Here is a 115,343-nt window from a genome sequence, read left to right on the forward strand (position 1 = left end):
TCACCAAAGATGAGTAATCATTATAATCTCCCACACGGATGTTTATGCCTTTCTCATTTAGATCTGTCGCTTTTTCTGTATTACGCACTAGTACAGCTATCTGACTGGTTTCAATTCCTTTCTTCAACAAAAAATCAATGGTTAATTTTCCGAAATGTCCCGTTGCTCCTGTTATTAAAATCATCTTTTTGAATTTTTACTTTTAAAAAATACATTTGTTACCTAAAGGAACTATAATAGTTTCAGATGTTAACCTGTTACAAGAAGGTAACAGGCAAAATAGTGGTAACGATATGGTAACTAAAGAACGCAGTTGTAATGACTTTAATAATTGCCCAATAACGACGGCAATGGAGATAATCGGTGGAAAATGGAAACCGGTAATTTTGTATAATCTTCTTTCTGGTACGAGACGGTTTGGTGAAATCGCAATTCGTATTCCGACCATTTCAAGAAAAATACTTACTGAACAATTGAAGGAATTGGAAAGAGACGGATTGGTCATACGCAAACAGTACCAGGAAAACCCACCCCGCGTTGAGTATTCTCTTACTGATAAAAGCAAAAGTCTTATATCCGTGTTTGAGAGGATTGCTGATTGGAGCAATGAACACCTATTGACGAAGTCCCCTCCGGATAGTAAATGATAAACAACCTGAAATCTAACATCGTTTCAATGGCATACTATCTATAATATCCCCCATGCGCTCTGAGCAAACATTTTGAATAAGCAAAAAAATTACGGTTAGTGGTGAGCAGGCTTATGATTTTGAAGAAGTGGCTCAGCTCATTTCTGAGGCAAGCGGCATTAAGATCAGTTACGTTTCTCCATCGGAGGCCGAATTGAAAAAACACTAAAAGATTACGGCTTTCCTCCAACTTTAATCGAACTGAGTTCATTATCTGCTAAGGCAATAGTTGAAGGTGAACTTGATAAAACATCAGATACATTTGAACTGATCAGTGGCCGCAAGCCGATCAGTTTAGCAAACTTTCCTGGCCAACAATATGGTGATGAAAACAATTAAGTAATATTCTATAATTCAAATCAGCTGCGGGGACCCCGCCCCGTCAAACATGGGATCTTTATTTGAAGGCAAACATCCACCAAAGAAAAAAGGACAAACTATCTTTCGATAATTTGTCCTTTCTTGCGGACCGGACGGGACTCGAACCCGCGACCTCCGCCGTGACAGGGCGGCATTCTAACCAACTGAACTACCGATCCTTAATACAGACGGGCCTTTCAGCCGATCTATATCCCCCTTTGGGGAGTGCAAATGTAGCAACATTATTTTCAAACAACCAAATTTTTTTGAAGAAAATCAGAAATTTATTTCCCTGCGGGAGAAATGCAGATCGCTGTTACCCGCTACTGTAGGATATTTTGGACGTAAGCATCTAACGGGAACGGTTATATCACCGGGAAAGAACTATCACCCGGATTTTGATATATTTAAAGTATTTCACATATTGCAGAGGTGTTTGTAAACGACCCGTAAATAAAATGAGTTATACCGGTATCATCACCCTGGCAATTATTCTTACTAATGTGGTTATTTCCTGGAAAGGATTTAAAAGCCGCGCCTTTTTCAATAAGTATGAATTTGAAGTGGAGAGGATCCGGCTATACAGGGAATACCGGCGTTTAATCACCAGCGGATTCCTGCACGTCAGCTGGAAACACCTGATCTTTAACATGATCTCCCTCCTGCTTTTCAGCGGGATGCTGGAAGCGGATATGGGGCCTGCAGCTTACGTTTGTATTTACCTGGGAAGCCTTATCGGGGGGAACCTGCTTTCCCTGTATATTCATCGGCGTGAAAGCGACTATAGTGCGGTAGGCGCATCCGGGGCGATCTGTGGAATCATTTTCGCTTCCATCGTCCTGTATCCGGGTATGATGGTGAGCTTCTTCGGACTGTTTCCCGTGCCGGGATGGGGGTATGGCATTGTGTATATATTGTATTCTATTTACGGCATTAAGTCGCGCCGCGATAATATAGGCCACGACGCCCACCTGGGAGGCGCTATGGCGGGTATGCTCATCGGGCTGATGATAGAACCGGCAGTGATTATGCAGCATATCGCAGTTATTATTGCGCTTACGGTGCCCTGTGTATTCTTCATGTATGTAATTATCCACAAACCTCATATTATCCTGGTTGATAACTACTATTATAATCAACACCATGTGCTGGCGGATATCGATGATGTATATAATGTGGAAAAAGCCAACCGCCAGAAAGAACTGGATGCTATTCTCGACAAAATTCATCACAAAGGGATCAACAGCTTAACCAAAACAGAAAAGGAAAAGCTGGAACGATACTCCCGCCAGATAAGTTAATAACGGAGCAGCCGACGGCCGGTTTCCTGGATGAAACCTGATCCATCCGGACCGGCAGATAGATAGGGGGCATGTGTATCCGCCCAATTTTCATTACTTTAGTGGCGATACCACCAACCTTATCAACCATCAGCGTATTCTGCAACGATAATGCACGATAATATCTATATTGACAAATCACTGTTTCAGCGCATTTCTGAGGGCGATGAAGCGGCGTTTGGTATCCTCTTCAATACTTCCCTGACAACGCTGGAGCCATTTATCCGGAAAATGGTGAAGTCGCCCGAAAACGCCAAAGAAGTGATCCAGGCTACTTTCCTGCGGGTATGGCTTAGCCGCGACAAGCTTGCGGACATCGATCATCCGAAAGCCTGGCTTTATAAAGTAGCCGCCAACGAATGCTACACTTACCTGAAGAAAGAAGCTACTGAATACCGGTTGCGCGGAACAGTAGCGGCAACCGCCGACGAAACCGACACCGCTACCAGGCGGCTTACCTTAAAAGAATTGCATACTATTATAGAGGAAGCCGTGATGTTACTGTCGCCGCAACGGCGGCGCATTTACCAGATGAGCCGCAACCGGGGCATGAAGATCCCGGAAATAGCCACTGAGCTGGATTTGTCGCCCAGCTCCGTAAAAAATGCACTGGTATTTTCCCTGAAAGCCATAAGGGAACACCTGCGCCGCAACGGGCATGCCATCCCGCTTGTTTACCTGATCTTTATCTGTAAATAAAAAATATTTTTAAACAGATAGGTCCTTTATGTCGTCAGCCTATTCTTAATACCGGGGAGCCGTTTAAATCCCGGTTTTCTTTTTACGCATGCAGGAGCAAAGGGTTATATATTTATTGCAGCAGCGGCTTTCCGGGAACGAAACCGCCGCAGAGCAGGAAGAGTTGTACACATTGCTGGAAGATGACGGCAATATGGAAATACTCATGGCCGCGCTCACGGATCTGATGTGGCAGGCCCCTGCTGATACAGCAACGCCGGATACAGCCGCCCGCACCGCTTTACTGCAAAGTATTACCGGCGCCGATCTTACCACTCCTTTTGTGGAAACCGCACAACCCGTGAAAACGGTGTACCGCTTCTGGTGGGCTGCCGCCGTTGTGGCCGGCCTGCTGTTCGCCACCGGTTTATATTTCCTGTTCCGGCCGGTAGCATCCGTAAAAACCACTCCTGCACTCGCACAGCGTTATAAAAACGATATCGCCCCCGGCGGCAATAAAGCCATGCTTACCCTGGCAGATGGCTCCCGCATTGTGCTCGACGAAGCCAAAAATGATACACTCGGCAAACAAGGCAGCACCAGCATCATCAAACTGCAAAACGGACAGGTGCTGTACCATGCCACCGGCGCCACCGCCCCGGTTACTTACAATACATTAAGCACGCCCCGCGGCGGACAATACCAGCTTACCCTGCCGGATGGCACACGGGTATGGCTCAATGCGGCCAGCTCCCTGCATTTCCCCACTGCCTTTACAGGTAACAACAGAATGGTGGAACTCACCGGCGAAGGGTATTTTGAAGTAGCGCCACTATCCGGAAAACCTTTCCTGGTAAAGGCCAATGGCGCCGACATTACGGTGCTGGGCACTCATTTCAATATCATGGCTTACACCAATGAAAACGCCCTGGCGGTAACCCTGCTGGAAGGCGCCGTGAACGTAGGCCGTAACGGTACTATAAAGAAACTGCTGCCCGGACAACAGGCACGCATCAGCAACAATAACAACATCACGGTAACAGGCGCTGATGTGCAGGAAGCCGTAGCCTGGAAGAACGGCTTTTTTATCTTCGACCGCGCCGACATTACCACCGTGATGCGGCAGCTGGAACGCTGGTATGATATAGAAGTAGTGTATGAGGGCACGCCGCCCCAAATGCGCTTTGGCGGCGGTATGCAGCGCAGCCTCCCGCTGTCGGGTATCCTGAAAATCCTGGAAAAGAATGGAGTACTGTTTAAAATAGAAGGAAGAAAAATAACCGTATTACGATCGTAAACAAGCCATATTTTTTAACACTTAAATCTGACCAGCTATTGTATTAGAAGTAATCAGGATCAACTAAAACCAGCGCCATTAAAAAACCAGTGATGGGCAAACATCACTGGTTACAGGCAATAAATTACTCGTGTAAACTCATTTTTATCACCGAAATCAAATGTATGATTTTAACTGCTTTGTTCCAAAACAGAGAAGAGGGATCGTATTCCCTTGTCCGCAGGCCTGATCATCACCACATCAACACTTCCGGAAAGCATCACCACCAATGCAGATCTTACACACCGGTATTTGCCGGTACAATGAAAAAAAATAATCTGCCAACCAAAATTTGGAGGATCATGAGGTTATCTGCTTTATTACTAATGGCAGGCATGCTGCAGGTCAGCGCAAAAAGCACTGCACAACGCGTAACACTGTCTGTCAGAAACACACCGTTATCAACGGTCTTTAACACTATCAACCGGCAAACGGGGTACATCGTTTTTTATAACTACGATGCACTGCAAAGTTCCCGCCCCGTTACGCTGGACATGAAAAACGCTACTATCCAGGAGTTACTGCATGCCTCGCTGATGGGGCAGAACCTGGAGTATGCCATCGAAGACAAAACCATTACGGTTACCCGCATCCTGCCGCGCACACCGGAACTGCCTGCTGCTCCGGCGCAGATAGTGATCACTGGCCGCATTACCGATGAAAACGGTGTTCCGCTGCCCGGCGTTTCTGTAGTGGTGAAAGGCACAGCCAAAGGCACACAAACCAATAACAACGGAGAATATACCGTTGTGGTGAGAGATGAAAATGCCGTGCTGTCGTTCTCTTATGTTGGCTATGAAAAACAGGAACTCGTAGTGGGTAAAAGTGGTGTCATCAGCATACAGCTGAAGCCATCCAATAATAAACTCACCGGCATCGATGTGGTGAACACCGGCTACCAGACCATTTCCCGTGAAAGGGCCACTGGCTCGTTTTCCGTGATCGATCCCTATCGCCTCCGTGCTAAACTGAAGCCGGATGTAAAATCGGCCCTCGAAGGACAAGCTACCGGCGTGGTACTCACCAAAGAAGGCAACCTGGAAATCCGTGGCGTGTCTACCCTGCTGGGCACTGCTGCCAGCGCACCGCTGCTGGTAATTGATGGGTACCCTTCCAGCGCAGGACTGGAATCTCTCAATATCGATAATATAGAATCGATTACCGTGTTAAAGGATGCGGTAGCCGCTTCCATTTACGGCGCCCGTTCTTCCAACGGCGTGATCGTAATTGCTACCCGCTCCGGCAGAAAAGGCGCGTTGCAGGTGGAGTACAAAGGATCTACCGGCATCACGCTGAAACCGGATCTGTCGAACCTCAACAGGGCCTCGTCCGCCGATTACGTCGATGCGGAAATAGAACTCTATAACCAGGACCCTAACAGCTATCTTACTACCTATAATAACTATGGCAGCACTTCCCGTGTCAACTACCTGATGATCGCCAAATCACAGGGATGGATGAACGAAAAAGATGTGAACGCCGAGCTGGATGTGCTGAAGAAAAACGACGGACTGGCGCAGATGGAGAAATATTATTTCAGGAACCAGTTCACGCAGCAACACAATATTTCCTTATCCGGCGGCAGCGAAAAAAGTATGCTCAACGCCGCGGTAAGATATATATCCAATCAGAATAACACGGTCCGGAATTCAGACAACCGCCTCATCTTTGATGTGAAAAACGACTGGCAGCCGCGTAAAGGTGTGAACATCCGCCTGTTCTCCAATGTGAACTACGCCACCTCCGCTTCGCCGGTACGTGGCTGGCAGGATATGCTGGCGTTTACCAACACATCTTTGGTACAGCCGTACAACCTGCTGGTAGACCCGGCCACAGGGGAAACACTGAATGTGCCTTCTAAAAACCAGAAGAAGGAAGACCGGTATGCAGCCTTAACCGGGTTGAAACCACTGTACTACAATCCGCTGGATGACCTGGGACTGGAAACCTATAACACAAAGGCGTTACAGATCCGGTTGGGTGGCAGCGTGAATGTAAAAATCTTCGACGGGTTAAACGTAGAAGCAGGAGGTACCTGGAGCCGCGGCGATGCACAAACCCGCTCACTGTACGATAAAATGTCTTACCGGGTGCGGCTCTGGTACGATGATAATACCTCCATCTCCAATGGTTCCAAACATTATATTCCCGATGGTGCAGTGGTGAATGAAGCCCGCAACTTCAACCAGAGTTACATGTTCCGCACACAGCTGAACTTCAACCGGGTAATTGCCACCAAACACCGTGTAAGCGCTATTGCCGGTAATGAAATAAGCCGGAACACAGCGGATAACAATGCCCTGCCAACCCGCTTTGGATATAACGATCAGGCAGGTACGTTTTCTACTTTTAACTATGCCGATTATAATGCCGGTTCCTATAATGCTGATATGCTGGGCACCAGCAGACCTTCTGCCAGCATAGGCAGTTATGCTTTCCAGGATAACCGTTTTGTTTCCTGGTATGCCAACGGTTCCTATGAGTATAATAACCGCTTTATTCTCAGTGGAAGTATCCGGCTGGATCAAACCAATTTCTTTGGCACCGACCCGCGTTACCGCTACAAACCGTTGTGGTCGGCCGGCGGCACCTATAAACTGGCAGAGGAAAAATTCTTCCAGGTACCATTGATCGATCGCCTGGATCTGCGGGCATCTTATGGTATCAACGGAAATATTTCCCTGAACTCAGGGCCTTTCCTGATCATTACCCCAGGCAGTTATTCCAATTATACCGGAGATGTATCTTACAGTATCTCTTCACCACCAAATAACTCGCTCCGTTGGGAAAAAACAAAAAGCACCAACTTTGGTGTGGATATCTCCCTGCTGAACAGGCGGATCAATGTAACCGCAGATTACTACCTGCGTAACAGCAGCGACCTGCTGGCATCTGACGCCATTGATCCTACCCGTGGCTTTAGTTCCCTGGTAAAGAATATCGGGGAAGTAAGAAATACAGGCTATGAAATCTCCCTGAATGCGGATGTATTGCGTAAACGCGATTTCGTTTGGAATACCTTCCTCAATTTCAGCTACAACAAGAACACGGTAGTTACCTACAATGTTACCTACCAGTATCCTTCTACCATCACCAGCGGCGCTATCAAAAAAGCCGGCGATCCGCTGGATGCCTTGTACAGCTACAAGTATGCCGGCCTGGATAACAACGGCGTGTCGCAGTTTTACACGGCCAAGGGAGAAAAAAGCGGCGGTGGTAATGTGGCAGTAGGCGACCTGATTTACAGCGGTACCCTGCGTCCGAAATATGCGATCAGCTTAACCAACTCCTTCCGCGTACAGCGTTTCGATTTGTCTTTTATGTTTATTGCAAAACTGGGAAATGTATTAAGGAGAGATGCCTTTAGCGGATCTAATATCCTGAATAAACATGTATCGGAAAGATGGAAGCAACCGGGTGATGAAGCCAAAACCATTTATCCGAAACTCAGCAGCTGGAATATGGACATGTTCTATTTCCCTTATTCAGATATTCTGATAGAAAGCGCCAGCTACATGAAACTCCGGGATGTAACATTAACCTACGATCTGAATCCGCAGCTGCTGAAACGTATCGGCTTCACCAGTACCCGGATTTATTTCCAGACAAGGAACCTGTTCATGATCACCGCCAACAGCGATCACCGCGATCCTGAAACATCGGAACTAAACCTGTCCGGCGGCACCGGGGCATTTACGGAACAAGGATTTTCTTCCCTGTCGCTACGGCCGGAATTTTATGTAGGGTTATCATTCAGTCTTTAACAATTAATTACGGCGATCATGAAACAGCGTATACTCATACTGGTTATTATCATGGCAGGAAGTATCAGTTCCTGCACAAAATTCCTGGATGTAAAACCAAAAGGAAAACTGATCCCTTCAGAGGTGGCAGACTTTGATCACCTGCTGGATAACAGCAACATTGCACAATGGGTGTTTATTGACAATAACACTGGTTGTAACCTCGGTTACTTAACAGATAACCTGTCGCTTTCCGATGGGATTGGTAACATTAATTACAAGGCCAATAACCATCCTAACATCGACCGTTACTGGGCGTATGTTTTCAGGCAGCCTTATAAAAATCCGTCTACATCGGATTATTTCTGGGACTGGGGCACTTATCGCTCTATGGCTTATTTTAACAACGTGATTGATGGCGTACGGGCTATTCCCAATCTCAGTACAGAAAACCAGCAATATGCCAAAACGGTAGTGGCGCAGGCGTTGGTAAACAGAGCATGGTCGTACTTTATTACCACCCTGGTATACGGACCTGTATATAAGCCCGGTGCTCCCAACGATACCAAAACCATTCCTTATGTAACCAGCGCTGATATGGGCGCGCCGTTACCGGATCTGTCCACACAGGAACAAGCCTTTGCACAGGTACAGAACGATGTGCTCACCGCTTTGCCGGACATGCCGGAAGTAACCAACTGGCCTTCCCGTCCGAATAAAACGGCGGCGCATGCATTGCTGGCGTACTATCACCTGTTTACACAGAAGTACGACAGCGTGGTGTATTATGCCAATCTCGCGTGGACGGCAGCCAGCAAAGGCGGCACCGATAAACTGATCTATGATTACAACAGCTTTTCGTGGACGGACCCAACCAACCTTATCAACAGCACCATTAAAGGACCGGATAACTTCCTGAGCGCTGCCAATAGCCGCGAAAACCTGCTGTACCGCAACCTCGATGCCGGCGCCGGCAGGTCTTCTTCCAGCTATCCTTCCGATGAAGTGATTGCGTTGTATGACCAGGCCAATGACTTGCGGTTTAAATATTTCTTTTTAACAGCGCCAGGTTATAAAACTACCTACAATAATGTGGTGTATGACGATGGTAACCGTATCCAGTATTATCGCGGTTCCAAAACCAACATGACTGCCGGCTTCAGTTACCCGGAACTGCTGCTGATGCGTGCAGAAGGATATGCCCGCACCAATCAGCTGGCCGCTGCCATCGACGACCTTAATACCCTGCGCCGCTACCGCTACAAAACCGGTACGCCCACGCTTCCGGTAGGTTCCAAAGATGAAGTGATCCAGCAGGTGCTGGATGAAAGAAGAAGAGAGCTGCCCCTGGGTTCATTCAAACGTTTCCTGGACCTGAAAAGACTTTGTCTCGAAACCGGCAAGCCCTGGTGCAAGCCCAAAATACAACATAAGATAGGCACGGAAACACACGAAGGAACCGTGGATTCGAAAGATTTTATTTTAACCATCTCCAACGTGATATTGAAGTTTAACCCGCAATGGAATATACCGTTGGATGGAAGACCATTTTAAATCATAAAATTAAAAACCACATGAAACACATCTTAGTATCAATGCTGGCTTTATTCCCTGCCGCACTGCTGGCCCAGGACGGCACCTACGTGCTGAAAGGGAAAATAGGGACATTGGATGCTCCTGCTAAACTGTTTCTCACTTACCGGGCCAATGGCACTACCGTGAGGGATTCTGCCGCGTTGCAGCAGGGCGTATTTGAATTTAAAGGCAAAGTGGGCGACCCGGTGAAAGCCTCGCTGGTATTGCGCCATGGCCCGCCTACCAATATCATGTCTTATAAATCAGATCTGTTGCAGGTATATCTTGAAAAAGGCACCATTATCGTTAGCGGTAAAGATTCCGTATACAACGCCACCATCAAAGGTTCCCGTCTTAACGACGATCAGCAGCGCCTGCAGGCAAAGCTGAAAGCCACGGCTGCACAAAGGGATCAGCTTACGGAAGATTACATTGCCGCCAAGGAAGAAACCCGTAAATCGCCGGAATTCCGTAAATCTTATGATGAAAAAAGTAAGGCCATCCGCGAAGAAGAGAAGAAAATATACCAGGCGTTTATAAAAGAAAATCCTAAATCACCGGTAAGCCTGGATGCCCTGCAAAGCAGTGCCGGCAGCATTCCTGACAATCCTGCTGAACTGGAAACGGTTTTCAATACTTTATCTGCTGCTGTGAAGGAAAGTAAAAAAGGAAAAGAAGTAGCAGCGCTCATCAATGGCTGGAAACAAACTGCTGTTGGCGCTACTGCACCGGTATTTACACAAAATGATACATTGGGCAAGCCGGTAAACCTCACCGATTTCCGCGGCAAATATGTATTGGTGGATTTCTGGGCCAGCTGGTGTGGTCCCTGCCGTGCAGAAAATCCGCATGTGGTGGCAGCCTTTAATAAATATAAAGATCAGTCCTTTACCATCCTGGGCGTATCGCTGGATCAGGCCAACGGGCACGATGCCTGGCTGAAAGCCATTCACACCGATCAACTCACCTGGACGCATGTATCTGATCTGAAATACTGGGAGAATGAAGTAGCGAAATTGTACGGTGTTCGCGCGGTACCGCAAAATTTCCTGCTGGACCCCACCGGGAAAATAGTGGCTAAGAACCTGCGCGGGGAAGACCTGGATAAAAAACTGGCAGAAATACTGCCGCATTAATAACAGCCGGGTTAATCCCGGCCGTTATTGGTTAAAGGGTTACTACGATCTTTCCTTTCGTAGTACCCTTTTTCATTTCATCGAAGGCGGCGCGCATCTGGTCAAACGGGAATACTTTACCGACGTAGGATTTTATTTTTCCTGATTGCAGCAATCCGGCGATAGCATCAATGGCTTTTTCATCGGAGGTAACGCCGGTGAAGCGCACATCAAAACCCTTTGATTGATAGTATTGGGTGGTGGCTGCCGGCAGGCCATGCGGCAGGAAGAACAGGGCAGCGCCGGGAGCAAAATGTTTTTCATAGAGAGCAGCCGGGAATCTTCCGCCGATGTCCAGTACCAGGTTCAGTTGCAGGCTGCCGGCCTCTTCAAAATTGAAGTGGTTATAATCGATGATGTCGTCTGCCCCCAGCTGACGTACCCAATCGGCGTTAGCGGCGGTAGTTACCGCTATTACATGGGCGCCTGCCGCTTTGGCCATTTGCACTGCATAATGTCCAACGCCGCCTGCGGGTGCAGTGATGAGCACACGGTCGCCTTCTTTTGTCTGGTAATGTGTATGCAGGTTTTGCCATGCCGTAATAGCGGCGAGTGTTGCTGCAGCTGCTTCTGTAAAGGATATGTTGACCGGTTTTTTAGCGAGATGGATAGCCGGCGCCGCAACATAGTCCGCGAATACGCGGCCATGCCCCGGCATCTTTATCATCCCGAATACTTCATCGCCTGTATTGAATTTGGTGACAGCGCTGCCCACAGCCGTTACCACGCCGGCAATATCTGATCCCAGGATCAGCGGTGAAATACCGTCCAGTGCGGGCGCCCAGCTGGCGCGTAATCCGTCAGGAGTGGTATAATCTTCCAGTGTTTTATAATCTACCGGGTTAATGCCAATCGCTTTGGTTTCAATGAGTACTTCGTCTGCAGCAATAGCAGGTATGGTAGTGTGTGAAATGGTGAGGGGGGCGTTTTTATCCAGTCTCTCTAAAATAATTGCTTTCATGTGATCTCCATTTTTTATGAAAGCAAAGCTAGTCAGCCACCTGCCGTTATACCCGTACCGTAAAAGGAAACAGCAGTAACAGGATGGGATGCCCCTTACGCAGCGGCAGTTTATTACTTACATTTACAGTATGGAAAAGGTACACGACCCATTTAGCATCAGCGTTACCACCCTGGAGCGCTGGGAAAAACGTAACCGCAGGAACAACTTTTTTGAGCTGGTGTATATCCTCGAAGGCAGCGGGGAACAGCAGGTAGAGTATACCCGTTCCCGTTACAACAAAGGAAGTATTTTCCTGTTGCCGTCTTCCGACTGTCATACTTACCGGATAGACCAGCCCACTACTTTCCTGTTTATTCAGTTCAATGCCAGTTTTTTTTCGGGAGAACAGGACTGCGTGATAGATTTCGGGAAATGGTTCTGCCGGCTCAATTTCATTATTGGGAATTATAACCGCAAAGCAGGGGAGCTGATCAGCGGGGAGAATGATAAACAGCATCTCATCCGTTTACTGGAGTTGCTGATGTATGAGCAGCAGCGTTCCGACAATCATTCGCGGCGCATTATGCAGGGGCTGATGGTGGCGGTGCTGGAACTGATAGCCCGCAATGTGGCGATGGTATTGCCTGGAGAGCAGGGAATGGAAGGCAAACGGTTCGCGGAAGTGCTGCTGCATATCCAGTTCCATCTGCTCGACGAAGAAAAAATTACGTTGTCTTATTTATGCCAGCGTTTCAATATCTCCGCTACTTATTTCAGTGAGTATTTCAAACGGAACGCCGGTGAAACTTACCAGGAGTTTGTACTCCGTTCCAAATTAAAACTGGCCGAGGCAAAGGCATTGTACACCGACCTGTCCTTTAAGGAAATTGCGTGGGATCTTGGCTTCACCGACAGCAGTCACCTGAATAAAATGATGAAACGGTTTTACCAGAAGGGGATGAGCGATATCCGGAGGCAGGCTATGCACGGCGCCGCCTGATGGCTATTTGACCTTTTCAAAATCATAATGTCCTTTGATGTGTTTGTTGAGATAGATGCCCTTTGAGCCGGACGACTTCATAGCTAAGTATACCGCTTCGGGCACGTCTTTATAATCATATACCATTCCTGATACGAATATGATCCGGAGCGTGCGCGTGTCTGCATTATATATCATATGGGCTACCACAGATGAAGGCATACCGGGGCCGGTTCAATTATCATACCGGTGCGTTCATCAATGGATGGGTTCCCGGCGGCTCCCGGTAATTAAAATGCAAACGTTTGTCATTTTACAGCACCTGGAATTATTTTGCTTTTTTCTGATGGAAAATTAACATTAACTTAATAAGTTCTTGCATAATTTGGATAATTATATCCAACTAATTAAAATTTTCATAAAAGTTCTTGTAAAATTTAAAGAAGTTTGCCTACCTTGAATCAACATTTCGCTGATAATGTTGTTCACTTGTACCAAATTGATGTAGATTTAAAACTGTAAGCAAACAATCATCTAAATGGTGTCTGATCGCCAGGAAATATTCAAAAAAACGTTATTAAAACACCTGTACTTTAACAAGGAATTGTCCTGTGCTGATCTCACGCTGCTCACCGGCAGGAGTCTTCCGCATACCACCAAAGCCTTGAATGAACTCGTGAAAAGTGGTTTGGTGCTGGAATCAGGGTATGCCATTTCCACCGGCGGCCGGCGCCCGCAGATGTACTCTGTGAAGCCGGACTACATGTACATTTTATCGGTAGCGATGGACCAGTTTGTAACCAGTATCAGCATACTGGATATGCAGAACAGGATCGTGGGAGAAGAACTCCAGGTGTCGCTGGACTTATCAGCGCATCCGGATGCCATTGCACAACTGGGCCAGGAACTGAAAACATTTATTGATCATTCAGGAATACCTGTGGAAAAGTTTGCGGGTATTGGCATCGGAATGCCGGGTTTTGTAGATGTAACAAAGGGCATCAACTATTCTTTTTTCGACAGGCAATACGGCAGCATCAATGAATACCTCGAAGCGCTTACCGGCGTACCGGTTATCATTGACAATGACTCCAGTTTAATTGCGCTGGCAGAATGGAAGCTGGGAGCAGCCCGCAACAGGCAAAATGCACTGGTTATTAATATAGGCTGGGGTATTGGTTTGGGGATGGTGCTGAACGGTGATCTTTTCAGGGGAGAAAACGGATTTGCCGGAGAGTTCTCGCACATCCCGCTCTTCACCAACAATAAGATCTGCAGCTGTGGAAAGATGGGATGCCTGGAAACAGAAACATCACTATCAGTGATTGCGGAAAAAGCAGTGGCAGGCATCAATGAAGGAAGAACTACCGTTATGAAAGATTTGTCGATGGACAACCGCGACAACACGTTTAGAAAAATTATGGATGCAGCGTTGAAAGGAGATAACTACGCAGTGGAATTATTATCACAGGCAGGTTATCACATCGGACGCGGGATCGCTATCCTTATTCACTTGTTGAATCCGAACCTGATCATCTTAAGCGGGAGAGGAACATTGGCCGGAAAATTATGGCTGGCACCTGTACAGCATGCGTTAAATGAACATTGTATACCAAAAATTGCTGAAAATATTGAAATAATAATCTCGCCTCTGGGGTATGCGGCGGAAAGACTTGGCGCTGCAGCACTTGTTATGGAACACCTCGATAAAGGCCAACTGTAGTAAAGCAAAAACGTTCACTTGTATCAATCAAAAATGAGGCAGTAACTACCTGCAGCATGCGGGCTTCCCATGCCATCAGAGAAACTATGCCTTGATTATTCATCTTCATCTAAATTCACACTAATGAAAAGGTGGCTAGGCTTCCTGCTGCTAACATGTTTAGTGGCCACGTGCTATCAAAGCGTTTCCGCACAGGAAAAAAAATGGGTATCCGGTACCCTGAAAGACGCTTCCGGCGCTCCCGTAATCTATGCAACAGTCATTGAAAAAGGTACAACCAATGGCGCAACAACCAATGAAAAAGGAGCCTTTAAGCTCCAGGTAGGCGCTGGCGCAACGTTAGTTGTTTCCAGTGTAGGATTTACTACCAAAGAAGTGCCGGTAGGTACTTCCATTAATTTTGACCTGATTTTGGAAGAAACTTCCAAAGGGTTAAATGAAGTAGTGGTAACCGCATTAGGTATTACCCGCCAGAAAAAATCTGTGGGCTATGCCATGCAGGAAGTAAAAAGCGCTACACTGATCGATGCGCATGAACCCAATCTTACCAACGCACTTACCGGTGTGGTAGCGGGTTTACAGGTAATCCGCTCCAGCACAGGGCCCGCAGGTTCTTCCAAAATTAATCTGCGCGGAAATAACTCACTCACCGGAAGTAATCAGCCATTGATTGTAGTGGATGGTATTCCGGTAGACAACTTCGTGGGTGTAACAGATGGCAATAATGATTTCTGGAATCCATCACTGGATATGGGAAATGGCCTTGCTGATCTGAACGCGAACGACATTGCGAGTATCTCTGTTCTGAAAGGTCCTTCTGCTGCCGCCTTGTATGGTAGCCGCGCAGGTAATGGTGTTATCCTTGTTACCACCAAAACCGGGAAGAAGTCAAATGGTATGGGCATTGCCGTATCTTCCACAGTAGGTTTTGAAAGTGTATTCACAAATCCTGAAATGCAGAAAAGTTTCGGACAGGGATCAGTGAATGATTTTGATCCTATCGGAGGAAACAGCTGGGGACCAAAAATTACAGGTCAGGATGTTACTAACTGGAACGGTAAAACGGAGAAACTCCGCTACTTTAATAACATCAACAATTTCTATAAGACAGGAGTAAACCACAACGAAAACATTTCGTTCCAGCAACAACTGGATAAAACGTCGGTGTACACCTCCCTCAATTACATGAACGATAACAGTATGATTCCGGGTACAAAGCTTTCCAGGGTAAACCTCATGGCCAGAGCTACTACCAAATACGGAACATCTGAACGTTTATCTACCGACTTTAAAGTTCAATACTCTAATACCAACGCCAGGAACAGGCCCACAAGCGGTGTAAACAGCAGGAACTATTCTTCCCTGCTTTACACAATGCCTGTTACGATGGATATCACCCAGTTCAAAGATCCTTTGAACGAACTTGGTAAAATGCGCTGGTATGGTACCGGTAACCAGGTGAATCCATACTGGGTAAGCCGTTACGGTCAGAACGAAGATATCCGTAACCGCTTCATCATGAACGGAAGCATTAAGTACCAGTTCACCGACTGGTTAAATGCAGAAGTAAAAGCAGGTGCTGATATTTATACAACCAACACAGAAGCCAAAACATATTCCGGTAGCCCGCTCTCTACCAATGGTAGTTATAGCGTAGGTAAGTTTACGTTCTCTGAACTGAACTACAGTACCCTGATCACTGCAAAAAAAGACAACTTGTTTAGCCGGTTTGGCGCATCTGCAAGCGTAGGTGGTAACCTGATGCAGCAACATTCCTCCCGACTGAGCAACAATGCTGCTTCATTGCTGGTACCGGATCTGTTCAGTATTAAAAACTCACAGGGTAACCCGGGTATCACGGATGAAGTGACCGAACAACGGATAAATTCCCTGTACGGAACTGTTGGTGTAAACTGGGATGGCTACCTGTTCCTGGATGGAACAATGCGTAACGACTGGTCTTCTACACTCAGTCCTTCTAACCGCTCTTTCTTTTATCCTTCTGTGAGCTTCTCTTATGTGTTTACCGAACAGTTTAAGAGTTTGCCCAAATGGATCAGCTATGGTAAGCTCCGTGCTTCTTATGCAGAAGTTGGTAACAGCCTTTCTCCCTACCAGTTGCTGAATACTTATACCATCGACCGCGATCCAAATGGGAATCCTATTGCCTCCAGGAAAACTACCCTGTTTGATCCGAATGTTCGTAGTGAGCTGATCAAATCTTATGAGGTAGGTACTGAACTTCGCTTTGTGGATAACAGGTTTGGTGTTGACTTCAGTTATTATAAATCAAATGCCACCCGTCAGCTGATCGATCTGCCAATGGACCCTGCCAGCGGTTACGAAAAGAGAAAGATCAATGCCGGTAATATCCAGAACAGCGGATTTGAAATTATGGCAGATGCAAAGATTCTCGATAAAGGACTGATCTGGAATATCTCCGGTAACCTGTCTATGAACAGGAATAAAGTTATCGAAATATCTGATGCTGATAAAGTTAACAGATACCAGCTGGGTGGCTTCGATGATGTATCTATCGTTGCAGTTGCCGGTCAGTTGTACGGTGAAATTTACGGCAGTAAATTCCTGCGTGTAACAGACGAAAAAAGTGAACATTACGGTCAACTGCTGCTCACTGCAGAAGGCCGGCCACAACGAGGTGAACAGAATGTTCGTTTGGGTAACCAGCAATCCAAAGCATTACTTGGCATTACCAACAGTTTTGGTTACAAGAACTTCACCTTTGCTTTCCTGATTGATGCCCGTTTTGGCGGAGACATGTTCTCTGTAACCCAGGCAATGATGCAGAGGGCGGGAACAGCGGATATCACAGCCCCTGGTGGTAACAGGGATGATATGACGCTTGCTGGTGTGGTATCAAACGGCGCCGGTGGTTACACTGCCAACACCAAATCAATTACTACGCAACAATATTGGGAAGCCGTGAATACCAACGTAGGTAACCTTGGTGTTTCGGAACTGAATATCTATGACGCTTCTAATATCCGTCTCAGAAACGTTCAGCTGAGCTATAACTTCTCAAAAAAATTACTGGGCAGAACACCTATCCAGTCTGCTAAGGTGGGCGTATCCTGCAATAACGTGTGGATGATTTCCAGCCATATGCGTGGCCTGGATCCGGAATCAGTATTTGCGGTAGGTACAAATGCCACTGGCTTTGAAAACGGTGCTCCTCCAACCACCCGTACCTTCCTGGTGAACCTGAGCCTTAGTTTTTAACTTTTAATTGTAACTGAAATGAAAAAGATACTCATAAAATCAGGTTGGGCGTTGGCTGCTTTTGCGATGGTGATGTCTGCCTGTAATAAGTTTGAAGAGATCAATCAAAATCCGAAAGACGCCAGCCTTAACCAGGTACAGGTGGAATACTTTATCAATAATTCCATCATCGGCGCCCAGATGGATCCCAATATTGCAGAACGGTCTTTTGTGTTATACTGGAAAACTGCCAGCCGTCAACACCTCAGCGGTGGCCTGTCTTCCGGCGCTGTAGATGACGGATGGTCTTCTGAATATTACCGCTATAGCTCCGGCTGGTTAAACAGCATTAATACCGCTATCCAGATTGCAGATGAAAAAGCACAGGCCGGTGATACCAAACCATATACTGATAACCTGAAACAGGTGGCCCGTATCTGGCGTGCTTATTTGCTGAGCGAATTGTCTGATAACTTTGGTCCTATTCCTATCAACGCATTTCAGGGTACCAATCCTGAATTCGTAAGCGTGAAGGACGTATACTACTTTGCATTGGCTGAACTGAAGGATGCCAGCTCAAAGCTGAACACGACCATCGTTCCGTCTGATGAACTGAAGAAAACAGATCCTGCTTTCGGATATGATTTTATGAAGTGGAAACGTTATGCCAACTCCATGCGTTTACGCCTGGCTATGCGTTTGTCTGAAGTAGATCCCGGTAAGGCGAAAGCAGAATTTGAAGCAGCTGCAGCGGGCGACTTAATGACTAACATGCTCGACATTTTCCAGGTACAGGAAAAACCAGGATGGGATGCACTTACCGGTGTAATGAGCCGCGAATGGAATTCCCAGATCCTTTCTACTACCCTGGAAAACATTTATACCGGTTTGGGAGATATAAAAACTGCCGACCAGGTAGATGCTTCCCTGCAATCATATATCAGACCCGCCAACTGGGCCGGTTTGCAGTTAACAGACCATTTCTCTACCATGACGAATGATCCGTTTGCAGGTTTCTGGTTTGATGGGTTACCACAAACGGTTGACCCCCGTGCCTATAAAGCATTCATCCCGGCAGGTGATTTTACTAATCCAAACTTTAGTAAATATCCTTCTTACGATCAGGCTACATGGGAAACAACCGCCCGTAACCTGCTGGATGGCACAGGCGCTGTGGTGAAAACACTCGATGGTAAATTTGCCTGGAATGGTTCCAATGCAGGTGCATGGGGCGTAAAAGGAACCAGGAACCAGTGGAGAGCCTACCCTGGTGCGGCTCCGCGTCTTGGTCAGCAATTCAGGAACAGCTCCAACAAACGCGTTTTCTTTGCTCCGTGGGAAACACACTTCCTGCTGGCAGAAGCGGCGGTAAGAGGATGGGCTGTACCACTGGGAGGTAAAGCTGCCTACGAAAAGGGCATCGCCCAGAGTTTTGAATACTGGAAAGTGGAGGGCTTCCTGGGTACCTATCTGGCATCTACCAGCTATAACATGACAGGTACCTCTGTAAGCTGGGACCACACTGCAGAACCACCCGCTACCCATACAATGGATTTTAAAAATGGTTACACCGGTACTGCAGGTACAGTAGCAATAAAGTACCCGGTAAATAATCTGTATAAGAATGGTACTGTTAAAAACGACCTCTTAACAAAGATTATTACCCAGAAATATATAGCACAGGTTCCGTGGTTACCGCTGGAAGGATGGAATGATAAACGCAGACTTGGCCTGCCTTTCTTCGAAAATCCAAACGTGGAAGAGCCACTGGGTACCTTACCAACACTCAATGCTTCCAATTACATGACCAGCAATGTGAAGTTTTTCCCTCAGCGCCTGAAGTATCCTTCTTCCCTGAAGAATACCAATGCTGCCGGGTATAACCAGGCCATCAGCTTCCTGGGAGCAGGCGGCGATGAAGTTTTAACACCATTATGGTGGGCTATTAAGCAATAGTTTGCTGTTCACTTATATTAAAAAGAGCTGACCGGCTGTAAAACCGGTCAGCTCTTGTCTTTAAAGCAAGCGGGACCACGGCCCGGAAAAAAACTCTTTAGGTGATACGGATATATAAGTCTACCTTGTGAGCAAATACAATATAATGCAACAAGGTACAGTTAAATTTTTCAATGAATCCAAAGGATTTGGTTTCATTACCCCATCAAATGGTGGACAGGATATTTTCGTTCATATTTCCGGTACTACTGGCGAACTTCGTGAGAATGACACCGTAACGTATGAAGTTGAAAATGGTAAAAAAGGTCTGAATGCAGTTAACGTAAAAGTTATCTAAGTTTACATATCTTATTTCTGGAGGGGCTGATCAGCAGATCAGCCCTTTTTTTATGCATATAGGTCAGCCTTCGCTTTTCTTGTCACGGAAGGTTTTGGGCGTTTGCTGGGTACGTGCCTTAAACACTGTGGAAAAGTAAGCAGGGGAGGAAAAGCCGCACTCATAGGCTATTTCCGCTACCGATAGCGTTGAGTTTACCAACAGGTACCTGCCCTTTTTCACCCGCGCATCCAGGATATAGTCGTTTACATTACAGTTTAGCAATTGCTTCACTTTGCGGTACAGCTGCATCTTTGAAATAGCCAGCTGCTGGCAGATATCCTCTACTCCAAACTGGTCGTTGCCGAGGTTGGCCTCCACAATGGCGGTAAAGTCGTTCACAAATTTACGGTCTGGTTTGCTGGACTGGGTGCTGTGTACCCGTGTTTCGGGTTCCGCGATATAGTGATCTTTCAGTAAAGCCCGGTTATTGAGCATGCTGCTGATGCTTTCCGCCAGGTATTTCAGGTGGAAAGGTTTACTGATATAGGCGTCTGCATTGTGTTGCATACCTTTTATGCGTTGTTCCTCGCTGCTGTTGGCACTCAGCAGGATTACCGGGATATGGGAGGTACGGATATCCTTTTTTAGTGTTTCCAACACCTGGATCCCATCCATGCCCGGCATCATAATATCACAAAGGATGAGGTCCGGCACATGCTCAAAGGCCAGTTTCAGCCCGTCGGCGCCGTTGCCGGCATGAAACACTTCATACTGCCCGCTGAGGAAATCGGCCAGGAAATGATTCAGATCGGGGTGGTCTTCAATCAGCAGCACGGAATGCGGATGTGCCTGTACCGTCAGTGGCAATTCTTCCGCGGGCGTGTCGTTGAGGTCATCGGTATAGCTATGCAGGGAGTGATTGATCACATTCATGTGTTCATCTTCCTGCTGAATTTCTTCCGGTGCAAAGGGGACGGAGGTACCCGGCAGGGTGATACTGAAAGTGGTGCCGGCGCCTTTGCTGCTTTTTACGGTGATGCTGCCGTGGTGCAGGGAAATAATTTCACGGGTGAGCGCCAGCCCGATACCGGTGCCTTTATGCTCGTTGTTCCGGCTCTGGTAAAACAATTCAAAAGCATGGGCCAGGGTATTTTCGTCCATGCCGCTGCCGTCGTCTTCAATACGTATTACTGCTTCCTGCCCGGCTGTGGCCTGTTCCAGGTATATATGTACCTTGCCGTAGTCGCTCGTAAATTTAAAAGCGTTGGACAGCAGGTTATACAGTACCCGGTCAAACAGGTGCTGATCAAACCAGGCTTTAATGCCGGGTTGCCGGCTGATAAGCCGGAAATCGATATGTTTTTTAACCGCGATGCCTTTATATGCTTCCATAATATCCAGCATAAAGGGGGGCAGGTCATTTTCAGATACTTTCAGTTGCAGTTTGCCGCTTTCAATCCGGCGGAACTCCAGCAATTGGTTCACCAGCCGCATCAGGTGGATCACATTTCTGCGCATCAGCTCCAGCTGCTGCTTTTGCGGGGAGGAAAGCTGCCTGCTGCCCATCAGGTTTTCCAGTGGCGCCTGTATGAGGGTTAAGGGGGTACGGAATTCGTGCGACAAATTAGTGAAGAACGTAAACTTGGCCTCTGTGGCTTCCTGTGCACGGGCGGTCATTTCTACCAGCTGATCCCGTTGCTGGAGGATTTCATCCCGTTGCTGTTTCAGTTGCTGGTTGATACGGCGGTTGGTGCGCAAAATAAAGATCAGCACAATACCGAGCAGGAAGGCGATGCCCAGCGTGGTAACCACTATCCGCAGGAGGTGTTGCTGATCCTGGTACAGTGATAGCTGCTCCTGCAGCAACGATTGCTGTTTTTCTATTTCCTGGTGCTGGGCCTGGATCTTATCTATCTGTAACCGCATCAGCTTTACATTGCTGCTGTCGATCAGTACGGTTTGGAGTAATGTATTACGGGGCACCTTTTTTCCGGCGAGGATGTCTGCGGCCATACTGATGGCTTCTTTGCCGCCGCTGGGATACAGCAGCGAGGCGCTCAGTACGTGGCGAGATACCAGGTCGATGCCGGCATCGGGGTAGGGAGAGGCATCCACGCCAATAAACCGGGTATGTGTGAAGCCCTTTTCCCGGCAATAACGGTACATGCTATACGCCATTACGTCGTTCTGTGCAAAGATCACATCTGCCTGTTGCACGGCGGAGTCGTTGCGGGCGGCAGCTTCCCGAGTTTTTTCGGCCACCCAGCTGCCTTCGAGGGTGGCTATCACTTTCAGGCCGGGGTAGTGCGCAAGGGCATCCCGGAACCCCTGGTGTCTTTCCACAGTGGGAGAAGAGCCACGAAGCCCTGTCACCTCTATAATACGCCCGTGGCCATTCAGCCGGGCGGCAATATATTCCGCTGCCAGTTTGCCGATGTTGTAGTTGTCGCCCCCGATGTAAGCGGTGAACGAGTCGGTGGCAGCCTTACGGTCCAGGATGATCACCGGGATGCCTTTGCCATAGGCAGCTGCAATTACCGGCGCCAGTGGCGCTGCCTCATTGGGCGATACCACCAGGATGTCTATTTTCCCCGCCAGCAGTTCCTGGATCTGCTGTACCTGCCGTTTGCTGTCACTTTCTGCATCGCGGTACAACAGTTGCATCTCCGGATGATAGAAAAGTTCCCGCTTCATTTCTGTGAGCATGTTCCGGCGCCAGTCGTCGTTGCCGGTACACTGCGAAAACCCGATCCGGTATTTCGGTCCTGTTTCCGGCCGGCATCCTGCGGCATACATCAACAGTGGAAGAACTATTAAACAGAGATATCGTTTTAATACTGCTGGCAAGTGGGAATGTTTTTGGTTTTATTTCTAAAAACAATGATACAAAATTGAAAGACATCTCCCTGAAATATATCCATCTTAATGTATAAAATATTATTTATCAAGATATTATTCTGTTTTATACCCTTTGTTATAATTTCGAAAGAAAGCGGTGCTATACGATAACAGCAGCCTTTTTCAAAGGAGTAGGTTTGACCTATCGATCAAAACTTATTTCTACGTTATGAACAACAAGATTGTTTTCTTCTGGGCTTTTGTGGTAGCACTTGGCGGTTTTCTTTTCGGTTTTGATACCGCTGTCATCTCTGGTGCGGAGCAACATATTCAGCAATACTGGCATTTAACGGAAGTACAACATGGATTCACCGTATCCATTGCATTAATAGGAACCGTGTTTGGCGCATTGGGAGGTAGTACGCCTTCGGATAAACTGGGGCGCCGTGCTACCCTGCTGCTGGTAGCGCTGGTATACCTGGTGTCGGCAGTAGGTACGGCGATGGCAACCAACTGGTACTTTTTCCTCGTATGCCGTTTTATAGGTGGCCTCGGTGTAGGCGCTTCATCTGTAACGGCACCGGTATATATTTCAGAGGTATCACCAGCTTCCTATCGTGGCCGAATGGTCGCTTTATTCCAGTTTAACGTGGTTTTTGGCATCCTGGTGTCTTATTTATCCAACTATTTCATTGGCGGATATGGCGGTGAAAACTCCTGGCGCCTGATGCTGGGTATCCAGGCATTCCCTGCGGCCCTGTTCCTGTTGCTGCTCCGCTGGGTACCGGAAAGTCCGCGCTGGCTGTTGTTGCACGGCAAAAAAGAAGCCGCCGCCATTAAAACCCTGCAAATCATCAACCCCGCCGGTTATGCGGACGATATCGCTACCATCCGGCAGTCGAGGCACCAAAGCATTGGCGCGCCAAAGGAACGGCTGTTCTCCGGGAAGTACCGCACTCCGGTGGTGCTGGCGGTATTGTTTGCCATCTTCAACCAGGTATCCGGTATCAACGCTATCATTTATTATGCGCCGCGTATTTTTGAAATGTCCGGCTTGGGTACAGCGTCTTCTTTGCTCTCTACAGTCGGACTGGGCATCGTGAACTTCATTTTTACGTTAACGGCTATACGGTTTATCGACCGTATCGGCCGCCGGCAACTGATGCTGATAGGCACCGTTGGCCTTATCGCTACACTCGGCCTCACCGCCATTTCCTTTTATATGCATACCGGCGGTATTGCCGTGATCTCTTACCTGCTGGTATACATGGCCTTCTTTGCCTTCTCGCAGGGCGCTGTGATATGGGTATTTATCTCAGAGATATTTCCAAACGCCGTACGCGCCAAAGGTCAAACGTTGGGCAGTTTCACTCACTGGATCATGGCCGCTCTCATCGCTTTTACCTTTCCCTGGCTGGCCAGCCACATCGGCGGTGGTCACATTTTCGCCTTCTTCTGTGTGATGATGGTATTGCAACTGCTTTTTGTATGGCGCTGGATGCCGGAAACAAAAGGACAAACCCTGGAAGAAATTGAAATGACAATGGTCATGCATTAAACAAACATTTTATGACAAAGTATAACATCGCCTGCCTCGGGGAAATATTGTGGGACATCTTACCGGATCAGGAATTGCCGGGCGGCGCACCCATGAACGTAGCGTATCACTTGCAGAAACTGTCGCAGTCCGTTGCGATGGTATCGGCCACAGGTACAGATGATCATGGCACCAGGCTGCTGCAACTCATGAACAACATGCAGCTCTCTACCGCTTACGTACAAACGAATACTAACTACGCCACCGGCAAAGTAAATGCCTGGATGGACGCGCATAACGATATGCAGTATGATATCCTGTACCCCGTGGCCTGGGATCATATTGCCTGGAATGCTTCCCTGGAGGCTTTACTAACGGGAGATGACCTGCAGTATATTGTTTTTGGCAGTTTGATGGCAAGGCATGAGATCTCCCGGGATACGCTCCGTAAAGCATTGCAGTCAACCGCCATAAAAGTGCTGGACATCAACCTGCGTGCGCCCTGGTACTCCCGCGAAACACTGGAATGGCTTATGGGCAGCTGCGACCTGCTGAAGCTGAACATCGCAGAACTGGAGCTGATCAGCGCCTGGTATGGTACCTGGCCAACGCACGAAGAACAGGTACGGGCATTGTCTTCCCGTTTTAACATCCCTACTATAGTTGTCACCCTGGGCAGCAAAGGCTGCATGGGGTACATCGACGGGGCTTTTTATTACCAGGAAGGACAGTCCGTGATAGTAGCAGATACCATTGGCAGCGGCGATGCTTTCCTGGCCGGCTTCCTCGTATGCCGGCTGCAACAACGTTCCCCTGCCTGGAGCCTGGCGTATGCCAATGCACTGGGCGCACTGGTGGCATCGCGCCCCGGTGGCTGTCCGCAATATGATCCATCCGAGATATACAGCCTGATGAAAATACCACAGCACACTTAGCCAATTATTACATTTCCACACCACCATTTCACAAATTCCATTATGAAAAAGTTGTTCTACTTATTACCGATGTTGCTGTTCGGCCTCTTCGCCATTGCACAGCAACGGAACATCACCGGTACCGTTGTCAGTAAACAAAACAGAACGCCTTTGCCCGGTGTAACCGTACAGGCGGGCAACAGGAACACCATTACCAATGGCAGCGGGCAATTCACACTGCCGGCTGCCGTGGGGGAAGTGCTCAACTTCTCTTATATAGGCATGAAGCCTATGTCGTTAAAAGCTGCCGAAGGCAATATGTCCGTAGAAATGGAAGATAATGCCACCGACTTAAACCAGGTAATCGTAACCGGTTACCAGACACAGAAAAAGGCAGATCTTACCGGCGCTGTATCCGTAGTGAATGTGAGCGAAATAAAAGACATTCCGCTCGGCAACCCGGTGAAAGCCCTGCAGGGCCGCGTTCCCGGCGTATTCATTACCTCCAACGGCGATCCCAACAGCAATGCCACGGTGCGTATCCGCGGTATCGGCACCCTGGGTAACAACGATCCGCTGTATGTAATTGATGGTATCCCTACCAAAAGAGGATTGCAGGAACTGAACCAGAATGATATTGAATCCATCCAGGTATTAAAAGATGCTTCTGCTGCTACCATCTATGGTTCCCGCGCGGCAAACGGCGTAATCATTGTTACTACCAAAAGAGCGAAGAAAGGCTATAGCCGCATCACCGCAGATGTATCGGCCTCTTTGCAGGATTACAGTACCAAATTAAAAACACTGAATACGGAAGGCCGCGGCCGCGCCTACTGGCAGGCTGCCGTGAATGACCGTACTGATCCCAACAACAACCAGATTTATCAGTACGACTGGAACGGCGATTATAATAACCCGGTGCTTAACAAAATTAACCTGCCGGAATTTATTGATGCCGCCAAAACCATGAAGCCGGCCGATACCTACTGGTACGACCAGATTGCACAAACTTCCCTGCTGCAAACCTACAACGTGTCTATTGCCAACGGCAACGAAAGAGGGAACTCCTATTTTTCGGTAGGTATGTACAATAACAAAGGCATCGTAAAAGAAACACAGCAACGGAAAATAACCGCCCGCTTTAATACGGATTATTCCTTTTTCAAAGGCCGGCTGAAGATCGGTGAAAACCTTTCTGCTACCTATATCAGGGATGCGCTGGTACCTGCTACCGACATTCTTTTTGCAGCATTGGTACAACAACCGGTGGTGCCGGTACATACCGTTGATGGCGGTTGGGGCGGCCCTGCTCCCGGCATGACCGACAGGCAGAATCCCGTTCGGCTTATTGAAGATAACCGGCAGAACAAAAGTAATTTCCTGCGCTTATTCGGTAACGTATATGCCGACATAGAAATTATTCCCAACCTTCACTTCAAAAGCAGCTATGGTATAGATTACAATGGTACTTATCAGCGTACATTGCGTAAATCGTATACTTCGGGGTTCCTTTCTGATCCGTCCAACTTCTCCCAAACCTCACAGGATTATAATGGTAACTGGGTATGGCAAAACACGCTTACTTATAACGTAGCACTGCAGAAGCACCGGTTCGATTTCCTGTTGGGAGAAGAACAGATTAAATACATGGCGCAGAATTTTTACGCCAGCAGACAAGGGTACGCGTTGGAGAATATCGACTATGCCTACCTCAATGCAGGATCTTCCAATAAAGATAACGGAGGTACCGGTAGCGGCTATACGTTATTATCTTATTTTGGTAAGGCAAACTATTCTTACGATAATAAATACCTCGCTTCGGTTACCCTGCGCCGCGATGGCTCTTCCCGCTTTGGTAAAGAAAACCGTTTCGGGATGTTCCCTGCGGTATCTCTCGGATGGCGCGTGAGCGAAGAAAATTTCATCAAACAAAACCTGCCTTTCCTGTCGGACCTGAAACTCCGCTATGGCTGGGGCAGATCGGGCAACCAGGAAATTGCCAATAACGCCACCTATACTTTATACTCCGCTATTTATGGTATAGATCCTACCTGGGATTTCGACAGCGGCAGCGCGTATGATCTTGGTGGCGCAGGCTCCGGGCAGTTATCGTCCGGATATACACTGATCCAGCAGGGCAATCCTGCGCTGAAATGGGAAAGTACGATGGAATCCAATGCCGGAATAGATTTTGGTTTGTTTAATAATCACCTTAGCGGTTCCGTAGATTATTTTATTAAGAAGACATCCGACATCCTTATCAGCCCGGCTTACCTCGCAGTGATCGGTGAAGGCGGTACCAAATTCGTGAACGGCGCCTCTATGCAAAATAAGGGACTGGAAGTATTGCTGTCGTATAACGGCAACATTGCACCTGGCCTGGCGCTCACCGTTACCGGCAACGTAGCCACTTACCGCAATAAGATCACCAAACTGCCGCCGGAAGTACTTACATCCTATCCCGGCAACGGACAGGATAAAACCATCCTCGGCCACTCTATTAATTCCACCTTCGGGTACGTGGCAGATGGATTATTCCGCTCACAAAAAGAGGTAGATGACTATGCCACACAAATCGGGAAAGGCGTGGGCCGCATCCGGTATAAAGACCTGAACAGCGACGGCGTTATCGATGACAAGGACCGCGATTATATCGGTAAGGGAGATCCTGATTTTACCTACGGACTGAATGTAACACTGGAGTATAAACACTTTGATCTGACCTTCTTCCTGCAGGGAATACAAGGCATCCAGGTATATAATACCTATAAAACATACACCGACTTCTCCTCCATCTGGCCGGGAACTAACTGGGGCGCACGTACGCTGGATGCATGGACACCACAAAATCCAAACGCTTCCATTCCTGCGCTCACACTGGTAGACCGTAACAATGAAAACCGGACATCTACCTACTTCCTGGAATCAGGTTCCTATCTCAAACTCAGGAACCTGCAACTGGGATATAGTTTCCAGCACCTGTTTAGCAAGCGTTTGCAAACAGCTCGGGTATACCTGCAGGGCAGCAACCTGCTCACGTTAAAGAACAAAGGTTTTACGGCCACCGATCCGGAGAACCCCAACAACGCATATCCTATTCCGGTGATTGGCACGATCGGCTTAAACCTGTCTTTTTAAACACACAACACAGCCACCATGAAGTACACAAAATATATTCTTTTACTCAGCTGCCTGTTGCTCGGCGCTTGCAGCAAATTCCTGGATCAAACGCCACAGGGCGTTATTTCAGGCGACGACCTGAACTCGCCGGCTAATCTCGAAAAAATGGTGACCGCCGCCTATGCATCGCTGGGCAATGATCACTATACCGCTCCTTATTCCAGCATGTGGCCCTACGGAAACATCCGCAGTGGCGATGCGTATAAAGGCGGTGACGGCGCCGGTGATATCAGCGACTACCACTTTTACGAAACCTTTTCCCTGAACAGGGTGGATAACGGCTCCTCCGACCTGGTATGGTTTCGCCTGTATGTATGCATTGGCCGTGTAAACGATGCGCTGGCACGCCTGAACAAAGCCACTGAAACCCAATTTCCGGAAAAGGTAGTACGGCAGGCAGAGATGAAGTTCCTGAGAGGACACTATTATTTCCTGTTGAAAACATTATTCAAATATGTTCCTTACATCGATGAAAATGCGCCAAAGGAAACCTACGATACCATTTCCAACCGCACTTATTCCAATGTGGAACTATGGACGAAGATCGCAGATGATTTCACTTTTGCCGCTTCCCATCTTCCCGATATACAACCGCAAATAGGACGGGCCAATAAATTCGCGGCAAAAGCCTACCTGGCTAAAACCCTGTTGTATGAAGCCTATAAGCAGGATGAAAACAACCATGTAACTGGTATTGACGCCGCCCTGCTGCAACAGGTAAATACCTTGTGCGATGAAGTGATTGCCTCCGGTAAATACCAGCTGGCTATTGATTATGCAAATAACTTCCTGTCGAAAAGTGAGAATGGTCCGGAGTCCCTTTTTGCTATCCAGTATTCAAAAGATGATGGAACGCCCAAAGGCCGCCTTGACTACGGACATGCGCTGGATTACCCGATGAACCAGGAGTATGGCTGCTGCGGTTTTCATTCGCCCAGCAGTAACCTGGTGAATGCTTTTCAGACAGGCGCCAACGGGCTCCCGATGTTTGAAACATTCAATAACGTGAACATTACCACGGAAGCGGATTTTCATACCCATACCTTTGATCCGCGTTTAGACCATACCGTGGCTATTCCAGGGCATCCTTACAAATACGATCCCGCTTTTCTGTACAAGCGCGCCTGGGCCCGTGCGCCGGAAGTATATGGCAGTTACCTGAGTCTCAAAGAAGCGGTGTTACCCGGTGATGCTACCTTTCAGAAGGTGCCGCCTTTTATGTCGAGTTCCAAAAACTGGGAAATTATCCGTTATGCCGACGTACTGTTATTTAAAGCAGAAGCATTGATAGAACTGGGACGCGCTGCCGAGGCATTGCCACTCATCAACCAGGTGAGGGGAAGAGCCGCTGCCAGTACCGGTTTATTAAAACAGGCAAATGGTACCTTTACATCCAGTTATAAAATGAATACCTATCAGCCGGGTGTTAACTGCACCTGGTCCACCGACTTTGCCCGGCAGGCTTTACGCTGGGAGCGCCGGCTGGAATTTGCGATGGAGGGCTCCCGGTTCTTTGACCTGGTGCGCTGGGGTATTGCGGCAGATTATCTCAATGCTTATTTTGCCGTGGAAAAAACACGCCGGGCTCACCTGAATGATGCTTCCTTCAAAAAAGGCAGGGACGAATACCTGCCCATACCACTAAACCAGATTAACTACAGCAAAGGGTTATATAAACAAAACACCGGCTGGTAAAATTAAATATCATTGTTATGAAGAAGACGCTTTTTTCCATATTACTGGCAGGATTGTTACCCGGATGGCTACACGCCCAGGAGGCGACACCGCAATGGCGCCCCGTGTATCATTTTACGGCGCCCAAAAACTGGCTGAACGATCCCAATGGATTGATCTATATAGATGGGGTGTATCATTTATATTACCAGCATAATCCATTTGAAAACAAGTGGGGCCACATGAGCTGGGGACATGCTACCAGCAAGGACCTGATTAACTGGAAACACCTGCCCATTGCTATTCCGGAAATAGAAAAGAAAGATACCACTACCTGGATCTTCTCCGGTTCCGCAGTATTGGACGAGCATAACAGCAGTGGTTTTGGTAAGAATGGAAAGGCCCCCATCGTAGCTATTTATACCGCAGATCAGCCAAAGCAGCAAAAGGAATCACAATTTATTGCCTTTAGTAACGATGGCGGTTTAACCTACACCAACTATGGCGGCAACCCGGTAGTAGATATTCAGAAGAAGGATTTCCGCGATCCCAGCGTGATCTGGCTGGAAGACCAGCACAAATGGCTCATGACAGTAGCCGTACCTGCCGAGCATAAAGTACAGTTCTACTCATCAGAAAACCTCAAGAACTGGGAGCTGCTGAGCGAGTTCGGCAACCAGGGCGATACCCGTAAAATATGGGAGTGCCCTTCTTTAACGCCCCTGTATGTAGATGGTGATCCTGCAAAAAAGAAATGGTTGCTGATGGTATCTTCCGGCAACCAGGACGCGGCTACCGGTATGCAGTATTTTACCGGCGACTTCGACGGCAAAACATTCACCAATGATAACAAGCCGGAAAGCCAGCTGTTTGTGGATTACGGCAAAACCTTCTACGCTGCCATACCTTACAATCATCTGCCGGATAACCGGCAAATGATGACCGGCTGGCTCATGCCATTTGAAACGCCTACCTCACCGTGGCGCGGGCAGATGTCGATTCCGCGCGATCTGCAACTGAAAACTACGGCATCGGGTATACGTTTATTCCAGCAACCATCTGCAGCGATCAGCACCTATCTTCATAAATTACCTGCCGCTAAAAAACTAACGCTGAAAGCGCAAACCATTAATAGCAAATCGCTGGAGTTGAGCAGCAGTAAAGGTTTTAATACCAATACCAATTGGGTGGATGCTGAGTTTACCATTGGCACCGCCGCTGATTTTGGCTTTAAAATAGCAGAGCAGGTAGTTGTGGGGTATAATGTACAACGGAATGAACTGTACATCCGCGATGGAAAGGATGTACAACACGTAAGCATTCCGCCGGCTAACAATAAAATCAGGTTACAGGTGCTGGTGGATAAATCATCTGTAGAAATATTTGTAAACGATGGAGAGAAAGTGCTCACCACTTTAATATTCCCGGATAAAGCGGCTACGGGATTAGCAGTGTTTGCAGAGAACGGAGATGTGCAGTTGAATACATTGAAAGCGTGGGATCTGAGTAAATAAGGGGGAGTTGTTTTATAGACAGGCGCCGGCTCTTTTTTGAGTCCGGCGCTTTTTGTATTAACTTGGGGGAATAAAGTTTGTTTCATGCCCTTTGGTAAGCAAAAAAATGTGGTTAACATTGGAATAGCCCTCGTGTGGATGATAAATGGCGTATTTTGTAAGGTGCTGAACTATGTTCCACGACACCAGTTAATTGTAGCAAGAATACTTGGTGAAACCCATGCAGCTTTACTTACCCGTACCATTGGCATCCTGGAAGCCGGGATGGCGATATGGATACTTTCCAGGATAAAATCCCGCTGGTGTGCTATCGCGCAAATCCTGCTGGTAGCGGCTATGAACGTCATAGAGTTTATAGCAGCCCCCGACCTGTTGTTGTTTGGGAGAATAAATATCATCATAGCTGCCGTTTTTATATTTATTATTTACCGGAACGAATTTAAAACCCATGTTAGCCTTTCTTAAAAATCATCCCTTTGCCGTGGAAGCTTTTTTTGAAAGCTCCCTGGTGCTTACTTACGCCCTCCCAATAGCGGTTTTGGAACCGTTGATACCCCCGCAGCTGGAGTTGGATGTATTCCAGGAACAGTGGGCATTTATTGCTATTGCCATAGTGAAAACAAAGCACCTTCGCCCCAAAGGGTTTCCTGCTTTTATGGGAAGTGATTTTGTGTTAACCGGTTACCGCGTGTTTGTACGTTATACTAATAGCGAAGGAAAGCGATTGCGGGGTTTATATATTTTAAAATCAGAAACAGACAGTAAGAAGATGGAGTTTTTCGGAAATCTGTTTACCCATTATAGTTATACCACTACAGATATCAGCATTACGGAGGAAAACGATATGATGGTTGTTAAATCAATGGCGTCGGGATTGGATATCACGGTTGATACCGGCAATGAAACAGCAACGTTGCCAGCAGAATCGCCCTTTAATAACTGGAAAGAGGCGAGGCGGTTTGCGGGCCCGCTGCCTTTTACATTTACCTGTAACAGGCATTCTGATGAAGTGTTGATCATTGAAGGCGTGAGGGAAAACTGGACGCCCATACCGGTATCGGTATTACATAGCGAGGCAGGATTTTTAAACGCTCCCGCATTACAGGGCGCCCGGCTGGCGAATGCATTCATCATCCGGCAAATTCCCTATTACTGGAAAAAAGGAAAAGTGGATATATGGAGAAGATAAACAGAACGCCGTTTCAGGGCATCATAAATATTATCCGTTTCAACTGGCATTTTTATTTATTATCATTATTGGCGTTGGCAGCGGGATTGTTATTCACGCAGTACATGATGGTGCGGCTACTGCTATGGGGAGCAACTGCTGCTATCTTATTATCGCTGGTGATTTCCTGGTATATTTACGATCGTTCCAGCTTATATTCTTTACAATGGCTGGATGAAATAACACTACGGACACACCGGCGGATTGTGAATATCCATGCGGGCTTTGATGAAACCAGCCGGTTGCTGGCGCATAAATTTCCGGAAGCAGGTTTACAGGTATTTGATTTTTATAACAGGGAGATGCATACCGAGGTATCTATTGAACGTGCCCGGAAAAGATATGCGTCTTATGCTGGCACGAAAACCATCAGCACGGCAGCTGTTCCACTGGAGCCTGCATCGGTGGATGTAGTGTTTCTTTTGCTGGCAGCACATGAAATCAGAGATCCTGTGGAAAGGACCATATTTTTCAAAGAGCTGCGTCGTTGCCTGGCTGCTGATGGAAGAATTGTGGTACTGGAGCATTTACGGGATACGCCTAACTTTATAGCATATACGATTGGGTTCCTGCACTTTTTTTCGGGTGCCAACTGGAGGCGGACTTTTGAAGGCGCGCAGCTGACCCTGGAAAAAGAAAAGAAGATCACCCCTTTTTTATCGGCCTTTATATTGCAGAAAAATGGAATTGCATCTTAAAATTACCGGTTATATACTGGTGCTATTATCCCTGGCACATATTTTCTTTCCACGGTATTTTAACTGGAAGAAAGAGTTCACGGCGATTAGTCTTTTGAGCAGGCAGATCATGTATGTACACACCTTTTTTATTGCATTGATGGTTTTGCTGATGGGAATAGGGTGTATTTATGCTACCGAAGATATCCTGTATACGCGCCTGGGGCATGTGCTGTCGTTCGGATTATTTGTTTTCTGGCTATGCCGGCTGCTTTTCCAGTTCTTTGTTTACTCTCCGTTGTTATGGAAGGGCAAACGGTTTGAAACTATTATGCATGTCCTGTTCTCATTGACATGGGGATATTTCAGTATAGTGTTCCTGCTCGTATTTCGTGCGGATGCGTCATAATAAAGTATTTTGATTTAAAAAGAAGCAATTTCTGTAGCTATGCCTGTTAAGCTTTTCCCGCTGATCATACGGGGTTGTATTCCGGAATACGATACGAAGGTATGCGTTGACGAAGCAGGGGAAAAACAAATCCGCCGTTTTTGCCGTTTTTGGTCGGTTTATGCCGGAATCGGTAGGCTCGCAAAATAGTCATAGTGTATGGGGAGTGTATTGGAAGTGTATTATGAGTGTATAGTGAGAGTATGGGGAGTGTATGGGGACTGTATAGGGAGTGTATGGGGACTGTATGGGAAGTACGACGCATAGACGAGTCCTAAGTATCTGAGAAGTATCTGAGAAGTATGCGAGAAGTAATGGACTTATATATTAAAAAATATAAAGCGACGCTTGCAACCATTCGCACCGATTCCTTCAGGGTAAAGCCCATAAATTATAAGATGGATTTGAAATTAAATTTCCGTAATATTTGAAGCCAATGAAAATACTAACGTGTCTTTGTATCGGTTTTTTTGGGATCGTTAATAATGTTGATAATCCCGGTATTTATAATTTACTTCAACATTGGAATAAAATGAGTTTGTCTGTGTTGAAAGAGAATGCAGCATCAGCAATTACTGGACAAGAGAGAGAACTGTATCAGAATAGATTGGAAGCAATGCCGGAAGCATGGAAAGGAGTTGACAGTATTAATTATAAATCAATAAGATTGTTTTTCCTGGAACAAATCAGCGCTGATTTTAATTGGAAAGATAAGAAGTGGGCTGTCATTGAGGTTGTAAAAAACGGCGAAATAAAGCGATTGGTAAATTATTTAATATATTATAATGGAAGTCAGGCAAATATTATTGCATATCGCTACTATCTTGATAAGTGGATCAAAATTCATGAATGGCAGGAGCATTTAAAGATGGTTACACTCTTTAAAAAAAAGGATAAGGTCCCTATGGATAAAGGAAGTAATGCGGGCGATGTTATTGTTACGAGTTTTAAATCGGGGTTTCCTCTACAATCAGCGTATTTTGTCGAAAATACTTTGGACCAGGGAAGCATGATTAAGAGCATTATTTCACACTCATATTGACGAGCAGGTTTTGATTTTTCGGGAAGCAACGGAATAGTCTACATCTACAATAGTACCGGAGTGATTGCAACTGTTCCACAAGATAATCTTGTAACGCATAAGAAGTAATATATGAAAGTAGCCTTTTTTATAACGATCATACTAGTCTGTGTTTTAAGAGTCCATGCGCAGCAAAATAAAGACGACTATAAAACAATGGTTGATTCAGCCATCGCCATGAAGTATACACCACTTTTGGAGGCGAGTAAAAAACAGAAGCGTGAATATTATCTTGAAAACTTGTATTTGTTAAATGAGCATGATCAGCCGTTAAGTTATGTGTCATCTGATAGTAAGTTTAAATTTATTAATATTTATGATGAACGGAATAGGAAAATATTGTCAAAAGGTATTTATGCCTGGAAAGTATTTACTGCATTAAATAAAAATAAGTTCGTAGTCACTATTATCAACTTTTATATAACCTATAAAAGTCGCAATTATAGCTTTTCCAATGGAGGAGGGGCAGAAGCAGTATTTGAATATTCTTGCGATGAAAATAAATGGAAGTTAATTACTTTCGATAACCAGGGCATTTAGTCGCAACATAAAGTTGCAGGTATTGCTTGCGGCTTTATGGATCTTCATTTTAGCAAAAACGCATCCAGCGTTTTTTAAGATTAAACCAATGATAAAGAAATTAATATTTTACATAGGGTTAATGCTATTGGGGATATCATGTAAAGTCCTAACGGGCGGCCATGATAAGAGTTTAATGAGGCAGGTGTACCAAAATCAAAGGTCTTATTATGATGTAAAAATCAGTGATAAGGAAAACTATATAAGTATTATCAATTTTGGCAGGAAAGGCAGGGAAGAGCTATATAAGAAAAACGGGATACAGCTATCAGAATTACAGGATTGTATTGTATTGGAAGGATTTAATCCTGGCTGGGGAAATTATTGTGGATTACTTATAAGCAATAAGGGGAGTTATGTTTATGGAAATAAAACAACAGGGAAATGGGATATGGCGTTAATCAATATTGATAGTGATGATATTGAAAAAAAAGCCGGGATTACAAGGGATGTTATAGATAGAGTGAGATTATGGGATACTTTGTATATCAATAACCAAAGCAAGCAGTTAGGGACTTATGCGACTGATGGATTTGTTTTTATGGCAACACGGGTCCGGTATATTGATAGGCATAGTGCGAAAATCGAAACTATAGCGTTCAATGAATTTGGACATTAATTTGTAAAAGTTACAATTAAAAATTGGAGGAGCATCAGTCCCGGCAGGTGCCGATCCGTTCAGCTCCACCTGCTGGGTGGTATTAACCCGTACACAGTTGCTTATTATCTATTTATACAAAAACTAAAGAATTCCTTCCAAAAGCGTTATACCAATTGCAATTGTTCTCGAATTCGATTTCGTGCTACGGTTCCAATTCAGCACTGCATCCCGGAGTATATCTTTATCATCTCCCAGGGAATCATCTTCGGGATTTGTTACTATGCCAGAAAGCTCATCTATTAAAGGCTGTAAAAGGGCTTGAGCAATAGAGGTCCCCGCGCCGGCTGGTAGTGGCGTGGCGCTGTGTGATTCAATAGCAGCGGCCAGATGGTCAACTACCTGGTCAAAACTCTTGCCTCCAACAGCTCCATCTAATATTGATGCGCAAGCAAAATCATCTAAAAGTTCCCTGGTTTTACTGTCTGGTAAATTTGTCCCGGTTTGCTCATCCTTATTTTTAGCCTCATTTAAAAAGGATTCCACACTTTTATCAGCCAGTGACTTAATTATTGAAATTGTACTTTCTTGAAATTTATGTGTTGCCATAAAATGGTTGTTAAGAAATATGGTAAAACAAAAGCGACCAGGGAAACAAACAAAACAAAAAGTATCCGAAAAGGGTTCAAATGAAGTTGACGAAATTTTGATTCCTTTCCCCACCTGCCTCACCGCATCATTTTTTTTCTTTACTTTGTCCACAGAAGCAGCTAATCACTTTCACTTTATGTTCCACGCGAATGAAATAAAGGAATGGCAGCGTCGTATCGGCTTATACGACGACGAGGTAGCGTACAGGGAACTGTTCCTGCACTTCTATAAGCCACTGCTGAAGTTTGCCACCTCTTTTGTAAAGTCTGCCGAAACAGCCGAAGAAGTGGTGTCCGACGTGTTCATCAGCCTCTGGGAACGCCGCCAGCAGCTGGAAAACGTGAATAACCTGCAGGTATACCTGTATGTAAGCGTAAAAAATACCTCTCTGAAATACCTGCTCAAACAAAAGAAGCAGTCTGCTATTACGATTGATGAATTGTCTGTAGAGCTGGCAAGTCCGCACCAGAACCCTGAACAGATGCTGCTGACGGCAGAAATGCTCTCGCGCATTGAGGCCGCTATTGAAGGATTGCCGCCCCGTTGCAAGATCATTTTTAAGCTGATCCGTGAAGATGGCCTGAAATATAAAGAGATAGCCGAAATCCTGAATGTGTCCGTTAAAACCATTGACAACCAGCTGGCTGTTGCCCTCGCTAAAATAGCCAGGGTACTGAATGTGCAGCTGAAGAAATCCTCCCGCTGATACCCCGTCCCAAAAATATTTTTGTTTCCTTTAGTAGATATTGATTCCAAATGGTACCTATATACAGAGTAGCTATCGAAATCGTTATGAATAATAAGCGCGTATGGGAACTGATAGGCAGGAAACTGGCCGGAGAAGCATCTGCAGAAGAACTGCAGGAGCTGGAAGGTTTATTGCGTGCCCATCCTGATCTTCACTTTCCCGTGGAAGCCATTACAGATATCTGGAAAACAACGCCGGATCCGGCCGACAGGGCGGAAGGAGAGGACGCGCATATCCGTCTTATCAGCCGCATGCAGGAGAAGGGGATAGCTATTGGTTTACCAACGGAAGAACAGCAGGCCGCTATTTTCCAGCTGGAAACCCGGACAAGAAGCCCCTGGCTGCGTTACCTTGCAGCCGCTGCACTTGCCGGTATCCTCATCACAGCAGCTGCCTGGTGGTGGCGGCCCGCAGGAAAAGCCGCTCATTCACCCGCTATCAGCGAAGTAACTACCCGTAATGGTTCCCGCACTTCCATACAACTGCCCGATGGCTCCCATGTGTGGCTCAATGCCGGCAGTAAACTAACCTACAACAAAGATTTTGGCAATAACAACCGCGAGGTAAACCTCAGCGGCGAAGCCTTTTTTGATATCGCTAAAAACGCGGATTACCCCTTTATTATCCACACCACCCGCATGGATGTGAGAGTATTGGGAACCCGGTTTAACCTGAAAGCTTATCCGGGCGATAAAATGACCGAAGCCACGCTGCTGCAGGGCAGTATTGAGGCTTCTCTCGCCAGCCGCCCCGGCGAACGGATCATTCTGAAACCCACGGAAAAAATCCTGGTATCGGACGACTCTTTACATGAGGTGAAAACCAATGATCCGGTAATGGCCGTAAAACATCTTACTTACTATGCAGAACAAGAAGATGCGATTGTAGAAACTTCCTGGATGGAAAATAAACTCGTATTCCGCGATGAGTCATTCGCATCGCTGGCCGCCCGCATGGAGCGCTGGTACGGGGTAACTATTCAGTTTGCTGATAAAAAGAAAGAAGAGCTGCGGTTCACCGGTGTGTTTGCACAGGAAAACATTCAACAGGCATTGCAGGCATTACAAATGACTGCTGCATTTAATTATACCATCCACGGTACAGAAATTATTATTAACCAGTAATATTTCCGTTATGAAAAAAGGACACAGATTTAATTCGTCTTGAGCTACTGGTAACTAAAAAGGGAAATGCGCCAACATTTCCCTCCTGAAGCATAACAGGAAGCTTCGCCAATCCTTAAAAACAGCTGGCTTCCATTTTATTACCTCTAGATCTAAAAGTATGAAAAAATCGCTAACAACTGCGAAGCGACCCTCCCATGCCTTCAAAAAAGTCTTATTAATTATGAATTGGACCGCCGTACTGCTGCTGGCAGGTGTGCTCCAGGTATCTGCCAATGCGAAGGGGCAGGGAACGATAACTCTCCGGCTCAAAGAAACGGAGATTGCCAAAGTGCTCAGTAGTATTGAGAAACAAGGCGAATACCGGTTCCTGTATAACAACGCATTGAAAGACATCAGGAAGAAAGTGGATGTGGATGTAACCAACACACGTCTGGCTGACCTCATGAGCGAAATACTCAACAATACCGGCCTGAAATATAAAGTAATTGAGAATAACCTGGTGGTCATCATGGCCAACACCGGGGAATTGCAGGACATCAAAATTACCGGTAAAGTAACCAGTAAAGATGGAAATACACCGGTGCCCGGTGCTACCATCAGCATCAAGGGAACTTCCCGTGGAACCGTTACCGGGCCGGATGGCACGTATACGCTGACGGTGCCGGAAAATGCCACGCTGCTGGTATCCTTTATTGGCTTCACCAGCCAGGAAGTACCGGTTAACAGCCGCTCTGTGATCAACATCTCCCTGGTAGAATCAGTGAGTATGGTGGAACAGGTAGTGGTAGTGGGTTATGGCGTACAACGCAAGGTAGATGTTACCGGCGCTATCAGCCAGGTAAAAGGAGAAGAGATCAATAAACAGCCTATCAATAACGCGGTAAGCGCCCTCCAGGGAAAAGTGCCCGGCGTAACCATTACCAATATGGGAAAGCCCGGCGCAGCGCCCGAAATCAAGATCCGCGGTACCGGTACCATCTATGGCAGCGCCAATCCATTATATGTGGTAGATGGGGTGTGGTATGATGATATCAACTTCCTCAACCCTGCCGATATCGAAAATATGAGTATCCTGAAAGATGCTTCCAGCGAAGCTATTTATGGTATACGTGCGGCAAACGGTGTAGTGCTCATCACCACAAAAAAAGGAAAATCCGGAAAGCCGGTCGTGAATTATAACGGCTATGTAGGCTATCAGAAAGTAACCAACGAGGTGAAAATGGCCGATGCCAGTCAGTATGCCACCCTGGTTAATGAACTGCAGGAACGCAACGAGAATAAACCCCCGCTGTTCGATGATCCTTCCCAGTTTGGAAGAGGCACCGACTGGTACCATCAAACCCTCCGGAATGCACTGGTAACCAATCACCAGCTGTCTGTAAGTGGTGGATCAGAAAAATCTACCTATAATTTCTCTATAGGTTATCTGCACCAGCAAGGTTTAGTGAATACCAACGACTTTACCCGCTATACCGCCCGGTTACAAAACGATTTCCAGGTATTTGAGCCACTGAAGATTGGTTACACGGTTACTGCGTCTGCCAATAAATCAAATGACGTTCCCGACTTTATCTGGCGCCAGTTGTACAGTGCCGGCCCCGTGGTACCGGTGCATTATGCCGATGGTACGTATGGTGATCCGAACGATTATAACCTCGGTGAAGGTGCAAACTTCAACCCACAGGCAACCCTCGACTTTTTCAACCAGTTCACCAAAAAACAAACCGTTACAGGTAGTTTATACGCTGACCTGCGGTTTGCCAAACACTTTACTTTTCACACCAGCATTGGTGGTGAATACGGCGAAAACCTGATGCGCAACTATGTGCCCGTGTTTGCGGCTACCATCGCACAACGCGCTACCAACAGTAAACTCACCCGCGAAAATACCGATACCCGCAACTGGATCGTGGAAAATACACTGACCTATCAGAATAAATTCAAAGACCACGACCTGAGAGTATTGCTGGGCCAGGGTGCACAGCGTTATCAAACTTATAAGCTTACTGCTACCGCACCTAATGTGCCGAATAACAGTGAAGGAGATATGTACCTGAAACTTGGCAGCACCGCCGGCAGGGAAATAACAGATGAAGGAGATATCTACACCGTATCTTCTTATTTCGGAAGAATCAATTACTCCTTTAAAAACAGGTATCTCCTCAATGCTTCGCTGCGTGCCGATGGCGCGTCCCGGTTCTATGGCAATCAACGCTGGGGTTATTTCCCTTCTGTAGGGGTGGGCTGGATCATCAGTGAGGAAAGCTTTATGAAGCAGCAACATTTCTTCGATAACCTGAAACTGCGTGGCAGCTGGGGCCAGATAGGCAATGCCTCTGTTACTTCCAATATCTCCATATTGAGAGTAGCCCAGGATCCTTACCTCACTGCTGTCTTTGGTGGTAATGTATACACCGGCGCCAGCATCAACTCCGTAGTACCGCCTACTACCTACTGGGAAAAAGGCGTAGGTACGGATGTGGGATTGGAAGCCAGTATGCTTAATAACCGCTTGTACCTGGAAGCAGGTTTCTATAACCGGAAAACAGTGCAGGCCATTTTTGATGTAAACATTCCAGGTTCTGTAGGTACTAATTCCGGTACTATCATCGCCAACCAGGCCGATCTTCAGAACCGCGGCCTTGAATTTGCAGTAACCTGGAAAAGCCAGATAAAGAAAGACTTTACTTACTCCGTTGGAGGTAACCTCGGTTATAACGAAAACAAAGTATTAAGTGTAGTATCCGGTAAAAATCCTATCTATGGCGGCGGTGGTGGCCTTACCAGTGGAGCACTGAGTACCCGTACTATGGTCGACAGGCCCATAGGTGAGTTTATAGGCTATATGGTAGATGGAATTTTCCAGACAGATGCGGAAGCATTAAACTCCGCACAGCCCAAAGCAAGAGCAGGAGACTTTAAATACAGGGATGTAAGCGGACCAAAAGGCGTGCCTGATGGCGTTATTGATGCAAACGACCGCGTGCCATTGGGTAACCCGAACCCCCGCTTCAGCTATGGCATTAATACCTTTTTTTCGTGGAAACAATTTGATCTTACCCTCGATTTCCAGGGCGTGGCAGGTGTAGATGTATACAATGTAAACCTCGGTGCGCGTTTTGGTAATGAAAATTTCACCAAAGATTTTTACGATAAACGCTGGCATGGACAAGGTACTTCCAATACCTATCCTTCTGCTTTCATCGGCGGCCGCGATAACTACCTGCCTAACTCTTTCTTCGTGGAAAACGGCAGCTACTTCAGGATCAGGAACATCCAGCTGGGATATAACTTCCCCGCTACTATGACGGAAAGATGGGGCATGAAAAACCTGCGCGTATTTGCAAACGCCCAGAATGCTTTCAACTTCTTCCAATACCGGGGATTCACACCGGAAATTGGCGGTAAGCCCAGGGAAGCCGGTATCGATAACAACGTATACCCACTCTACGCAACCTACAATTTTGGTGTAAATGTTACTTTCTGATAATAAAGCAGACTTGTTATGAAACGAAATACTCAACTTAATATACAACGTTTAGCCGGTGGCGTTATATTGCCGGCATTATTGGTCATCGCTGGTTGCGGGAAATCATTTCTCGATGTACCCCCACAGGGACAGCAACCCAGCGAACAGTTCTGGAAAAATGAAGCAGATGCCACCAAAGCAGTAAATGCTATTTATGCTAACCTCCGCGAATGGAAACAGGTAGCATTTGCCGCCATCGCTATAGAAAGCCTGGGCTCCGATGATGCGGAAAAAGGAAGTAACGCTTCCGACGCCAGCTTCCTCAATAAGTACGACGATTTTTCGGTAACTGCTACAGAAGGACAGATCCTTGATTTCTGGAAAGGACAATACCAGGAAATTAATTTCTGTAACCAGGTACTGGATAATATTCCTGCCATCAGTATGGACGATGCACTGAAAAACCGCTACCTCGCTGAAGCAAAATTCGTACGTGCGTATGCGTATTTCCGGCTGGTACGCGCCTTCGGTGATGTGCCCCTGCGCCTGAAAATAGCAGTGGACGCCAGCGAATATAATTTACCAAGAACGCCAAAGGCAGAAGTATGGGCAGCTATTGAAAAAGACCTCACGGAAGCAGCAGCGGTATTGCCGCCGGCATATCCCGCCTCCGACGCAGGACGTGCTACCAAAGGCGCCGCACTGGCCCTGCATGCAAAGGTGGCCATGTACCTCAAAAAATGGCCGGATGTGCTCAATTATACCAACCAGGTAATGGGACTGGGATATACCCTGTATCCTAACTATGAGCAACTGTTCCGCATTGCGAATGAAAATTCCAAAGAATCCATTTTTGAAATCCAGTGCCAGCTGATCCTGAACAGTAAAGATGCCTCTAACTCCCAGTACTCGCAAATACAAGGAGTAAAAGGTGTTGTAGGCGGTGGATGGGGCTTCAACGTTCCCACACAAAGCCTCGTAAGTGAGTATGAACCCGGCGATCCGCGAAGGGATGCTACCATCATTTTCAGGGGAGAAACCACACCGGAAGGCGATCTTATACCCCCTACCGGCGATAACCCGATGTTCAACCAGAAATCGTATGTGCCTTTCCGTTTGTTCGTAACCGGCTATACAGAAGGCGCCGATCAGAATGTGCGCGTGATCCGTTATTCGGAAGTGCTGCTCATGAACGCGGAAGCTGCCAATGAACAAGGTAACACCGCCCTGGCACTCACTTCGTTGAACGCTGTAAGGGCCCGCGCACGTGGCAACAATGCCGCCATACTTCCTGATGTAACCACTACCAATAAAGAAGCATTACGCAATGCAATATGGCATGAAAGAAGAGTAGAGCTGGCCATGGAAAACGACCGCTACTTTGATGTAATCCGCCAGGGAAGAGGCGCTGCCTTATTTAGTACTAAAGGCTTCGTGGCCGGGAAAAATGAGGTATGGCCTGTTCCGCAGAATGAAATTGATATCAGCGCAGGAACACTGACACAAAATCCGGGTTACTAATCTCTAATAAAACTATTATGAACTTCAGATATCAATCATACGCACTGCTGGCAGCCATCACGCTGTTCGCGTCGTCTTGCTATAAAAAGTTTGATGCCGACAGCTATAAACCGGCATTGTCTATCGGTGGTTATACCAGCGCATCCGAAATTGCTCCGGGCAACCTGGTGGCCTACTGGGGATTCAACGATAACCTCACCGACAGCATCTCTAAAACAAACTGCGACAATAGCGGTACCTCTTTCACTACAGGTATCAAAGGCCGCGCCCTTAAAGGCGCAGATAAAGCATATGCGCTGTTCACACCAGGAACTGCTATCACGGGTCTCAAAGCATTTACTATCACGCTGTGGGTAAACAATCCGCAAAATACCAACGGTATCGTAGGACTGCTCAGTCTCAGCAATACAAAAAGCTTCTGGGGCAACATCGATATCTTTTTTGAAAATGGCAGTACCGACACAAAGGCGATACTGAAAATGCACGTAGCCAGCGCACAGGGAGAAGCATGGCTGGGTAACTATGAGTTACAGAATGTATGGGACAGGTGGACTAACCTCGCATTGTCCTACAACGGTGTGGATTCTTTTAAGGTATATGTAAATGGATTAAAGATCGCCACACACGTGATGAGCGGAGCCGGTCCGATCCAGTTCCTGAACCCGGGCAAAATGGTGTTTGGTACTTCCCAGTTCCAGACCGTTCCCAGTCTTACTTCCGAAGCTACGGCACAGGACTGGGCCAGCTACCTCACCGGTGGTCTTGATGAAGTAAGAATTTATAATAAAGCATTGGAAGAAGCAGATGTCAGCGCCCTCGTTAAACTGGAAGGGCGGGGTAAATAGTTTGATATGAAATGGATAGCTTGTTTATTATTGATAATAACAGCAGGCTGCGGTAAGAGCGGGGGCGACAATACGTCGCCTCCGCCCGTTACGCCGGCCTCCTTCAGCTTTCAGGCGCAGCGTGTGGATAGCGTGTCTGCCGGTTTTTCTTACTACGGTACCGGCACACAACCCGCTGTCAGGATTTCTTTTTCCGATGCAGTGTTGCGTAGTTCTGTTGCTGCTGCCTGTTCTTTTACCGCTAAAGGCGGTGATAACGTGCCTTATAACGTAACGTGGGAGCACGGCGACAGTACCCTTGTACTGAAACCCGTTGCGCCACTGTCTAACCTCACCGCCTATACGATTACTGCGGGCACCACTTTGCTGTCGGTGAAGAACGCCAAACTTCAAACAGCTGTTGCATTATCGCTGGTAACCGCTATAGATACCACCGATAAATTCCCGCGGATCTCTGATGATGCACTGCTCACGTTGGTGCAACAGCAAACATTCAAGTACTTCTGGGACTTTGGTCACCCGGTAAGCGGCCTCGCACGCGAAAGAAACACCAGCGGCGAAACCGTTACTTCCGGTGGCTCCGGCTTTGGCATCATGGCTATCATCACCGGGATAGAACGCCATTTTATTACCCGCAGCGAAGGACTGGCACGCATACAAAAAATAACCACTTTCCTCGGCACAAAGGCGGCGCGCTTTCACGGCGCCTTCCCGCACTGGCTCAATGGCAGCACCGGCGCAGCTATTCCTTTCAGCACAAAAGATAACGGCGCCGACCTCGTGGAAACGTCCTATCTCATCCAGGGACTTTTAACCGCACGCCAATACTTTAAAAATGCAGATATAACGGAAACGCAGCTACGAAATGATATCAACGCGATCTGTAATGCAGTGGAATGGAACTGGTTCAGGAAAGATAATGCAAACGTGCTGTACTGGCACTGGAGCAACGAGTATAAGTGGGACATGAACCTGCCGGTGAAAGGATGGAATGAATGTTTGATTACCTATATCCTCGCGGCTTCTGCACAAACGCCGGTACCCAAAGCTACTTACGACAGCGGCTGGGCAAATAACGGCGCCATACGCAACAATAATTTGTATTACGATATCAAACTGCCGCTGGGACCCGCTTTGGGCGGACCGCTGTTTTTCTCGCACTACTCTTTCCTCGGTATCAATCCCAAAGGATTAAAAGATACGTATGCAGATTATGAAGAACAAGTGGTAAATCATACACGCATCAACTACGCCTATTGCGTTGCCAACCCGGGAAAGAACTATGGCTATGGCGCCGATTGCTGGGGCCTCACCGCCAGTGATATCCCCAACGGCTATACGGCAAGCTCGCCTGTTAATGATGTAGGCGTTATTGCGCCCACTGCAGCTCTGTCGTCGTTCCCATATACCCCGCAGGAATCCATGCGGGCGCTGAAATTCTTCTATTACAAACTGGGCGATAAAATCTGGAAGGAATACGGCTTTACAGATGCCTTTTCCCTTCAGCACATCTGGTTTGCCAATTCATTCCTGGCCATCGATCAGGGGCCGGTGATAGTGATGATAGAAAACCATCGCAGCGGGTTATTGTGGAACCTGCTAATGAGCTGCCCGGAAATAAAAACCGGTATGCATAACCTGGGCTTTACCAGCCCCCATCTCTGAAAAAAAGAAAAATAATGAAGTATATCCTGTTTATCGGCTGTTTGTTTTTCCTGCTGCAGCCGGCAATGGCACAAAAGAAAGTAGCGGTGAACCGGCAAAAAATGTCGGACGAACAATTATTGGAACTGGTACAAAAACAAACCTTCCGCTACTTCTGGGATTTTGGTCACCCGGTATCCGGTATGGCGCGCGAACGCAGCAACAAAACCTTTGATTACGGCGATGAAGTAGTGACCACCGGCGGCACCGGCTTTGGCATAATGGCGATCATTGTGGCCGCAGAACGTAAATGGATCACCAGGGAAGCCGCCGCACAACGGCTCCTGAAAATTGTGGACTTCCTCCGGAAAGCAGATAGCTATCATGGGGTTTTTCCACACTGGCTGAATGGCAATACAGGTAAAACAATTCCCTTCAGCCGTAAAGATGATGGCGGCGACCTGGTGGAAACATCTTTCCTGTTTCAGGGTCTCCTTTGCGCGCGCCAGTATTTCAGCAACGACACACCAACGGAAACGGAGCTACGAAGTAAGATCAACTGGACCTGGAATGAAACAGAATGGAACTGGTACACACAGGGCGGACGCAATGTATTGTACTGGCACTGGAGCCCTAACAACGGCTGGAGTATGAACCACGAAATCAAAGGATGGAACGAATGTCTTATCACTTATGTACTGGCGGCGTCCTCTCCGCGTTACGCCATCAGCCCGGAAGTATATCACCAGGGCTGGGTAAACAATATTTATTTCAGGAACGATCGTACCTTTTATGACATCAAACTCCCGCTGGGATTTGATTACGGCGGACCGCTCTTTTTCTCACATTACTCTTTCCTCGGGTTAAATCCGCACGGATTAAAAGACCGGTACGCTGACTACTGGGAACAAAACCTGCATCATACGCTTATCAACCGTGAACACTGCGTTCGCAATCCAAAAGGATTTAAAGGATACGGCGCCAACTGCTGGGGGCTTACCGCCAGCGATACGTATGACGGCTATAATGCACATTCGCCTGAAAACGACTGGGGTACTATCACACCCACCGCAGCACTATCCGCGTTCCCCTACACGCCTGAATATTCCATGCAGGCGCTCAAACATTTTTACTACGATCTGGGCGATAAGATCTGGACGGAGTATGGCTTTACCGATGCATTCAACGAAACAAAGCAATGGTACGCATCTTCACACCTGGCTATTGATCAGGGCCCTATTGTGGTGATGATAGAAAACTACCGCACCGGCTTGTTGTGGAAGTTATTTATGAGTTGCCCGGAAATTAAAGAGGGGTTGAAGAAACTTGATTTTGAAACTACGGTAAAATAGTTATGATGAGAAGATGGATATATGCGCTGGTGATCATGTTCATATGCATGGATACCACTGCGCAAACTACCTATTGTAACCCGGTGAATATTGATTACGGCTATTGTCCTATTCCCAACTTTACTACCTGGGGGAAACACCGTGCCACCGCGGATCCGGTAATTGTAAATTATAAAGGAGACTACTACCTGTTTTCCACCAATCAATGGGGATACTGGTGGAGTCCGGACTTGCTCAACTGGCATTTTGTAGAGCGGAAATTCCTGAAGCCGTATCATCATGTATATGATGAACTATGTGCTCCCGCGGCATGGGTAATGGGCGATACCTTGTTCGTATTCGGCTCTACCTATACCAGCGATTTCCCCATCTGGATGAGCACCAATCCCAAAGGAAATGAATGGAAAGAAGCGATCGACTCCCTGCAGATAGGTGGCTGGGACCCTGCTTTCTTTGCAGATGACGATGGCCGTTTGTATATGTACAATGGCAGCAGCAACCGCTATCCGTTGTATGGCGTGGAAATGAATCGCAGTACCCTGCAACCAAAAGGCACGAGAAAGGAAATGTACCTGCTGGAGCCGGATCGCTATGGCTGGCAGCGTTTTGGGGAAAACCTGGATAATACTTTCCTGGACCCCTTCATTGAAGGCGCCTGGATGACAAAGCACCACGGAAAATATTACCTGCAATACGGCGCGCCTGGAACTGAGTTCAGTGGCTATGCCGATGGAGTAGTGGTAGGCGATCATCCGCTGGGGCCCTTTACGCCGCAATCAGACCCTGTTTCGTATAAGCCTGGGGGTTATGCCCGTGGCGCTGGTCATGGCGCTACATTCCAGGATAATAAAGGATTTTGGTGGCATGTATCTACAATGGTAATTGCTGTGAAAAACAGCTTTGAACGGCGTATCGGCTACTGGCCCGCCGGTTTTGATAAAGAAGATGTGATGTTTTGTAACACCTCTTTCGGCGACTACCCGCATTATATTTCAAGAAGCGCCGATACCACCGCTTTTGATAACGCCGGGTTTACCGGCTGGATGCTGCTGAATTATAACAAACCGGTTACCGTATCTTCCGTGCATGGCGGTTATCTCCCCAATAACGCTGTAGATGAAAGCATAAAAACATACTGGAGCGCGGCCACCGGCAACAAGGGCGAATGGATACAGACAGACCTCGGAAAAGTTAGCCGCGTAAATGCAGTGCAGGTAAATTATGCCGATCAGGATGCGCCATTTTTAGGTAAGCAAACGGATATTTATCACCAGTATATACTTTGGTTTTCGGAAGATGGAAAACATTGGAAGATGCTGGCCGATAAAAGCAAACAACGCAAAGATGTACCGCACGATTATATCGAATTAACAAAGCCGGTGCAGGCGCGTTATATCAAAATGGAAAACATCCATATGCCCGGCGGAAAATTCGCACTCAGCGGGTTAAGGGTATTTGGCAACGGCAACGGCGCTGCACCGGATACGGTGAAAGACCTGCTGGTGCTTCGCACGGAGAAGGATAAACGAAGCGCCTGGATCAAATGGTCGCCGGTAGATAATGCGTACGCATACAACATTTACACCGGTACCTCACCGGATAAATTGTACAGCTGCATCATGGTGCATAACAACAACGATTATTACTTCAAAGGCATGGACAAAGACCGCCCCTATTATTTCTGTATAGAGGCCATCAATGAAAACGGCGTATCTGCCAGAACAAAAGTGATAAAAGCAGAATAAAACAAACAGTATGAAACATACACATACCCTTTTGAAAAGCGCGCTGGTAGCGCTGGCCCTGTCGGTTGCCGGCAAGGTGCAGGCGCAAACAACAGACGCGAAAATGAATACGTTTGTGAGTGCGCTGATGGGAAAAATGACATTGGAAGAAAAGATCGGGCAGCTGAACTTACTCACGCCGGGTGGTGGTGTGCTTACCGGTTCGGTGGTAAGCAGTGATGTGGAAGCGAAGATCAGCAAAGGCAATGTAGGCGGTTTGTTTGGCGTGATCGGTGTGGAAAAGATCCGGCAGGCACAGGAACTGGCGGTTACTAAAAGCAGGCTTAAAATTCCGCTGATTTTTGGATCGGATGTGATCCACGGATACAAAACCACTTTCCCTATTCCGCTGGGATTATCCTGCAGCTGGGATTTGCCGCTGATTGAACACAGCGCCCGGCTGGCGGCTACGGAAGCCAGTGCCGATGGTCTTTGCTGGGTGTATTCCCCGATGGTGGATATCGCCCGCGATCCGCGCTGGGGCCGCGTTGCGGAAGGCTCCGGGGAAGATACTTATCTCGGTTCAAAAATAGCTGCCGCTATGGTACATGGCTACCAGGGCAACCGGCTGGGTGATAAAAACAGCGTGATGGCGTGTGTAAAACACTTTGCCCTGTATGGCGCCGCGGAAGCCGGAAGGGATTATAACACCACCGATATGAGCCGCATCAAAATGTATGAATACTACCTGCCGCCGTATAAAGCGGCCATAGATGCCGGCGCCGGTAGCGTCATGACTTCCTTCAACGAAATTGATGGCATCCCCGCTACGGCCAATAAATGGCTGCTGACAGACCTGCTCCGCAAACAATGGGGCTTTAAAGGCTTTGTGGTAACGGATTACACCGCTATCAATGAAATGATGGCGCATGGCCTCGGCAACCTGCAAACGGTATCGGCGCTGGCATTAAAAGCCGGCGTGGATATGGACATGGTAGGCGAAGGTTTTGTTACCACCTTACAACAATCCCTGAAGGAACATAAAGTAACGCTCACCGAAATCAATGATGCCTGCCGCCGGGTACTGGAAGCAAAATACAAACTCGGCCTGTTTGAAGATCCGTATCGCTACTGCAACACTGCTACCGCCACCAAAGAAGTGCTGAGCGCAGATAAAAGACAGGCGGCAAGGGAACTGGGCGCCCGTTCCTGCGTGTTACTGAAAAATGACCGGCAAACATTGCCGCTGAAAAAATCAGGCACCATCGCACTGGTAGGGCCACTGGCCAATAACAAAAGCAATATGTTGGGCACCTGGGCTGTAAGTGGCGATGCGCAGTTATCGGTACCCGTACTGGATGGCATGAAGCAGGTAGCCGGCAGCGGTGTGAATATCCTCTACGCCAAAGGCGCTAACATCAGCGATGATACCAGCTTTGCCAAAAAAGTAAATGTATTTGGCGAAAGAATAGACATCGATACCCGCACGCCGGAGCAGCTGCTCACAGAAGCACTCACCACCGCCGCTAAAGCGGATGTAGTGGTAGCTGTGGTGGGCGAAGCATCAGAAATGAGCGGAGAGGCGGCCAGCAGATCAGATATCGGTATCCCTGAAAGTCAGCGTAAACTGCTGGCAGCACTGGCCCAAACCGGCAAACCGCTGGTAGTGGTACTCATGAGCGGACGGCCGCTCACCCTCACCACCGAAAATGAACAGGCTACTTCCTTGCTGGAAGTATGGTTCCAGGGTCATGAAGCGGGCAACGCCATTGCAGATGTCCTCTTCGGAAATTACAATCCTTCCGGTAAACTCACCATGAGCTTCCCCCGGAATGTAGGACAGATTCCCATCTACTATAATTATAAAAATACGGGCCGTCCGCAGCCGGAAGGGCCTACACAGAAATTCCGTTCCAACTACCTCGATGTAGCCAACGATCCGCTGTTTCCTTTTGGGTACGGACTTAGCTACACCACCTTTAAATATGAAGGTCTTACACTGAGCGTCAATAAAATAAGCAGTGGCAAAACCATCGATGTAGCGTTTAAACTCACCAACACCGGCGCTTATGCCGGCGAGGAAATAGTACAGCTGTACCTGAGAGACCAGGCAGCATCCGTTACCAGGCCGGTGAAAGAGCTGAAAGATTTTCAGAAGATAAAGCTGCAGCCGGGAGAAAGCAAAACTGTTCACTTCACGATCGATAAGGAAAAGCTGTCGTTTTTTAACAGCCAGCTGCAATGGGTAGCCGAACCGGGTACATTCGACCTGATGATCGGCGCGTCATCGGCTGATATCAGGCTGAAAGAAACCTTTGAATTATTGTAGGGCGCATATGGTTTTTTACTGGTTAAAATAAGCAGGGTCGCCCGGAAGGGCGGCCTTTTGCTTTTGGGGTGCTGAAAGCTTATATTTGAGCACTGACCATTAGTACTTATTTTATGGAACCTATCACTGCAATACAACTAAAAAGTATTCCTGCTCTCAAAGAGGTGCCGCTGGAACAGCTGCAGTGGCTGATCTCCCAGTCGGAAGAAAAGCTGGTGCCGGAAGGCGAACTGATGTTTAAAGCCGGTGATCCGGTGATCGCCACCATCATTGTGATTTCAGGAAAGGTACGTATCTCTGCCACCATCAACGGCCATTACCGGGAAATTGTAGAGCTGAACGACGATAACATTACCGGCTGGCTGCCGTTCTCCCGTGTGAAAACTGCAATGGGAAATGGCCTGTGCCTGAAAGATACCAGGATCCTGATTTGCCCGGCGGAAAAGATCAAAGCGCATATTGAGCAGCATTACGAACTAACGGAAGCGCTGGTGCATATCATGACAAGCCGCGTGCGGGAAACCACTTCCTCACAGCAGCAGAATGAAAAAATGATGGCGCTGGGAAAATTATCCGCGGGCCTGGCCCATGAACTGAATAACCCGGTAGCCGCCATTTGCAGAAGCTCGGATAAACTCTTTGAAAATATCAGCCATATCCCCGTGATATTTAAAGAGATGGCAGCGCTGTGTTTATCACAAGAACAGGCCACCGCTATTGTTGATAACCTCCAGCAGTGGTGGAGCAACAAGCCATCAAAAGCGCCATCCGTACTGGAACTATCTGATAAAACAACTGCTATCGAAGACTGGCTGGAGAGCAAAAATATCTCCCGGATAGAAATAGCAGAAATACTGGCGGAATATGGTGTGGAAACTACCATACTGGATGATTTCAGCCGGCAGTTTGATCCGGCCCACCTGGATGTGATCTTCAGCTGGATACATGGTGCACTGGAAGCCAACAGGATGGTAGGCGACCTGCAGATCTCTTCAAAAAGAATATCCGACCTGGTAAGCGCCGTGAAAAGATATACTTACATGGACCAGGAGCCGGATAAACAATTCATCGATATCCACAGCGGTATCAGCAACACGCTTATCATGCTGGATTACCGCCTCAAAAAAGGCAATGTGGAACTGGTGGAAAATTTTGATACCTCACTGCCAAAAATAAAAGCGCTGCCCGGAGAACTGAACCAGGTATGGACCAATCTCGTGGATAATGCACTGGATGCAATGGAGCCCGCAAAAAAAGGACGGCTGGAAATAGCCACCACAAAGGACCGCCAGTGTGTGCATGTAACCATCACCGATAACGGACCAGGTATCCCGGAGGAAATACAATCGCGTATATTTGAACCTTTTTTTACCACCAAAGACCTGGGAAAAGGAACGGGGCTGGGACTGGATGTAGTATCGCAGATCGTACAGCGTCATCGCGGATCTGTGAAACAAACTTCCGTACCCGGTAAAACCATTTTTACCATTTCATTTCCCATAGAGAATAATTAATGTAGAAGATATGAGTCTGCCTATAATATTTGTTATTGATGATGATAGACAGGTGCTGAACGCCATCACGCAGGACCTGAAATCGTATTACCGGAAGTCGTACCGCATATTAAGCACGCTGTCTGCCAACGAAGCGCTGCAAAGCCTGGTGGAACTGAAAAACAGGAACGACACCGTCGCTATATTTATTTCCGATCAGCGGATGCCGGAAATGGAGGGAGTCGACTTTCTGCAGCAGGCAATGGAAATATTTCCCGCTGCCAAAAGGGTACTGCTAACCGCCTACTCCGATACCAACGCCGCCATCAAAGCCATCAATGAGCTACGGCTGGATTACTATCTTCAGAAGCCCTGGGACCCGCCGGAAGAAAAGCTGTATCCTATTATCAATGATCTGCTGGACGATTGGCAAACCGAATACCGGCCCGAATTTCAGGGGATTAAAGTAGTAGGTTATCCTTTTTCGTCAGATGCCTACCGCATTAAGGAATTTTTGGCAAGCAACCTGATTCCCTATCATTCCATTGATGCTAATGGCGACGAAGGAAAATTGCTGTTGCAGCTGAATAACCTCGATACATCTGCTTTACCCGTAGTCATACTGGAACAGGGAGAAGTAATGAAGGCGCCCGCCATCATTGATATTGCGGCGAAAATCGGATTGAATCCCACGCTTAAAAATGAGATCTACGATGTAGTGATCATCGGCGCCGGCCCGGCAGGATTAGCCGCCTCCGTATACGGCGCCTCCGAGGGATTAAAAACCCTGCTGATAGAACGCCATGCACCCGGCGGGCAGGCAGGCACCAGCTCCCGTATTGAAAATTACCTGGGCTTCCCATCGGGATTGAGCGGCGCAGAACTCACCCGCCGCGCTATTACGCAGGCCACCAGGTTTGGTACGGAATTTTTATCGCCACAGTCGGTGAAAGAAATTAAACTCAAAGCAGATTACAAAATTGTTTGCCTGGAAAACGGCACAGAAATAAATGCACGCGCCGTTGTAATCACCACCGGCGTGGATTACCGCAAGCTGGATACCGTTGGGATAGAAAAGTTCACCGGCGCAGGAATCTACTACGGCGCCGCTACCACGGAAGCGGCCTCCTGCCGCGACCGCAGCGTGTACATCCTGGGTGGTGGTAACTCCGCCGGCCAGGCGGCAGTGTACCTGTCTAAGTTCGCAAAGGAAGTATTCATCCTTATCAGGAAAGAAAACCTCAACGCTACCATGTCGTCGTACCTGATAGACCAGATCCGCGATATCCCCAATATCAGTATTCTGAACAACAGCGAAATAGTGGAGGCTTCGGGCACCGACCGGCTGGGAAAACTGAAGATAGAAAACCTGCAGACACATGAAGTAAAAGAAGTGCCTGCGGATGCGTTATATATTTTTATCGGTGCAAGACCTTATACCGATTGGCTGGGAGATCTCATCATCAAAGATGAAAAAGGCTATGTGCAAACCGGCAGGGAAATGAAATCATTTGATTATTTTGGTAAACTCTGGAAGCTCGACCGCGAACCTTATCTGCTGGAAACCAGCTGTCCCGGCATCTTTGCAGCCGGTGATGTACGGTCCGGCGCTATGAGCCGCGTGGCCTCCGCCGTAGGAGAGGGCTCCATGAGTATTAGCCTGGTGCATAAGTACCTGGCAGAAGTTTAAAATCTTTTTTATGGCTTTATGTTCACACCTTGAAGCAATTACCGAAGTAAAAGTTAGCGCCAGCCATGTTTGCGAAGAATGCGTAAAACATCATGGCAAATGGCTGCACCTGCGTACCTGTCAAACCTGCGGCGTTACGCTTTGTTGCGACGACTCACCCGCAAAGCACATGACGCAGCATTATCATCAAACGGATCATCCGGTGATATCTTCTGCGGAGCCGGGAGAACAGTGGTTGTGGTGTTATAAAGACGGGGCGTTTGCGGAGTATTAAATAAAAAAAGAGGGAGACAATCGTCTTCCTCTTACACTACCGTTACTTTTACGCCCATATCTTCCATTTTCTTCACAATATGTTCGGAGATACCGCTGTCGGTAATAACTTCATCTATTTCTTCCAGGGAGCAAATGCGCCCGAAACCACGTTTTCCGAATTTGCTGGAATCCGCGAGTACAATGGTTTTCTGCGCGGTGGCCATCATTTTCTGGTTCAGGTGCGCTTCCATAATATTGGTGGTGGTGAGTCCAAACTCCAGGTCGATACCATCTACGCCGAGGAATAATTTACTACACGAGAAATCTTCCAGAATTTTTTCTGCATAAGATCCGGTAACAGAAGTAGAGCTGTTACGGAGATGTCCGCCAAGCTGGATCACTTCAATCTCCGGCCGGCGCAACAATTCCAGCGCTACGTTCAGTGCGCCGGTTATTACGGTAAGATGCCCTTTGGGTTGGATATTTTTTGCCAGCGCCTGCACAGAAGTACCGGAGGCTATAATGATAGCATCATTGGGTACGATGAGCGCAGCGGCGGCCTGCCCTATAATTTGTTTTTCCTCCCGGCGTATATTTTCCTTTTCATTCACCGGTTTGTCCATTGTATATGGATTGTGCACCGTAGCGCCTCCGTGTGAACGGAATAACAGTGACTTGTCCTCCAGCAGCTTGAGATCTTTTCGTATAGTCACGCCCGATACATCCAGCTCCTTACATAGCTCCAGTACATTAACATATCCTTTCTCGTGCAGTTTGCCGAGAATAAACTTATGACGTTCCGCAATATTGATCATAGACATATCAGATAAAAATAACGTATTAAAGTGTGTTGACACGGGATAATCTGAAAAAAATGCGCCTTACAAATATCCGGTAATTTTGTTTCAATTAGTTAATTATGATTACATATTGGCTGGTTAATATCCTTCGTTTTTATCTCATAAAATAAGATATGAAATAAAATGAAGTTATAGAGATGTTATAATTATATGTAATAATATTGATTTATAGTAATTTATATTTTTCTTTTTGTTTCTTTTCCGCTCATCAATAACTTTTTCACCTTTTTCATTTTATTTTATACTTTGGTTTCGAATTATTTCTTTTTGTTTTTATTACTATTGTAAAGAAAACAAATGAAACTAATTAAAAGTTATAGGGAGATAAAATGAAAAGAACTGAATCAATCAGGCAATTAAAGGAAGCAGGTGAACAACCGTGGGATCTTATCATTATAGGCGGTGGAGCTACCGGTCTTGGTATCGCTATGGATGCCGCCACCAGGAATTACCGGACCCTGTTGCTGGAACAGGCCGACTTCGCCAAAGGAACTTCCAGTCGCAGTACTAAACTGGTACATGGCGGCGTAAGATACCTGGCGCAGGGCGATATCGCCCTTGTACGGGAAGCCCTGTACGAAAGAGGACTGCTGCTTAACAACGCCCCGCACCTGGCCCATAACCAGCAATTTATCATCCCGCAGTATAACTGGTGGCAAGGCCCCTTTTATACCATCGGCCTCAAAATCTATGATCTCCTGTCCGGGAAACTGAGCCTCGGACGCTCCCGGCATATCGGCAGGGCAGAAGTGATCAACAGGCTACCCACCATCCGGAAAGAAGGACTGAAAGGAGGGATCGTTTATCACGACGGACAGTTTGATGATGCCCGCCTGGCACTAGACATCGCACAAACCGCCGTTGAAAACGGCGCCGTACTGCTCAACTACTTCAAAGTAAACGGCCTCGTTAAAAACAGCGCCGGCAAAATAAGCGGTGTACGCACACAGGACCTGGAAACCAATGAAACATTTACCCTCCGGGCCAAAACAGTGATCAACGCCACCGGCGTATTTGTAGATGAAGTACTGCAACTGGATAACCCGGCAGCACCCAATATGGTGAAACCCAGTCAGGGTGTACACTTGGTGCTGGACCCTTCTTTCCTCAACAGCAAAAGCGCTATCATGATCCCGAAAACGGACGATGGCCGCGTACTGTTTGCCGTGCCCTGGAATAATAAAGTACTGCTGGGAACCACCGACACGCCGCTCGATGAACACAGTATGGAACCCATTGCACTGGAAGAAGAGATCAGCTTTATTTTAAATACCGCAGGTAAATATCTTGATCGTCCACCCGCACGTGAAGATGTACTCAGTGTATTCGCCGGGTTACGTCCGCTGGCAGCGCCACAAAAAGAAACCGGTAGCACAAAGGAAATTTCCCGCAGTCATAAAATATTGGTAGCCCCCTCCGGACTGATCACCATCACCGGCGGTAAATGGACCACCTTCCGCAGGATGGCGGAAGATACAGTGGATCAGGCCATCAAAACCGGCGGACTGGTACCGGTAGGATGCAAAACAAAATCGCTGCATATCCACGGGTATCAGCAACAACCTTCCGCGCCCGCACCGCTGGACGTATACGGCAGCGACGCCGCCAGGATACAGGCATTTATGGCACTGTACCCCGGCATGAAAGAACAGCTGCACCCACGCCTGCCCTACATCAAAGCGCAGGTGATCTGGGCAGTAAAACATGAAATGGCTCAAACCGTGGAAGATGTGCTTGCCAGGCGTTTGCGCGCACTTTTCCTGGATGCGCAGGCTGCTATAGACATGGCGCCCGCAGTAGCTGCTATCATGGCCGCAGAAATGAACAAAGACATCACCTGGCAACAAAAACAGGTGAAGGATTTTATGCAGGTGGCACAACACTACCTCCTGAAAAACGGTACTACCTATAAACAACTGAAGGTTACGGCATAGACTAAACGAAAAAGAATACATCCACGTAAACATCCACGCAGAAAAAGAAAAACATGATCAGATACATTATGGCAATGGATCAGGGCACAACCAGCTCACGGGCCATTATCTTCGACAAAGCCGGCGCAATTATTTCCACGGCGCAGAAAGAATTCACACAACTGTTCCCGCAACCCGGATGGGTGGAACACGATCCCGCTGAAATATGGAGCAGCCAGATTGGCGTAGCCACAGAAGCAATGGCGAAAGTAGGGCTGGAAGGCGGCAACATCGCTGCCATTGGCATCACCAACCAACGGGAAACCACCCTGGTATGGGACCGCGAAACCGGTAAGCCGGTGTACAATGCCATCGTGTGGCAGGACAGGCGCACCGCCGCTTTCTGCGACGATCTTAAAGCTGCAGGCAAAGAAACGCTGGTACGCGAAAAAACGGGTCTTGTTATTGACGCCTACTTCTCCGGAACAAAAATCAGGTGGATCCTGGACAATGTGCCCGGGGCACGGGAACGCGCCAACGAAGGCAAGCTGGCTTTCGGAACAGTGGATTCCTGGCTGATCTGGAACCTCACTCACGGCGCCGTGCATGCAACCGATATCACCAACGCTTCCCGCACCATGCTGTTTAATATCCACACACAGGCGTGGGACGATGAACTGCTGGCCATGCTGGATATCCCGGCGTCTATGCTGCCGGAAGTAAAACAATCCAGCGAAGTATGCGGCGAAACCGCTCCCGGCGTCTTCGCCGTACAGATCCCCATTGCAGGCGTTGCCGGTGATCAGCATGCGGCCCTCTTCGGACAAATGTGTACCGCCCCCGGCATGGTGAAAAATACCTATGGCACCGGTTGTTTTATGCTGATGAACATCGGCGACACACCCATCATCAGCAAAAATAATCTCCTCACCACGGTAGCCTGGAAAGTAAACGGACAGGTACAGTACGCACTGGAAGGCAGCATCTTTATCGCCGGCGCTATTGTGCAGTGGCTGCGCGACGGTCTTGGTATCATCCGGGCCTCTTCTGAAGTGGAAGCCCTGGCCGCCAGCGTGGAGCAAAACGACGGCGTATACCTGGTACCCGCCTTCGCAGGGCTTGGCGCCCCGCACTGGGACCAGCACGCACGCGGTACCCTCGTAGGCATGACACGCGGCACCAACGCCGCGCATATTGCACGCGCCGCACTGGAAAGTATCGCCTATCAAACCATGGAAGTGCTGAAAGCAATGGAAGCAGATGCCAACATCAGCATAAAGGAATTAAGAGTAGATGGCGGCGCTACCGGCAACAACCTGCTGATGCAGTTCCAGGCAGATATCCTGCAAACAAAAGTAGTGCGTCCGGGCATTACAGAAACAACCGCCCTGGGAGCAGCCTATCTCGCCGGACTGGCTACCGGCTACTGGCAGAACCTGGAAGAAATTGCCAGCCAGTGGAAAATGGAAAAATGCTTCTCTCCAAAATTAGAACAGGAACAACGCCAGCAATGGATCAACGGATGGAACCGCGCAGTAAATGCCGCAAAAGCATGGGCTCACCAATAAAATTATAAACTATGTATCCTTATTTAGCTGAATTCATAGGTACCGCCTTATTGCTGCTGCTGGGAAACGGCGTGGTAGCCAACGTGGTACTGCATCAAACCAAAGGCAACAGCAGCGGCTGGATCGTGATCACCACCGGTTGGGCGCTGGCCGTATTTGTTGGAGTAGTGTTTGCCGGCCCTTACAGCGGCGCGCATCTTAATCCCGCTGTTACCATCGCACTGGCCACAGCCGGCAAATTCAACTGGGCAGATGTGCCTTTGTTTATTGCCATGCAGATGCTGGGCGCCATGCTGGGCACTACGCTGGTATGGCTCAATTACAAAGATCATCTCAATAACACACCGGACAAAGGATTGCAACGCGCCGTGTTTTGCACGGAGCCGGCTATACGAAATATCTGGCGCAACTTCATCTGCGAAGCTACCGGCACCTTTGTATTGCTTTTTACCATCTTCTATTTTACCAATGCAGAAGTAGGACCGGAGAAAACGCCGATGGGCCTGGGCTCTCTCGGCGCACTGCCGGTGATGTTGCTGGTATGGTCTATCGGGTTGTCGCTCGGCGGCACTACCGGCTACGCCATCAATCCGGCCAGGGACCTGGGGCCGCGTATCATGTATGCACTACTGCCTATAAATAGAAAAGGACACAGCGACTGGAACTATTCCTGGGTACCCGTTTTCGGACCAGTGGCCGGCGCTGTACTTGCTGCTTCATTATACCTGTTACTGAAGTAAATAACGTTTACCTATATACGCAATTAATAACACGTTAGAACCACGTACAATGAAAAAAAAGATCAATATCAGCCTTATAGGCAGCGCAATGGCAGTAGCCGCGGTATGCACCTTTAACGCCTGTAAAACAACCAAAACAACTACGGCTGCAAAAAATGGATATCCTTCTTTTTATACAGTAGGACATCGCGGCACAAGGGGCCTGATGCCGGAGAACACCATTCCCGCTATGTACCGCGGCTTAACCGAAGGCGCCAATACCATTGAGTTTGATGTGCATATCACTAAAGACGGACAGGTAATGGTATACCACGATGCATCTTTTACGCCATCATATACTACTATGCCGGATGGAAAAGATATCCCCGCGGAGAAACGGACGGACTATATTTTTTACCAGATGAACTATGCTGATATCCGCCCGTTTATCATCGGTGAAAAACCATACCCGGCCTACCCGGAGCAACAACACATGCGCTCCTACGCACCACTGCTGTCTGAAATGATAGACTCCGTGGAAGCCTATACGAAAGCGCATCATATGCCGGCGCCTTATTATCTGCTGGAAATAAAATCTTCCGAAAAATCAGATGGTAAGGAACAACCCGCACCGGAAGAGTATATGGACAAACTGATGGCCGTAAAACAATTACAACCACTTGGAAAACGGTTGCTGGTGCAGTCTTTCGACATGCGCCCACTACAGGTACTGCACCGCAGGTATCCTGATATGGCACTTGGATTTCTGACAGATGATAAAAAGAACGGGTTCGATCAGCACCTGGCGCAACTGGGCTTTACGCCGTTTTTCTATAATCCAAACTATAAGCTGGTAACACCGGAGCTGGTGAGCAAATGCCACGCTAAGCATATTAAAATTGTTCCGTGGACAGTGGACGATGTTAACGAAATGAAAAAACTGAAAGCACTGGACGTTGATGGTATTATAACCGACTATCCAAACAGGTTACGCGAAGCAGGGCTCTGACCATTATTTATCTACCAGAATACTAACAAAAAAAACAAACACACTTATGAAATTCTTTTCACGATTCCGCCTGTTAAAGCCGGCGACTTTCCTGTTGCTGTGTATCGGGATCATTGGCGCCGGCAGCCTATCCCTGCATGCGCAGGATATTCCCGTTACCGGTAAGGTAACTGCCGCCAACGGCACTCCGCTGATAGGAGTGAACGTTCAGGTAGCGGGTACCAGCCGCGGCGCCGCTACCGACGTAAACGGTGCTTTTAAACTAACTGCACCTAAAGACGCTACACTGAAATTCACCTTTATAGGCTACCTGCCCCAAGAGGTGAAAGTAAAATCTGCTACTGTACTGGTAGTACTGCAGGAAGACATTCAAAAACTAAACGATGTAGTGGTAGTAGGTTATGGCACGCAGAAAAAAGCCACCCTCACCGGCGCCATTACTACGGTAAATATGGTGGACAAAGAAGGCCAGCCGCTTACCAACGTGAGTAACGCACTGCACGGCGTGCCCGGCGTATTCGCTAACCTCAGCAACAGTCAGCCGGGTGTGGATCGCAGCACCATCCGCATCAGGGGATTGAACACCTTCGGCAGCAGCGATCCCAGGGCCAACGACCCGCTGGTATTGGTAGATGGTATTGAATACTCTATGGATGAACTCAATCCAAACGATATTGAAACCGTTACTGTACTGAAAGATGCCGCTGCAGCCATTTACGGCTCCCGCGGTTCCAACGGCGTTATCCTTGTTACCACTAAAAAAGGAAGAGGTACCTCCCGCGTAAACTACAGCTACTACTACGGTCAGCAGAAAGCTACTTACCTGCCGGATGTGATCACCGATCCCATCGCGTACATGAAACTGAAAAACCAGGCGCTCATCAATGAAGGGAAAGCAATTGAATATGCAGAAGCGGATATAGACGAATACCAGAAAGGAATGGCTACAGATCCTTTCACCTATCCTGCAAACGATTGGTATAAGATTGCCCTGAAAAACGGCGTGATCCAGAAACATGACCTGAGCATTTCCGGTAGCTCCGATAAATACCAATACCGCCTGTCACTCGGCTATCTCGATAGAAACGGTATCCTCTTCGGACCAGGCAACCATGAAAAGAAATATTCCGTGGGGCTGAATGCTTCAATGGATGTAACCAAACGTTTACGCGCAGGTATCACCATGGATGGTTACTACAGAACCTACACCACACCATTTTATACGGACACCTGGAACTACCTGGCCCGTACATTGCCTATTCTCACAGATACGCTGCGGGACGGCCGCTATGGCAACTCCTGGCTGAGAACCGCAGGCCGTAATAACTGGGAAAACCCACGTATGCTGGCATACAACGGTTTACAGACCAAACAGATCCAACGCTTCCTGACTACCGTTTTTGCAGAGTATAAACTGCCTTTTGATATCAATTATAATATCAAATTTGGTGTGGATAAATATGATGGTTTGCTCAGTGGCTTTACACCACGTATGCAAACCTTTAATCCTAAATCAGGCGCGCCTATCAACTGGAACAGTCCCGCTACTGCACCACGGTCAGCTAAAACGGATTATAATGATATGAACATCCATTTCTATAACACGCTCGACTGGAAACACCAGTTTAAAGAGAAACATAACCTCTCTGCCATGCTGGGCGCCAGTTATGATAACTTCGATTCTGACTCATGGGCAGCCAGTATGTATGGTTACCTGGATGGGCGACTGGATGCTTTAAGCGTAGGCACCACCTGGAACGCTACCTCAGGAAATCTTACCCGCGATGTACTGGAATCTTATTTTGGTCGTGTTAACTACGATTACGATGGCAAATACCTGCTGGAAGCTACCTTCCGTTATGATGGTTCCAGCCGTCTTGGAAAACATAGCCGCTGGGCATTTTTCCCTTCTGTATCCGCCGGTTGGCGTATCGATAAAGAAGCCTTCTTTCATTCTGATTTCATCAATGTGTTGAAGCTGCGCGCTTCCGCCGGTAAATTGGGTAACCAGGCCATTGCACTCTACACTACAGAGCCAATGGTAAATCTTGGTGAAGACTATAGTTTCGGCGGCGTATTAAATTCCGGAGCCGCAAAAATTGCAGATGCAGATTCTACCCTCAGATGGGAAATTACCAATGCATACAATGTCGGTGTTGATGTTAACCTGTGGAATAATCGTATAGGCCTTACCGTTGATGCGTATAAGAAACGCACAAACGGTATCCTTCGTGAAGTGGGCATGCCTTCCCAGGTGGGTAACCTTGCCGGCGCCAAACAAAACGTAGGTACAGTAGATAATACAGGTTTTGAAGTAACGGCGCAATACCGCGATCATATCGGCGAAGTGGATTTGAATGTGTATGGAAGTGTGGCTTACAATAAGAATGAAGTAGTAGACCTGCATGGTGAAATTATTTATGGTACAGGTACCATCACACTGGCGGGATCTCCTATTGAATCTTTTTATATACTGCAGGCAGAAGGTATTTTCCAGAACCAGGCAGAAATAGCTGCCAGTGCAAAACAATCTGCCAATACAAAACCAGGTTACATCAAATTCAGGGATGTTAATAACGATGGTATTATTAATGGCGATGATCGTGTAATTGTGAACAGCTCTTCCTCTGTACCAAAGTATACTTATGGTTTCGGGTTTAATGTAGGCTACAAAGGGATCACGCTCAGCGCTGCATTTCAGGGTATTGGCGGTGTAAAGGTATTACCTACTGCCAACCTTGCCTATCCGTTCAACAATGGCGCCAATGCCACCTGGGAATGGACAAGGGATGCCTGGACGCCTGAAAAACCAGATGCACGTTTACCAATCGTAACCACCAGCACCGGCAGCATCGATAATTTCCAGCGCTCTACTTTCTGGTTAAGGGATAACTCATACCTGAGAATGAAAAACATCCAGTTGGGCTACGCACTGCCGCAGCTATGGTTGTCGAAAGCAAAGATCCAGAAAGTGAGTGTGTTTATCAACGCAGAAAACCTGCTGACTTTCTCCCGGTATAAAGATTTCGATCCGGAATCCATACTGGATCAAACCACGTTGTATACTTATCCAATGTTGAAAACCTTTAACGGTGGTATTAACGTTACCTTCTAAACATCCAAATCATGAATAGTATGAAAAAGATATATCTCTTACTTTCCTGCACAGGTCTACTTGCTGCAGGTTGCAACAAAAGCCTGCTGGATACTTCTCCTCACGACCGCTACCCGGAATCAACGTTCTGGCAAACACCGGAAGCGGCTAATGCCGGCCTGGTAGGCTGCTACTCCGTGTTGCGCAACCAAGGCGTCTTTGGTGGTAAAACTTCCAACAATGCCACCGCACTTTGGGAAGAAACCCTTTCTCCCAACGCTTACAACCAAACGGATGCGATGAGCTTTAACTCTATTGCCCGTGGTACACAGATGTCGAGTACCGGTGGTATCGTTACCGCCCGTTACTCTGATTGTTACAGCGGTATTGGCCGGTGCAATACCTTTTTGAAGAAAGTAGATGAAGTAACAGCCATTGATGAGGCCACACGGAGAAGAATGAAAGGAGAGGCCTATTTCCTGCGTGGACTGTACTACTTTATCCTGGAAAATTATTACGGTGCGGTGCCGTTAATCCTGGATCCGCCGGATAAAAGCACCCAGGCCAAGCTGCCGCGCACACCACGTGCAGAAGTAGTGACCAGTGTGTTGAAAGACCTGGACAGCGCCGCTGCTATATTACCGGTAAAATTCACCGGGGCAGATCTGGGTCGTGCCACCAAAGGCGCAGCTATGGCGTTGAAAGCAAGGATCCTGTTATACGAAGCCAGTCCGCTGCTGAATACTTCCAACGATCTGGCGAAATGGAAAGCAGCTGCCGATGCCGCCAAAGCGGTGATGGATCTGCCGGGTACAGGCTACGGACTCTTTGCCGATTACCGTGGATTGTTTTTACAACCCAATGAAAATAACAAGGAAGTTATTTTTGATGTACAGTATGTTTTCCCGCAGCAGGGTAGTTCATTTGACCTGATCTGTACGCAATACAATACCAACGCGCCTTTGCTGGATCTGGCCAAAACCTACTACATGAATAATGGACTGCCTGTTACTGATCCGGCTTCAGGATACAAGGCCGACAGTCCGTATCTCCGTCGTGATCCGCGTTTATACGGCACCTTCACTTACCCGACCGATATGTACCGCGGCGCTGTTATTTCTGCCACCCGTTTTGCTATTACCGGTTATGGTATGAAGAAGTATAGCCTCTATGATAGTATTGCTCCGCCAAAAGATAAGGCAGATCTGAAAGACGGTCAGTCTGATATTAACTTTATTGTACTGAGATATGCCGACATCCTGATGATGTACGCAGAAGCACAGAATGAAGTAAGCGGCCCGGATGCTACCATCTTTGCGGCACTCGACAAGATCCGCGACAGGGTGAAGATGCCGCATATTTCCAATACTTTATCCAAAGACGCGCTGCGTGCGGAAATCCGTCATGAGAGAAGGGTGGAATTTGCCGGTGAAGGATTGTATTACAACGACATCCGCCGCTGGAAAACCGCTGAAACCGTGATGAATGCGTCTATTGAGAATTACAACGGGAAGAAGATTGAAACCCGTACGTTCGATAAACTACGCGATTACTGGTGGCCGATCCCGGTAGGGGAAAAAGATCTGAACCCTAACCTGGAACAGAATCAGGGATATTAATTGTCAGGTATGTTACGCAGATATGCAGTTACACAGTAGCTGCATATCTGCATTTTTTATTAGTCATAGATGGATACGTCGTCAATGGAGAAGTCTTCCTCCAGCTGTACTTTGATCTCCGAACCCGGAAAGATTTTTTCAGAGATAAAATTAAGCATGAAACCCTCCGGAAATACTTCAATGCCTGCTAAGGTAAGGTCGTTAATGAGGGGAGTCAGCTCATCAGAAGAGGGCGGCACATCCTGTTGCTCATAGGCGCTTTCGTTGATCTCCTTTGCAACGGCGTCAACAATTTCCTGGTACTTCCCACTATCCAGATAGGCCACCAGCTTTTTTGCTTCTTCCACCAGGGGCGCAAAGTCGTCCGGTTCAGTACTCACCGTTTCCGGGTCTATCATCAGGGAAACGGGCTCCTGTATGGCGGCCAGCTTTACTTTGGCGGTAAGCATATTTTCTTCGATATGGCCATCTATAATTTCAGGGCCAAAACTATGTTTCTTTGCCATCTTGTTGAAATTGACCGAATATAACAAATCGACGGGAATATAGGGCCGGACTTTTACCGGATTTTTTCTTCAGGAGATATAAAAAGGGAATGTTATTTTTGTTGGTATAGAATAGGACAGCAGCTTTGCTTTCCTGAAAACGCAATTTAACAGTGACAATTTAATTAACCCGGTATGAACCACGTATTTGAACAGGTTTACGAGATGGAGGCGGTGAGCGGATTATCCAAACATGAACAATTGGTGAATGGTATTTTAAACGCCATACAAAATAAAGGTCTGGCACAGGGGGATATGTTGCCTTCTGTAAATGAACTGATCAACGAGTTTGGTTTCGCGCGGGAAACAATTGCAAAAGCCTATAAGGAGCTGGTAAGCAGGGGGATTGTAGAGCCCAGGAACCGGGTTGGCTTTTTCGTGGCCAATGTGAATATCAAGCAACACCTGCGCATCGCCCTCGTACTGTTTGCATTCGATGCCTTCCAGGAAATGTTCTATAAAACCTTTCGCGCCGGCTTAGGCAAGGATGTGCATATCGATATTTTCTTCCATCATAATAATATAGAGGTACTGCAAAGTATCGTGAACAGCATAAAAGGAAAGTATGGCATGTACGTGGTGGCGCCCATTCCGCACAACAAAACCGCCGGTATCCTTGGTGCATTGCCTATGGATAAGTTCCTGATGATTGATCGCTACGAACCTATTCCCGGAGAATACTCCTATGTGGCACAGGAGTTTAAGCAGTCTTCCTACAAAGCCTTTTCTGCCCTCGCAGGCGTGATCAAGCAATATAAAGGAATGGTGTACTATCACCGGCCCGTAGCCGATACCCCCATAGAGATCCTCCAGGCATTTAAAAAGTTTGTAAAAGATTTTAATATCAAAAGTGAGATAAAGCCGGAATACCTGCCTGGCACCCTCGAGAAAGGAAAGGTGTATTTCACCATCAACAACGCCGAGCTGTGGACCATGCTCAAGGATTGCAAACAAATGAAACTCAAGCCCGGTAAGGATATCGGTATCCTGTCGCACAACGATGATATCGTAAAGGAACTGATTTTTGACGGGATCACCACCTATACCACCGATTTCAAGCTCATGGCGGAAAAGGCCGCTGCTTTTGTATTAACCCGCGAAAAGATCCAGGAAATCATCCCCACTGTACTCATCAGGAGGAAGTCATTATAAACCGTTTTATGAATGTTTTTATGTGTAAGGGATACGTGTTAAACGTATCCCTTACGCTTCTTATGATATTGTTTTAGCTTAACCTGATTGCCGTTTAACCCTTCCTCCCTTTTTTTACTGCTCCGCAAAAAATAATCCCGCATTTCTTTTGGCGGTTATGAAAAAAATATATATTTGCTATAGGATAGTATAGGATAGTACAGTATAGAATCGCATTCCTATTTCACGTGATACCAGAATCAATCATTAATTACGATAGAACTATAGTTTCCAGGTTATGATGGAATGAATGAAGCAAACGTTATGAAATAAACTTTTTCTCCCTTTTACATTAATTACTGAATGCCACGTACACTTATGATGGCCGTTTATCCTGCTGGGTATCCGGAAGCGTCATGATGCTTTAATACACGTTATGGTTTTTTATTCTTCCAATAATTGCTCTTAATATGTTCAGGAAATTTACTTGCTACAAGAAGAGATTTACTGCCGCTTTGCCAACGGCATTATCCACTCCCCGCTACCTTTTGATCCTGCTGCTGTTGATGCTGGCAGGCAACGTTCATGCGCAAACACCGGCCAGGGTAACTATTACCGGATCGGTGTCCGATACCACCGGCAGATCCCTGGAAGGCGCTACCATCTCGGTAAACGGCAGAAGTTCCAGCGGAACAGCCACCGACCGGAATGGTAAATTTATCCTTGATGTACCGGTAGGCGCTACCATCCAGGTAACCTTCGTAGGCTTTATCGAACAGCGGTTTGTGGTAAACGCCACGCAAAAAGATTATCATATCCGGATGAAAAGTGTGATCGCCTCTGTAGATGAAGTAGTAGTAACAGCCTTCGGCCGAAAGCAAAGAAAAGAAGCGGTAGTTGGCTCGGTCACCAGCATTAATCCCGAGGACCTGAAAATTCCTACCAGTAACTTAACCAACGCACTGGCCGGTCAGATGGCCGGCGTAATCGCCTTCCAGCGCGGTGGTCAGCCCGGGGCAGATAACTCGCAGTTCTTTATCCGAGGGGTTACCACCCTCGGGTACAGTGCCAGTCCGCTTATCCTTGTGGACAACGTGGAACTGAGCGCCAACGATCTGGCCCGTTTACAGGTAGATGATATCGCCAGCTTTTCTATTTTGAAAGATGCGAGTGCTGCAGCCCTGTACGGCGCCAGGGGCGCCAACGGCGTGATCCTCGTTACTACAAAAGAAGGTAAACCGGGAAAAGCCAGGGTAAGCGTACGCCTGGAAGATGCCATCTCAACACCCACACAAAACCTCAAACTGGCAGACCCGATTACTTTCATGAATCAATACAATGAAGCCGTAACTACCAGGAACCCATTGGCTACACCATATTTCACGCCTAACACCATACTCGCTACCAAAGCTACCATCGATAAAGCACCGGGCAGCAATCCGTATGTATACCCGGCGGTAGACTGGATGAAGACATTGTTCAAAGATCAAACCACCACCAAGCGCGCCAACTTCAGCGTACAGGGCGGGTCAGATGTTACCAAATATTATATCGCCGGATCTTATGCCCGCGACAACGGCATCTTGCAGGTAAACCCGGTGAATAACTTTAACTCCGGGATGAAGTTTGAAAACTACCAGCTGCGTTCTAACGTGAACGTAAAAATTACCAAAACAACAGAAGCAGTGGTGCGCCTCTGGGGTAACTTTAACGACTATACGGGGCCTATTACAAGCGATGCCTCCGGCTTGGCCACCGACCTGTATTCCAGGGCATTGCATACCAGCCCGGTGGCATTTCCTGCCTATTATGAACCGGATGCGGCAAATGCCAACACCAATCATATCCTGTTTGGCAGCGCCTACGGTAACGATGGCTCCCTGTTAAATAACCCCTACGCCAACCTGATGTACGGGTATAAGAACTTTTCTGAATCCAGGATGTCGGCGCAGTTTGAGCTGAACCAGGACTTCAACTTCATCACAGAAGGACTTACCTTCAGAGGTATTTTCAGCACCAACCGCTATTCCTATTTTGACCTGAGCCGCTCCTACAAACCGTTCTACTACGGTGTGGGCAGCTATGATCCCGATGCCAATTCGTATGTACTCAACTGGCTGAACAGCTCACCCGGCCAGGCACAGGAATTCCTCGGCTATTCTGAAGGCGCCAAAAACATTTACAGCTACATCTATTTACAGGGCGCTATAGATTATAACCGCGACTTCGGGAAAAGTAACCTGAGCGGAACGCTGATAGGTACCCGTCAGCAAACATTGTACGGCAATGCCGGAAGTTTGTTAGGATCACTACCTTATCGTAACCTCGGTTTTTCCGGAAGGGCAACTTATTCATTCGATAAAAAGTATTTCGTTGAGTTCAACTTCGGTTACAACGGATCAGAAAGATTTGCACCGCAGCATCGCTGGGGCTTCTTTCCCACTATCGGCGGCGCCTGGGTGGTATCCAATGAGTCATTCTGGGAAGGCGGCATCGCAAAAGTTATTTCCCGCCTGAAGATCCGCGGCAGTTACGGATTGGTAGGGAATGATAATATCGGTAACCAACGCTTCTTCTATCTCTCCAGCGTAACCCCGGATGATGCCAATGGTCCCGGTGCTACCTTTGGTACCAACAACAGCTTCACGCTGAAAGGTACTACCATACAGGCTTATCCTAACCCGGACGTAACCTGGGAAACCTCTAAGAAAGGCAACCTGGCAGTAGAAATGACCATCGCCAACAAACTCAATGTAACAGCAGAAGTATATAACGAAAACCGCTACAACATCCTGATCAGACGCGGCTATATTCCTGTTACCGCCGGTATTGAAGGTTCTGCCTCCGATAACCTCCAGGCAAACCTCGGGAAAGTGGATTCAAAAGGCTTCGATCTTCATCTCGATTACAAACAAAATTTTTCAAAAGATATGTGGCTGACGGTGATGGCCAACCTCACAGTAACAGATAATAAAGTTCGCTACTTTGAAGAGCCGGAGTATAAATATGCTTACCGCTTCTCTACCGGCAACCCGGTTAACCAGCAATTTGGATATGTGGCCGAACGCCTTTTTGTAGATGATAAAGAAGCCGCCAACTCGCCTGTGCAAAACTTTGGCAGCGAGTTTCCTAAAGGTGGTGATATCAAGTATAGAGATATTAATGGCGATGGGGTAATTAACCAGGACGACCAGGTGCCCATCGGTTTACCTACCACACCACAGATCATTTATGGTTTCGGTTTTTCCTTCGGGTATAAGAGTTTCGATGTGAGCGCATTTTTCCAGGGACTGGCAAGAGAATCCTTCTTCATTAATCCCAAAACTACTGCGCCATTCGTAGACAACGCCCAGTTGTTACAGGCATACGCCGACAATCACTGGTCGGAAGAAAACCAGAACCTCTACGCCCTGTGGCCGCGGTTGTCTACCTCACACATTGCCAACAACGAACAAAGCAGCACCTGGTGGTTGCGTGATGGAAGTTTCATGCGGTTGAAGTCTGTTGAAATGGGTTATTCACTCCCGAAGAGATGGATCGCGCCATTACGGTTAACCAACTTCCGCGTATACTTCAGTGGTCTGAACCTGCTCACCTTCAGCAAATTCAAACTGTGGGATCCGGAGCAGGCGGGTAACGGCTTTGCCTACCCAATCCAGAAAGTATTCAACCTGGGTGTAAATCTTAATTTCTAAGTATAAAAAATATAAAACAATGAGATTTTTTAAAAGAACATTGTTGGTAGTATTGCCGGTCATCTTATCAGTATCCTGTAAAAAATACTTAGATGTAACACCGGACAATGTGGCTACGCTGAACAGCTCATTTGTGAACGCAAATGAAACGCAGGCTTACCTGTTTGGTTGTTATTCCAACATGCAGGGCCTGGCTGATGTAAGGCGTAACGCGGGTTTCACCAGCTCAGGCGAAGTGATTTTCCCGATTGACCTGCTGGATAAAAACACACTCGGCGGTGCAGGCGGCGACAACGGTTTTAACGTTATGCGCGGTTTGCAGAACAGCCCCAATCCTATATTAAACTACTGGGATGGTTATAACATGGGGTTAAACCTGTGGCAGTCTATCCGCATGTGCAACACCTTCCTCGATAACGTAGATAAGCCGCTGGATCTCCCGGAATACCAGCGCAACAGGTGGGTGGCAGAAGCGAAGTTCCTGAAAGCATACTATCACTACTGGCTCATCAGGATGTACGGCCCCATTCCTATTTCTGATGTGGCCCTGCCGGTGAATACGCCTACAGAAGAAACCAGGTTGAAACAACAATCCGTGGACTCCTGCTTTGGTTATGTAGTGAGCCTGCTGGATCAGGCTATTCCCAACCTGCCGGATGTGATCCAGAATGCCGGCGCAGAAGCGGGCCGCATTACTGCTGTAATTGCAAAAGCAGTGAAGGCGGAAGTGCTGGCTACGCAGGCAAGCCCGTTGTTTAACGGCAACCCTGATTACGCATCCATCAAAGGAAAAGAAGGACAGAGCCTTTTCCCTGTGGCATATGATGCCACAAAATGGCAACGCGCCGCCACAGCCTGCAAAGCGGCGATTGATGCCGCAGTAGCCACCGGTGCAGCGATCTACCAGTTCAGGGCCAGCGGTGGTATTGTGCATATGTCCGACAGCACCAGGCAACTGGTAACAATACAGGGCGCACTCACCGATCAGTGGAATACCGAACAGATCTGGACCCTTAATCCGCAATTCGGCTGGCAGTATATGGCTTCCCCAAGAGTAACGGCGGATGCGGCCTCCAACGGCTTTGCCGTGTACTCTAATTTCTCGGTTCCAATGGCGCAGTCGGAATTGTTCTATACACAAAACGGCGTGCCTATCAACGAAGACAGAACCTGGGATTACGCCAACCGCTATAAATTACAGGCCGGCGACGATGCACACCGCTATTATATCCGCAAAGGCTACACTACCGCCCGTGGTAACTTCTACCGCGAAGCGCGCTATTATGCCGATGTAGCCTTTGATGGCAGCACCTGGTTTGGTTCCGCCAACACCGACGATAACAACGCCAACTATGTAAACGCCGTAAATGGTTTTGCTGCGTATACCCCTACCCGTTATAACGTTACCGGCTATTGGCCAAAGAAGCTGGTGCCGTGGCAAACTGCGTTCGGACAAACATCCGTGCAAACCAATTACTCCTGGCCCTTCATGCGCTTACCCGCACTGTGGCTGCTGTACGCAGAATGCCTGAATGAAGTAAATGGTCCGGGTGCAGAAGTATACAGCTATATCGATAAGGTAAGGGAAAGAGCCGGTTTGCCGGGGGTAGTCCAGGCATGGTCCAACTTCTCCCGTAATCCTGCCAAATACGGTTCTAAAGAAGGGTTAAGAGCGATCATCCACCAGGAAAGAAGAATAGAACTGGCCTTTGAAGGACAGGCAGGATGGGACCTGAGAAGATGGAAAGAATTGCAGGCAGTACTCAACGGACCTTTCCAGGGATGGAACATAAGACAACGTACCACGCAGGGATTCTACCAGGTGACAAACGTTTATCAACCGGTATTCGGACTAAGGGATTACCTGTTTCCTATCCAGGACTACGACATGCTGACCAATCCCAACCTGGTGCAAACACCTTATTGGTGATAACAGCCAGGCCGGACAAAATCATTTCAAACCAGTTTTCAATTTTTTATATGGATGCTATATATAAAATATTCCGCGTGTTGATACCGGTAGTTACATTGCTGATGCTCCAGTTTTCCTGTAAGAAAAACGATGGATATAATGATGTAATTTCTGACGATAAAACAAAACCACAGCCGGTTTCCAATATCCAGGTGATCAATAAAAACGGCGGCGCCTATATCACGTATACATTGCCAGATTCCAAAAATGTACTCTATGTACAGGCCGAGTACATGATTAATGATACCAAAAGCAGGCAAACCAAATCGTCCTTTTATTCCGATACCATCGCAGTAGGCGGCTTTGCGAAAAGCCAGGATTATACAGTAACGCTGTACACCGTTACCCGCGCGGATGTAAAGTCCGATCCCGTAAAAGTAACCGTGCATCCCGGCACGCCCACCTATCTCCAGGCGTTGCCTACCGTGGTAATGCGTGCCGATTTTGGCGGCATCAACATCAGTGTTACCAACACCGCTAAAGATAATATCGGGGTAGTTACCATCACGGAAGATGCGACTACAAAGAAGATGGAAATCAAAAACCAGAACTATACCAACCTGGAAAATATCAACTACAGCATCAGGGGCTATGATACCATCCCCAGGAAATTCGGCATCTACCTGGCAGATGAATTCGGGAATATATCGGATACGGTGTATGCTACTATTAAGCCTATCTATGAAACGATCATGGATAAATCAAAATTCAATGTGTACAAACTCAACTCTGACGATGGCTCCAGCTTTGGATGGGAGCTGCGTTATATGTGGGACAATAATCTCGGCAGACCAGGCTATCACTCTACTTATCCTACCACCGCGCCATTGCCCAAATGGGTAACATTCGACATGGGGCAGGTAGCAAAGCTGAGCAGGTTTACCATGTGGGGCAGGGGCCTGGATGATGGCAATTATCTCTGGGGATACGGTAACCCCGATACCTGGGTAATGTGGGGCCGTGCAGATGAGCCGGTAGATGAAATATTGCCGGATACCACCAACCTCCCGGCATTAGGACAGGCAACACCCGGCGGATGGATCAATATGGGCGTTTATCATTTGCCCGCGCAACCATCCGGACTGGTATCACCGGCCTATAACAATGCTGATCTGGCTTTCTGGAATGCAGGCTTCGGATATAACTTTTCGCTGAACCTGCCTAAAGTAAGATACATGCGGTTTGAATGTGTTACTAATGCAGCGCATAGTAATGAATTCTTTCACATCATGGAACTCAGTATTTGGGGCGATAACAGGTAGCGCATTGTTTGCCTGATCTCCCTTACCGGTATTGTTTAAAGTTATTTTATTAAAAATATAAAGAGATGAGAAAGTATCATATAGCTGCAAAACTCCTCTTACCACTTTGCGGTTTATTTTTCTTCATAGCCTGTACGCGGAAGGCAACTGACTTCCGGGATTTCCTCGGCAATACAGAAGTGCAGTATCCCGGCACCGTATCGGGTATTACGCTGTTCCCCGGCAACGGCCGCCTGATGATAGGATGGAAGCCCAGCCCGGACCCCAGCATCAGCAAGTACGTATTGTTCTGGAACAACCGGCAGGACTCCATAACCATTAACGCCACCTCGCATACCCCTACCGATACCGTGCGCTGCCTGATCACCGGGTTAAACGAATACGCCTATACGTTTTTTCTGTATTCCTACGATGCGGCCGGCAACCGCTCTATTGTAACGGAAATAGATAACGCACATGTATATGGCAACATTTATAAAAGTACGCTCCACAACCGCCTGCCCGACGCTGCCACGCCTTATAAAGTACGTGACGATGGTTCTGTAACATTATTCTTTACAACGCCCGATACTATTAATATCAGCACCAGCATCCGGTATACCAACGCCGCAGGTGTGGCTGCCGTAGCAACAATTGCCGGCAACCAGGATTCTGTTAATTTACCCGGCTACAAAGCTGGCCAGGCGGTAACTTATCAGTCGTCCTATATCCCTTCAAAAGGCGCACTGGATACTTTTTATACCAACAGCTACGATACATTCCCCGATATCTACAAACTGGTGGCCTGTGATAAAAGTTTATTCCAGGAACACGACCTGCCAAATGATATGGGCATCTACCAGTCGGATACCCGCGTCAGCAAATTATGGGATGGCAGCGTAGGGCCACAGGGCTACCCTAACATCTTCCATAGTGATGATAATGGTTCCAACGATCCATTACCGCGCACCCTTACTTTCGATATGGGCAAATTATACAACCTGGGTCAGATCGAAGAAACAGGCAGGAACTGCTGTAACAATCCTTCCGAATTTGAAGTATGGGGCATTGCGGATATCACCAATGCAGCTACTTCGCTGAAAAGCACCGATCCTGGATGGGCCGCTGAAATGAGCAGCAAGGGATGGACACTGTTAACCACTGCGATCAGGGGCGACGACGGGAATGAAGCGATGAAATTTAACTTCATTCCACAGGCGCCGCCGGCACGTTATATCCGCATCAGGGTGTTGCATACGGTGAATAATTCCAATTCGATAAACATGAGCGAAGTTACCATGTACAGCAAGCAGTAAAGCAGTTGGCTGTCAGCATAAAAAAGCAGCAGGTGGAAAGTAATGTACTTTCTGCCTGCTGCTTTTTAAATGATGATAACCACATCAATTCAGAAAAATTTCTAATTTCGCTGGCGGACTAAATGTCCGAAGCCTGAGTATGCAGCATAATAAATGTCCCAATTGCGGCGCCACTGTGTTTTCGCAACCTATCACCGATGATAACCAACCGCAGGTAATTATTCACTGTGAGTATTGTGGCTCGCAGTTTAATGTACAGAACCCGTTTTACAGGCCGGAGCCGGTAGTGCATACCACTACGTTTAGCAGTTATTCCACCACCTACACTTACAGTAATACTTCTCCCCGGAAATCCGGTGGATGGAGAAATGCAAAAGACCGGGAGCATAAGGTAGCGCGCTTCCTGGGCTATGCCATTGGTGGTCTTATGGCGCCTTTTGTACTGGGGATGTGGTTTGTGTCTTTCTCTAAACCGAAGGATTTACCGGTAGAGGTAACAGCCATATTAACCGGTTTAATGTTATTCTTTTTCTTTCTTGCCCGCGCCAGTGGAAAGGAATTGAAGAGAAGGAGAATAGAAGGGGAGATAATGTAATAAAAAACTTCCTTTGTTTTTTGTAGTTTTGGAAAAAAGGATTGATGCCGGATTCCCATAACGTCAGTGCCGCCTCTTTTAAAGCAGCCCATTATCAGCTCAATAATAAGCCGGTGGATTTAACACCTGCACGAAGGGACTTTTATAAAATCTGGCTGATACAACAGGAAGGTTTTCTTACGCTTGAACGGGATACTATTCACATTCGGGAGTCCGCACTTGTTTTCCTGCATCCGCTTGCCAGGTATTCTTTTCGTCCGGTTGTAAAGAAGCGTAGCGGCTACTGGTGCATCTTTACCGGCGAATTTTTGGATGATGCTTCCAGAACCTCACTTGTCCAGGATGCCACTTTGTTTCAAACGGCCGGGCAGGTTTTTTTCCCTGATGAGCAAACACTGGGCATCGTCCGTTTTTATTTTGAACAAATTGTCCGTGAGTACGGCTCAAGCTATCCTTTTCGCTTCAGCAGCGCCAGGAACCTTGTTGAGTTGCTGATACATGAGGGCAGGAAACTGCAGCCTGTTGTTGCGCATAAACAGCAGCAGAATGCTGCCGCAAGGCTTACCACCCGTTTCTTAAACCTGCTGGAGGAGCAATACCCGATTGCCTCCCCGCAGGATTCACTGAAGTTGAAAAAGCCCGGGGATTTTGCCAATGAACTCGCCGTGCATGTTAATCATCTCAATGCAGTAGTGCAACAGGTAACGGGCAGGTCTACGCGGCAAATCATTGCCGCCCGCATGCTGAGCGAAAGCAAGGCACTGCTTTATTATTCTGATTGGTCCGTGGCCGACATTGCCTATAGTCTTGGTTTTGAATATCCCAATCACTTCACCACCTTCTTCCGGAAAAATACAGGTCATCCTCCATTGGCGCTCCGGAAATAAAATTCTTTGTTTTGCGTACTTATTCCTTTGGTCGGGGCTAGCCGGGCATATCATCCGTTACGACCTTTGTGCTGTCATAAAACGGATATTTATGGAAAAGCAAATGAAGGCATGGCGCCTGGAAAAGATGGGGGGCAAGCTCGAACTCAGGGAAATACCGGTGCCGGAGGTACGTGCGGGCAGCGTATTGATAAAGGTGGCCGTGTCGGCCCTGGTATCTTACCTGAAAAATTACACAGCGGGCAAGCTGGCAGTGTATAATCCGCCCCCGCAGGAATTTACGATGGGCAGTAACGCCATCGGTTATGTGGAAGCAGTTGGTAAAGATGTATGGCATTTGAAACCCGGCCAGCGTGTAGCGTTATCTTCTCACATCACTGCACGGGATAATGTGAAGAACCCGGTGATGATCCTGTTGGGGATCACCAAAAACGGGGATGCGGCATTGCCAGCGCAGCTCGACTGGCCCGATGGTACCCTCGCGCAGTATGTACTGGCGCCGGTAGAAAGCATTACTGCATTGGATGGTCTGGATGCCTACAGCGATGCGCAACTGTCTGCCATTACCCGTTTTGTTGTTCCTTACGGCGGACTGCTCAAAGGTCAGCTTACGGCAGGTGAAACCCTTGTTGTTAATGGCGCCACCGGATCTTTCGGCGCTTCTGCTGTTTTCCTGGGAGTAGCTATGGGCGCTTCCCGGATCATTATTACCGGCCGCAATAAAGCCGTGCTGGAAGCAGTAGCCAGGAAGGCCGGTCCGCGCGTTATTCCCGTCACGCTGCAGGGCGATGTCCAGGCAGATGCCAAAGCCATCCGCGAAGCCTGCGACGGAGGCGCGGATATCGCTTTCGATATGGTTGGCAATGCCCGGGATCCCAATTCTACATTGGCGGCCTTATTCAGTTTGGTACCCGGTGGGCGCCTGGTAATCATGGGTAGTATGGGGGTGGATCTGCCGCTTCCTTATACCCATGTGATGCTCAATAGCTGGTCTGTTATAGGCAACTTCATGTATCCGAAAGATGCCATCCGCAAAATGCTGGAACTGGTGAAAAGCGGTCAGTTACCTATCGATGTAATCGAACCAAAAGTGTTCCCGATGTCAGCACTGGATAAAGCAATGGATGCTGCCGCAGCTGCAGGCAATCTCGAAAATGTAATGATTGATTGTCAATCTTAATCTTACTAACTATGAAATCAACAGGGCAAAAAGAATTGGAACTGATCCATCTGCAATTATAAACTATTGATAAGGTCCATGAAATGCAGTTCCAGTTTGCGGTAACTGATACGCCAGCCGTTGGCGGTCCGCACCAGTTCATCGGTAAAGGCGCCGGCCACATAAAGTGATGGTGCAGATTTCCCTTCGATGGTTTTTCCTTTATGGGTTGCCCAAAGATCGGTTCTGGCAGCTGCTTTGTCGCCACTGATGGTTACTACAGGATTACCCATCAGATGCTGCCAGTTGGAGAAGCCACTCATATTGCCTGGAGTGGCGCCATTGCCACGCATAATTTCAGCCATGTTTTCATAAGAAGTGGGTTCGCTGCCTGCCGCACGGTAATCGAGTACTGCATCTGTTGTAAATACGTCTCTCCAGGTTTCCAGGATATTCCTGTCATCGCCCTGGTGCATATCCTGACCAAAAGAATACCGGGTGATAACATCCTGTATTTCGAAGCGGTCCAGTACGTACTGCACTTTTTGTTCTATGTCCATAATCGGTTTGTTTTGTTGGCAAAAAAACTCAAAAATGACATGCCTTTGGGGCGCACTTTACTTTTGTATACTAACTTCACAGTATGGGACCAATATGCCAAAAAGGATATTCAGCAGGAGACCTCCGCTTTGTACAGGACGCGCTGTACGTGCTCGGTGGCAAATGGAAACTGGAGGTTATCCGTTCCATCGCCCAGGGCAATAGCCGCTTTGGTGAGATCAGGAAAAGTCTGCCAAAAATTACCACCAGGACATTGAGTAGAGAGCTTAAAGAACTGGAGGCCAATCATATTATTGAACGAACAATCCAGGACGATTTTCCACCTGTTGTTAATTATACTTTCACCAGTTACAGCAAAGCGCTGGCGCCGGTGATCGATTACCTGATCAACTGGGCAGCCGCGCACAGGGAAGAGGTTATTCGGGCCAGTTCATTAAGCACTTCTTCGTGATCAATGCCTGGTTGTAAAACAAGAAAAACCGCGACTGGCGCAGGTTTTTCAAGTGCTGGAATATCAGCGGATCTGAGTTTGTTTTTAAAGTTGCCAGGTATAGCCGAAGGTTTCTCCTGCACATCCTGCAATTAAAATAATAGTAAACGGTGGGAGAGAACTAATCAATCATTTTTTGATCAGCCAATCTTCAACAGCCCGTGAAAAATCGGCTACATCAATCGGGTGCCTGCTGGTGATGATATTACCATCAGTAACCACGGGTTCATCGGTTACAGTTCCCCCTGCATTTTTCAGATCAACCTGGATATTCCAGTAACCGGTCAGTTTTTTCCCTTTCAGGACATCAGCCGATGCTAATACAACCGGTGCATGACAGATGGCTGCGATCAGTTTTCCTGACTTGTTGAAATCCTGGATGAATTTGATCACATCTTTATCATAGCGAAGATTATCTGGGTTCCAGGCGCCACCGGGAATAAATACCGCATCATAATCGCTTACTTTCACCTGATCAGCCGTGTGATCGAATTTGATCCATCCTACAGGTTGCAGATATTGGATAGCCATGATATGTGTTTTTGACATCTCCGGGTAGCTCAGGCCATATCTTGCCGGAGCGGGATTAAATTTAGGTGCCACAATGTCGACCTTGGCACCCAGTTGTTTGAAATACCAGACAGGACCAGTTAATTCGATCTCTTCAAAACCGTCTGCTGCTATCACTGCAATCTTCTTTCCCTGTAATGTTTTTTCCTTAACAGGTGTGAAGAAAAAAGCTTTCAACGCCTCATTGCCGGGTGCATTCAGTAGTTGAGATACAGGCATATTGACAATGGCTGCAGAAGTAGTCAATTGATTTACTACCTCCAGCTCATGCGACTTTACTTGTTCGGCTTTCATTTTTGTCTGGGCATTTAAGTTAACTAAAGAAGGTATGCTTAAGAAACCTGTCATCAGGATTTGATAAATTGATTTCATTGCTTGAATGTTTTGATTTTTGTGTAATGGAGTTTAATTATTGGCGGATAACCGGTGCAAACTCAATCAACCTGTGAAGCCCTGTTTCGAAAGGCTGTTTTTTGATGCTTGTATTCAGATAGTCGATCACGGGTTGTATCGGCGGAAAATTCAGGTGATACTGAAACGCATCTTCGTTCCTGAATTTTTCATACGTAACGAATTGGGTACTGTCTTCTTCCAGCTGCGAGAGCTGGTAACTGATAACTCCCGGTTCGCTACGGAACTGTGGCATGACAGTGCGATATACTTCTTTAAAATTATTTTCCGTTCCGGGTTTTGCATCCACAAACAACATGATGGTAAGCGGCTGGTCCTGTTTTTGGGCAACACTGCGCCATTGTTGTTTGGACAATGGTTCAAGATCTTTCACATAGATCATCTTAGCCGGTTGTTTCAGCGAACTACGTGATAAAGATTCGATGGCTTTGAATCTTGAACTTTTACTGGCTTTGTCCAATTCGTTTTTGTTGCTCCATCTTTCAATAACCCACAATACGGTGGTATCTGCCTGCTCGTGGTATGCTTCCGATAACACGTTCGTTTCTGACTTAAGTGAATGGAATACATAATCGCTTACTGCCTGGCGGAATGCGACCTGGAATTCCGGTTGTACTTCATAACGGATCAGCCGCGCCACAACGCTATTCAATCGATCCGGTTTTTCTTGTTTCCCGATTTTGAGCAGCAGATCGGAAAGTTCATGGGGGCGCGACAAAAACGGGGAATGACTGGTATTGACAGAATAGATCGTTTTGATACCTGCTCCGGCGATCATACGGTCCTGAAGTCCGGGTGAAATCACCATATCCTGGAGTGTCTTGATGTACACTTTCTCCACTGCACCGAAATTTTCCCTGGTCAGCGTAACCTTGCCGGTAAAGGGAATGGCAGGTTCAGCACGATAGTGGTTAAGTACTTGTTGCTTAGCGGCTTCGGAACCATCATTTATAAAAAGATAAGTCAGGCTGTCCCGTTTCACATCGAGTGTTAACTGATCGGCTGAAGGAATTAGCAAAGGCCCCAGTTTGGAATCAGGATCCGAATACGAAAGATCAGTGAGGGCCTGTCCGGATGACGGCAGGAAAGCTCCGATGTATACCAGCTTCCTGATCTTTGAGGGAATCTTCTCGGCTACATCCGTTATCACCATTCCACCCATGCTATGTCCAACAAGGATTACATTACCGTCTGCTTTTGAGATCGCATCGATCACCTTATCCCTGTATACATCAAGGCTAAGCTGATGTGGCGGTGTTGCGTCGGAGCCATGACCCGGAAGTTCCACTACAACTACTTTGTTGCCGCTTTTAGAAAGATCAGCCTGAACTGAATCCCAAACATAAGGAGCCTGCCATGCTCCATGTACGAGTACATATGTTTGCGGAGCAACGACCGGGTCTTTCTCATCGTTGATACTTCCGGCCGCTATTGAAAGGGCTGTTGCTGTTGAAAGCAGTGATACAATTGTTTTTTTCATTTTAATTTGTCTTAATTTTTTATGAGCCTACCCGTTATTGTCAGGTGCAGGCATATCAAACCCATTTAAGATGATGGCAATGAGGCTATAACCACCAACCAAAAAAAAGAGTTCTGCCACGCCATCCTGCCCAAGTAGATTTACTGCCTGTTTATAAGTAGAATCCGGAATAATATGACCGCTGACGAGCGCACAGGAGATGACATGGGCAATGTTTTCTGCTTCGTTTAAACCATGCGGATGACCACCGGCTGCAAGTGTTGCAATAGTAGTTGGAGAAAGGCCGAACGCTTCCGCCATGATCTCATGTGCATATAATTCGAAGCGTGCTCCTAAGGCGCTCCCTACTGTAAGTATGGCTACTTCACGAACTGTTTTTACCAGTGTAGCCTGTGTGTCGAGTGTTCGCAGGAAGCTCAGCGCGGGTATGCCAAATTGTGGATAATGAAGCATGGGCGGAAAAGGTCCCAGCAATGCTCCTGCCGGATCGAGCATGTTTACCTGGCTTTGACTCCGGCCAATGAGACCAGCAATTTCGTCATGCACGTAACGGACTTCAGGAGCAAGCGTGTCTGGCGGTAAAGGTTTGATACGCATAATTGTTGTTTCAGTGTTGAGCAATATCATCGGTAAACTGCCCGTCGATCAGGATAAAAGCCATCCGGCAAATCTTACCGGAACGGTTTGCCCAGGCATGGTTTGTTCCGCATTGAATAACTATATCGCCGGCCTGAATAGTTGCTTCAGCACGATCAAGCACCAATGTTATCTCGCCTTCCAGCACGATCCCGTAATCAACTGTTTGTGTCCGGTGCATTAAAGGATGAGGTGCGCCTTCTGCGGATGTAGAAGCTTTTTCATCGCCCATAGCTCTGAATTTAGCCGCAGCATCAGCTCCTGTTAATTTGCGTATTTCTTCACCTTCTGGTGGGAACTCAATAACACGCATCCTCGTCCCTTTTTTGGGTGGCGGTAACACCAACCCGTTTTCATCAGATTCCCTGGATTGAGGATGAATTAAAGCAGGCGTCTCCAGCGTGTGCCATATCTCAAAAAAGGTAGGGCCTCCGGGGCCGCCAACCAATTGGGTGTGAACGGGTGCTGCATCGGAAATAATGATAGCTTTCCCATCAGCATCATGACCTGTCACGACGCGTCTGAATGTTTTTTGTTGCTGATTCATGGTTATTGGTTTTAGCTATTCCCTGATTTTTTGAAAACAAATACACCGAGGTAGTGAAACAGTACGCCTATTGCCCATGCGGGAGTAGACCATAACGGCCATGGATACGTTCGATCGGTTAGATACCATACCAGCCAGATAGCCGGAGTGGCCAGCAGAAATACAATTAAGTGAATTTTGAATCCCTTTGCAGCATTGATGGGTGTAGTTGCTGCGAATTGCTTTGATTGTGACATACGAATGGTTTTGATCCGTTGTGGCCATTTGTATGCCATTCAATCGAAACAACGAAGACGGAGAGGCTAACGTTTATTAATGCTTTGGAAATCAATTCGCCTGCGTTTGCAGGCGAATGTGAAGCGAAAAAGTTGAAGTGATACATCCCCGAAAATATCGGGGGACATCTTTAGAAAACCCGAAAATTCCGGGGCATATTGTTATAAAGGCTATAGGTTTTCAGGCGAATCGATAAAATCCTGTCTTTTAATATTCAGCTTCGCCATTTTTGATTCGAGAGTGCTGGGTTTGATGTTTAATAATTCTGCTGCGCCGCCGGCTCCGCGTATACGGCCTTTGGTTTTTTTCAGAAAAGAAGTAATGTATTCTCTTTCTGTTTGCTGCTGAATATGTTTTACCTCTTCAAAGGTATTGATAGCAGGTTTTTCGGTAGATTCCGGAATTGCTGCACTAAAACTCCTCATTGATTGTAACTTAGAGTAGCCATCGTTGAGCACAACAGATTGCTCAATAATATTTTCGAGTTCGCGGATATTCCCCGGCCAGTGATAGGCATACATCTTTTCCTTCATTGAATCAGTAATGCCTTTAAATGGCTTGTTCAGTGCGTCGCAAAATTTATGTGCAAAGAATAATGCGAGGGCTTCGATATCGGTTTTTCGTTCACGAAGTGGTGGCAGCGTGAGAGGAAACACATTCAGCCGGTAATACAGGTCAAGCCGGAAATTTCGTTCCGCCACTTCCTTTTCCAGGTTTCGATTGGTGGCGGCTACTATCCGAACATTTACCTTCAGCGGTGAACTACCGCCTACGTATTCAATTTCCCGTTCCTGCAAAACACGCAATAATTTCACCTGCATGCTAAGTGGCAATTCTCCAATCTCATCTAAAAAGATAGTTCCTCCATCTGCCAGCTCAAATTTTCCTTTTCTTTTTTCAATAGCACCGGTAAAAGCACCTTTTTCATGACCAAACAATTCAGACTCTATCAATGTTGCCGGAATAGCCGCACAATTTACCTTTACGAAGGGGCCATTTTTCCGGGGAGAAAGTGAGTGGATGGCATGCGCCACCCTTTCTTTCCCGGTACCGCTTTCGCCTAATATCAGAACAGAAGTGTTATAGGGCGCAACCTGTGCTGCCAGGTCCAGGGCCGACAACAGTAAATGATGGTTGCCGATAATGCCTTTGAACGCTTTTTTGTCTGCCGCGTCATCCTGCTTCCTTTTAAAAGTAACCGGCTGACGAGCGGCTGTTATGGAAGATGTTTCAGTATATAGTGTTTTATTGGCTACCTCTTCCAGGCATATTTTCAAACGGTTTAACAGGGCAATATGATCTTTGTTGTAGATATCAGCATGCCGGCTATAAAAGAAATAATGCACAGACAATCCGTAACCGATCGCCACAGGGAATGCGAGATAGGATTTCATCCGCAAACAATCCATTAGCTTTCTTTGCAGCAGATTGCTGGTTGTATTTTTCGTTATCCCGTGGTTATAAATATTGGCATTGCTGTCGCTATCGCTGTTTTCAATGATATCGGAAAATGCGGCTTTGGTCAAACCCGAGATAGCCTCCAGTTCTTTTTCACCAATAAACTGGTATTCATCGAACCCGGTGCGCAAATATCCTGTATCAGTGAACTGTTTTGCGTCCAGTGGCCTGATCCCGCATGCAATAAAATCAAATGGTATATACGGTTGCATAACCCCTGCAATTTTCAGCAGTGATTGCCGGGCATCCAACGCTTCATCGCTTATTTCCGTTATGCTTTTCTGCAACTGTTCTTCGCGCCTCAATTTTGATTCATAGCTATGCTGATGCAGATACCAGGCAATTTCCAGCGCAACCAACAGATCCTTCTCTCTGATTGGCTTAACCAGAAATCCATAGGGTTCTGTGGTCTTTGCCTCTTCAAGTATTGCCTGGTTCGCATAGGCAGATAAGTAAATAAAAGGAATATGATCGGCTCTTAATTTCCGGGCGATATCAATACCGGATAATTTTCCCTTAAGCCTGATATCAAGCAGTACCAGGTCAGGTTTATTTTGTTGAATATACTCCTGCGCTTCCCGGGCAGAAGCAGCAATACCATTTATTGTGTAACCGGCTTCCTCCAATATCATCTGCAGATTGTTGGCTACAATAAATTCATCTTCTACGATAAGTATTTTTTTAGTCATACGACTGGTTATTTAAAGCGCTGAATCGGATCCATAAATGCAGACCTTTGTTGCTTTCAATAGCAAAAGTTCCATCCAGTTGCCTGGCAAGCCCACGCATCAAACTAAACCCCAACGAGCCCCGCTCTGATAGTTTACCATCCGGAGGCAGCCCTATGCCATTATCCGATATATTGAGCACCAAATGGTCAGCGTCACTATATTTCAAACTAATCCGTACAATACCATTCTGCTGCCCGGGGAATGCATATTTAATGGCATTTACAATGCCTTCGTTTATGATCAGGCCCAGCGGAATGGCTTTTACTACGTCCAGTTTCAATGGTTCAATATCCTGTTCAATTACTGTACGACTACCGGTATCAAAGCTGTCCTGCAGGTAGCTAACCAGTTCATCTATATAGTGAGGCATATCGATTGAGGATGTATTTTCGGATTGATACAGCTTTTGGTGGATCAGGGATATGGCCTGTACCCTTCGCTGGCTGTCATTTATGGCTGTGAGAGCTGCATCGTTGTCTATGTACCTGGATTGCGAATCGAGCAGGCTCATGATAATCTGAAGATTGTTCTTAACCCGGTGATGTATTTCTTTCAATAACCATTCTTTATCCGCTACCAGGTCCTGCAGTTGTTCATTTTTATGGGTGATTATTTTATTGCTCTTCTGTTTTAAACGGGTTTGGCGGTATAACAATCCGGCAATGATTATTGCTGCAACAATACCTGAAAAGGTTAAATTCTTTATGAGTTTTGATTGTTTTGCGTCCTGATTCAATGCAGCAATCTGGGTTTCTTTTTCCTGTGTTTCGTAAACGACCTGGAGCTCTTCTGCCTGTCTTATTCTTGTTACTCTAAAATTGGAATCAAGCAATTTTATGTATTCCTTATAGTGGGATATCACTGCTTCTTTATTACCAAGTACCGAATCAGTGGCAATCAGCAAACTGTACACTGCCAGGTCATTCATCAGGGCCCGATGGCCATAAGAAGGAACTTTGAAATGTTCTTCAAGATATTCTTTTGCTTTCTGGTATTGCCCGCGATTAAAAGAGAGCGTTGCATAATGTTCGAGAACCACTCCTCTTCTTATTGGTCCCCGGATAACTTCAGCCTCCGTTTCAAGCGAATCCATCTTTTTGATATGTATTTCGGCTGAATCTAACTTGTTCAGAGTTGTATAGCATGTGGAAAGTGCTGCATGATAGTAAAACATATCTGATATGCCCACAGGTGGGCTCACCTCTTTTGAAATATTGAATACAAGATCGAGCGCTTCTTTTGCATGGCCTTCCTCATTCATATTGTTAATTACGAGCTGCAGGATATTGTACACGGCCGGATTACGATCTATGATAAATCGCTTTATTGATTTTTGCGCCATTCCTAACGCCTCTTTCTTTCGACCCTCGGTATCATATAAAAATGCCAGCCGGCCGTATAAAAGAGCCCATCCGGTACTATCACGACAGCTTTCCGCAACTTTAATTGCCTGGCGTATATATCGTAGTGGTTCCCCGAATTTTCCCTGGTACATTGTGATGTTGGCAAGCGCCTCTGTAATGTAATGGGTATATGGATATTGAATAGATGCTGCCAGTGAAAGCGCTTTCAAAAAAAGATCATGGGCACTTTGCAGTTGTCCCGCGGCCATAAAAACATATCCCAGATCCATCAATATATTGATCTCAGATTCGATATCGCCTATGCTGTGATAGAGGTCCGCAGCCTGTTGCAGATCGGACAATTTTCTTTGAAACGTGGTTTCCCTGGGAGCCGTGTATATACCACGATAGGCAATTGCCCTGGCTTCTGTTTCTTTATCACCTGCTTTCCGGCATTGATCTATCAGTTGATTATAGATCGAATCGCCTTTATTGTCGTATACCTGCAGATATATTTTCCCCAGCAGGCAAAGCGCTATGCGCCCCCACTTTTCTTCCTTCAGGGTTTTACTTTCTGTTATCGCTTTATTAAAAAAATATTCAACACTGTCTTTATACCGGGAATAACCAGCGGGTTGAAAAGCATAGTAAGAACCAAGCAACATCAATGTTTGCAGACGTCTTTTGCCGGTTGCTTTTGAAAGAGAAAGAATGGCTGTATTTGGATCTCGCTGATCGATCCACTTTGATTGCTCACGTAATTTTTCATCACCAAATCCCTCTGACAGTATTGAAAACCGGCTCAAACCAAGATAACGGCTGGCTATTAACAAACAACTATCCTGGTCAGTTAATGCCTCTTTGGCAATATAGAGATAGGTGGAGCTAAGCGACAAATTCAGCCGTTGCCACGATTCTTTATCCTTATCCGGCGGAGAATAAAAATACGCTGAAGTCTCCGGCTGTGCCGTTGATTGGGATCGGGTGCCAACAGATATCAATAAACCGAATAGCACGCCAATTAGAACCGCCTTGGACTTGGACATAGTTTTCTTTTTGAGAGTGGTCCCGGTCAGTCGGACCATTGTATCTCCAATTTAGCAAATTCACTGATGATGTCAAAGGGTATTGGCTGGCCTTCAGCATACGTGCAAACCAGGTAATTGATAATCTTATATAAGTTGGAATGTAGAGGAGGGTAAAAAATATGAAACTACCGGGCGGTTAAATGTTGGCTGTAGACGAAAAAAGGGCAAAATGAACTATTTGTCCTTCAAATAACCCAGCTGGGTTTATAATTAAAATCTGTTCTCCGGGAAAATCCAATTAGTCTGTAAAGGATCATAGAAAAGAGGCCAGTTCAAAAAGAATTCGACCAAACACCCGACTAAAAGGTTCTGAAAAACAAAAAACCCGCGACTAGCGCGGGTTTCCTAAGCTCTTTGCGGACCGGACGGGACTCGAACCCGCGACCTCCGCCGTGACAGGGCGGCATTCTAACCAACTGAACTACCGATCCATTCCATTTTGATCCTAAGAACTTGTGTCCCAATTCGTTGTGTTGTTCCGTTTTGGGATTGCAAAGATAGCAACAAAGTTCCCAATTAAGCAAATCTTTTTTAAAAAATATTTTCAGCATTATCTTTACACCCGATCTTTAACCAATTTAATCAAATTATGCAATTCCTGGATTTCGAGAAACCTATCGCTGACTTATACGATCAGCTGGAGAAGCTGAAGGAAAATGGTGAAAAATCAGGTGTGGATGTTTCTGCTACTGTTAGCGAGTATGAGCAAAAAATTGCTGATACCCGCCAGAATATCTACGACCACCTCACCGCCTTCCAGCGCGTACAGCTGAGCCGTCATCCGGATAGGCCCTATACGCTGGCGTACATCGAAAAAATGTCCACCAATTTTACGGAACTGCATGGCGACCGGAATGTAAAAGACGATAAAGCTATGGTAGGCGGCTTTGCCGACCTGGATGGCGAAACGGTCATGTTTATTGGTCAGCAGAAAGGCGTAAACACCAAAATGCGCCAGCTCAGAAACTTTGGTATGGCTAACCCGGAAGGGTACCGCAAGGCCCTGCGCCTGATGAAACTGGCCGAAAGATTTAATAAGCCCATTGTTACCCTCATCGATACTCCCGGTGCTTATCCCGGTCTGGAAGCGGAAGAAAGGGGCCAGGCGGAAGCCATTGCCCGCAACCTTTTTGAAATGGTAAAACTCCGCGTGCCTGTAATCTGTATCGTAATCGGGGAAGGCGCTTCCGGTGGCGCATTAGGCATCGGCATCGGCGACCGCGTTTTTATGCTCGAAAACAGCTGGTACACGGTGATCTCTCCCGAAAACTGCTCCACAATTCTCTGGCGTAGCTGGAATTTCAAGGAAAAAGCCGCAGAAGAGCTGAAACTGACCTCCGATTATATGAGCCAGTTTGGCCTGGTAGACGGCATCGTGCGCGAACCACTCGGCGGCGCACACGTAAATCCTGATGAAATGGCCCACCTGCTGAAGGTCCGCATCAAGGAAACACTCGCAGAATTAAAGAAAATTGATCCGGATACGCGCATAGAACAACGGATCGATAAGTTCTCCCGCATGGGTTTCTACGAAGAGAAATAAAAAATATTTAGAGATAACAATAAAAATTTCGAATTTCGGCCTTCGAATTTCGAAATTTTTATTTTCCCGTAAACGCAATATGGAACAACTAAAAGGCACCGGGGTGGCATTGGTAACACCCTTTAAAGCAGATGAAAGCATCGATTGGAATGCTTTGGAAAAGTTGATCAACTACGTGATCGATGGCGGCGTGAACTATGTTGTGTCTTTAGGCACAACTGGCGAAACACCTACTCTTTCTGCAGATGAAAAGCTGGATTTGATAAAATTCACTTTCGAAAAGGTGTCGAAGCGGGTGCCGGTAGTGATTGGCGTTGGCGATTATAACACAAGAGATGTGGTGAAACGGCTGGAGAAATGCCCGCTCGATGAAGCGGCTGCCATCCTCAGCGTAGCGCCTTACTACAGCAAACCTACACAGGAAGGCATTTATCAGCATTATAAAACCATTGCTGCCGCCTCTCCCAAACCGGTGATCCTGTACAATGTTCCCGGCCGTACCGGCAGGAATATGACTGCAGAAACCACCCTGCGCCTGGCGCATGAGGTGGAAAACATCGTGGCCATGAAGGAAGCTTCCGGCGATATAATGCAGTGCATGCAGATTATCCGCGATAAACCAAAGGATTTCCTCGTTATCAGCGGCGACGACGCACTGGCGTTGGGACAGCTGGCCTGCGGCATGGACGGCGTTATTTCGGTGGCGGCCAACTATTTTGCGACCGATTTTTCCAGCATGGTACACGCTGCCCTGTTAAACGATTATCCCGCGGCAAGGACGCTCAATTACAAAATGCTGGAAGGATTTGAACTGATGTTCTCCGAAAACAATCCCGCCGGCATCAAGGCATTCCTGCATTATGCAGGGATTATGGAAAATACTTTCCGCCTGCCTGTAATGCCTGTTAGCGACGGACTGTATAGCAAGATAGCTGCCTATCTGAAGAACTACTAACAGTAAAATGTAAATAAAAAAGCAGCAGCGGTCCACCCGGATCGCTGCTGCTTTTATTTTATAACCCTAAATAATATACGTTACGCCCTCTTCCGCAATTTCCGTATTCCCGAAAACCGGCCTGGATTCATCCAGGAAAGGTTGTAATTCGGTGTACTTGGAAGAAAAATGACCGATCAGCAGCCGTTTTACTGCCGCTGCAGCCGCCAGGGAGGCCGCCTGTACAGAAGTGCTGTGAAACCGCTCTGCTGCCCGTTGCTGTAAGTCGTGCAGGTAAGTGGTTTCATGATACATCAGGTCCGCATCCTTCAACACCGGCAAAAGATTCACGTCGTACAGGGTGTCGGCACAGTACACATACCGTTTGCCGGGAGGCGGCGGCAAAGTTACCCAGTCGTTTTTCACCAGGGTACCGTCTTTCCGCTGATAATCGGCGCCATCCTGCAATTTGCTGAAGTAGGCAGCCGGTATTTCGTAAGCCCTGGCCTGTTCCGGGATCAGCTTACGCTTGCGTTTCTGCATCTCAAAAGAAAAACCAAAACAGGTGATCCGGTGCTGGGTGGGAAAACAGCTTACCGTCAGGTCCTTATCTTCCAGGATGATACCGCTGTATCCCGGTTGCAGGGGCACAAAGCTCAGTTCAAATTTCAGTACCGTACCCGAACAATCCAGCTGGAGCTGGATAATTTGTTCCAGCTCCGGTGGCGCATACACGCTGATAGGATCGGTACGGCCCATCAAACTGAGCGTATTCAACAGGCCAATCAGCCCGAAATAATGATCTCCGTGAAGATGGCTGATGAAAATATATCTCAGCTTACTGCGCCTGATCCGGTACTGCGCGATCTGTAATTGTGTGCCTTCTCCGCAATCTACCAGCAGGAGCTGCTCATTGCAGGTAACTACCTGGGCGGTGGGGTGCCTGTCCAGGGTGGGGATAGCAGAATTGTTACCTAATATCGTGACTGCGAACATGTAAATAGCTTTAATCGTTCAATTGCCTTTTTTTTAAATCACCCTTACGTGGGAGTAAAAAAGAGCGGCAATCCATCCTTATTCCAATCCATTCAGTAATTCTCTTTCCAGCTCTTCCATCATTACAAGGTCTATTGCCTCTGCCATCGTAGGAGCCAGATTAAGCATATCATCCCCTGCAGATTTCAACTCAGCTGTTAAAGTGTTGTTAAGGCCGGTGATCGCACAGGATAAATTATTGTCATACATACGCTGATAAACTGTTAAAATGGCTTCAACGCCCTTTGCATCAATTTTTTGTACCAATGTCATATCCAGTATGAGATTGCGTCCCTCCAGCTCCGGCAGCGCGGTTGCAGTGGCCACAAAGTCGTCTGACAAATTAGCATCCAGAACTGTTTCTTCCGGACAAAAAACGACTATTTTTTCTTTGGTATCAATTTTGAATTTCATGCGTTGGACGTTGTTTTATACTTTTAGTAAATAAATTTTGAACAGAGGGAACCCGCCTATAAAATATAACCGCAAGAGATCGAAAACAAAAACCTCTTTTTCTTCGTAGATATTTTTAAACGAACGTACCCGCATCACCGCAAAAATAATCTTATACTATTAAAGTGTAAGTTGTTTAAGTTTAAAAAGGAATAACTTCATTTCCGTACAAAGCGTGATAATCTTAAGTCAGAATTATTCGTTATTATTGTATAAGCAAGCCCCCGTAAGGGTTTTTGATAATTTAATAATCTCACAATGGACCAGAATTTTTCACCGCAAGTTAAGGAGATCATTTCGTTCAGCAGAGAGGAAGCTTTACGCCTGGGAAATGACTTCATAGGTACTGAACACCTGCTGTTAGGTATTATTCGAGAAGGCGAGGGCACGGCCGTAAAGATTCTGCAGGCTTTGAACGTAGATCTGTATGAGTTACGCAAGGAAGTAGAACTGGCTGTTAAAGATAAGACAGGAAAGAATATCGCTAACATCAATAGTCTCCCGCTTACCAGACAGGCAGAGAAAGTTATACGGGTTACCGTACTGGAAGCCAAAGCACTGAAAAGCGCTACGGTGGAAACGGAACACCTCATGCTTTCCATACTCAAGAATAAGGAAAACGTTTGTACACAAATCTTACAACAATTTGACGTGGACTACGATACTTTTAAAAACGAACTGGGCTTTGTAAAATCTGCGGACCCTAAATCTGAATTCGACGATCCGGGCGAAGAAGAGTTTGAGGACGAAAGAAAGAGTTACGCAAGCAAAGCCAAACAGACAAATACCAAATCCAAGACGCCCGTACTGGATAACTTTGGTAGAGATATTACCAAGCTGGCCGAGAGTGGCAGCTTAGACCCGATTGTTGGCCGCGAGCAGGAAATTGAAAGGGTATCCCAGATACTTTCCCGCCGTAAAAAGAACAATCCGATTCTTATTGGTGAACCCGGTGTGGGTAAAACCGCCATCGTGGAGGGTTTGGCGCTGCGTATCGTGCAGCGTAAAGTTTCCCGCGTGCTTTTCGATAAGCGCGTGGTAAGCCTCGACCTCGCCGCCCTGGTGGCCGGTACCAAATACCGTGGCCAGTTTGAAGAAAGGATGAAGGCCATCATGAATGAACTCGAGAAAAACAGGGATGTTATCCTGTTTATCGATGAAATTCATACGATCGTGGGCGCTGGTGGCGCTTCCGGTTCACTGGACGCTTCCAACATCTTTAAACCTGCACTCGCAAGGGGCGAACTCCAATGCATTGGCGCTTCTACCCTCGATGAGTACCGCATGTACATCGAAAAAGATGGCGCACTCGACCGCAGGTTCCAGAAAGTAATGGTAGAACCACCAAGTGTGGATGAAACCATCATGATCCTCAATAACATCAAGCCCCGTTATGAAGAATACCATAACGTAAGCTATACAGATGCAGCCATTGATGCCTGCGTGAAACTGAGCGACCGCTACATGACCGACCGTCTCCTGCCCGACAAGGCAATTGACGTACTCGATGAAGTAGGCGCCCGCGTTCACCTGAAAAACATCAATGTTCCTCAGAATATCCTCGACCTGGAAAAACAGATAGAAGATATCAAACAGGAAAAGAATAAAGTAGTGAAAAGCCAACGCTTCGAAGAAGCAGCTGCTTTACGCGATACTGAAAAGAAACTGGGTGAAGACCTGGAACGCGCAAAAGCAATGTGGGAAGAAGAAGTGAAGCACAAACGCTACCCGATCGATGAAGAAGCTATCGCGGAAGTGGTAAGCATGATGACCGGTATCCCCGTTAAAAGGATGGTACAGGCCGAAACTGAAAAACTCCGCCGTATGGGTGAAGACCTTAAAGGCGCCGTGGTTGGGCAGGACGAAGCCATCAGCAAAGTCACCAAAGCCATTCAGCGTAACCGCGTAGGTCTGAAAGATCCGAAAAAACCAATCGGTACCTTCATATTCCTCGGCCCTACCGGGGTAGGTAAAACAGAGTTGGCCAAATCACTGGCCCGCTATATGTTCGACTCCGACGAAGCGCTTATCCGCATCGATATGAGTGAATACATGGAGAAATTCTCTGTTAGCCGCCTCATTGGTGCCCCTCCGGGATATGTTGGATACGAAGAAGGTGGTCAGCTGACTGAAAAAGTTCGCCGCAAACCTTACTCCGTAATCCTCCTGGATGAAATTGAAAAAGCACATCCGGATATTTATAACCTCCTGTTGCAGGTACTGGATGACGGTATCCTCACCGATGGCCTCGGCCGTAAAGTGGATTTCAAAAATACCCTCATTATCATGACCTCCAACATCGGAGCCCGTCAGCTGAAAGATTTCGGCGCCGGCGTAGGTTTTACCACCAGCGCAAGAGCCGTAAATGAAGAAGAGAATACCAAATCAGTGATCGAAAAAGCACTGAAACGTACCTTCTCTCCGGAATTCCTGAACAGGATCGATGACGTGATCATCTTTAACTCCCTGGCAAAAGAGCATATCTACACCATCATTGACATTACAATGAAAAGTGTACTGAAACGCCTGAACAACCTCGGATTCAGCCTGGAACTGACAGATGAAGCCAAAGGCTTCCTGGCAGATAAGGGTTACGACCAGCAGTTCGGCGCCAGACCGCTCCACAGGGCCATCCAGAAATACCTGGAAGATCCGCTGGCAGAAGAAATCCTCAACATGAACATTCATGATGGAGATGTACTCGTAGCGGACCTGGACAAGGAAAATCAGAAGCTGATCTTCACCCTGAAAAACAACTCTTCCAAGAGTAAATCAGAGAAATCAGAAGCGTAAGTAACACGCAAAAAATATAACAGCAGCAGCCCGTCAGAAATGATGGGCTGCTTTTTTTATAACATGAACATGTTAACCTCCCCATCCCCACTAGATTATTTTAAGCAAACCCATCCTGTTACAGCATATATTTCCTTCTCAATACTTTATCTGCAATCGATCTCTCCACATTTTAATACCCATATATGGTTAGGTGGTACACCGCCAGTGAATAATTATCTGAACTAAAATGGTATGATCATGTCATTTTTTAAAAAGATTTAATATGTCACATTTGCACCATGTTGTTTATATAGCTTATGTAATGGTAATTATATCAAACTATAATAGTTTATATTTTTTATTATTATTTAGATGATATGAAAAGCATGACTAATGAATTCCCTGAGACACGATAATTGAATCTATTTATCCTATTACTATCACGCCGGCAACACCAATGCCGGAAGTGGGCTTGACATTAAATATTTATCCCTATTTCTATGAGAAAATCTTTACGCATTGTAGTACGGGTGATGCTGGTTGGCGGTGTGGGCATGATCGCCTCAAAGGCAAATGCACAGCTGAAAGTCGGTAAAAATCCCACTGCGATAGAAAAATCCGCTATCCTCGACCTGGATGCAGACAAACAAGGCTTATTACTGCCACGTTTAACCGATACAGTAGGTATCACAGGCTTAACACCTCCCGATGGGATGGTCATCTACCTGAAAAAAGCCGGTGAAGAAGGCTTCTACGTAAGAAATCACGGCTACTGGCAAAAAATGGCCAACACGGGTGATGTAGCCAACACCTGGGGCCTCAGGGGTAACCCCGGTACCGCCGGCGACTTTATCGGAACTACTACCAACGTACCGTTTTCCCTCAAGGCAAACAATGTGGAAGGTTTCGTGATCGACAACGGTTATGCGTTCCTGAAAAAACTGGACCTGGTAACCACCGGTGTGGACGTGTTACTGATAGATCCCGTTACAGGTAAAATCAACAAGCGCACCATTTCTGAAACGGCTTTTACAACCGCGATCAATAAGATTAATGGTTTAACCGCCGCCGATCAGAAACTGACCACCGCCGCGCCGGTAGCAACACCAAACGACTACGTGTTTTCTACCACCGGAACGGATACCCACGTACTCACCATTGCCACACAGAAAGGTGTAACCGGCGCCGGTGAAGTAACAGCGGGCTTACTGAGCCTCACAGATTACAAACGCTTTGATAAAGCCACACTGGCAATGATCATCGGCGCATTCGATGCCACACCGGTGAACGATGGTTTGACTATAGACAATACCAATCCGGCTGTTGCTCCGAAACTGATCCTGCATGCCGCGGATGCTACCCATCCCGGTGCTGTTTCTACCGGTGCCCAGTCATTCGACGGTTTAAAAACCTTCCTGCAATCTGTTACAGGTAATGAAGACCTGACCATCCTGAAGAAAGGTCAGTTCGGAACCGGGTTAACAGTACTGGCGAATGGCGCTACCATCACCGGTAACTCAACAATCACCGGCAACCTGACTTTACCAGGTGCTACCAGCAATCTCGCTGTAGGCGGTAACTCCGTTCTTACCGGTACCCTGAACGTAACCGGTGCCACTACACTGGCCAGCACCCTCGGTGTTACCGGCAAAGCTACCCTGGATAACGATCTCCAGGTAAAAGGAAATACACAGCTCGACAATAACGTGGTGCTCACTAACATCGCAGACGGAACTACGCAGGACATAGTATTACTCCGCGATGGTACTTCAGGCAATGTGGTGAAAAGAAAACTCTCTGCCACCGCATTTAAAGACCTGACCTTCAAATCTGATCATGCTGGTCTTGATCTGGCTGTAACACAGGCGGCAGATGAAGTAACTGTAAGCATCCCCGTAGCTTCACCCGCCACTACCGGTGGTTTGGTAAGCAACGCTGCACAGAGCTTCGCCGGCGCAAAGAAATTTGGCAACGAAGTCTCCATAAAGAAAAATGTACACATCGGCGATACCAATAACATCGGCAATTCTACCTTACAGGTAACCGGTTCCGTATCCATGTCCATCACTACCGTTACGGCCGGCGGCACCTACACCGTGGCAGCAACAGATAATACTATCCTCGTAAGCGCCAACGCTGTTTGCAGCGTGGTATTACCGGATGCTACCACTTGTACAGGACGTATCTACACGGTGAAAAAAATACCTGCTGCTTCCGCACCGGACGATACACAAATCAACAACGATGTGCAGATTACCTCCGCCGGCGGCACGCTGGAAGGTGGCGCTAAACTGACCATCTACAACGACTGGACCTTCTACACCGTTCAGTCTAACGGAACAAACTGGTACGTGATCAAGAAATAGGCTGAGAAAATAATAGGAACGGCTATGTGGAAATCATAGCCGTTCTATTCCTTTGGGTACATTCCTTAAATGTTGATGTATGAAGCTGCAAGGGCTTATAAAAGTATGCGCTGCAATGCTGTTTTGCTTAGGCACTCAGCAGTTGACGGCACAACAATTAAAGCTGGGAACTAATCCTTCTCTGATAAAACAATCTGCTTTACTTGAGCTGGAAAGCAAGAAGCAGGCACTCCTCCTTACCCGTATTGCAGATACCAACCAGATCGTCACCCCGGTGAATGGGATGATCATCTACCTGGAATCCGATAACACTTTCCGTGTCCGGGCCAATAACTACTGGACAAAACTGATAGCTGATGGCGCCGCCATCAAATCAATCAATAACGATTTTTCTCCCGCACAGGAAATTAAAGCCACGTATACGCCCGGCGGCACTTTTGGCTTTGCTACTGCCGGCGGTATTCATAACCTTACTATCCCGGATGCTTCTCTTACTGCGCCCGGATTTGTTAACTACAGCGCCCAGTCGTTTAAAGGACTAAAAAACTTTACGGAAGGACTGCAAACCTACTCGCTGCGTGTAACCAACGACGTTAGTACACCCATAAAAATATTAGGAAAGGATGCCAGTGGTGATGTGGCCTCCATGACCATTGATAATAACTTATCCATCACCAGCGGGCAACTGGCCGTGAAGAACACAATTAAACTATGGAACGCTAATAAGATAGCAGACTACGATGTATTGTTTGGTACCGCTCCCGTTAACAATGACGTACTCACTTTTAACGGTACACAATGGATTGCCAAAGCTGCGGCAGCCAGCGGCGTTACTTCGGTTGGCTTGTCGCTGCCATCTTTGTTTAATGTAACCACGCCAACGGTAACTACTTCAGGAACGTTAACGGCTACACTGAATACGCAAAATGCCAACCTCGTTTTTGCCGGCCCCGCCACAGGAGGCGCAGCTGTACCTGCTTTCAGGGCATTAACAATAGCTGATCTGCCGGCGAATGCTTTTATTCAGAACACTACTACCACACAGGCATCTTCAAATTTTGATATATCCGGAAGCGGTGTAATTGGCACAACGCTTACTGTGAAAGGGTTAACACCGGGTTCTATCCCGTATGTGGGAACCGGAGATGTAATTTCCGAGAATAACGGACAGTTATTCTGGGATGCAACCAAGTCATTGCTGGGAGTGGGCACCGGCGCGCCTGTGAATAAAGTGGAAATATCAGGCCCTCCAACTACAGCCGCTCCTTTCTCCGCGAATACTTCGGGTCTTCGTTTAACAAACCTGGCCACTGCTACTCCGGCAGCCGCTACTTCTAAAGTACTTTCCATTAACAGCACCGGGGACGTTATCTTAACAGATAACCCGGCCACCACCAACTGGCTTACGGGTGGTAACGTGGCTACGGCAACGCAGTTCCTGGGAACTACCAATGCAGTGGATATGGTAGTGAAGTACAACAATAAAGAGCTTTTCAGGGGATCAAGAGGACAAACAGCTGCGGAAACTTTAGGGGCGGATTTTTCAGCATATACTTTAACCTTATTTAACGGTGCAACGAAGTTTAATGGGCATCCGGTAATCATCCGCGCCAACGGAAATGATGTACTGGCATTTGAAGACGCCGCAGGTGTGCCCAGATGGCACTGGAATATGTTGGGTAACGGATTAAATTTTGTGGAAACCAACGTACAGGATTATCGTTTGTTTCTGCAGAATGGAGGGAATGTAGGTGTGGGAACCAATACGCCTGCTGCCTTACTGGATGTAAATGGTACTGCGAAACTTGGTGCTACCGGCACTGTTTTAAATGGTGTATACAGGGCCTCAAATATTAATTGCGCTAGCATAAATGGTTCTACCGGAACAACCAGTGTGCCCAATAGTGCCACGGCAACCGCAACGGTAACATTCAATATTGCAGGGCCTACTGTTGCATTGGGTGGAAATGTTATCATAAACCCCCGATTTGATTTTCCTTCCACTTTGCGCTTAATTTCTTCAAGAGTATCCGCTGATAACACGGTGACAGCAATTTTTGTCAATACTGCCGGTAGTGCATTCTCTTTGTCAGGAACAGGTAAACGCTTCGATATTACTGTAATCCAATAAAAAACATTGGTGAAGAAATTATTGCTGATATTATCCCTTTTATTTTTAGTGGGCTTCACCTCCGCCCAGCAGGGTGTTTACATCCCTGCCGGCGCCACCGTATGGCTCGCCGGTAATACCAACGTAGGCATCTTCGCTGATATGACGAACAACGGTATCCTCGGCTCTAATCCTAATACCACCTTTTATTTCCTCAGCAAATTATGGACTAACGGAAACGGTGCTACGCTGCCGGATGAAAGTGCAGATGGTACCTCCGGCACCGGCGGCACCTTCCTCTTTTCCGGCGCCGGTCAGCAAAGGGTTTTTGGCGCTTACAGCTTTATTGCCGGAACAGGCGCCAGCTTTCCCAACCTGCAGCTCAATAACCCCGCCGGCTTACTGCTGGAGGATTTCACCGATCTGAAGATCAGGAATAACCTTCATTTTGCCAGCGGACGTATTTATCTTAATGGCTGGAACCTTCAGGTAGGCGATAAAACACCCGGTACCATTACCGGCTACAGCGACTACCGCTATGTGGTTACCGGCAAAGGGATCGCAGGTGGATTATTGTACCGCGCCGCTATCACAAATGCAGCCGGAAAAGTAGTGTTCCCGGTAGGAACAGATGACTATAGTTATTCACCCGCCGCGGTGCTCATTACCGGCGCAAAAGACATGATAGGCGCCCGTGTATACGACAGCGTATTTACCGTGGCCGCCGGTGGCAGGGCTTACCCCGACAGCTTTGTGAACAAATCCTGGAATATCCGCCGGGCAGATAACAGCGGGGGAGAAGTAGATGTAATCCTGCAACACATGGATGTCAGCGAATTACCGGCCTATGCCACCTCGCGCGATAGCAGCTTCATTACCCGCTTCGTTGGCGGAGTATGGGACGCTGTACCCGTAATCACCACCAGGCCACTACCCGGTACATTAACCACTGTTGCCATGACTCAGCCGGCGACCATGCACCTCCGGCACTTCGACGGGCTAGGCGCCAGTGAATATTTCACAAAAACGGCTTTGATCGGTTCTGCCAAACCAGCCATGTTCCTCAGCTTTGAAGCGTATAGAATTGCCCCGCTACTGGTGCAGCTGGACTGGACCACCAGCCGTGAAATTTATAATGCCACCTTTGAAGTGGAACGCCGCTATGAAAGACAGGAAGCCTTCGTTAAAATCGGCGTACTGCCAACAAAAGCCGTCAACGGCAATAGCAGTGTACCGCTGAGCTATACCTTCCCGGATGTGAATGATTATGACGACTGGACCTATTACCGCATCAAGGCAGTAGGCCGGAACGGCAAAATTACCTATTCCGAAATACGCGCAGTACCACCGTTTGTACAGATCAAGGTATTCCCGAACCCGAATAACGGTAACTTCAAAGTCACTATTCGCGGTATCCGCGGCGATATGCTGATGCAGCTGCACGACACCTGGAGCCAGGTAATGCGCCAGTACGAGGTAAGAAGGGATGCCGAGGTGAATATCTCAGATCTGCCGTCAGGCGTCTATTTCCTCGTAATTTATCATAAAGATACCATGAAAGTGGCCTACACCTGTAAGGTGGTAGTAGCCCAATAAAAGGCTGGAATTTCCTTCAACCGGAAATTCCAGCCTTTTGTTTTGATTTCTCGGAGATTTGCCCCAATTTTGTAGAGTTCTTCCCTATAGGCGATTCATTTAAACAGATAGTTTTGAAAAAAATAATCATCACGATAGATGGCTACTCTTCATGTGGCAAAAGCACTTTGGCCAAGCAACTGGCTAAAAAGCTGAACTATACCTATATAGACAGCGGTGCTATGTATCGTGCGATTACCCTTTACTTTATTCAAAACAGGATCGACTGGATGTCGCATGAAGCAGTAACCACCGCATTGGAAGATGTACACCTGGATTTTGTTCCCAACTCCCTCACAGGGCTCAGCGAAATGTACCTCAACAATGAAAATGTGGAACACCTGATCCGCGAAATGATTGTAGCTGAAAAGGTGAGCGAAGTTGCCGCCGTAAAAGAAGTACGCGATCTGGCCGTAGCACAGCAAAAGAAGATGGGCGCCCGTAAAGGCATCGTGATGGATGGCCGTGATATCGGCACCGTGGTATTTCCCCACGCAGAACTCAAGATCTTTATGACCGCCGACATCACTATCCGCGTTGAACGCCGGTTTAAAGAACTCTATGAAAAAAATAAGAACATTACCCTCGAAGAAGTAAAACAAAATCTCGAACTGAGAGATTATATCGATGCCAACCGCGAAATAAGCCCGCTCCGCAAAGCAGAAGACGCTATCATACTGGATAACAGCCACTTGAACCTCGATGACCAGCTTCAACTGGTGATGCAATGGGTGGAAGATGCTATTATGGCGCACTCCTCATAAAATATTATTTCCTTTTATTAAAACTCTTTTATACATTTGCTATGTGACTTGTAGTCACCAACCCAATAATTTTTCCACATCCTCCCGAATTTCCAGTAGAATTTTATTTTCATGCCCGAATGATGTCAACTTTTATTGACCATTTCTGCATAGCCAACCTGATCCTCCCTGAAAAATACTGCTTAGGCATTTTTTGTATGGAAAAGTCACTGTGCCATTGATTTAGTGTAGTCGACCTGTATAAGACATTAAGAACAAGTGCGTAAGACGCGTTATCATATATCGTGCTTTCGGAAACGTCTTATCCTAGCTATATCCACAAAGGACCCTTTGCTATTAACCGATTATAATGTTGCTATAATATAAAATTTAGTCTGCGTGAGCATAACCGCTGCCAGCAGGCATTTTAAAGGTAATGTGGGATGGCGTGGTACGCCACGGCCGTTCCATGTTTTCAGTAGGTGTATTCGGTTAATAGGAAGAAGGGGCGAATTCTTTCGCCCTTTCGCTTTTTAAACTTTTTGATTGTCAGTGAAGCAGGTTTGCCCATAGCGTTATCCCGTTTAACCGGATATCTTTAAATCGCTACGCGTTATTCGTAATTCTTTTTTTAAATTGTGTAGTCACACAGACCAGCCAATGTCTATAAAAGGTGTATGTTTTTTATGCTTGCTCCTGTCAGGGGCCTGTTTTGAGGCGATAGCCCAGGACTCCCTGCGGATATACAACCTGTTCGATTCCGTTCGCCGGCTCCCTTCCGATACCGGGAAAGTGTCTTTACTGCTGAAAAAAGGCGGATTAAATAACCGTTTCTTTGAATCACATAAAATAGAAAATCCTTTCTGGCAGGAAGCACTCACCTTATCGCTTCAACTCAAATATCCAAAAGGAGTATCGCAGGCATACAATGAACTGGGAACCGCAAAAAGGAATAAGTCGCTGTACATCGTTGCGGAAGATTACCACGAAAAAGCACTCAAAGCCGCAGAAGACGCGAAAGATACTTCCCTTATCGTATTTTCCCTGAATAACGCCGGGGTGGATTGCCGGCGGCAGGATAAATTGCAAAAGGGATTTGACTACCACGTAAAAGCACTGATACTGGCGGAAAGGATCAACGATATCCGCAACGTTTGCGTGGCTACCAACAGTATCGGGAATATCCAGCTCACCACGGAAAAATATGCAGATGCCATCACCCATTTTAACCGCGCCCTCGAACTGGAAGAGAAAAGCAATAACCAGCTGGGCGTAGCCATCAATCTCGGTAACCTCGGATACGCATACCAGGGGCAAAATAAACTGGACCTGGCTATTCATTACTATAAACGCTCTCTTGCCATCAACCAGAAAATGGACCGCCCCATCGGTATGGCAATATGTTATAACGCCCTCGGCGCCGCCTATAAAGAAAAGAAAGATTATCCGGCGGCAATGGAATACCTGAAAAAAGCGCTGGAAGTAAATGATAAGGTAGATGATAAGGTGCATGTGGCAGAAAGCTACCTCAGTATCGGTAAACTGCTGGGGGCACAGGGAAAACACGACGAAGCCAGGAAATACATGATGCAATCTATCGACATCAGTACTTTCTGGGGCTTCAAAGCCATGCTGATGGATGCTTATAAAGCACTCGCAACAGACTTTAAAGAAAGCGGGGAGTTTAAAAAATCACTGGAAGCCACCGATAAATCATTGCTGTACAAAGACAGTATCCTTGACGAAAAATCAGCAATGGCGCTTGCACAGATGCAAACCATCTATGAAGTAGACCGGAAAGATAACCAGATCCGTAATCTCGAACATGATAAAATGGTGAGTACCCTGCGTACCAAACGTAATGTGGTGATCACTTTTTTCCTGGCCGCCTTCCTGTTAATGGCTATCGTGGGCGGCTTTTTCTATATCCGTCACCGTAACCTGAAGGCCAACAAACAAACCTTACAGCTGGAGCTGCGGTCGCTCCGCTCCCAGATGAATCCACACTTCATCTTTAACTCCCTCAGCTCTATCCACCGGTACATCTGGAGCAACAACCAGGAGGAAGCGTCAGACTACCTGACCAAGTTTTCCCGGCTCATGCGCCTTATCCTCGATAATACCCAGCACACTTTTGTTACATTAAATAAAGAACTGGAATCATTAAGGTTGTATCTTGACCTGGAATCATTGCGCTGTAACGGTATCTTTGAATACCGGTTTCTCATAGATGCAGATATTAACGATGATGAAGTACTGATACCCCCGATGATATTACAACCATATGTGGAAAACGCCATCTGGCACGGACTCGTGCATAAGCACCCGGATGAAAAAGGGATTCTTGATATTGAAATCTTACTAAAAAAAAGAAGCCTGGTATGTACTATTACAGATAATGGCATAGGCAGAAAAAAAGCAATGGAGATAAAGGAAAAGAAAGGCCGGCTGCATAATTCTGTAGGCATGAAAGTAACGGAAGGCAGGATAGACCTTATCCGTAAGATTAATAACAAAGAAGCAAAAGTAACGGTAACAGACCTGGAAGATGAAGCCGGAAACGCCACCGGAACAAAGGTGACTATTATTTTACCCGCAGAATTTATATTTTAGTTTACTCACTGATAAACCATAAAACAGCTGATAGCTAACAGCTAACAAAAGCTACTTGTATGAGCGAAATAAAAGCTATCATCGTTGATGATGAGCAACACTGCATTGATGCACTACAAACGATGTTACAAAAAAAATGTCCCGGTGTACAGGTGATTGGTTGGGCTAAAAGTGTGAGGGAAGCAAAGGAAATGATTGATGAACTACAGCCGGACCTGGTATTTCTGGACGTGGAAATGCCATATCAGAACGGGTTTGAGCTGTTGAAGCTATTTGAAAAGGTATACTTCGACGTTATCTTTACAACAGCCTATGAACAGTATGCTTTAAAAGCCATTAAGTTCAATGCGCTGGATTACCTGCTGAAACCCTTTAGTGTAAAGGAGTTGCAGGATGCGTTGGAAAAATGCAGGGAGAAGAAAGTGAACCGGCCAAAGGACCAGGGCATCTCTCCGATGGAAGTGTTTTTGCAGAACATGAAAACAATACAGCAAACACACAAGAAAATTGCATTACCTACTATCAACGGCCTGGTGTTTATGCCCGTGCAGAACATTGTCCGTTGCGAATCTACGGGTAACTATACCCGCATCTTTTTTACAGATAAGAAAAATCTCATGGTATCCCGCCCCCTGAAAGAGTTTGAGGAGTTACTGTCTGATGTGGATTTCTTCCGGGTACACAATTCACACCTGATAAATATGCAGCAGATGCAGTCTTATATCCAGGGAGAAGGAGGCTTTGCGCTCATGAGTGATGGCACGCAGGTGGAAGTGTCCAGAAGACGCAAAGCAGAGTTCCTGAAAAAGGCAATGCAGTTCTAAATGGTGATTTACAGCGTATTCGTAGATGAGCGTATTCCGATTTTATTCGTTTTTATGCCAGTTATGATTAATTACCTACCATATAATAAATGGCTATTGCGGGCATATTAGAGATAAGCTACTTTTGAATTACGATTTCAATATAAACGCAATATAAAGATTTTATACTCTGCATTACTAGCGTGATTAGCCCCAAAGAAAAAAGACACCACGTGGTGTCTTTTTTGTTTTTATGATTTTTTAGCCAGTTTTATACAGATAGATATTTTTAGTCAATTATAGCCATTTCATCCGCTTTGTGCTCCAGCTGGTAAAACGAAAGCAGCCGGCGTATCACGCCTTCAACGAGGGCGTCCGGACAGGAAGCGCCGCTGGTCAGCAGGATCGTCACCTTTTCCTTTTCCGGTAAAAAGCTACCGGCATTGATCTCTTCTTTATGATGAAAGTCCCAGTGATTAATAGCCCTTGAGGAGAGCATTTTTTCGGGAGATGATATAAAATAAGTAGGCAGCTTTTCTTCACACAGTTCCACGAGGTGCGAAGTATTGGAGCTGTTGTAACCGCCCACTACAATGGCCAGGTCGGCAGATTCCTGCAACATACCGGTAACGGCCGTCTGGTTATCATTGGTGGCGTAACAGAGCGTATCGCGGGTATCTGCAAACCTTTCCCCGGCGGTGGCTTCTGTGAGCTGGAAATGCGTCATCATCACCTGCCGGATGTAATCGGCAATGGCCTGTGTTTCGGTAGCCAGCATGGTGGTTTGATTCACCACGCCTACCCGCTGCAGATCTGTAACCGGGTTAAAGCCGGGTGAATATTGTCCTTTGAACAAAGCATTAAACTCATCGGGTTTGCGCTGCCCGGTGATAAACTCCGCCAGCAGCGCTGCTTCTTTTATATCCTTCACTACTATGGTCGGCGTGCCGGAAGCGCTGTGGGAAAAGGTGGCCCTGGTTTCTTCGTGTTTTGGTTTGCCGTGTACAATTACGGTATAGTTTTTCTTACCGATCTGGTCGGCCTTGTTCCATACACGTTCCACAAAGGGGCAGGTGGTGTTGTATTTCAGGGGCTCAATACCCAGTGAGGCCAGTTGTTGTTCGGTTTCCAGGGTGGTACCAAATGCAGGGATGATCACAATATCATCTGGCTGCAGGCTCTCCCAGGGAACCAGCTGATTGCCGGAGGTATCCATAATAAACTGAACGCCCCTGTCCAGCAGGTCGTTGTTTACATGTGGGTTGTGGATCATTTCACTGAGCAGGAAGATCCGTTTGTCCGGATTTTCGTCCACTGTTTTAAAGGCAATTTCAATGGCGTTTTCCACACCATAGCAGAATCCGAAGTGCCGGGCCAGTAAAATCCTGAGCGGACCAAAATCCAGCTCGGTGGGCGTGAAGTCCTTTTTCATGCGGTCCTGCTGTTTGCGCTGGTTTTTGATGGCGCTGATCAGCGGACTGCGATATATAACCGGAACGTTAAATGTTTTCATGTGTTAAATGACAGAAAATTGAAGGACAAAGTTAATCAGTTTTCTTTGCTCACTTTGTCCAGCCATGCTTTTTCTTCGGCGCTGAGGCTATTATAGCCTTTTTCATTGATTTTATCCAGCAGCTGGTCTAATCTGGAAGGGTCTCTGTCTTCAGCTTTTTTTACCACTTTCAGGGGTGATTTCTTGGGTTTGAATTTACGGGTAACAGCCTGTTGCTGGCGGCGGTTCCTGAAATCAAACAGCCATATCAGGGGCTGGCAGAGGTCAGTACCTGCCTGCAGGGTGCGTATGTACAGGAAGCCCAGCAGGGAACCGCCCATGTGGGAAATCAGTCCGCCGATGTTACCGTTGGGGATGGAAATCAATCCCAGCACCACGAGGGCCATGGCCAGCCATTTCAGTTTCACGCTGCCCAGGAACATCAGGCCAATTTCAAAGTTAGGCATCAGGGTAGCCGCTGCCACCAGGATACACATAATGGCTGCTGAAGCGCCCACCATGGTAGTGCCTACGTAGCCTGGAAAAAGACTGGCACTCAGCAGGTACAGTAAACCGCCGGCAATACCACCCAGTAAATAAAGGGGGAGTACCCGTTTATTCCCGAGAAAATCCCGGAACAGGTTACCAAACCAGTAAAGGTTGATCATATTAAAAAGGGCGTGGAATATTTCCACATGCGTAAACATGTAGGTAATCAGCCCCCAGGGCTTTAAGATAAATGCACCGAGCGGCACATTCATGGCCAGTTGTTGATATGTCCATTCAAAAGGGGTAGGCTGCTTGGTCAGGAATGCAATTAGACGCAGAATATTTAACCCCAGGAAGATGACGATATTCCAGAAAAGCAAATAATTGACCGTGTTTCCCTGCCTGAGCCAGTAGCGAATATCCGATTGAAATGAGGTCCCGTTCATATACACAAATTAAAATAAAATCCGGGATTAAATAATAGTAATTAACATTTTGAACGCAGGAAAAGTAAGCCTGTTCACTGCTAATGAATATCATCTTTCCTGTATCTGTTAACAACAATTAATCCGGATGCTGGTTCTTCCTGCGGCAAAAAAAATGCCCGTTTACGCAGTTTAATTTTTTGTCGTAGTAAAATTATTAATAATGCAATTTAAAAATATCTGAAAAGACCACCCCATACCGCAGCGGAAGGTGATTTTCTTCAATAAAAATACGCATAAACGGGTATTTTTTCGTATTTTTGCCGTCCCATAAAACAGGGTATCCGGGTATTCCGGGTAAAATTTTAATTTTTTATGAGCGAAAACAACATTTCTAACGAACAAAACGCTGAACAACAGGCTCCGCAAGCAGCTGCTGCGGTTGAAACAGCGACACCAAAGGCACCTGTAGCAAAAGTTGAAACTGCACACGACGATTTCGACTGGAGCGTTGACAAACGTAACGTTTCTTCTTACAGCAAAGAAGAAAAAGAAAAGTACGACGTGACTTACGACAGCACTTTCAAGGTGTTTGAAGAAAACAGCCTGCTGACTGGTACTGTTGTGGGTTTAACCAACACAGATGTAGTGATCAACATCGGATTCAAATCTGATGGTTTGATTTCTCTGAACGAATTCCGTGATTTACCAGGTCTGAAGATCGGTGATGAAGTGGAAGTGCTGGTAGTAGAAAAAGAAGACCGCGATGGTAACCTGCACCTGAGCCGTAAACAGGCCCGCCAGAAACGTGCATGGGAAAAAATCGTGGAAGTTTACAAAACAGGCGAAGTGGTTACTGGTACCGTTACCAGCAAAACCAAAGGCGGCCTGATCGTAGATGTATATGGTATGGAAACATTCCTGCCGGGTTCTCAGATCGATGTGAAACCAGTTACAGATTACGACCAGTTTGTAGGCAAAACTATGGAGTTCAAGGTGGTGAAAGTAAACGAAACCATCCGCAACGCCGTTGTTTCCCACAAAGCGCTCATCGAAAGCGATATCGAACAACAGAGAGTGGATATCATCAGCAAACTGGAAAAAGGCCAGGTGCTGGAAGGTACTATCAAAAATATCACCGACTTCGGTGCATTCATCGACCTGGGTGGTCTGGACGGCTTACTGTATATCACAGATATCAGCTGGGGCCGTATCTCCCATCCGAGCGAAGTACTGCAGATGGATCAGAAAATCAACGTTGTTGTGCTTGACTTCGATGACGAAAAACGTCGCATAAGCCTGGGCTACAAACAACTGACCCCGCATCCGTGGGATACTTTACCAGCTACTATCACCGAAGGTGCTAAAGTAAAAGGTAAAGTAGTGAACATCGAAGATTATGGTGCATTCCTGGAAATCATGCCAGGTGTGGAAGGTCTGGTTCACGTATCTGAAATCTCATGGGCTTCTACGCCAATCAACGCTAAAGAATTCTTCAAATTAGGAGAAGAATACGAAGCCGTTGTAGTTACCCTGAGCAAGGAAGAACGCAAAATGAGCCTGTCTATCAAGCAACTGACAGAAGATCCATGGTCTACTATCGAAACTAAATTCCCGGTTGAAAGCCGTCACAAAGGTATCGTGAAAAACATCACTCCTTATGGCGTATTCGTTGAACTGGAAACTGGTATCGGTGGCATGATCCACATCTCTGACCTGAGCTGGATCAAACGTTTCAACCACCCATCTGAATACACTAAAGTAGGTAACGAAATAGATGTAGTAATCCTGGGTATTGATAAAGACAACCGTAAACTGAGCCTCGGTCACAAACAGATCGAAGAAGATCCATGGAACACTTTTGAAACTATCTTCCCGATCAACTCCGTACACGAAGGTACCGTTGTGAAGAAAGATGATAAAGGTGCTACGGTTCAACTGCAGTACGGTCTGGAAGCTTACGCTCCTGCACGTCACCTCAGAACTGAAGATGAAAAACCAATCAACGTTGAAGACGTGAAAGAATTCATGATCATCGAATTCGATCGCAGCGAAAAACGTATCCTGGTTTCTCATACCAGAGTTTGGGAAAAAGCACAGGCTGAAGAAAAACAGGCTGTAGTGAAAGAGAAGAGAGAAGAAGCTGACAAAACCCGTAAGGCTGTGAAAAACATCCAGGGTAAAGTGGAAAAAGCTACTTTAGGTGATCTCGGTGCTTTAGCTGAACTGAGAGAAAAACTGAAACAATCTGAAGGCGGCGAAGAAAAAAGCGCGCAATAAGATCCGGTTTCATTAAATAATAAATCCCGCTTCGAGTAATATCGGAGCGGGATTTTTTTATAGGAAGATTTTATACTTTACTTTATCAGCAACGACAGCTTCGCGTCGTTAAATTCCAGCAAACTGTCCAGCTTCATATTAGCCAGTGCATACCGCGGATCATGCCGGTTATGCGCTTCTGGTACCACCACCGTGGTCATCCGCGCCGCCTTAGCCGCCGTCATACCCGTTACGGAATCCTCAAAAGCTATACAATCCAGTGGATCACTGCCCAATGCCTTGGCACAGGCCAGGTACACCGCCGGGTGCGGCTTACCATAATCCTCAAACTCAGCAGAGTACACCGCCTGAAAAACATCTTTTATCTGTAAATGTTCCAGCGCAGCATTGATCAGGCGCAGTGGGGAAGAAGAAGCCAGTCCCATTTTGAACCCTTTCTCCCGGAAATATTGAAGGATATACGGTAACCCCTCCATAGGATGGCCCTCCGCTTTGATCTTATATATCACACTATCAATAATTTCATTTACAACCTGCTCCGCACTCTTTCCTTCCCATTTATAGTAATTATGCCAGTAACTCACCACTTCCTTCGTGCGCAGGCCGGTGGTTAAATGCGTAAGTTCGGGCGAGAGGTTTACGCCCACCGTAGCAAACACTTCCCGCATGGCGATGCCCCACAAAGGTTCTGAATCTATCAACAGGCCATCCATGTCAAATATTACCGTATCTATCATATGTTTTTTCCGTTTATGCGCGGCAAAGATAAGAAGTTATAAGGGGAGATCACAGTTAGCCGGTAACTGTTTACCAGCCTGCATTTCCGCTTCAAGTCCACCTTTGCTCCGGGGATGCTTCCGGGATGCTTCGGGTTAAACCCGTATTTGTTCCTTCGGGCGTGCCCCTGGCTCTCCGGTCCCATAACAATAAGTTATACGCCATAAACTTTGGTTATCACGCCACTGCGGTAACCAGCCAGGTAATTCCCCCTGAATCCCTCCCTAATCAGCGTTTACACAGTTATGTCAACTGCAAACCTGCTGCCTCCGCCAATTTCCCCCCTTTTTGGAGCCTTATTGAATGTTGAAAAAAGTTTTGGAAAGATGCCCTGCATTTATATCTTTGTATTACTCTACTAAAATTATAGGGAATATGGGTAATGATAGAAGGAATTGTAACAGAAACAGTTGTTGTTCATCAACACCCATGAGGCGCGTGTAATATGGAAAATCAGTGATCAGCTTACTGTAAATCAACATTATACGAGGCCTCCGCAAACATTCCGGGGGCTTTTTTATATAAAAAAACGACCAACAGCCCCAAACCAGAATTAAATAATTGCTTTACCACCACCTGAAAATACTTTTTATGCAAAGCTTCAGAACAGAACTAGAAAATCCAATTGTTGAACAAGATATTATAGACCTGGAGAAGAAGATCCGCCTGTTCCGCGAAGGCGCTGTGTCAGACGAAAAGTTCCGCAGCCTCCGCCTGGCCAGAGGTATTTACGGTCAGCGTCAGCCCGGTGTGCAAATGATCCGCATCAAACTGCCATACGGTAAAATGACCCTGAAACAATGGCACCGCATTACCGAAATTTCAGATGAATATGCTACCAGTAATCTGCACCTGACCACCCGCCAGGATGTTCAGATCCACTATGTGAGCCTCGACAGAACCCCCGAACTATGGTCAAAACTGGAACAGGATGGCATCACCATCCGCGAAGCCTGCGGTAACACCGTTCGCAACGTTACCGCTTCAGACCGCGCCGGTATTGATCCGGAAGAACCATTCGACGTTACGCCGTACGCAGACGCTACCTTTCGCTACTTCCTGCGCAACCCGGTGAGCCAGGAAATGGGCCGTAAAATCAAGATCTCTTTCTCCTCTTCAGAAAAAGATACGGCCTGGTCGTTTATGCACGACTTTGGCATGATCCCCAAAGTAAAGATCATCGACGGCAAAGAAGTACGTGGCTTCAAAGTATTGGTAGGCGGTGGTTTGGGCGCACAACCCTTTCTCGCTAAAGTAGTATACGAGTTCCTCGAAACAGATCAGCTCATTCCATATATCGAAAACGTACTGCGCGTGTTCGACCGCTACGGCGAAAGAACCAGCAGGAACAAAGCCCGCATGAAATTCCTCATCCAGAAAATAGGAATGGAAGAATTTGAGCGCCTTGTTAAAGAAGAATACAAAGCCATAAAAGTAAAAAGCGTACCGGTAGATGCTGACGCATGGCAGGCCACCACACCGCCACCCGCAGCGCCAACACCGGCTTACAGCATAAAGGATCCAAAAAAATACGAAGCCTGGAAAGCTACCAACACCTTCGAGCAGAAACAGAAAGGATACTTTGCGGCTTACGTTAAAATAACGCTGGGTAACATCGGTTCAGCTATCAGCCGCAAACTCATTGAAGCGCTGCGTCCTGTAATAGCCGACGATGTACGTGTAACCGCCAACCAGGGCCTGTTACTGAAATACATCCTGCCGGCAAATCTCCCATACGTTTTCAGCGTACTGGAAGAAGCAGGCTTTGCAGAACCCGGATTCGACAGCATCGCAGACATCACCGCATGCCCCGGTACAGATACCTGCAACCTCGGCATCTCCAGCAGCACGGGCATCGCCAAAGTGCTGGAAGATGTGATCACCGATGAATTCCCGGATCTGGTTTATAATAAAGACATCAAAATAAAGATCAGCGGTTGTATGAACTCCTGCGGTCAGCACGGTATTGCCAGCATCGGTTTCCACGGCAGTTCCATGAAGAGCGCCGGTAAAGTACTGCCAGCCCTGCAGGTACTCCTTGGTGGGGGCATCGTAGGCGACGGCCTGGGCCGCGTTGCGGATAAAGTTATTAAAGTGCCAAGCCGCCGCGGTCCGGATGTATTGCGCAGCCTCCTGCACGACTATGAAATCAATGGCCAGGAAAATGAACTGTTCAACGAATACTACGACCGTAAAGGTGAAAAGTATTTCTATGAACTGCTGAAACCACTGGCGGATCTCAGCTCCCTCACTGCCGGCGACTTTGTTGACTGGGGACAGGCACAGGACTACGCTACCGCTATCGGTGTAGGCGAATGCGCCGGTGTAATCATCGACCTGGTGGCTACCCTGCTGCTGGAAGCAGAAGAAAAACTGGAACTGAGCAGCGCCGCTATTATTAAAGGCGCCTACTCAGATGGTATCTATCACGCCTACTCTTCCTTTGTACAGGGCGCAAAAGCACTGTTACTCGGCGAAGCAGTAAGCGGTAACACACAGATCGGTATCATGAACGATTTCGATAAATACTTTGTGGCTACCGGTAAATTCAGCTTTGAGCCTGATTTTAAAACAGTAGTGCTGCAGATTAACGGTAACGAGCCTACGGAAAGTTTTGCAAAAACTTATTTCCAGCAGGCGCAGTCATTCTATAATGCTGCACAGGTATACCGTCAGAAAGCCAGCGAACTGGTTCAGGCTTAATTATTTATTTATCAAAAACACAACCACTCATGCAAAAGATACAACCCAAACTCACATTGATAGGTGCAGGCCCAGGTGATCCGGAACTGATCACTGTTAAGGGGTTAAAGGCTATTCAGAATGCCAGGGTAATCCTTTATGACGCATTGTCCAGCAACGAACTGCTGGACCATGCGCCGGCTAACTGCCTCCGTCGTTTTGTGGGCAAACGTGCAGGTATGCATGTATACTCACAGGACGAAATAAACAGGATGATTGTAAAATATGCATTAACTTATGGCAGCGTTGTCCGCTTAAAAGGAGGCGACTCCTTTGTTTTCGGCCGCGGTCAGGAAGAAATTGCCTTTGCTCAGCAGTTTGGAATTACCGCAGAAGTGATTCCCGGTATTTCCAGCGCGATCTCCGTACCTGGTGTCAACAAAATTCCCGTTACCGCAAGGAATGTAAGTGAGGGGTTTTGGGTGATCACCGGTAACACACAGAACGGGAATTTATCCCGCGACCTGGATCACGCCATCAGGGCTAATACTACGGTGATAGTACTGATGGGGATGAGCAAACTGGCGGAAATTGCAGGGATCTACAGCGCAGCAGGAAAAGGGGAAACTCCCGCCGCTATTATCCAGAATGGTACCTTGCCAACACAGAAAATGGGTGTGGGCAATGTGGCCGATCTGCTGGAAATAGCCGCTACGCACGATCTGCATAATCCTGCTGTTCTGGTGATAGGCGAAGTGGTAAGCTTCCATGAAGCTTTCCAGGCCTTGAAGAACAAGGTGTCAGAGGAACTAAAAATTGCCGTATAATGGAAGAAAATCATTTATTCCCGGTGTTTTTCAAATTGCACCGTCTGCATGTACTCGTTGTGGGCGGTGGTAATATCGGACTGGAGAAAGCCAATGCCATGCTGGAAAATTGCGCAGATGCAACCATTACAGTAGTGTCATTGGATTTTTTGCCTGAACTGGAAGCGTTAACACACCAGTATCCCAATATTACCCTGATCCAGAAATCATTTTCGTGTGGCGATCTGCTGGGGAAAGACCTGGTAATAGCCGCCACCAACGACAAAGATTTTAATTATCACGTATGGGAAAAAGCGAAGGGCAGCAAAGTGCTGATCAATGTAGCCGATACCCCGGAACTCTGTGATTTTTACCTGGGTTCTATCGTGAAAAAGGGAAATCTCAAGATCGCTATTTCCACCAATGGTAAATCGCCTACCATTGCCAAACGCCTGAAACAGGTGCTGCAGGAAGCCATTCCCGATACCCTCGATGAAGTATTGAACAAATTGTCGCTGATCCGTGAAAAACTGACCGGTGACTTTGCCAGTAAAGTTAAAAAGCTCAACAGCATCACCGAAGTACTGGTGAAGCCCGAAAGCGAAGGTGTGTAATTATTTTTTCAACAACTCCAGCAGCACCTGTGCCTGGTTGTTCGTTTCGTCTTTAGCCCCGTATAATAATGTTACCCGCTGATGTTGCGCCCTCTTTTTAATACTGGCCAGCAAATCACTTTTCTCCTGTAATTCATGTTTATATTTTGTTTTGAACTCAGCAAACCGCGTGGGGTCATGGTGAAACCATTCGCGCAGTTCGTTGCTGGGAGCTATTTCCTTTGCCCATTCATCAATGTGGGCGCGCTCCTTTGAAATACCCCGTGGCCAGAGCCGGTCTACCGGGATGCGGTAGCCATCGGTTTCTGCATAATCTTCATATATACGTTTAACCTGTAATATACTTACATAACGTCTTGGGGAATCGTATTGTTTTTCATCTTCCTTCTTCACAAAAATTAATATCATTGCACCTATGATAAATCATGGTCAGATCATCACCGCAACGGTGGATTTTGTAAAAAAGGAATTAGAGGGGGCAGAAGGAGGCCACGACTGGTGGCATATTTACAGGGTATGGCAGCAGGCAAAACATATTGCCGCAACCGAACCTGCCGATCTGTTGATAGTGGAACTGGGTGCCCTGTTACACGATATTGCAGATTCAAAATTTCATAACGGTGATGAAAATATCGGCCCTGCAAAAGCAGTAGCTTTTCTGCAAACGCTGGATGTGCCGGCGGCCATCATCACACAGGTGGAG

At 47.0% G+C, this 115,343-nt stretch carries 86 protein-coding genes and 2 tRNA genes (2 of these 88 running past the window's edge); 65 read left to right on the top strand and 23 right to left on the bottom strand.

Going from position 1 to position 115,343, the window contains the following annotated elements; genetic code table 11:
• Window positions 1-184: the 5' portion of an SDR family oxidoreductase gene (locus PV783_RS08695; RefSeq protein ID WP_079469137.1), read on the bottom strand. It extends 683 nt beyond the left edge of the window; 184 of the gene's 867 nt are visible here — the first part of the coding sequence; it begins with the start codon at window positions 182-184; the stop codon falls past the left edge of the window.
• Between the two features lie 31 nt (window positions 185-215).
• On the opposite strand from PV783_RS08695, the gene PV783_RS08700 reads away from it, so the two are divergent.
• Window positions 216-647, top strand: a complete 432-nt coding sequence (locus PV783_RS08700; protein ID WP_235015890.1) for a winged helix-turn-helix transcriptional regulator — start codon at window positions 216-218, stop codon at window positions 645-647.
• Between the two features lie 507 nt (window positions 648-1,154).
• On the opposite strand, the gene PV783_RS08705 is transcribed toward PV783_RS08700, so the two are convergent.
• A tRNA-Asp gene (locus PV783_RS08705) sits at window positions 1,155-1,228 on the bottom strand.
• 279 nt (window positions 1,229-1,507) lie between these two features.
• On the opposite strand from PV783_RS08705, the gene PV783_RS08710 reads away from it, so the two are divergent.
• From PV783_RS08710 to PV783_RS08735, 6 genes are all read left to right on the top strand, one after another.
• On the top strand, window positions 1,508-2,350 hold the full coding sequence (locus tag PV783_RS08710; RefSeq protein ID WP_079469136.1) for a rhomboid family protein: 843 nt from the start codon (window positions 1,508-1,510) through the stop codon (window positions 2,348-2,350).
• Window positions 2,351-2,500: 150 nt separating this feature from the next.
• Complete coding sequence (locus PV783_RS08715) at window positions 2,501-3,088, top strand: RNA polymerase sigma factor (RefSeq protein ID WP_079469135.1); 588 nt, start codon at window positions 2,501-2,503, stop codon at window positions 3,086-3,088.
• Window positions 3,089-3,176: 88 nt separating this feature from the next.
• Window positions 3,177-4,364, top strand: coding sequence for a FecR family protein (locus PV783_RS08720; protein WP_420987742.1), 1,188 nt, complete (start codon window positions 3,177-3,179; stop codon window positions 4,362-4,364).
• A gap of 341 nt (window positions 4,365-4,705) precedes the next feature.
• On the top strand, window positions 4,706-8,167 hold the full coding sequence (locus PV783_RS08725) for a SusC/RagA family TonB-linked outer membrane protein (protein ID WP_168771225.1): 3,462 nt from the start codon (window positions 4,706-4,708) through the stop codon (window positions 8,165-8,167).
• An 18-nt stretch (window positions 8,168-8,185) separates the two neighbouring features.
• Window positions 8,186-9,700 (top strand): RagB/SusD family nutrient uptake outer membrane protein, encoded by a 1,515-nt coding sequence (locus PV783_RS08730; protein ID WP_420987743.1) that lies wholly within the window; start codon window positions 8,186-8,188, stop codon window positions 9,698-9,700.
• Between the two features lie 20 nt (window positions 9,701-9,720).
• Window positions 9,721-10,857 (top strand): TlpA disulfide reductase family protein, encoded by a 1,137-nt coding sequence (locus PV783_RS08735; protein ID WP_111577389.1) that lies wholly within the window; start codon window positions 9,721-9,723, stop codon window positions 10,855-10,857.
• Window positions 10,858-10,888: 31 nt separating this feature from the next.
• On the opposite strand, the gene PV783_RS08740 is transcribed toward PV783_RS08735, so the two are convergent.
• Complete coding sequence (locus PV783_RS08740; RefSeq protein ID WP_420987744.1) at window positions 10,889-11,857, bottom strand: NADP-dependent oxidoreductase; 969 nt, start codon at window positions 11,855-11,857, stop codon at window positions 10,889-10,891.
• Window positions 11,858-11,987: 130 nt separating this feature from the next.
• Here PV783_RS08740 and PV783_RS08745 point away from each other — a divergent pair, with 130 nt between their 5' ends.
• Entirely contained in the window at window positions 11,988-12,839 is an 852-nt protein-coding gene (locus tag PV783_RS08745; RefSeq protein ID WP_420987745.1) for an AraC family transcriptional regulator, read from the top strand.
• Window positions 12,840-12,842: 3 nt separating this feature from the next.
• Here the strand turns inward: PV783_RS08745 and PV783_RS08750 are convergent, their stop codons facing one another.
• On the bottom strand, window positions 12,843-13,040 hold the full coding sequence (locus tag PV783_RS08750; protein WP_363430536.1) for a KTSC domain-containing protein: 198 nt from the start codon (window positions 13,038-13,040) through the stop codon (window positions 12,843-12,845).
• A 316-nt stretch (window positions 13,041-13,356) separates the two neighbouring features.
• Here PV783_RS08750 and PV783_RS08755 point away from each other — a divergent pair, with 316 nt between their 5' ends.
• From PV783_RS08755 to PV783_RS08770, 4 genes are all read left to right on the top strand, one after another.
• On the top strand, window positions 13,357-14,541 hold the full coding sequence (locus PV783_RS08755; protein ID WP_079469128.1) for an ROK family protein: 1,185 nt from the start codon (window positions 13,357-13,359) through the stop codon (window positions 14,539-14,541).
• A 123-nt stretch (window positions 14,542-14,664) separates the two neighbouring features.
• Window positions 14,665-17,781 carry a SusC/RagA family TonB-linked outer membrane protein gene (locus PV783_RS08760; protein ID WP_420987746.1) on the top strand — a complete coding sequence of 1,039 codons (3,117 nt, stop codon included), beginning with the start codon at window positions 14,665-14,667 and terminating at the stop codon, window positions 17,779-17,781.
• 18 nt (window positions 17,782-17,799) lie between these two features.
• On the top strand, window positions 17,800-19,716 hold the full coding sequence (locus PV783_RS08765) for a SusD/RagB family nutrient-binding outer membrane lipoprotein (protein ID WP_420987747.1): 1,917 nt from the start codon (window positions 17,800-17,802) through the stop codon (window positions 19,714-19,716).
• A gap of 145 nt (window positions 19,717-19,861) precedes the next feature.
• Window positions 19,862-20,053, top strand: coding sequence for a cold-shock protein (locus PV783_RS08770; RefSeq protein ID WP_079469125.1), 192 nt, complete (start codon window positions 19,862-19,864; stop codon window positions 20,051-20,053).
• A 63-nt stretch (window positions 20,054-20,116) separates the two neighbouring features.
• On the opposite strand, the gene PV783_RS08775 is transcribed toward PV783_RS08770, so the two are convergent.
• Window positions 20,117-22,882 (bottom strand): substrate-binding domain-containing protein, encoded by a 2,766-nt coding sequence (locus tag PV783_RS08775; RefSeq protein WP_420987748.1) that lies wholly within the window; start codon window positions 22,880-22,882, stop codon window positions 20,117-20,119.
• A 220-nt stretch (window positions 22,883-23,102) separates the two neighbouring features.
• Between PV783_RS08775 and PV783_RS08780 the strand changes: the two genes are divergently transcribed.
• From PV783_RS08780 to PV783_RS08835, 12 genes are all read left to right on the top strand, one after another.
• Window positions 23,103-24,431, top strand: a complete 1,329-nt coding sequence (locus tag PV783_RS08780; protein WP_079469123.1) for a sugar porter family MFS transporter — start codon at window positions 23,103-23,105, stop codon at window positions 24,429-24,431.
• Between the two features lie 11 nt (window positions 24,432-24,442).
• Window positions 24,443-25,345 carry a carbohydrate kinase family protein gene (locus PV783_RS08785; RefSeq protein WP_420987749.1) on the top strand — a complete coding sequence of 301 codons (903 nt, stop codon included), beginning with the start codon at window positions 24,443-24,445 and terminating at the stop codon, window positions 25,343-25,345.
• Window positions 25,346-25,387: 42 nt separating this feature from the next.
• Window positions 25,388-28,462 (top strand): SusC/RagA family TonB-linked outer membrane protein, encoded by a 3,075-nt coding sequence (locus PV783_RS08790; protein WP_079469121.1) that lies wholly within the window; start codon window positions 25,388-25,390, stop codon window positions 28,460-28,462.
• Between the two features lie 18 nt (window positions 28,463-28,480).
• Window positions 28,481-30,199: a RagB/SusD family nutrient uptake outer membrane protein gene (locus tag PV783_RS08795; protein WP_079469120.1), complete on the top strand. Its 1,719-nt coding sequence runs from the start codon at window positions 28,481-28,483 to the stop codon at window positions 30,197-30,199.
• Between the two features lie 17 nt (window positions 30,200-30,216).
• The gene (locus tag PV783_RS08800) at window positions 30,217-31,692 is read left to right on the top strand and encodes a glycoside hydrolase family 32 protein (protein WP_420987750.1); all 1,476 of its coding nucleotides are present in this window, start codon (window positions 30,217-30,219) and stop codon (window positions 31,690-31,692) included.
• Between the two features lie 84 nt (window positions 31,693-31,776).
• On the top strand, window positions 31,777-32,157 hold the full coding sequence (locus tag PV783_RS08805; RefSeq protein WP_079469118.1) for a DoxX-like family protein: 381 nt from the start codon (window positions 31,777-31,779) through the stop codon (window positions 32,155-32,157).
• Window positions 32,141-32,881 (top strand): DUF2071 domain-containing protein, encoded by a 741-nt coding sequence (locus PV783_RS08810; RefSeq protein WP_420987751.1) that lies wholly within the window; start codon window positions 32,141-32,143, stop codon window positions 32,879-32,881. Before PV783_RS08805 ends, PV783_RS08810 begins: the two co-directional genes overlap by 17 nt.
• Window positions 32,869-33,618, top strand: a complete 750-nt coding sequence (locus PV783_RS08815; protein WP_420987752.1) for a class I SAM-dependent methyltransferase — start codon at window positions 32,869-32,871, stop codon at window positions 33,616-33,618. Before PV783_RS08810 ends, PV783_RS08815 begins: the two co-directional genes overlap by 13 nt.
• Window positions 33,602-34,006, top strand: a complete 405-nt coding sequence (locus PV783_RS08820) for a hypothetical protein (protein ID WP_079469115.1) — start codon at window positions 33,602-33,604, stop codon at window positions 34,004-34,006. The genes PV783_RS08815 and PV783_RS08820 overlap by 17 nt, the downstream gene beginning before the upstream one ends.
• Window positions 34,007-34,481: 475 nt before the next feature.
• The gene (locus PV783_RS08825) at window positions 34,482-35,087 is read left to right on the top strand and encodes a hypothetical protein (protein WP_420987753.1); all 606 of its coding nucleotides are present in this window, start codon (window positions 34,482-34,484) and stop codon (window positions 35,085-35,087) included.
• A gap of 111 nt (window positions 35,088-35,198) precedes the next feature.
• Window positions 35,199-35,666 carry a hypothetical protein gene (locus tag PV783_RS08830; protein WP_420987754.1) on the top strand — a complete coding sequence of 156 codons (468 nt, stop codon included), beginning with the start codon at window positions 35,199-35,201 and terminating at the stop codon, window positions 35,664-35,666.
• An 88-nt stretch (window positions 35,667-35,754) separates the two neighbouring features.
• Complete coding sequence (locus PV783_RS08835) at window positions 35,755-36,324, top strand: hypothetical protein (protein ID WP_420987755.1); 570 nt, start codon at window positions 35,755-35,757, stop codon at window positions 36,322-36,324.
• A 123-nt stretch (window positions 36,325-36,447) separates the two neighbouring features.
• On the opposite strand, the gene PV783_RS08840 is transcribed toward PV783_RS08835, so the two are convergent.
• Entirely contained in the window at window positions 36,448-37,065 is a 618-nt protein-coding gene (locus PV783_RS08840) for a hypothetical protein (protein ID WP_420987756.1), read from the bottom strand.
• Between the two features lie 25 nt (window positions 37,066-37,090).
• Between PV783_RS08840 and PV783_RS08845 the strand changes: the two genes are divergently transcribed.
• The 12 genes from PV783_RS08845 to PV783_RS08900 all read left to right on the top strand — a co-directional run bounded on the left by PV783_RS08845 (window position 37,091) and on the right by PV783_RS08900 (window position 55,170).
• Window positions 37,091-37,660, top strand: coding sequence for an RNA polymerase sigma-70 factor (locus PV783_RS08845; RefSeq protein ID WP_079469111.1), 570 nt, complete (start codon window positions 37,091-37,093; stop codon window positions 37,658-37,660).
• A gap of 50 nt (window positions 37,661-37,710) precedes the next feature.
• Window positions 37,711-38,826 (top strand): FecR family protein, encoded by a 1,116-nt coding sequence (locus tag PV783_RS08850; RefSeq protein ID WP_420987757.1) that lies wholly within the window; start codon window positions 37,711-37,713, stop codon window positions 38,824-38,826.
• 223 nt (window positions 38,827-39,049) lie between these two features.
• The gene (locus PV783_RS08855) at window positions 39,050-42,316 is read left to right on the top strand and encodes a TonB-dependent receptor (RefSeq protein WP_420987758.1); all 3,267 of its coding nucleotides are present in this window, start codon (window positions 39,050-39,052) and stop codon (window positions 42,314-42,316) included.
• Window positions 42,317-42,334: 18 nt separating this feature from the next.
• Window positions 42,335-43,819: a RagB/SusD family nutrient uptake outer membrane protein gene (locus tag PV783_RS08860; RefSeq protein ID WP_420987759.1), complete on the top strand. Its 1,485-nt coding sequence runs from the start codon at window positions 42,335-42,337 to the stop codon at window positions 43,817-43,819.
• A gap of 17 nt (window positions 43,820-43,836) precedes the next feature.
• Window positions 43,837-44,664 carry a LamG-like jellyroll fold domain-containing protein gene (locus PV783_RS08865; RefSeq protein WP_420987760.1) on the top strand — a complete coding sequence of 276 codons (828 nt, stop codon included), beginning with the start codon at window positions 43,837-43,839 and terminating at the stop codon, window positions 44,662-44,664.
• Window positions 44,665-44,670: 6 nt separating this feature from the next.
• Window positions 44,671-46,329 carry a glucoamylase family protein gene (locus tag PV783_RS08870; RefSeq protein ID WP_420987761.1) on the top strand — a complete coding sequence of 553 codons (1,659 nt, stop codon included), beginning with the start codon at window positions 44,671-44,673 and terminating at the stop codon, window positions 46,327-46,329.
• 14 nt (window positions 46,330-46,343) lie between these two features.
• Window positions 46,344-47,660, top strand: a complete 1,317-nt coding sequence (locus PV783_RS08875; RefSeq protein WP_420987762.1) for a glucoamylase family protein — start codon at window positions 46,344-46,346, stop codon at window positions 47,658-47,660.
• 5 nt (window positions 47,661-47,665) lie between these two features.
• On the top strand, window positions 47,666-49,405 hold the full coding sequence (locus PV783_RS08880; RefSeq protein ID WP_420987763.1) for a family 43 glycosylhydrolase: 1,740 nt from the start codon (window positions 47,666-47,668) through the stop codon (window positions 49,403-49,405).
• Window positions 49,406-49,415: 10 nt separating this feature from the next.
• Window positions 49,416-51,713, top strand: a complete 2,298-nt coding sequence (bglX, locus tag PV783_RS08885) for a beta-glucosidase BglX (protein WP_420987764.1) — start codon at window positions 49,416-49,418, stop codon at window positions 51,711-51,713.
• A 113-nt stretch (window positions 51,714-51,826) separates the two neighbouring features.
• Window positions 51,827-53,227: an ATP-binding protein gene (locus PV783_RS08890; RefSeq protein ID WP_420987765.1), complete on the top strand. Its 1,401-nt coding sequence runs from the start codon at window positions 51,827-51,829 to the stop codon at window positions 53,225-53,227.
• Window positions 53,228-53,237: 10 nt separating this feature from the next.
• Window positions 53,238-54,896 (top strand): FAD-dependent oxidoreductase, encoded by a 1,659-nt coding sequence (locus PV783_RS08895; protein WP_420987766.1) that lies wholly within the window; start codon window positions 53,238-53,240, stop codon window positions 54,894-54,896.
• A gap of 10 nt (window positions 54,897-54,906) precedes the next feature.
• The gene (locus tag PV783_RS08900) at window positions 54,907-55,170 is read left to right on the top strand and encodes a UBP-type zinc finger domain-containing protein (protein ID WP_420987767.1); all 264 of its coding nucleotides are present in this window, start codon (window positions 54,907-54,909) and stop codon (window positions 55,168-55,170) included.
• Between the two features lie 31 nt (window positions 55,171-55,201).
• Here the strand turns inward: PV783_RS08900 and PV783_RS08905 are convergent, their stop codons facing one another.
• The gene (locus PV783_RS08905; RefSeq protein WP_336387249.1) at window positions 55,202-55,972 is read right to left on the bottom strand and encodes a DeoR/GlpR family DNA-binding transcription regulator; all 771 of its coding nucleotides are present in this window, start codon (window positions 55,970-55,972) and stop codon (window positions 55,202-55,204) included.
• Window positions 55,973-56,340: 368 nt separating this feature from the next.
• Between PV783_RS08905 and PV783_RS08910 the strand changes: the two genes are divergently transcribed.
• From PV783_RS08910 to PV783_RS08935, 6 genes are read left to right on the top strand one after another with little or no spacing between them, the layout of a single operon-like run.
• A complete protein-coding gene (locus PV783_RS08910) occupies window positions 56,341-57,945 on the top strand; it encodes a glycerol-3-phosphate dehydrogenase/oxidase (RefSeq protein ID WP_420987768.1) in 1,605 nt (534 codons plus the stop codon).
• A 53-nt stretch (window positions 57,946-57,998) separates the two neighbouring features.
• Window positions 57,999-59,492, top strand: coding sequence for a glycerol kinase GlpK (gene glpK, locus PV783_RS08915; protein WP_420987769.1), 1,494 nt, complete (start codon window positions 57,999-58,001; stop codon window positions 59,490-59,492).
• An 11-nt stretch (window positions 59,493-59,503) separates the two neighbouring features.
• Window positions 59,504-60,232 carry an MIP/aquaporin family protein gene (locus PV783_RS08920; protein ID WP_420987770.1) on the top strand — a complete coding sequence of 243 codons (729 nt, stop codon included), beginning with the start codon at window positions 59,504-59,506 and terminating at the stop codon, window positions 60,230-60,232.
• A gap of 49 nt (window positions 60,233-60,281) precedes the next feature.
• Window positions 60,282-61,220 (top strand): glycerophosphodiester phosphodiesterase family protein, encoded by a 939-nt coding sequence (locus PV783_RS08925; RefSeq protein ID WP_420987771.1) that lies wholly within the window; start codon window positions 60,282-60,284, stop codon window positions 61,218-61,220.
• Between the two features lie 46 nt (window positions 61,221-61,266).
• Window positions 61,267-64,335 (top strand): SusC/RagA family TonB-linked outer membrane protein, encoded by a 3,069-nt coding sequence (locus tag PV783_RS08930; RefSeq protein ID WP_420987772.1) that lies wholly within the window; start codon window positions 61,267-61,269, stop codon window positions 64,333-64,335.
• Window positions 64,336-64,355: 20 nt separating this feature from the next.
• The gene (locus PV783_RS08935; protein ID WP_420987773.1) at window positions 64,356-65,933 is read left to right on the top strand and encodes a RagB/SusD family nutrient uptake outer membrane protein; all 1,578 of its coding nucleotides are present in this window, start codon (window positions 64,356-64,358) and stop codon (window positions 65,931-65,933) included.
• Window positions 65,934-65,992: 59 nt separating this feature from the next.
• On the opposite strand, the gene PV783_RS08940 is transcribed toward PV783_RS08935, so the two are convergent.
• The gene (locus PV783_RS08940) at window positions 65,993-66,439 is read right to left on the bottom strand and encodes a hypothetical protein (RefSeq protein WP_420987774.1); all 447 of its coding nucleotides are present in this window, start codon (window positions 66,437-66,439) and stop codon (window positions 65,993-65,995) included.
• 174 nt (window positions 66,440-66,613) lie between these two features.
• Between PV783_RS08940 and PV783_RS08945 the strand changes: the two genes are divergently transcribed.
• The 8 genes from PV783_RS08945 (at window position 66,614) to PV783_RS08980 (ending at window position 78,495) form a co-directional block, all read left to right on the top strand.
• The gene (locus PV783_RS08945) at window positions 66,614-67,630 is read left to right on the top strand and encodes a GntR family transcriptional regulator (RefSeq protein ID WP_079469092.1); all 1,017 of its coding nucleotides are present in this window, start codon (window positions 66,614-66,616) and stop codon (window positions 67,628-67,630) included.
• A 449-nt stretch (window positions 67,631-68,079) separates the two neighbouring features.
• A complete protein-coding gene (locus PV783_RS08950) occupies window positions 68,080-71,304 on the top strand; it encodes a SusC/RagA family TonB-linked outer membrane protein (RefSeq protein ID WP_420987775.1) in 3,225 nt (1,074 codons plus the stop codon).
• A 19-nt stretch (window positions 71,305-71,323) separates the two neighbouring features.
• Window positions 71,324-73,234: a RagB/SusD family nutrient uptake outer membrane protein gene (locus PV783_RS08955; RefSeq protein WP_111579412.1), complete on the top strand. Its 1,911-nt coding sequence runs from the start codon at window positions 71,324-71,326 to the stop codon at window positions 73,232-73,234.
• A gap of 50 nt (window positions 73,235-73,284) precedes the next feature.
• Window positions 73,285-74,538, top strand: a complete 1,254-nt coding sequence (locus PV783_RS08960; protein WP_420987776.1) for a DUF4959 domain-containing protein — start codon at window positions 73,285-73,287, stop codon at window positions 74,536-74,538.
• A 65-nt stretch (window positions 74,539-74,603) separates the two neighbouring features.
• Window positions 74,604-75,833 (top strand): DUF4998 domain-containing protein, encoded by a 1,230-nt coding sequence (locus PV783_RS08965; RefSeq protein WP_420987777.1) that lies wholly within the window; start codon window positions 74,604-74,606, stop codon window positions 75,831-75,833.
• A 139-nt stretch (window positions 75,834-75,972) separates the two neighbouring features.
• The gene (locus PV783_RS08970) at window positions 75,973-76,428 is read left to right on the top strand and encodes a hypothetical protein (RefSeq protein WP_420987778.1); all 456 of its coding nucleotides are present in this window, start codon (window positions 75,973-75,975) and stop codon (window positions 76,426-76,428) included.
• Between the two features lie 44 nt (window positions 76,429-76,472).
• On the top strand, window positions 76,473-77,315 hold the full coding sequence (locus PV783_RS08975; RefSeq protein WP_420987779.1) for a helix-turn-helix domain-containing protein: 843 nt from the start codon (window positions 76,473-76,475) through the stop codon (window positions 77,313-77,315).
• A gap of 91 nt (window positions 77,316-77,406) precedes the next feature.
• The gene (locus tag PV783_RS08980; protein ID WP_420987780.1) at window positions 77,407-78,495 is read left to right on the top strand and encodes a quinone oxidoreductase family protein; all 1,089 of its coding nucleotides are present in this window, start codon (window positions 77,407-77,409) and stop codon (window positions 78,493-78,495) included.
• 56 nt (window positions 78,496-78,551) lie between these two features.
• On the opposite strand, the gene PV783_RS08985 is transcribed toward PV783_RS08980, so the two are convergent.
• The gene (locus tag PV783_RS08985; RefSeq protein ID WP_420987781.1) at window positions 78,552-79,034 is read right to left on the bottom strand and encodes a nuclear transport factor 2 family protein; all 483 of its coding nucleotides are present in this window, start codon (window positions 79,032-79,034) and stop codon (window positions 78,552-78,554) included.
• Window positions 79,035-79,117: 83 nt separating this feature from the next.
• Between PV783_RS08985 and PV783_RS08990 the strand changes: the two genes are divergently transcribed.
• Window positions 79,118-79,486: a winged helix-turn-helix transcriptional regulator gene (locus tag PV783_RS08990; protein WP_420987782.1), complete on the top strand. Its 369-nt coding sequence runs from the start codon at window positions 79,118-79,120 to the stop codon at window positions 79,484-79,486.
• Between the two features lie 168 nt (window positions 79,487-79,654).
• Here PV783_RS08990 and PV783_RS08995 read toward each other — a convergent pair whose 3' ends face one another.
• The 8 genes from PV783_RS08995 to PV783_RS09030 all read right to left on the bottom strand — a co-directional run bounded on the left by PV783_RS08995 (window position 79,655) and on the right by PV783_RS09030 (window position 88,496).
• Window positions 79,655-80,389 carry a DJ-1/PfpI/YhbO family deglycase/protease gene (locus PV783_RS08995; protein ID WP_420987783.1) on the bottom strand — a complete coding sequence of 245 codons (735 nt, stop codon included), beginning with the start codon at window positions 80,387-80,389 and terminating at the stop codon, window positions 79,655-79,657.
• 115 nt (window positions 80,390-80,504) lie between these two features.
• Entirely contained in the window at window positions 80,505-81,986 is a 1,482-nt protein-coding gene (locus tag PV783_RS09000) for an alpha/beta fold hydrolase (RefSeq protein WP_420987784.1), read from the bottom strand.
• 27 nt (window positions 81,987-82,013) lie between these two features.
• A complete protein-coding gene (locus PV783_RS09005) occupies window positions 82,014-82,532 on the bottom strand; it encodes a carboxymuconolactone decarboxylase family protein (RefSeq protein ID WP_420987785.1) in 519 nt (172 codons plus the stop codon).
• Window positions 82,533-82,593: 61 nt separating this feature from the next.
• Window positions 82,594-83,169 carry a cupin domain-containing protein gene (locus PV783_RS09010; RefSeq protein ID WP_420987786.1) on the bottom strand — a complete coding sequence of 192 codons (576 nt, stop codon included), beginning with the start codon at window positions 83,167-83,169 and terminating at the stop codon, window positions 82,594-82,596.
• A gap of 11 nt (window positions 83,170-83,180) precedes the next feature.
• Window positions 83,181-83,405, bottom strand: coding sequence for a 2TM domain-containing protein (locus PV783_RS09015; protein ID WP_420987787.1), 225 nt, complete (start codon window positions 83,403-83,405; stop codon window positions 83,181-83,183).
• Between the two features lie 210 nt (window positions 83,406-83,615).
• A complete protein-coding gene (locus tag PV783_RS09020; RefSeq protein WP_420987788.1) occupies window positions 83,616-85,592 on the bottom strand; it encodes a sigma 54-interacting transcriptional regulator in 1,977 nt (658 codons plus the stop codon).
• The gene (locus PV783_RS09025; protein ID WP_420987789.1) at window positions 85,585-88,023 is read right to left on the bottom strand and encodes a tetratricopeptide repeat-containing sensor histidine kinase; all 2,439 of its coding nucleotides are present in this window, start codon (window positions 88,021-88,023) and stop codon (window positions 85,585-85,587) included. The genes PV783_RS09020 and PV783_RS09025 overlap by 8 nt, the downstream gene beginning before the upstream one ends.
• Before the next feature lie 399 nt (window positions 88,024-88,422).
• Window positions 88,423-88,496: transfer RNA gene (locus tag PV783_RS09030), tRNA-Asp, on the bottom strand.
• Between the two features lie 158 nt (window positions 88,497-88,654).
• Between PV783_RS09030 and PV783_RS09035 the strand changes: the two genes are divergently transcribed.
• Together PV783_RS09035 and dapA are read left to right on the top strand one after the other, a co-directional pair.
• Window positions 88,655-89,608: an acetyl-CoA carboxylase carboxyltransferase subunit alpha gene (locus PV783_RS09035; protein WP_079469072.1), complete on the top strand. Its 954-nt coding sequence runs from the start codon at window positions 88,655-88,657 to the stop codon at window positions 89,606-89,608.
• A 79-nt stretch (window positions 89,609-89,687) separates the two neighbouring features.
• Window positions 89,688-90,563, top strand: coding sequence for a 4-hydroxy-tetrahydrodipicolinate synthase (gene dapA, locus PV783_RS09040; RefSeq protein ID WP_111579419.1), 876 nt, complete (start codon window positions 89,688-89,690; stop codon window positions 90,561-90,563).
• Window positions 90,564-90,629: 66 nt separating this feature from the next.
• Here the strand turns inward: dapA and PV783_RS09045 are convergent, their stop codons facing one another.
• Window positions 90,630-91,538 carry a ribonuclease Z gene (locus PV783_RS09045; RefSeq protein ID WP_111579420.1) on the bottom strand — a complete coding sequence of 303 codons (909 nt, stop codon included), beginning with the start codon at window positions 91,536-91,538 and terminating at the stop codon, window positions 90,630-90,632.
• A gap of 78 nt (window positions 91,539-91,616) precedes the next feature.
• Window positions 91,617-91,991, bottom strand: a complete 375-nt coding sequence (locus PV783_RS09050) for an STAS domain-containing protein (RefSeq protein ID WP_079469070.1) — start codon at window positions 91,989-91,991, stop codon at window positions 91,617-91,619.
• Window positions 91,992-92,288: 297 nt separating this feature from the next.
• Between PV783_RS09050 and PV783_RS09055 the strand changes: the two genes are divergently transcribed.
• The 7 genes from PV783_RS09055 (at window position 92,289) to PV783_RS09085 (ending at window position 105,096) form a co-directional block, all read left to right on the top strand.
• The gene (locus PV783_RS09055; protein WP_079469069.1) at window positions 92,289-94,823 is read left to right on the top strand and encodes an ATP-dependent Clp protease ATP-binding subunit; all 2,535 of its coding nucleotides are present in this window, start codon (window positions 92,289-92,291) and stop codon (window positions 94,821-94,823) included.
• 482 nt (window positions 94,824-95,305) lie between these two features.
• A complete protein-coding gene (locus PV783_RS09060; protein ID WP_420987790.1) occupies window positions 95,306-97,171 on the top strand; it encodes a hypothetical protein in 1,866 nt (621 codons plus the stop codon).
• A gap of 79 nt (window positions 97,172-97,250) precedes the next feature.
• Complete coding sequence (locus tag PV783_RS09065) at window positions 97,251-99,302, top strand: hypothetical protein (RefSeq protein ID WP_420987791.1); 2,052 nt, start codon at window positions 97,251-97,253, stop codon at window positions 99,300-99,302.
• Between the two features lie 9 nt (window positions 99,303-99,311).
• Window positions 99,312-100,877: a T9SS type A sorting domain-containing protein gene (locus PV783_RS09070; RefSeq protein WP_420987792.1), complete on the top strand. Its 1,566-nt coding sequence runs from the start codon at window positions 99,312-99,314 to the stop codon at window positions 100,875-100,877.
• 113 nt (window positions 100,878-100,990) lie between these two features.
• Window positions 100,991-101,680, top strand: coding sequence for a (d)CMP kinase (gene cmk / locus PV783_RS09075; protein ID WP_079469065.1), 690 nt, complete (start codon window positions 100,991-100,993; stop codon window positions 101,678-101,680).
• Between the two features lie 669 nt (window positions 101,681-102,349).
• Window positions 102,350-104,272 carry a tetratricopeptide repeat-containing sensor histidine kinase gene (locus PV783_RS09080; protein WP_168771472.1) on the top strand — a complete coding sequence of 641 codons (1,923 nt, stop codon included), beginning with the start codon at window positions 102,350-102,352 and terminating at the stop codon, window positions 104,270-104,272.
• A gap of 59 nt (window positions 104,273-104,331) precedes the next feature.
• Window positions 104,332-105,096, top strand: a complete 765-nt coding sequence (locus PV783_RS09085; protein WP_079469063.1) for a LytR/AlgR family response regulator transcription factor — start codon at window positions 104,332-104,334, stop codon at window positions 105,094-105,096.
• A 268-nt stretch (window positions 105,097-105,364) separates the two neighbouring features.
• Here the strand turns inward: PV783_RS09085 and PV783_RS09090 are convergent, their stop codons facing one another.
• On the bottom strand, window positions 105,365-106,588 hold the full coding sequence (locus PV783_RS09090) for a 4-hydroxy-3-methylbut-2-enyl diphosphate reductase (RefSeq protein ID WP_420987793.1): 1,224 nt from the start codon (window positions 106,586-106,588) through the stop codon (window positions 105,365-105,367).
• Between the two features lie 35 nt (window positions 106,589-106,623).
• The gene (locus tag PV783_RS09095) at window positions 106,624-107,502 is read right to left on the bottom strand and encodes a rhomboid family intramembrane serine protease (RefSeq protein WP_420987794.1); all 879 of its coding nucleotides are present in this window, start codon (window positions 107,500-107,502) and stop codon (window positions 106,624-106,626) included.
• Between the two features lie 354 nt (window positions 107,503-107,856).
• Here PV783_RS09095 and rpsA point away from each other — a divergent pair, with 354 nt between their 5' ends.
• Window positions 107,857-109,761: a 30S ribosomal protein S1 gene (gene rpsA, locus PV783_RS09100; RefSeq protein WP_079469060.1), complete on the top strand. Its 1,905-nt coding sequence runs from the start codon at window positions 107,857-107,859 to the stop codon at window positions 109,759-109,761.
• A gap of 77 nt (window positions 109,762-109,838) precedes the next feature.
• Here rpsA and hxpB read toward each other — a convergent pair whose 3' ends face one another.
• Window positions 109,839-110,498 (bottom strand): hexitol phosphatase HxpB, encoded by a 660-nt coding sequence (hxpB, locus tag PV783_RS09105; protein ID WP_079469059.1) that lies wholly within the window; start codon window positions 110,496-110,498, stop codon window positions 109,839-109,841.
• A gap of 631 nt (window positions 110,499-111,129) precedes the next feature.
• On the opposite strand from hxpB, the gene PV783_RS09110 reads away from it, so the two are divergent.
• The 3 genes from PV783_RS09110 to PV783_RS09120 are packed head-to-tail and all read left to right on the top strand — an operon-like array spanning window position 111,130 to window position 114,640.
• Window positions 111,130-113,241: a nitrite/sulfite reductase gene (locus PV783_RS09110; RefSeq protein WP_111579426.1), complete on the top strand. Its 2,112-nt coding sequence runs from the start codon at window positions 111,130-111,132 to the stop codon at window positions 113,239-113,241.
• Between the two features lie 29 nt (window positions 113,242-113,270).
• Complete coding sequence (gene cobA / locus PV783_RS09115) at window positions 113,271-114,047, top strand: uroporphyrinogen-III C-methyltransferase (RefSeq protein ID WP_079469057.1); 777 nt, start codon at window positions 113,271-113,273, stop codon at window positions 114,045-114,047.
• A complete protein-coding gene (locus PV783_RS09120; RefSeq protein WP_420987795.1) occupies window positions 114,047-114,640 on the top strand; it encodes a precorrin-2 dehydrogenase/sirohydrochlorin ferrochelatase family protein in 594 nt (197 codons plus the stop codon). Before cobA ends, PV783_RS09120 begins: the two co-directional genes overlap by 1 nt.
• Here PV783_RS09120 and PV783_RS09125 read toward each other — a convergent pair whose 3' ends face one another.
• Entirely contained in the window at window positions 114,641-115,048 is a 408-nt protein-coding gene (locus tag PV783_RS09125) for a DUF488 domain-containing protein (RefSeq protein WP_420987796.1), read from the bottom strand. It abuts the gene before it with no gap.
• Between the two features lie 7 nt (window positions 115,049-115,055).
• On the opposite strand from PV783_RS09125, the gene PV783_RS09130 reads away from it, so the two are divergent.
• A protein-coding gene (locus PV783_RS09130) for an HD domain-containing protein (RefSeq protein WP_420987797.1) crosses the window boundary here: on the top strand, window positions 115,056-115,343 show its start. 369 nt of this gene lie beyond the right edge of the window; the window shows 288 of its 657 coding nt (coding positions 1-288); the start codon lies at window positions 115,056-115,058; its stop codon lies beyond the right edge, outside the window.

Source organism: Chitinophaga sp. CC14 (genome assembly GCF_048957795.1).
Lineage (GTDB): Bacteria > Bacteroidota > Bacteroidia > Chitinophagales > Chitinophagaceae > Chitinophaga > Chitinophaga ginsengisegetis.

Bases quoted from the DNA above. Each gene is read 5' to 3' on its own strand.
- PV783_RS09035 (WP_079469072.1), top strand. From the start codon at position 88,655: ATGCAATTCCTGGATTTCGAGAAACCTATCGCTGACTTATACGATCAG.
- PV783_RS08920 (WP_420987770.1), top strand. From the start codon at position 59,504: ATGTATCCTTATTTAGCTGAATTCATAGGTACCGCCTTATTGCTGCTG.
- PV783_RS08965 (WP_420987777.1), top strand. From the start codon at position 74,604: ATGAGAAAGTATCATATAGCTGCAAAACTCCTCTTACCACTTTGCGGT.
- PV783_RS09095 (WP_420987794.1), bottom strand. From the start codon at position 107,502: ATGAACGGGACCTCATTTCAATCGGATATTCGCTACTGGCTCAGGCAG.
- PV783_RS09110 (WP_111579426.1), top strand. From the start codon at position 111,130: ATGCAAAGCTTCAGAACAGAACTAGAAAATCCAATTGTTGAACAAGAT.
- PV783_RS08735 (WP_111577389.1), top strand. From the start codon at position 9,721: ATGAAACACATCTTAGTATCAATGCTGGCTTTATTCCCTGCCGCACTG.
- PV783_RS08820 (WP_079469115.1), top strand. From the start codon at position 33,602: ATGGAATTGCATCTTAAAATTACCGGTTATATACTGGTGCTATTATCC.
- PV783_RS08780 (WP_079469123.1), top strand. From the start codon at position 23,103: ATGAACAACAAGATTGTTTTCTTCTGGGCTTTTGTGGTAGCACTTGGC.
- PV783_RS08900 (WP_420987767.1), top strand. From the start codon at position 54,907: ATGGCTTTATGTTCACACCTTGAAGCAATTACCGAAGTAAAAGTTAGC.
- PV783_RS08865 (WP_420987760.1), top strand. From the start codon at position 43,837: ATGAACTTCAGATATCAATCATACGCACTGCTGGCAGCCATCACGCTG.
- glpK (WP_420987769.1), top strand. From the start codon at position 57,999: ATGATCAGATACATTATGGCAATGGATCAGGGCACAACCAGCTCACGG.
- PV783_RS08955 (WP_111579412.1), top strand. From the start codon at position 71,324: ATGAGATTTTTTAAAAGAACATTGTTGGTAGTATTGCCGGTCATCTTA.
- PV783_RS08790 (WP_079469121.1), top strand. From the start codon at position 25,388: ATGAAAAAGTTGTTCTACTTATTACCGATGTTGCTGTTCGGCCTCTTC.
- PV783_RS08970 (WP_420987778.1), top strand. From the start codon at position 75,973: ATGCAGCATAATAAATGTCCCAATTGCGGCGCCACTGTGTTTTCGCAA.
- PV783_RS08845 (WP_079469111.1), top strand. From the start codon at position 37,091: ATGTTCCACGCGAATGAAATAAAGGAATGGCAGCGTCGTATCGGCTTA.
- PV783_RS09010 (WP_420987786.1), bottom strand. From the start codon at position 83,169: ATGAATCAGCAACAAAAAACATTCAGACGCGTCGTGACAGGTCATGAT.
- PV783_RS08810 (WP_420987751.1), top strand. From the start codon at position 32,141: ATGTTAGCCTTTCTTAAAAATCATCCCTTTGCCGTGGAAGCTTTTTTT.
- PV783_RS08755 (WP_079469128.1), top strand. From the start codon at position 13,357: ATGGTGTCTGATCGCCAGGAAATATTCAAAAAAACGTTATTAAAACAC.
- PV783_RS09120 (WP_420987795.1), top strand. From the start codon at position 114,047: ATGGAAGAAAATCATTTATTCCCGGTGTTTTTCAAATTGCACCGTCTG.
- PV783_RS08910 (WP_420987768.1), top strand. From the start codon at position 56,341: ATGAAAAGAACTGAATCAATCAGGCAATTAAAGGAAGCAGGTGAACAA.
- PV783_RS08760 (WP_420987746.1), top strand. From the start codon at position 14,665: ATGAAAAGGTGGCTAGGCTTCCTGCTGCTAACATGTTTAGTGGCCACG.
- PV783_RS08990 (WP_420987782.1), top strand. From the start codon at position 79,118: ATGGGACCAATATGCCAAAAAGGATATTCAGCAGGAGACCTCCGCTTT.
- PV783_RS09085 (WP_079469063.1), top strand. From the start codon at position 104,332: ATGAGCGAAATAAAAGCTATCATCGTTGATGATGAGCAACACTGCATT.
- PV783_RS08785 (WP_420987749.1), top strand. From the start codon at position 24,443: ATGACAAAGTATAACATCGCCTGCCTCGGGGAAATATTGTGGGACATC.
- PV783_RS09125 (WP_420987796.1), bottom strand. From the start codon at position 115,048: ATGATATTAATTTTTGTGAAGAAGGAAGATGAAAAACAATACGATTCC.
- PV783_RS08835 (WP_420987755.1), top strand. From the start codon at position 35,755: ATGATAAAGAAATTAATATTTTACATAGGGTTAATGCTATTGGGGATA.
- PV783_RS09055 (WP_079469069.1), top strand. From the start codon at position 92,289: ATGGACCAGAATTTTTCACCGCAAGTTAAGGAGATCATTTCGTTCAGC.
- PV783_RS08740 (WP_420987744.1), bottom strand. From the start codon at position 11,857: ATGAAAGCAATTATTTTAGAGAGACTGGATAAAAACGCCCCCCTCACC.
- dapA (WP_111579419.1), top strand. From the start codon at position 89,688: ATGGAACAACTAAAAGGCACCGGGGTGGCATTGGTAACACCCTTTAAA.
- PV783_RS08995 (WP_420987783.1), bottom strand. From the start codon at position 80,389: ATGAAAGCCGAACAAGTAAAGTCGCATGAGCTGGAGGTAGTAAATCAA.
- bglX (WP_420987764.1), top strand. From the start codon at position 49,416: ATGAAACATACACATACCCTTTTGAAAAGCGCGCTGGTAGCGCTGGCC.
- PV783_RS08975 (WP_420987779.1), top strand. From the start codon at position 76,473: ATGCCGGATTCCCATAACGTCAGTGCCGCCTCTTTTAAAGCAGCCCAT.
- PV783_RS08950 (WP_420987775.1), top strand. From the start codon at position 68,080: ATGTTCAGGAAATTTACTTGCTACAAGAAGAGATTTACTGCCGCTTTG.
- PV783_RS08935 (WP_420987773.1), top strand. From the start codon at position 64,356: ATGAAAAAGATATATCTCTTACTTTCCTGCACAGGTCTACTTGCTGCA.
- PV783_RS08795 (WP_079469120.1), top strand. From the start codon at position 28,481: ATGAAGTACACAAAATATATTCTTTTACTCAGCTGCCTGTTGCTCGGC.
- PV783_RS08860 (WP_420987759.1), top strand. From the start codon at position 42,335: ATGAAACGAAATACTCAACTTAATATACAACGTTTAGCCGGTGGCGTT.
- PV783_RS08770 (WP_079469125.1), top strand. From the start codon at position 19,862: ATGCAACAAGGTACAGTTAAATTTTTCAATGAATCCAAAGGATTTGGT.
- PV783_RS09090 (WP_420987793.1), bottom strand. From the start codon at position 106,588: ATGAAAACATTTAACGTTCCGGTTATATATCGCAGTCCGCTGATCAGC.
- PV783_RS08830 (WP_420987754.1), top strand. From the start codon at position 35,199: ATGAAAGTAGCCTTTTTTATAACGATCATACTAGTCTGTGTTTTAAGA.
- PV783_RS09000 (WP_420987784.1), bottom strand. From the start codon at position 81,986: ATGAAAAAAACAATTGTATCACTGCTTTCAACAGCAACAGCCCTTTCA.
- PV783_RS09065 (WP_420987791.1), top strand. From the start codon at position 97,251: ATGAAGCTGCAAGGGCTTATAAAAGTATGCGCTGCAATGCTGTTTTGC.
- PV783_RS08730 (WP_420987743.1), top strand. From the start codon at position 8,186: ATGAAACAGCGTATACTCATACTGGTTATTATCATGGCAGGAAGTATC.
- PV783_RS08875 (WP_420987762.1), top strand. From the start codon at position 46,344: ATGAAGTATATCCTGTTTATCGGCTGTTTGTTTTTCCTGCTGCAGCCG.
- PV783_RS08825 (WP_420987753.1), top strand. From the start codon at position 34,482: ATGAAAATACTAACGTGTCTTTGTATCGGTTTTTTTGGGATCGTTAAT.
- PV783_RS08940 (WP_420987774.1), bottom strand. From the start codon at position 66,439: ATGGCAAAGAAACATAGTTTTGGCCCTGAAATTATAGATGGCCATATC.
- PV783_RS09015 (WP_420987787.1), bottom strand. From the start codon at position 83,405: ATGTCACAATCAAAGCAATTCGCAGCAACTACACCCATCAATGCTGCA.
- hxpB (WP_079469059.1), bottom strand. From the start codon at position 110,498: ATGATAGATACGGTAATATTTGACATGGATGGCCTGTTGATAGATTCA.
- PV783_RS08985 (WP_420987781.1), bottom strand. From the start codon at position 79,034: ATGGACATAGAACAAAAAGTGCAGTACGTACTGGACCGCTTCGAAATA.
- PV783_RS09050 (WP_079469070.1), bottom strand. From the start codon at position 91,991: ATGAAATTCAAAATTGATACCAAAGAAAAAATAGTCGTTTTTTGTCCG.
- PV783_RS08805 (WP_079469118.1), top strand. From the start codon at position 31,777: ATGCCCTTTGGTAAGCAAAAAAATGTGGTTAACATTGGAATAGCCCTC.
- PV783_RS09020 (WP_420987788.1), bottom strand. From the start codon at position 85,592: ATGACTAAAAAAATACTTATCGTAGAAGATGAATTTATTGTAGCCAAC.
- PV783_RS08930 (WP_420987772.1), top strand. From the start codon at position 61,267: ATGAAATTCTTTTCACGATTCCGCCTGTTAAAGCCGGCGACTTTCCTG.
- PV783_RS08905 (WP_336387249.1), bottom strand. From the start codon at position 55,972: ATGTCTATGATCAATATTGCGGAACGTCATAAGTTTATTCTCGGCAAA.
- PV783_RS08815 (WP_420987752.1), top strand. From the start codon at position 32,869: ATGGAGAAGATAAACAGAACGCCGTTTCAGGGCATCATAAATATTATC.
- PV783_RS09025 (WP_420987789.1), bottom strand. From the start codon at position 88,023: ATGTCCAAGTCCAAGGCGGTTCTAATTGGCGTGCTATTCGGTTTATTG.
- PV783_RS08725 (WP_168771225.1), top strand. From the start codon at position 4,706: ATGAGGTTATCTGCTTTATTACTAATGGCAGGCATGCTGCAGGTCAGC.
- rpsA (WP_079469060.1), top strand. From the start codon at position 107,857: ATGAGCGAAAACAACATTTCTAACGAACAAAACGCTGAACAACAGGCT.
- PV783_RS08945 (WP_079469092.1), top strand. From the start codon at position 66,614: ATGAACCACGTATTTGAACAGGTTTACGAGATGGAGGCGGTGAGCGGA.
- PV783_RS08960 (WP_420987776.1), top strand. From the start codon at position 73,285: ATGGATGCTATATATAAAATATTCCGCGTGTTGATACCGGTAGTTACA.
- PV783_RS08880 (WP_420987763.1), top strand. From the start codon at position 47,666: ATGAGAAGATGGATATATGCGCTGGTGATCATGTTCATATGCATGGAT.
- cobA (WP_079469057.1), top strand. From the start codon at position 113,271: ATGCAAAAGATACAACCCAAACTCACATTGATAGGTGCAGGCCCAGGT.
- PV783_RS08925 (WP_420987771.1), top strand. From the start codon at position 60,282: ATGAAAAAAAAGATCAATATCAGCCTTATAGGCAGCGCAATGGCAGTA.
- PV783_RS08855 (WP_420987758.1), top strand. From the start codon at position 39,050: ATGAATTGGACCGCCGTACTGCTGCTGGCAGGTGTGCTCCAGGTATCT.
- PV783_RS08765 (WP_420987747.1), top strand. From the start codon at position 17,800: ATGAAAAAGATACTCATAAAATCAGGTTGGGCGTTGGCTGCTTTTGCG.
- PV783_RS09045 (WP_111579420.1), bottom strand. From the start codon at position 91,538: ATGTTCGCAGTCACGATATTAGGTAACAATTCTGCTATCCCCACCCTG.
- PV783_RS08720 (WP_420987742.1), top strand. From the start codon at position 3,177: ATGCAGGAGCAAAGGGTTATATATTTATTGCAGCAGCGGCTTTCCGGG.
- PV783_RS08895 (WP_420987766.1), top strand. From the start codon at position 53,238: ATGAGTCTGCCTATAATATTTGTTATTGATGATGATAGACAGGTGCTG.
- PV783_RS08710 (WP_079469136.1), top strand. From the start codon at position 1,508: ATGAGTTATACCGGTATCATCACCCTGGCAATTATTCTTACTAATGTG.
- PV783_RS08750 (WP_363430536.1), bottom strand. From the start codon at position 13,040: ATGCCTTCATCTGTGGTAGCCCATATGATATATAATGCAGACACGCGC.
- PV783_RS08850 (WP_420987757.1), top strand. From the start codon at position 37,711: ATGGTACCTATATACAGAGTAGCTATCGAAATCGTTATGAATAATAAG.
- PV783_RS08745 (WP_420987745.1), top strand. From the start codon at position 11,988: ATGGAAAAGGTACACGACCCATTTAGCATCAGCGTTACCACCCTGGAG.
- PV783_RS08890 (WP_420987765.1), top strand. From the start codon at position 51,827: ATGGAACCTATCACTGCAATACAACTAAAAAGTATTCCTGCTCTCAAA.
- PV783_RS08980 (WP_420987780.1), top strand. From the start codon at position 77,407: ATGGAAAAGCAAATGAAGGCATGGCGCCTGGAAAAGATGGGGGGCAAG.
- PV783_RS09060 (WP_420987790.1), top strand. From the start codon at position 95,306: ATGAGAAAATCTTTACGCATTGTAGTACGGGTGATGCTGGTTGGCGGT.
- PV783_RS08800 (WP_420987750.1), top strand. From the start codon at position 30,217: ATGAAGAAGACGCTTTTTTCCATATTACTGGCAGGATTGTTACCCGGA.
- PV783_RS08715 (WP_079469135.1), top strand. From the start codon at position 2,501: ATGCACGATAATATCTATATTGACAAATCACTGTTTCAGCGCATTTCT.
- PV783_RS08870 (WP_420987761.1), top strand. From the start codon at position 44,671: ATGAAATGGATAGCTTGTTTATTATTGATAATAACAGCAGGCTGCGGT.